Here is a 115,343-nt window from a genome sequence, read left to right as displayed (position 1 = left end):
GAGGTCGAGCAGCACATCATTCGTCTGGCTCAGAAGTCGCGTGCGGTCGGTATCCACTTGATTCTCGCCACGCAGAAGCCAACGGTCGACGTTATTACCGGTTTGATCAAGTCGAACTTGCCGGCACGTATCTCGTTCCAGGTAGCCAGCCGTACCGACAGCCGCGTGGTGCTCGATGAAATGGGTGCTGACAAGCTGCTGGGTAACGGTGACATGCTGTTTCTCTGGCCAGGCACCTCGACGCTGATGCGTGGTCAAGGTACGTACCTGTCTGACGAAGAAATCAACCGCGTCGTCGAGTTCGTCAGCACCGGCGAACAAGACTTCGTGAAGGAACTGGTACAGCTGAAGGTCGAAGACGGCGCGACCGCCGACCCAGCCAAGATGAAGAAGCGTGACGACTTGTACGAACAAGCCGTCGACGTGATCGTCGCTGAACAGCGTGGCAGTGTATCGCTGCTGCAGCGCGCACTAGGCGTGGGCTACGGACGTGGTGCCCGGTTGATCGACTTCATGGCCGAAGACGGTATCGTCGGTCCGTACAACGGTTCGCAGGCCCGCGAGGTGATCATCACGCCAGAAGAATGGGAGCTGATGAAATCAGGCCAGTCGACCGGTGGCGGTATCGCTGAAGAGATCAAAGAAGAAGCCCCTGCACCGAAGGCGAAACGCTCGAACAAGATCCGCCCTCACGTCATCGAAGATGAAGAGGAAGAGGAAGAAGTCGACGAAGAGGCCGAGTACGAAGAATACGAGGAAGGCGAAGAAGAAGCCGAATACGAAGAAGAGGAAGAAGCGGAGTACGAAGAGGAAGAGTACGAAGAAGAGGACGCCGAGTACGAGGAAGAAGAGGACGAAGAGGAGTACGAGGAAGAAGACGACGAAGAAGAAGGCAAGTACTACGAAGAGAGTGCCTAGTCGTCCCTCAAGAAATAGAAAAGGCTACCGAGGTTGTCCCTTCGGTAGCCTTTTTTTGTTTCGCCATTCTAACGCTTACTTGTCAGCTCGAAGTTTAGCTCGTTCTGCCCAGGCGTCACTTCCGCGACAAGCTCGGTCTTCGCGTTATAGCGAGTCGGGATTCGGGCTTTGGTTTCCGATCCGGAAGGAACATCGATCCGCACACGGTATTTGCCCAGTGAAGCACCTTCCTGATTGGCGGTGTACTGCAACTCGTAGTGTCCTTGGGCATTGGTATAACCGATTGCCGGTCGACCACTCTCAGGCTCGAATGTTACTTCCAGGCCTTCGGCTGGCTGGCCGTCAATGGTGACGTTTCCTTCGACGGTCGCGAAATTCGGATCGCTGCCGACGCAGCCAACAATGCCCAGCACAGCAACACAGGCCGTGAGTGTTATCCAACGAGAAATCATATGGCTTCCTGACTTAGGAGATTTTGAAAGGTTGATTAGGGAAGTTCGACCGGCTGACCGTCGTTCCGAACGCCCAGCAACTGGTAGACGCCTAGGTTGGTAACGTTGTAGTGGGTTGGATCGGGGTTGTCCCAGTAGAAGTCGCTCGTGCGGTACTCGATCGTTTCGGGAATGAAACGCCCAGAACCGTCGACCATTAGAAACTGCGAGCCGCCTGGGTGGAGGCTACCGAATCCTTTGCCGTTATGATCGGCACCGGAGACGGTCTCGCGGTTCATCGGCTGGGCGAAGCTGGCCAGCACGTCCATGACCCCCTTGGGCCACTTCCGCGAGGCATTCATCGTGCCGGCCCAGACACCGCCACGACGCGCGTTGCGGCCTGAGGTGGTGCCGTCAATGTCGGCCCCGTCACGTTCGCCGACGAAGATCGTGTTGCTGGTCCCGTCGGTCACATCACGCATCTTGATGCCACTGTTGCCGTGGAACATGCCGTGCGACTTCTGCGCCTGGCTGATGTGCACCATCCCTTCGCTACCGATGTAGTTCGACTCGGCGATCTTTTCGTTGTTGCTTCCGTAGGTTGCCCATGGGTTCAGGTTGGGGGCGGTGTCCGAAGGGCAGCGATAGCCGTCGATCGGGGTCTTTACCATTGTCAAGCAGTTCGCGTTGTTAATGCAGTCGGTCAACCGCTGCTTGGTGACGCCGATCTGATCGTGCATTGAACCTTGCTCGATGAACGGCAGAATCAACGCTCCCCACGACCATTGGACGTTGCTGGTCGAGTCATACATGAACCCGCTGGGAAACGTCTGGTAGGTGTCGTGGTAGTTGTGCAGAGCAAGACCAATCTGCTTCAGATTGTTTGAGCACTGCATCCGCCGAGCGGCTTCGCGGGCCTGTTGAACGGCGGGCAGCAGCAGGGCGATCAGCACACCGATGATCGCGATCACCACCAGTAGCTCGACCAGGGTGAAACCATCTCGGCGTGCACCGCGTGCGCAGAATGGGTTGGGGGAATGCATGTGGGAAACTCCTAGCGGGTAGGCCAAGGGGAGGTGTTATTCGGGTGGGGTAGGACCTAATGGTTAGCTTGCTACTTATAGTGAATTGCCCTTGAATCGTAAATGGCGGAGCGATGGGCATCGGGCGTCTGAGAGGCGAAAAGGGAGTCTGACGAGAAGAATGTAGAACGCCGTAAGTATTATTTGCAAAGTGACTTAGCGAAATGCATGTCAGGCGTAGCTATGATCTCCAAGTTGGCCACTAAGAATTGTCTTGGTGGGCGACACCCTGGCCCAAGGGAAAGATAGGAAAGAGGAAGCGAGCCTCGTCAGATCGTGGTGTGTCTGACGTAAAGTGGAAGAATTCAGTGACAGGGGGTGCCGAGCAGCCACAACTTGACAGTTCTTATTGCCACACCTAAACTTACGACTTCAATAGACTTAAAAATAGCCCTTCGGGGATAGCATGTTGCAGCCCGTTACTGACATTACCGTAGTAAGCACTATTAGCATTGTGGGAGACCCCACAATCTCGGCGTAGGGACTGCGAACACGAATGATTCAAAGGTAAGCCCTGACGCCATAAAGGTTTCAGGGCTTTTTTGTTGAACCGATCGTACTGGCCGAGCCGGTGCCTCGGTGCCACTTGAGCGGATCGCCCCATGAAAAAGATTGAGATTTACGACACGACCTTGCGTGACGGTGCCCAGGGAGAAGGCGTCAGCTTTTCTCTGCAGGATAAACTAGCCATTACCGAGCGTCTGGACGAAATTGGGGTCGATTTCATCGAGGGGGGCTATCCTCTTTCCAATGAGAAAGATGCCGAGTACTTCCGCCGCGTCCAAGAGATGGATCTGAAGCAGATCAAGGTCTGTGCGTTCGGTATGACGCGCCGCAAAGGGATGCTGGCCAAAGACGATCCCGGCATGCAGGCCCTGCTCGACTCTGGGGCCCCGGTGCTGACCATCGTCGGCAAGACGCACGATTTTCATGTGACCGACGTATTGCGCGTGACGCTGGAAGAAAACCTGGCTATGATCGCCGACTCAGTTGGCCTGATGGTCGAAGAAGGGCGCGAAGTGATCTACGACGCCGAGCACTTCTTCGATGGCTGGAAGGCGAATCCCGAGTACGCCGCTCAAACGATTCAATCGGCCGCTAAGGCCGGTGCTCGCATGGTCGTGCTGTGCGATACCAACGGCGGCAGCCTGCCGGAAGAGATCGCCGAGTTGACCAAGGCCGCTATCGACGCGCTGAAAGAGTTTGGCGTACCGGTTGGTATCCACACACACAACGATGGCGACCTGGCGGTGGCCAATGCTTTGGCGTCGGTTGATGCCGGGGCATTACAGATTCAAGGGACCATCAATGGTTTCGGCGAACGTTGTGGCAACGCCGACCTGATTTCGTGCGTGGCGAACCTCGCGCTGAAAAAGAAGGGTTACGAAGTCCTGGGTGGCGACGGGCTCGAGCATTTGACCGAGCTGTCGCGATTCGTTTACGACACGGCCAACGTCAACCGCCGCAACAACCAGGCCTTCGTCGGTCAGAGCGCCTTTGCCCACAAGGGTGGGATGCATGTGCACGCCGTTAATCGAGCTGCTTCCAGCTACGAGCATATCTCTCCAGAAAAGGTCGGTAACGAACGCCGGGTGCTGGTCAGCGAATTGTCGGGACGCTCGAACATCATGGCTCTGACGACCAAGATGAACATCGAGCAAGACCGCGAGGTCATGGACAAGATTCTGGCCAGTGTGGTCGAGTTGGAAAACCGCGGCTTTCAGTTTGAAGCGGCGGAAGCGTCGTTCGAGTTGTTGGTTCGCAAGACGCTGGGAACGTTCAATCCTCACTTCCGCACGCTGAAGTACCACGTCGAGGTTCAGGACGTCGTTCATCACCAGGACCTGGAACTGACCACCGAAGCGACCGTCAAGCTGGATGTAGCCGAGAAGGTGAAGCACGAGGTAGGTGAAGGGGACGGCCCGATCGATGCGCTGAGTGCCGCCCTGCGAAAGGCACTGCTGGAGACCTATCCGAACCTGAGCCAGATGAAGCTGGTCGATTACAAGGTTCGTGTCGTTAACAGCGAAGCCGGCACGGCAGCCCGCACGCGTGTGCAGATCGAGTGCAGCGACGAGCACGACGTTTGGGGAACCATTGGCGTCAGCGAAAACATCATCCAGGCCAGCTGGAATGCGTTGGTCGATGCGGTCGAATACAAGCTGCACAAGGACGAAGCGGCAAACGAAACGCCTGCGAATCCTCAAGTGGCAGCAACCAACTAGCCAGTTAAAGCAACAGGCGGAATTGGCAAGGAATTCCGCATTGGCGCTTCCTGTCCCCTATCCCTCGCAGAAGGGGCGAGGGGACAGGAAGCTTGAATCGAACATTTCACACTGAAAACTAAAACATAGCGAGTCATACTGGTGGCGTTCTCCGCTCAGGATATTCCCAATCGATTTGATTTTTCGATCTCGCCAAAAATCTACGAATACTGGGAATCAAAGGGATTCTTTCATAGCGAGCCCGACCCGACACGCGAGCCGTTCACGATTGTCATTCCGCCGCCGAACGTGACCGGTGCCTTGCATCTGGGGCACGCGTTAAATAACACGCTGCAAGACGTGTTGATTCGTTACAAGCGATTGAAGGGCTTCAACACGCTGTGGATGCCTGGTACCGACCATGCCGGTATCGCCACCCAGGCCGTGGTGGAACGCCGCATCTTCGAATCAGAAAAGAAGAGCCGGCACGATCTCGGACGTGACGAACTCGTCAAGCGCATCTGGGATTGGAAGGACCAGTACGAGAAACGCATTCTTGGCCAGCTCAAGCGGCTGGGCAGTAGCTGCGACTGGGAACGCACCCGGTTCACGCTCGACGATACTTGTGCCCGGGCGGTGCGTCGGACCTTCTACGATCTGTTCGCCAAGCAGTGGATCTACAAGGGAAAGCGACTGGTCAACTGGGATACGTTCCTGCAAACGGCGGTGAGCGATGACGAAGTGTTCCACGAAACGACCGACGGAAGTTTCTGGCACTTCAAGTATCCTGTGATCGACCCGCAGCCAGGCGAACCGAAGTTCGTGACGATCGCCACGACGCGACCAGAAACGATGCTCGGCGATACGGCTGTGGCCGTCCATCCCGATCCAGTCAAGGCGCTCGATACAATCGAGGCCGAGCTGAAAGTGAAGCTGAAGGAAGCCGCCGGTAAGGATAGGCCTGCCATCCAGGAGCAACTGGACCAAATTGCCGAGCGCCGCGAGACAATGCTGCCGCAGCTAATTAAACTACGTGATATGGCGCTCGATGGTCGCAAGTTGATGCTGCCGCTGGTCGATCGTGAAATTCCGCTGGTGGCCGACCAATGGGCCAAGCCGGAACTCGGTTCAGGCTGCGTGAAGATCACCCCGGCCCACGACCCCAACGACTATGAAGTGGGGCGTCGTCAAGAGTTGCCGATGATCAACATTCTGAATGCCGACGGCACGATGAATGAGACGACCGGTGAGTACATCGGACTGACCATTCCCAAGGCGCGGCAGGCTGTGATCGATGATCTCGACAAGTTGGGCCTCTTGGAAAAGATCGAAGACCGCAAGATCGAGTTAGCTTATTCCGATCGCAGCAAGACGCCAATCGAGCCTTACCTGGCCGACCAGTGGTTCATCAAGATGGATCAGCTGGCCCAAAGCGCGATGGACGCCGTGAAGGATGGCCGCGTGAAGATCTTCCCTTCTCGCTACGCCAACGGCTACCTCGACTGGTTGAGCGAAAAACGGGATTGGCCGGTGAGCCGTCAGTTGTGGTGGGGACACCAGATTCCGATCTGGTCGATCGAGTGTGCTTACAAGGAAGAGCACGACAAGTTGATCGCCCAGTTGGAATCCGATCCTGACATCAAGAGCGGCAAGGCCAACTTCCAGGTTGAACGAGACGAAGAATTGGAAGTTGCCGAAAAAACTGGCACCATCCAGGGGGCCGTCCGCGTGGCCATGCCGTACGCCCAGGTGCACGTGTGCATTGCCGATGAAGACGAATCGCTGGCCAAGAAGTACGAGGCCATGGGCTTCGTCCGCGAGCAGGACGTGCTCGATACCTGGTTCAGCTCGGCCTTGTGGCCACATTCGACCCTTGGCTGGCCCGAGCAAACCCCAGAGCTGGCCTACTACTACCCAACCAGCACGCTGATCACCAGCCGCGACATTATCACGCTGTGGGTGGCTCGCATGGTGCTGGCCGGTATCAACAACATGGGAGAAGTGCCGTTCCGCGAAGTGTTCATTCACCCGACTATCTTGGATGGCTTGGGCGAACGCATGAGCAAGTCGAAGGGGAACGGTGTCGACCCGTTGGACGTGATCGAGAAGTTCGGTGCCGACTCACTCCGTTTCGGTCTGGCCTACCTGACCACCGAAACGCAGGACGTGCGCATGCCGGTGCAGTTCGAGTGCCCGCACTGCGACTCGTTGATCGATCAGACGAAGAAGAACCGTCAGCTGCCACGCGTCGAGTGCAAGAAGTGCGGCAAGCCATTCAGCACCCAGTGGGCAGAAACGGCCGAAGACAAGGCCCTGCCTCGCGGACCGGTGGTGAGCGAACGCTTCGAGTTGGGACGTAATTTCTGCAACAAGCTGTGGAATGCGGCTCGCTTCACGATGATGAACCTGGAAGGGTACACGCCAGGCAGCGTGTTGCCGGAAGAGATGCAGCTGGAAGATCGCTGGATTCTTTCGCGGCTTTACACTGTCACCCAAGAGGTGACCAAGAGTTACGAAAGCTACGGCTACGCCGATGCGGCCCGAGCGACATACGACTTTGCCTGGGACGAGTTCTGCAGCTTCTACGTGGAAATCTTGAAAGAGCGTTTCCAGGATGAGAAGCAGCGGGTCGCCGCTCAGCGGGTTATCACGTACGTGCTCGATGCGATGCTACGTCTGCTGCACCCGGTCATTCCGTTTATCACCGAAGAGATCTGGCAGACGCTCGGCAAGATCGCTCCTGTGCGTGGAATCGAGTCGCCAACCGAGGCGACCGAAAGCATCATGCAATCGACCTGGCCCGAAATCGATCCGAAGTGGGAAGACCGCTCGATCGAACGCCAGTTCGCCGTGTTCCAGGAAACGCTTGGTAGCTTGCGAGAGATTCGCAGCCGTCAGAATATCGCTCCGAAGGACACAATCGAATTCGTCATTCGCTGCGACGAGCCAACCGCCAAGCTGCTGGAAACGATGTCCCCCTACTTCCTGTCGATGGCCAATGCCAAGAGCTGCGGTCAGGGGAAGGACGTGACCGTGCCGGAAACGAATGCCACGATGACCGTGGGCGACATGGAGATCTTCGTCGACCTGAAGGACTTCATCGACGTGGAAGCCGAGATCGAACGGAACGAAAAGCACGCTCAGAAGCTTCAGCAAATGGTAACCAGCAAGGAAAACAAGCTCGGCAACGAGAGCTTCGTGGCTCGTGCCCCGGCCGATATTGTGGCCCGCGAACGCGAGAGCCTGGAGCAAGCCAAGCAGGAACTCGAGCGAACTCAGGCCGTTTTGGCCAAGCTGCGAGAATCCGCCGTGAAGTAATCGAGCTTGTAAACTCTCGCAGGTCGGGTTACGACCCTGCCTGCGATGGTTTCAGAAGCTCGATCGCCTCGATGATAAACGACGCGTGTACCACAATCGCCAGACCAAACTGGTGGTGAGTCTTGACCGTGATGTAGTCTCCTTTCACGGTGTTATGCACGAAACGCTGCCCGTGGATGATTCCCATAATCATGGGGTCGTTGCCGCTAGCTTCACTGCGCGACGTGTAGACGGGGCCGCCACTGTCGCCGCTGAAGATGTTGGCGTTCACGTAAAAGGTCTTGGTCTTCTGGGTGGGCAGCAGCGGGAAGGTCGCGATTGGCCCACTTCGAAGGATGGGAAACCCGGCAGCACTGGCTTCTTCTCGGTGAGGGTAGCCCAGGAAGAACATCGTTTGACCGGGGTGAACCTGGTTCTCTTTTAGGGCGTCGTCAGTCGCCAGCAGGTCGGTCGAAAGCTTCGCCAGGTCGGCACCTTCAGGGGGCGTTACGGCAATCACAGCGACATCTTCGCTCGGATGTTTTACCCACAGAGGCTTCTCATCGTTACGGATGTTCAGCTTGACCGGCAGCTTTTTGTATTCTCCCTCAGCGATCTTTTGGCGGAAGATGATCGTTGTCTCGTTGCCTTTGGTGGTGTCGAGAACGTGGTTCGCCGTGACCAGCAGGAAGCTTTTGCCGTCGTTGGGCGTGAGGATGAAGCCGGTCCCGGTAGAATCTTCGTGACTGAGTTTCACTGTCGCGCGGAGCATCTGAGTGTTCAGGTCTTCGGCAACGGCCACTCGAGATGACGATCCGAATAGAAGAAGTGCCGTGCACGACAAAAGAGATAGGCGGGCTAACATGCGTAACATATCGGTAAATTCTTTAAGTTCTGGATGTGGCAGGCAAATGGGCCAAAGCAGGTCGCCGCTGAGAGAAGGTGTCTTTACCGCGGCGTTGTCAATTTTCTACTGTAATCGGATTGTATACTTTTGCGAATGGACCTGTTTTGGTTGCAACACCTTTTAGGCCGATAAGAACTTGCCATTTGCCGTAACGCACCAGTTTGGGGACTGTTCCCACGCGAATTTCCAGGGATATAATCGAGTGAACTGAACGAGAAGTCCCTGAGCAAGATCAGATCCCCTTATGCCCATTCAGATGGAACTCTCGCGGATCATCATCAGCGAGATTAACGACCAGCAGGTTATCTACTTGAAGGAAGTGGACGGAGAACGCCAGTTTCCGATCATGATTGGCATCTTCGAAGCGACCAGCATTCACCGCCGCGTGAAGGACTTCGTCCCGCCTCGCCCGCTAACGCACGACCTGATTGTCAGCATCGTCGAACGCCTGGGTGGTGAACTCGATAGCGTCATCATCAACGACCTGAAAGAAGGGACCTACTTCGCCAACCTCCGCGTGAAGGTCGACGGCGAACTGGTCTCGATCGATGCCCGGCCGTCGGATGCCATCGCCGTGGCTGTGACGAGCCAGCCTCACTTGCCGATCTACGTGGAAGAACACGTGCTGGAAGAATCGGAAGTCTAGGCGACGTTATGGGTTCACCTCAAACATAAAAAATGGCCACCGCTTCCGGTGGCCATTTTTGTTCTCGCTTGGTTGGCGAAAGCCATTATGATGCTGGCCGTTGCATTCACGTGTCCAGCAGGACGTCTTTGAACGCGGCTTGCAGGGCTTTCAGGCCTGGTTCTCCTTCGTCTTCGTCGACGATGACGTTCACGCGGACTTCCGACGTGCTGATCAGGTCGACGTTGATGCCGGCACTACTCAGGGCTTTGAACATGCGGACACCGACTCCGGTGTGGCTTCGCAGGCCAATACCGCTGACGGTCAGCTTGGCCGCCTCGCGGTTCCCTTCAACTTCCCCTTCACCCATCTCAGCCACGACTTCTTCCAGGGCCGCGTAGGCCTTTTCGTAGTCGGAAGCGGGGCAGGTGAAGCTGACGTTAGCACAATCATCGCGGCCAACATTCTGGATAATTACGTCGATGTTGATTCCCTTCGAGGCGACCGCATCGAAGACCTGGGCAGCGATGCCTGGTCGATCTGGGACGCGGCGAACCAACAGCAGTGCTTGGCTACGATCGAGTTCAATGTCGTCGATGGCCAAGTCTTCCATTTCGCGTAGACGCTGAACGACGATGGCCGGATCGGTTACGTCGCGAACGCGTACTGAGCTGACTTCGGTGGGCGAATCTTCGGGGGTGATGTCGAGCTCAAAGCCGTTGTGAACGGCCTGCAACGCCCGCTGGGCATCGGCCTGGCTGACCAGAACCGAGATCTTGATTTCCGAGGTCGAGATAGCCTGGATATTGATTCCTTCTTCGGAAAGGACGCGGAACATCTTGTTGGCGACGCCGGGCAGTGTGGCCATACCCAGACCAACGACCGAAACCTTCGAGACGTGATCGTCGTAGGTGATGTTCTCAGGCTGAAGCAGTTCCGAGGCTTGCTTCACAGCGTCGAGCGTCACCTTCAGTTCGTTCTGCGGAACGGTGAAACTGATGTTCGCTTTGCCATCCTTGCTGATGTTCTGGACGATCATATCGACCGAGATCGCTTTGGCGGCGATACGGCGAAACAGTTCCAGCGAGACGCCTGGTTCGTCTGGTATGCCTTCCAGGGTGATGCGAGCTTCCTTCTTGGTGATCGCTGCGCCGCTGACCGGGCGAGTTTTCGATTCCGGGTCGTGCACGATCAGCGTACCAGGGACATCGGTGAAACTGCTGCGGACGTGGATCGGCACGCCGAACTTCTTGGCGAACTCGATCGAGCGGCTGTGCATCACGCCGGCACCCAGGCTGGCCAGTTCGAGCATTTCGTCATAGGCAATCTGAGGGACGCGGCGAGCATCGGGCAGGACGCGCGGGTCGGTCGTGTAAACGCCATCGACATCGGTGTAGATTTCGCACGAGTCGGCATCGAGCACGGCGGCTAAGGCCACGGCCGTGGTATCGCTACCGCCGCGGCCAAGCGTGGTGATGTTGAGGTTTTCGTCGATTCCCTGGAAACCGGCGGCGATGACGATATTGCCTTCGTCGAGCAACTGCTTCACACGCGAAGTTTCGATTGAGCGGATACGGGCCTTGGTGTGGGTGCTGTCGGTGCGAATGCCGATCTGGGCACCGGTCAGGCTTACGGCCTTCGAGCCGAGCGCGTCGATGGCCATCGCCATCAGGGCAACGCTGACCTGCTCGCCGGTGGAAAGAAGCATGTCCATTTCGCGGGCAGGTGGGTTGTCGCTGACCTGTTGGGCCAGATCGACCAGGACGTCCGTGTTCTTGCCCATCGCGCTGACGACCATCACCACCTGGTGACCTTCTCGCTGAGCGCGGATCGCTTTTCTGGCTGCGGAAACGATCTTCTCGCAGTCGGCGACGCTGGTTCCTCCAAACTTCTGAACAATCAATGACATGGGATCGTGTCATCCGTAATAAAATTCGACTTGGCAAATTGACTAACCTAAGCGACTGCCTGGGACAGTGGTTTATACGCCGAGGAAGTATGGCATCATCTTCCAGCCTTCGTCGAAGCTTAGCGACGAGGCGTCGGCGTTGCGTTCGTTGTAAGCCTCGAACGCGTCGGCCTCGATGCCACTGCCACACATGGTCAGCGGGACAAAGCCGTGGCTATGAGTTTTCGTGCGGCAGAACGTCGGATGATCAGGTAGAACGATCATGCGATACTCGCCGTACTTCTTCAGCGCTTCATGCAGCGGGCCGACGATCTTTCCGTCAATCGCTTCCAGGGCTTTAATCTTTTCCTCGATGTCCCCTTCGTGCGAAGCTTCGTCGGTCGCTTCGACATGCACGCAGATCACGTCGGTGGAATCCAACGCGTTGATCGCGTATTGTCCCTTGGCGGCGTAATCGGTGTCGGTGTAGCCGGTCGCACCTGGGACTTCGATGCGGTCCCAGCCGATCAGCGCGGCAAGCCCGCGTAGCAGGTCGACTGCGGTGATCATCTTACCGGTCTTGCCGTACAGTTCGTGGAACGGCGTCAGGGCAGGGCGACGGCCCAGGCCCCACAGCCAGATGTTGGTTGCCGGCGGCTTGCCTTCGGCGATACGTTTCAGGTTGACCGGGTGATCGGCGAACAGCTCGACGCTGCGGCTCATCATGTCGGAAAGCCAGTCGCTGCCCAGACCGCGCGGATAGCTGTCTGCGACTGACTTGTCGCTGAGGTCGTGCGGCGGCGTGGTGCGGGTTTCCATAGTGAACGGAGCAGGACGGTCCGCGCCCCGGTAGATTAGCAGATTGCGGTAGCTGACGCCGGGATGAAACTCGACGCCAGGGCCGGCCAGCTTCTCTTGGGCCGTTTGCAGCAGGGCTTTGGCTTCTTCCGACGAGATCTGTCCGGCGGTGAAGCTCTTCATTATTTGGTCTTCGATGGTGACCAGGTTGCAGCGAACTGCCCAGTCATCGGCACCCAGCTGAATACCTTGGGCAGCGGCTTCCAGTGGGGCACGGCCTGTGAAGTATTCCAGCGGGTTGTAGCCGAGCAGGCTCAAGTTGGCCACGTCGCTACCGGCCGGCAGATGGGCCGGAACGTTATCGGCTCGACCGACGACGCCAGCTTTGGCCACGGCATCCATGTTCGGGACGTTGGCAGCTTCCAGGGGAGTCTTACCACCGAGCGAGTCTTGCGGTTCGTCGGCGCAGCCGTCGGGAATGACAATCGCGTATTTCATTTTTCCCGAATCTCCTTGTTGTGTTGGGCATGACCGAGGGTTTGAGTGCGACTGGAATCCTACCAGTGCGAACCTAGGTTGCATTTGTCAACTTGAATCCGCTTTCGGAGCACTGGCCAGAGGCCAGTGGCACACGGATATAGCGTCTAGTGTTTCATGGAAGCTAGTCTTGGACCAGCATCTTGCGGGCACCTGGTTTGACGGTAGGCATCTTGCTGATCACTTCCAGCGCGCGAGCCGCTTGTCCCTGAGTTGCCGTGTGGGTCATGATCACCAGTGGGGTGTAGCTCTTGGTGTCGCCGTCGAAGTTCTCGGGCTCATGCTGAATCACCGAGGCGATCGAAATGCCTTCTTCACCCAGCGCGCGAGCAATTTCAGCCAGCACACCAGGACGGTCTTCGACGCTGAAGCGGAAGTAGTGGCGACCTCGGATCTTATCGGGCGAGCACATCTGAACATCGCTGTGATTCTCGGTGAAGAGCTTCAGCGTGCGGAACGTCAAGGCAGTGCGACCGACCGCCATGTCGATCATATCAGCAACAACCGCGGAAGCGGTCGGCTTCTGGCCGGCACCTTGGCCGTAGTAGAACAGCGGACCAACCTGGTCCCCTTCGACGTTGATGGCGTTGAACGGACCGCGTACTTCGGCTAGCGGTTCGCCGGCTCGGATCAGCGATGGCGAGACATGTAATTCCAGGCCGTCGTCGCTCAGCTGAGCCGAAGCTAACAGCTTGATACGATAGCCGAGTTCTTTGGCGAAGCGGATGTCGACCGGCAACAGCTTATCGATCCCTTCGCGGGGGATCTTCTTCCAGTCGATTTTGATGCCGAAGGCGATGTGCGCGAGGATGGCCAGCTTCTGGGCGGCATCGGTCCCGTCGACATCCATCGTCGGATCGGCTTCGGCGTAGCCGAGACGCTGGGCTTCTTTGACGGCCCACTTGTAGCTGGCCTCTTGTTCTTCCATGGCTGAAGCAATGAAGTTCGAAGTGCCGTTCAAGATGCCGCTGAGCGAACTGACCTGATTGGCGGTCAGGCACTGGCTGAGATTCGTGATGATCGGAATCCCGCCAGCCACGGCGGCGTCGAAGGCAATGCTGCGGCCCAGCTCGCGTGCGCGGGCAAACAACTCGGCACCGTGTTCGGCAATCAGAGCTTTATTGGCGGTAACGATATCTTTACCGCTTTCCAGCAGCTGCAGCATGATGGTGCGGGCAGGTTCAATCCCCCCGATCAGCTGCGCGACGACCTTGATTTCGGGGTCGCCTGTGACTTCGCTCAAGTCGTCTGTCAGCACGCCGTCCGGTAGTTCGCAGTCTCGGGCACGGCTCAGATCGCGCACGACGGCTTTCTCTAACCATAAGGTAGTGCCCGCGTTACGAGCCGTGCGGTCGCCGTGATCGAGTAGGATTTTAGCGACGCCAGCTCCGACGGTTCCTAAGCCGACAATGGCGACCTTCGTTTTGTGCATAGGTATGGACAAACGGTATGAGGATGAACTTAATCGGTCGTGAAAGGGATCATCCTAGGTTGCCTTAGGGCGACTAGTCAACTGGGCTAAAGTTGTTGCCCGGCAATAGGTTGGGCCAAACTACGCGTCATTTTGCGCAGCTTGGGGGAATGTTTTCCCATAGGCAGCTGTGGGAACTTAGAGTCCCAGCTCTTGTTTCACAGCGGCGAACTGCTCGACGGCGAACTTCAGTTCTTCGATCGAATGTCCAGCGGAAACCTGGGTGCGGATGCGAGCTTTCCCTTGCGGAACGACCGGGTACGAGAATCCAATCACGTAAATTCCCCGCTTGAGGAGTCGTTCCGAGAACTCGGCCGCGACCTTGGCGTCGTAAAACATCACCGGCACGATCGGGTGCTCGCCTGGCAGGACATCGAGACCCAGCTTAGCGATCTCTTCGCGGAAGAACTTGGTGTTGGCTTCCAGTTTGTCGCGGAGTGCGGTCGAGCTTTGGATCAGCTCTAAGGCCTTCAGCGAGCCAGCCACGATCGGCGGGGCCAGCGTATTGGAGAACAGGTAAGGACGCGAGCGTTGACGCAGTAAGTCGACGATTTCCTTCCGACCGCTGGTGTAACCGCCTGAAGCACCACCGAGCGCTTTGCCAAGCGTGCCGGTGATGATGTCGATGCGGTCGATCACATCGTGATGCTCGTGCGTTCCTCTGCCGGTCTTGCCCATGAAGCCCACGGCATGCGAGTCGTCAACCATGACCATCGCGCCGTACTTATCGGCCAGGTCGCACAGGTCCGGCAAGTTGCAAATGTAGCCGTCCATGCTGAACACACCGTCGGTCGCGATCAGCTTGACGCGGGCACCGGCAGCTTCTTTCAGCTTGGCCTCGAGATCGGCCATGTCGTTATTCTTGTAACGGAACCGTTGCGCTTTGCAGAGGCGAACGCCGTCGATGATGCTGGCGTGATTCAACTCGTCGGAAAGGATGGCATCTTCCGGGCCAAGGATCGTTTCGAACAGTCCGCCGTTGGCATCGAAGCAGGACGAATAGAGGATCGTGTCTTCCATGCCCAGGAACTTGGTGATCTCGTCTTCCAGTTGCTCGTGCGACTGCTGCGTACCGCAGATGAAACGAACTGAGGAAAGCCCGTAACCCCAGCGATCGAGACCTTCCTTGGCGGCGGCGATGATCTCGGGATGATCGGACAGACCGAGATAGTTGTTCGCGCACATGTTCAGCACATGTTGCTGCTGTGGCAGGTCGATCTTCGACTTCTGCGGCGAAAGAATCGTGCGTTCGCTCTTGTAGAGACCTGCTTCACGGATTTCGTCGAGGATGCCCGAATAACGCGACTTTACTTCTTCATTCCACATCGCAATTTCTCAACAATTCTTGTCCCCTCTCACTCGAAGGGAGAGGGCTAGGGTGAGGGATTATTTTTCCGTCCAATCGAGCACAACCTTCCCCGATTGTCCGGAGAACATTGCCTCGAAGCCTTTTTCAAATTCGGTGTAGTGCAAACGGTGCGTGATGACCGGGTCGAGGTCGAGACCGCCTTGCAGCAGCACGGTCATCTGATACCAGGTTTCGTACATCTGGCGGCCATAGATGCCCTTGATGGTCAGCATGTTGAAGATGACATCGTTCCAGTCGATGGCGATGTCTTCAGGGGGAATGCCGAGCATCGCGATCTTGCCGCCATGGCACATGTTTTTGATCATATCGCGGAAGGCCACGTCATTGCCTGACATTTCCAGGCCGACGTCGAAGCCTTCGTGCATGCCCAGCTCTTTTTGCACGTCCGAGAGCTTCTCGTTGCGGACGTCGACAACGCGGGTCGCGCCCAGCTTCTTGGCCAGTTCCAGTCGCCATGGGTTCACGTCGGTCACCACGACGAAGCGTGCTCCGGCGTGCTTGCAAACGGCGGCGGCCATGCAGCCGATGGGACCGGCACCAGTAATCAGGACATCTTCGCCCAGCACGGGGAAGGTCAGGGCCGTGTGAACCGCGTTGCCGAAGGGATCGAAGATCGAAGCCACGTCTAGCGGAATGTCGTCGGCATGATGCCAGACGTTGGTCATGGGAATCGAGATGTATTCGGCAAATGCGCCGGGACGATTGACGCCGATTCCTTCGGTTTCCGAGCAAAGATGGCGACGTCCGGCCATGCAGTTACGGCACTGACCGCAGACGACGTGTCCTTCGCCACTGACAATCTGGCCAGGCTCGAAGATGCCGACGTTCGAGCCTACTTCGACGATCTCACCGACGAACTCGTGCCCGACGACCATCGGTACCGGAATGGTTTTCTTCGCCCAGGCATCCCATTTGTAGATGTGGAGATCCGTTCCACAGATACCAGTCTTGAGGACCTTGATCAGAACATCGTTGATGCCGATGGCTGGTTCCGGGACATCTTCCAGCCACAATCCCTTTTCCGCGTGACGCTTGACGAGCGCTTTCATGAAACGAACCTAAAGGAGCCTCTGCGCAAAGTTGAACATTGACCAATCCCTGATTGTAACGCCGACACGCCGCAAGCGAATGCCAAACAGGCCTTATCCGCCAACAAAGTTCGCGGATGTTTGCTGGAAATCGCTAACAGCTAAACAACCGTTTGGTGACAGTGGCAACTGTACCCATGGCGAGAGGGTATTTGGCTAGGTTATGTTAAAACGGAACAACAACAAGTCCCTCGCAAGAGCTTGCACCATGCCCCGCCCGATCCCCATTAAGAACTTGAATCACCTGGCCCTGGCCGTGCGCGATGCCCGCGTTGCTTGCGGTTTCTACCGCGACGTCCTCGGTTTTCGCGAAGTTGAACGCCCTCCGTTCAATTTCCCCGGAGCATGGCTGGTGGGATATGGCATTCAGATACATATCCTGGAAACGGATCACCTCGGAGAGTACGGCGACAACCCGAACTCCCGCGCGAATCACTACGCATTCGCCGTCGACGACAACAGCGACCTGGTCGATATCCTCAACGAGCACGGCATCGAGTTCATCCAGCGGGTTAATGCCGGCAACGTGCATCAGACGTTCTTTCAAGATCCTGACGGGCACACGATTGAAGTGGCCTTGTATCCGGCGGATCCACCGTTTGTTGATTAGGTCGGCCGATCGGTGATCCAAGAAATAAAAAAGCCCTGGGCTGTATGTCCAGGGCTTCGTTGTTTTACCAAGGCGACCTCTAGATCCGCCAACCTTCGCGGTACTTTCGCTCGATGAACTGGTTCGCCGAGTCGTTGTTGGTGACCTTCAGGGCCTTGGCGTCCCATTCGATTGGTCCACCGCTGCGGTAGGCGACGTTGCCTAGCAGAACCGTTTCGGTCAGTGGGCCGCTGTAGTCGAAACTACACGTTGTGGGTGTGCCTTCCTTGATGGCCTTGATCCATTCCTCGTAGTGACCAATGGAATTGGGTATGCTTTCTTCAGGGGCTTTCCAGTCCTGGAAGTCTTCCTGCGGCAGCAGTTTAAAGTCGCCGTAGGTGGCCAGCATCATCCCCTTGTCGCCATGGAGCATCACGCCGGAACCAGGGACCTTGTGTCCGTTGATTTCTTTCGGACAGTGATCGCCGTCGCGCCACTTCATGGTGACGGCCGGAGCGACATCGGTTTTGGGGAAATCGTAATTCACGGTCAAGCCGAGCGGTGCCGTATGGGCATCTGGCTCGGGGCCTTCGGCCGAGATCTTGGTGGGGTACTTCAGTTTGAGTGCCCAGAAGACCACGTCAATGTAATGGCAGCCCATGTCGCCGAGTGTACCACCACCGAAGTCCCACCAGCGTCGCCACTGGGCTGGCATGTAGACCGGCGAATAGGGACGCTCGGCTGCTGGGCCGAGCCACAGATCCCAGTGCACTCCCTTGGGAACCGGTGGCGTATCGGTAGGAACGGTACCTCCCCCCCAGCCTTTGCCAACCCAGACATCAACGTGCTGGATGTTGCCGATGGCACCTGATTGAATGGCTTCGACCACGCGGCGATAGTTGTTGCCTGCGTGAATCTGGGTACCGAGCTGCGTGGCCAGCTTGTTCTTGACCGCGAAGTTGGTCATCTCGCGGGCCTCGTGAACCGTGTGGGTCATCGGCTTTTCGCAGTAGACGTGCTTGCCTAGCTGCATCGCCCACATCGAAGCCGGGGCGTGCGTATGGTCCGGCGTGCTGACTACGACGGCATCGATGTTCTTCTCTTTGTCCAGCAGAACTCGGAAGTCGTTGTATTTCTTCGACTTGTGCTTGCTGTATTGATTCAATGCCTTGTTCAAGTAGCCGTCGTCGATATCGCACAGCGCGACCAGGTTCTGGCCGCTAACGCCACTGACATTGGCCGAGGCACGGTTCTGAACACCGATACACGCGATATCCAATAGCTCGTTCGCAGACTTCGACTCAGCGGCCGCGGCAAGCTGGTGGAAACCTGTTCCGGCAACCATGGCAGCTGCAGCAGATGTTTGGAGAAAGGAGCGGCGACTTAGAACTGGTTTTCTCATGCAGAAAATCCTTCAGGCAAGAAAGTCTAGTAGAGAGGTGGCCATGAACACGGCCGGCGGGACTCACATCAGTCTCACTGATGATTCTCCAGAATACAAAGTTTCATGTCACGATACATCATGTTTTTATCGACTTTAATCGCAGGAAAAGGGTTGAACCAGAGAGTTGGGGTGGGGTTTACGGCATTCAGGGGGGACTTTGAATTTCACTTAAGGGCCGGATGAGCCCCTTGTCAAAGGTGGTTAGGTGCGGCACAATGTGTGGTTTCCACCCGGTCTAAAGTATTGACCAGGGAACAAACGTGGATGTAGGAATCACGTTTTCGTCGCTTAACTGCGGTATGGTGATTCCTGGAAATCGAATTCTTAGGAGTGAACCGCACATGGGCCATTACACAGGTCCCAAGGCCAAAATCAACCGTCGTCTCGGTGCCATGATTTATGAAAGTCGCGGCGCTATGCGTGCTGCTGACCGCCGGCCTAATCCCCCAGGTATGCACAATCGTCCAAAGCGCCCGTCCAACTACGGTGCTGCTTTGATGGAAAAGCAAAAGATCAAGCATTATTACGGCATTGGTGAAAAGCAGCTCCGTCGCTATTTTGCCCACGCCAAGCACAGCAAGGGCAACACGGGTGAAAACTTGTTGTCGTTGTGCGAACGCCGCCTGGACAACATCGTCCGTCGTGCCGGTCTGGCACTGACTCGCTGCCAGGCTCGCCAGGGTATCGTGCACGGTCACTTCCTGGTCAACGGCCAGAAGGTTGACAAGCCATCGTACCAGATGCGTCCCGGCGACGTGGTTAGCGTCCGCAACCGTGAAAAGCTGCAGATTCTGTATCGCAGCATCCACGGCGATGCTTCCGGTGAACCAGCAGCGTTCCTGTCACCCGATCCGGAAACCCTGTCGGTGACCTACGACGCCGTTCCAGGTCCTGAAGATTTCAGCCTGCCGGTGGACGTGAACATGGTGGTCGAATTCATGTCGCGTTAATTTCCGAAATCACTTTTTCGGCAATTCGCAGATTTCAGAGGGATTCCGGCACGACAGCCCGTCGCGGAGTCCCTTTTTTTTTGGTTCAATGTGCCACTGTTACCTGTGGAACTTGAGAAGCATCTCCCCACTACCGCATCTCAGGTCAGTAACTCAATTTTGCCTTAGTAAATTTGCTAGAGAGACATCATGGCTCATACCCAATTGGCGGTCATCGGTGGTGGTCCTGGGGGCTACGCAGCAGCTTTTTTGGCTGCCGACGAAGGAATGGAAGTCACCCTCATCGAAAAAGAACCGCGTCTCGGGGGAACGTGTTTGCTGCGTGGATGTATCCCATCCAAGGCGCTTTTGCACGTAGCACGCGTGATTGACGAAGTTCACGAACTAAACAAGGACTGGGGTGTCACCTTCAGTGAACCACAGATCGAGCTCGACAAGCTGCGTGCTCGCAAAGAAGGGGTGATTAAGTCCCTTTCGACCGGCCTGGGGCAACTCGCCAAGAAGCGAAATGTGACCGTCATCAAGGCCAAAGCCAGCTTCATCGATTCGAGCACGCTCGAACTGGAAGGGGACGATCCTTCCATTCCTGAAGGGGGTAAGCTGACGTTTGATCACGCGATTGTCGCCACGGGTTCGGTGGCTGCCATGCCGCCCGCTTTTCAGATCGACTCGCCACGGGTGATGGACTCGACCGGCGCTCTGGAGCTGCAAGACATTCCCGAAACCATGCTGGTGATCGGTGGTGGCTATATCGGCCTGGAAATGGGCACTGTGTACGCCCACCTGGGTACCAAGGTCAGTGTCGTCGAGTTGACCGATGGACTTCTACCGGGTGCCGACCGTAACCTGGTCAAACCGCTGGCCAAGAAGCTGGAAGAATTGTTCGAGGGTCGTATCTTCACCAACACCAAGGTCGGTTCGCTGGGCGATCGCGACGGCAAGGTCGAAGTTGCCTTCGAAGGTCCAAACAAGTTCGGCACATTCAAGTATGACCGCGTCCTGGTTTCGATCGGTCGCTGGCCGAACACCAAGGGAATTGGCCTGGAAAACACGCAGTGCGTTGTCGACAAGCGAGGTTTCATTGGGGTCGATAAGCAGCTTCGCACGGCTGATCCGAAGATCTCGGCCATTGGCGACGTGACCGGCAACCCAATGCTCGCTCACAAAGCAACGCACGAAGGTCGTGCCGCCGTCGAGGCCATTCTGGGCCACCCGGTTTCCTTCGAGCCTGCTGCGATTCCGGCCGTGATCTTCACTGATCCAGAAATTGCCTGGGCTGGTCTGATGGAAGAAGAAGCCAAAGCCATGGGTAAGAAGGTCGAAGTGGCCATGTATCCATGGGCTGCCAGCGGACGTGCCCAAGCATTGGGGCGTACCGATGGGTTGACCAAGTGGATCATCGATCCTGAGACCCAACGCGTTTTGGGCTGCGGTATTGTCGGACCTGGGGCCGGTGAGATGATTTCCGAAGCCGTTTTGGCACTGGAAATGCGAGCCGAAGTCTTTGATCTGACCTCGACAATTCACCCGCATCCGACCCTAAGCGAGACGGTTATGAACGCTGGTGAGGTATTTTTCGGAACCGCTACCGAAATTTACAAGCCAAAGAAGAAGTCGTAACGTCTTGTCCTTAAACAACTTGTAGTTTTAATTGGGCTTATGCCGATTCTGCTGACTGCAGAAGACGGAGAGGGTTCGCCTACCACTCGCTGACAAATACGGTCAGCGCGGTAGAATTCAGACTCGAAGCCCGCCTCGGGCCTAAACCGAGATTGATCTTTGAGATAAGTTAATCGAGGGTTGCTTCGCCAGAAGAGCGTCGCGCAATGAAGTCGCGACGAACGAGATTTTTCCCTGGCGCAAAGCAACGGACTGAAAAAAGGGAAGTTGCATGGCGAACGCCAAAATGATGCCTGCCGAAGAGAACTTGATGCGGAACAACCCGTCGACCTTTTCCCAAGACGTGGACCCGGCGGAAACGCAAGAGTGGCTCGACTCGCTCGACTACGTTCTGGAAGGAAAAGGGGATGATCGGGTTCGCTTTCTTCTCTCGGCTTTAGAGAATCGAGCTCACGCACGCGGCGTGGATGTGCCGTTTGCTGCCAACACGCCGTACATCAATACGATTCATTCCTCCGATCAGCCGGCGTACCCGGGTAACCGAGAATTTGAACGCCGCATCAAGAGCATCATCCGCTGGAACGCGATGGCGATGGTGACGCGGGCCAACAAGAACTTTGAGGGCCTGGGTGGTCACATCAGTACGTTCGCTTCAAGTGCTACGCTGGTGGAAGTCGCTTTCAATCACTTCCTGCGTGGTCGTGGAAGCGGCTACGAAGGGGACCAGGTTTATTTCCAGGGGCACGCTTCCCCGGGTATTTACTCGCGGGCGTTCGTCGAAGGACGCTTGACCGAAAAGAACCTCGAGAACTTCCGCCGTGAATTGCAGCCGGAAATGGGGCTTTCGTCCTATCCGCACCCATGGCTGATGGAAGATTTCTGGGAATTTCCAACCGTTTCGATGGGCTTGGGACCGATCTGCTCGATCTATCAGGCTCGCTTCAATCGCTACATGCATGACCGGGGTTTGAAAGACACCAGCAAGACACGCGTCTGGGCGTTCCTCGGTGACGGCGAATGCGATGAACCGGAAACCTTGGGTGCGATCAGCCTCGCTTCGCGCGAACAACTCGACAACCTGACGTGGGTCATCAACTGCAACCTGCAGCGTCTCGACGGTCCAGTTCGTGGTAACGGCAAGATCATCCAGGAACTGGAAGCGGTCTTCCGTGGTGCCGGCTGGAACGTCATCAAGGTGGTTTGGGGAAGCGACTGGGATCCGCTGCTGGAAGCCGACAAGACGGGCCTTCTGGTCAAGCGAATGGAAGAAGTCGTCGACGGTCAGTACCAGAAGTACGTTGTCGAATCGGGCGAATACATTCGCAAGCACTTCTTCGGCAAGTATCCCGAGTTGCTGGAACTGGTGAAGAACTACTCCGACGAAAAGCTGCAGAAGCTGACTCGTGGTGGTCACGATCCTGAAAAGGTTTACGCAGCCTACAAAGCGGCGACCGAATGCAAAGGGAAGCCGACCGTCGTCATCGCCAAGACGATCAAGGGTTATGGTCTGGGCGAAGCTGGCGAAGGCCGCAACGTCACCCACAACCAGAAGAAGCTCAACGAAGAAGAACTGCGAGAGTTCCGCACACGCTTCAGCATTCCGATCTCGGATGAAGAAGTCGTGAAAGCTCCGTTCTACCGTCCGCCGGAAGATAGCGCTGAAATGCGTTACCTGAAGAAGCGACGTCAAGAACTGGGGGGCCCGGTTCCTTCGCGTCCGACCACTCATCCCACGTCGACCATCCCAACCATGGAGGAATACAAAGAATTCCTCGGTGGCAGCAAGGGGAAAGAAATGTCGACCACGATGGGTTTTGTCCGCCTGCTTTCCAAGCTGTGCAAGGACCAGAACATCGGTCAGAACATCGTGCCGATCGTCCCTGACGAATCGCGTACTTTCGGTATGGAAGGGATGTTCCGCCAAGTCGGTATTTATGCCCACTCGGGGCAGTTGTACGAGCCGGTCGACTCCGATCAGCTGATGTATTACAAGGAAGCCAAAGACGGTCAGATCCTGGAAGAAGGGATCACCGAAGCGGGGTCGATGTCGTCGTTTATTTCGGCGGGCAATGCGTACTCGCAACACGGCATCAACATGATTCCGTTCTTCATTTACTACAGCATGTTCGGCTTCCAGCGGATCGGTGACCTGGTCTGGTGTGCAGCTGATACCCGTGCCAAAGGTTTCATGATCGGCGGTACCGCAGGTCGTACGACCCTCAACGGCGAAGGTTTGCAGCACCAGGATGGCCACAGCCATCTGAACGCGATCGCCTTCCCAACGGTTCGTTCCTACGACGTCTGTTATGCCTATGAAACGGCTGTCATCACCCTCGACGGGATGAAAAAGCTGTACGAACAGGGCGAAACGGCCATCTACTACATCACCGTAGGCAACGAAAACTACGTGATGCCCGAGATGCCTGCAGGTGCTGAAGAGGGAATCATTCGCGGTATTTACAAGCTGAAAACGCAAGAGGCCGACAAGCCGCGTGCGAAGGTTCAGCTGATGGGTAGCGGAACGATCACTCGCTGCGTGCTCGATGCTGCTCAGATTCTGGCTGAGAAGTACAACATCGCCAGCGATGTCTGGGGCGTTACCAGCTACACCGAGTTGCGTCGCGATGCCCAGTCGTGCGAACGTTGGAACATGTTCCATCCCACCGAAGAGCCGAAGAAGTCGTACATCGAAACCGTCATGGACGGCGTCGAAGGTCCGTTTATCTCGGCTTCCGACAATGTCCGGGCATGGGGCGAACAGATCCGTCCTTACCTGCCTGGCAACATGGTTGCTCTGGGAACCGACGGTATGGGACGCAGCGAAACTCGCGAAGCGCTGCGTCGTCACTTCGAGGTCGATGCCGAATCGGTGGTCATTGCCACGCTTTACGAGTTGGCTCGCACCGGCAAGATCGAGCGTACCGAAGTGGCTCAGGCGATCAAAGATTTGAACTTCGACGCGGAAAAGCCAAACCCATATTTTGCCTAACGGCATATTGGCAGCATCGTCGGTCGGACAGACCCCTGGCCGACGACCGCTTTTCCATGCGACTTGAAATACGCATTCCAAGCAAGGTTATTCACCATGGCAATAGACGTACAACTGCCTGATCTGGGCGATGGAATTGAATCGGGAGACGTGCTGGCCGTGCATGTTTCGGTGGGCGATACGGTCGAAAAGGGACAAACCCTGATCGAAATCGAAACCGATAAGGCCACGGTCGATGTTCCCAGCACCGAAGGGGGCAAGATTGCAAAGGTCCACGTCAAGACGGGCGATACCGTAGCTGTTCACGCGCCGATCGTGACCCTGGAAGCCGCCGGCTCCGCTGGTTCTTCGGCACCTCCTGTCGCTGCACCACCTCAGGAAGAAAAGGCCCCTGAACCAGAAGCCCCTCCGGCTCCGGTTAAGGCCGTCGAGCCAGCTCCGGTTCGCGAAGAACCTAAAGCGGCTCCTCAGCCTACTAAGCCAGTGGCACCACCCAAGCCAGTTACCCCGGCACCAGCCCCAGTTGCCGAAGCACCTAGCGCCGACGACAGCGTGCCAGCCGGGCCGGCCGTGCGTCGCTTTGCCCGCGAAGTAGGTGTCGATCTGCGCAACGTTACCGGTTCGGGTCCCAATGGTCGCATCGAACGTGATGACGTTCTGCGTACCGTTCGAGATTTGAACCAAGGAGGATCGGCCGCCAAGTCGGGTGCGGCTTCCGCGGCCCCTGCGACGGGCGCTTTGCCATCGCTCACCGGCGAAGCCAACCAGGACAAGTACGGTCCGGTTCGCATCGAGAAGATGAAGAAGATCCGCAAGGTCACCGCTGCTCAGATGAGCAAGAGCTGGACGACTGCTCCGCGGGTTACCAACTTCGACGACGCCGACATCACGGCCCTCGAAGAACTGCGTCAGCAAAGCAAAGACGACTACGCCGAGGCTGGTGTCAAGCTGACCACTATGCCGTTTTTGATCAAGGCCGTTGCCGTTGCTTTGCGTGAGCATCCGGAACTGAACGCCTCGATCGACATGGAACAGGAACAGGTCATCTACAAAGATTACGTGAACGTCGGTATTGCCGTCGATTCCGATCGTGGTCTGCTCGTGCCGAATATGAAGAACACCGATCGCATGTCGATTCCCGACATCGCTCGTAGCCTTCAGCAAACGGCTTCCGACATTCGTGGCAACACGTTTGAAATGTCGGCCATCCAAGGTGGGACCTTCACGATCAGCAACCTGGGAGCTATCGGCGGTACTTACAGCACGCCAATCATCAATGTCCCGGAAGTTGCCATCCTGTTGGTTGGCCGCTCGCGAAAGATGCCGGTCGTTGTGAAAGACCAAATCGTTGCTCGCCTGATGATGCCGCTGAGCCTGTCGTACGATCACCGCCTGGTCGATGGTGCCACGGCCCAGCGATTCCTGAACGACGTCAAGAGCCTGCTGGAGAACCCCAGCAAGCTGTTGATGGCTCCTTAGTCATCCGAGCCACTCTCGAAATGTATAAAAGCCCCCTCGCGATACCAGATTGCGAGGGGGCTTTCTTTTTCGTCGTTGGGAATTGGGGTAACCTTCTATGGGGCACTCAAAAGGATGGAGTGGAGCAGGCCAATTCTGGTGGCTATAATCCAGGTCGATTGAATCTCGATCTTGCGAATGGGTGATCATGGCCAAGCTTCATATTGTCTGTCCGAATTGCAGTACCAAGTATCCCGTTGCCGACGACAAACTTGCCGGGCGGCGAGTCACGTGTAAGAAGTGCTCGCAGAAGTTCGTTGCAGAGATTCAGGGGGCCACTCCACCTCCGGAGGATGACCTGTCTCTGATACCCAGCAGCGCGGCAGATGATCCGTTTGGAGGAGATTCTTTCGGTGGGGGTGATCTGTTTGGCGACTTTCCGAGTTCGGAATCAGCCACGTCAGCGCCTTCGCTAGGAGCATTGCCTGCCAAGCAAAAGAGCAACTCGCCTGGGGGCTTCGACCTTATACCTATTCTGCTTGGATCGGCGCGAGTGGTCGGCGTTTCGGTTGTGGTCATCATTGCGTTCTCGACAGTTTTTGCCTCGCCCGGCTCAGGCCAGGGGTCGTCCCCCGGCAACAATGTAGCGGGCGGTCCGCGTGGCCCAGGGGCACCTTGGAACGATCGAGGATTTGGGCCACCGCAAAACCAAGGCGGGGCAAGAAGCGAGGGGGCGTTCGCGCCGCCGCGTAGTCAAGGCGGGGCGAACGATGAAGGGATTTATGTGCCACCGGCTGATGGTCCGAACCCAAGCCCGCCATTCGGTGGATCGACCCCGAATCAACGCAATGAGCCCTCCTTGGGGCGGACGAATCCACCGCCACCAGGCATGATGCCTAATTGGGGACCCAGTCGTAGACCATCCGGTGAGGATTTTAGAAAGCAGTTAGAGAAGGATTATGGGGATAAGCTCGTACGCTTAGAGCACAAGAAGATCAGTGTCGATCAGACCAAAGAGATTGGGAAAGTTTTGGGCCCTCTTATGATCAACATGTCTTATTCCAGCTTCTTCGATCCCAATGTTGATAGCTATGTCTTCTTGTTTCCATACGACGGCGATCTGAACGAACTGGCTTCGAAGATCACCTTTGGCGAGGTGGACAAAGTACTCGTAGGTGAGCGGCGAATCCGTATGAAGACGATCACGATTCCCTGACGGTTCCGATAGCAAAGCGGGTAGGGCCAGCCTATGAATGCTAGTCAGCTCGTTCAGAGTGTGATCGAAGCCCCGCAATTTCTCAGTCAGCAAGTCCTGCTGATTGAGAAGCTCGCGATTCAAGATGCGACCGCGTTGGTGTCGCATCTGGTTCAGGCATTCCACGCTTATCAGTTGTGGCCCCAGGACGCGGCCTGCCTCATCGCTGCTTGCCGTCCGACCGACGAGCAGTTGCTGCAACTCTTGAAGGATGAGCGTGAACGTTGCCAAAAACTTGGCCTACACATCCTGGCTCAGTTGATTGACGCGTATCACTTCCAGCAGCAGGCACACACGGACTTGGCGATTGTCGTTCTTTCGCTACTACGGACGGAAGTATTTTGGCCGAGGCGAAAGTACATGCGCTCGCTGGAGGCTTGGGCGAAATCTCATTCCTTCCCGGGCGACGCCCCGCCAGCATAGCGTTGATAGTAAGGCCTGGTCGCAACAGGAAGAGAACCGCCACATCCGCATGCAGTGGAGATATGAAGAGAAGCGATCGACTCGATGGGTGGATTTTCATGGTACTCGCCGGTGTGAAAGCCTTGCAGAAGTATGGTGTCAAGTTAAACCTGATTCGCGATCAGTTGCCGGACGGCGTTGTGGAAATGTAGTGGCCGACTGTTAGATATTTAGAAGGGAAAGAGGGCTTCGATGATAATGTTTCTACGCGTGGTGATTGGTGTTATCGCAGGCCTGGCACTTGCGTTTGTCTTGGTCATTGGTGTCGAGCTATTCAGCGCAGTAGTGCATCCGTTTCCCGAAGGTTTTGAGGGGACGGAAGAGGAAATCTGCGCGCACGTCGAAAAGTACCCTGGCTGGGTACTGGCTGTGGTTGTGCCGATGTGGGCGCTGATTTTATTTAGCAGTACATGGGTCTCGCGAAAGATCGGCGGCCTGGTGGCGTCGCTACTAGTCGGATCGCTACTTTTGATCGCAGTAGGATTTAACCAATGGATGCTGCCGTATCCGATATGGTTTGAAGTAGCGAACTTCGTGGCGTTGCCATTGGCCATGCTGGGCGCGATTCAGATTAATCGCACCAAGGTAGAAACATTACTGAACGAGAGTGGGGACGCGGAGAATCTCTCACGGTAACCCTCTCCCTGCGTGGGAGAGGGGATTAGAGATCTTGTCAGAGGACGCTTCGTCTAGGTCAGCGTCCAGCCATCGGGTAGGCAGGCACCTTTTTCGATGCAAGGAATGCCGTCGACGATGGTGACCCCTTCCGGGTATTCCTTGTCTTCCAGGTTGTCGGTTTTCACCACGCGGACGTTATTGCCGATGTGGCAATTCTTGTCGACGATGGCTCCCTTGATGACACTGCCGGAACCGATCTTCATGCGAGGTCGGCCGCACGATTCATCGGCTTCGGTTTCCATGCGAGTCGCGTAGTAGTCGCAGCCCATCAGCACCGAGTCTTCGATGGTGACGTTTTCTTCGATCACGCTACGCAGGCCAATCACGCTGTTCTTGATCGTGCAGCCTTTGCCGATCTGGCAGCCGTCAGCGATCATGCTATTGGTGATCATGCTTTCCATGACCATCGTTGGTGGCAGGAAGCGAGCACGGGTGAAGATCGGCGCGTCTTCTTCGACAAACTCGAACGGAGGCGTCGGGGCCAGCGTGGCGAGGTTCGATTCGTAGAACGCTTTGATCGTACCGATGTCTTCCCAGTAGCTGTCGAACATGTGCATCTGCACTTTTTTCGCACGAATCGCTGCCGGGAAGATCTCTTTACCGAAGTCCTGGTAGTCGGTCTTTTCCAACAGTTCAACCAGTGTGTCGCGGTTGAACAGGTAGTTACCCATGCTCGCCAGGCAGTCACGACCGTTGGACTGAATGCCACGGGCATCGATCCAGGCTGGATCGGTTCGCACGTGGGCCAGTTCTTCGGGGGTCTTGGGCTTTTCGACGAAGCCGTTCACACGACCGGTCTCGTCGATCTTCATGATGCCCAAACCGCTGGCGTCCTTCGAGTGAACCGGCAAACCGGCGATCGAGACGTCGGCACCTGATTCGATGTGCGAGTCGAGCATCTCGCGATAGTCCATGCGGTACAACTGATCGCCTGAGAGAATCAGGACATAATCGATGCCGTGCTGCTGGATGTATCGCAGATTCTTGCGAACCGCGTCGGCGGTGCCTTGGTACCAGTCTGAACCTTCGCTGGCAGTCTGCTGAGCGGCCAACAGTTCGACAAAACCACCATTGAAGTGGTCGAAGCGGTAGGTTTGGCGGATGTGGCGGTGCAAACTGACCGACATGAACTGCGTCAGCACATAGATGCGGTTCATCTGGCTGTTCAAGCAGTTGGAGAGGGGGATATCGATCAAGCGGTACTTGCCCGCCAGCGGCACGGCTGGTTTCGAGCGGTATTTGGTCAACGGGTACAGCCGCGTTCCACGGCCTCCGCCCAGCACCAGGCAGATGACATTACGCATAGGTCACCTTCTCTCCATGGAAGAAAAGCATTGGGGATGTTTTAGTCGGTGGCGTTCGAACGATAACGGTTTACGTCGCGAGTACGCAAGCCAATGCGTATCCGCCCCACCCAATATTCGCGCAACTTTATGCAATTATTGCGCCGCAAAGGATACGACGCTTACTTTCGATAAAATCCGCGGCGACGCTGTTCGCTATAGCGTTCCAGGGCTTCGTTGATGATCGGCAGAGCCAATTCCGATGGCAGGATCTCGTCGACCTCAACCGATTTCCCTTCCAACATCTTGTAGTCTTGGAAGAAGCGCCGCAACATGTTTCGGCGATGAATAGGCAGATCAATCGCTTCATTGTAGGAAGAATATTCCGGATCGGTCACAGCGACGGCGATAATCTTATGATCGAGTTTGCCGCTATCGACCATCGTCATCAGGCCCACAGCCCGGGCGGTGATCAGCGTCAAAGGGGCAACCGGTTCCTGGCACAAAACCAGCACATCGAGCGGGTCGTCGTCTTCGGCCAGTGTTTGCGGCACAAATCCGTAGTTGGCCGGATAGTGAACGGCCGAATACAGCATACGGTCCATTCGCAAAAGGCCCGTGTCTTTGTCCAACTCGTACTTGATGCTGGACCCTGTCGGGATCTCAATGACCGCACAGAATTCCCTTGGGATGTCTTCACCGGGGGTCACGTCGTGCCAAGCGTGCGTCATAGATGCGAATCTTCCTCAAGAATCAGAATTTTTCTGATTCCAATAGGTTTACCAAATTGCCATATTCGGTCCGGCTTCTCTGTTAGGCATAGTCTAACGGAAGCAAATCATTGCTTGTAAGCATCCGTCGTAAGTTGCTTCGCGTCAACCGCAGTGAACGATGCTAAGTTCATTTCACGACGAAATTTACAAGACGACCCGGAACGACGATCGTTTTCACGATTTGTTTTCCCTCGAGAAGTTCCAGAACGCGAGCGTCGGCCTTTGCAAGAGCTTCAAGATCATCCTTCTTAATGTCGGCTGGAACCGTGATACGGCCGCGAACTTTACCCATAATCTGTACGGGGACTTCGACCTCGTTGTCCTTGGTATACGACTCGACGAACTGTGGCCATGGCTCATAAGCCAATGTGTTACCGTGGCCAAGTAATTGCCAGAATTCTTCTGCTAAGTGAGGTGCCAACGGCGAAAGCATGAGGGCGAACCACTCCATCGCTTTCTTGGGCCGCGTCGACTCCTTGGTGAAGAAGTTGGTGAACTCCATCAAGCGGGCAATGGCCGTGTTGAAGCTGATGTTGTTGAGGTCATGCGTGACGCTTTTGAGCGTACGATGGAGTATCTTGTTCTGCTCTTCGGTCGGCTCGACGTCTTGAATGGCCGCGTTGAGGACCACCTCTTCGGCGTTGTGATCGATGAGCATACGCCACGCTCGATCGAGGAACCCACGAACCCCCTTCACACCATCCATTGCCCATGGCTTGGTCGCTTCAAGCGGGCCCATGAACATTTCGTAAAGGCGAAGACTATCGGCACCAAAATCACGCACGACGTCATCCGGGTTCACGACATTGCCGCGGCTCTTCGACATTTTGTGGGCACGCGAGTCGATACGGATGTCGTTGTTAGCGGCTAGGACAAAGCCGTCCCCCTTCTTAAAGACATCCCCCTCGGCAAGTGCAACCGACTTGACCGCGTTCCCCTTGTCATCGACGAGCGAACCGTCTTCCTGCTTCTTCACGAGGTTACTAGCGATCCACGAACCATCCTCCGTTTGGAAGCCCATGTATTCGATCTCGCCCAAGATCATCCCTTGGTTGACGAGTTTCTGGAAGGGTTCCGGTGTCGAAACGTAACCGCGGTCGTAAAGCACCTTGTGCCAGAAGCGAGAATACAAAAGGTGAAGCACGGCGTGTTCGGCACCACCGATGTACAAATCGATCGGCATCCAGGCCTTTTCTTTCTCTGGATCGACGAAGACCTGGTCGTTCTTCGGATCGATGAAGCGAAGGTAGTACCAGCACGAGCCAGCCCACTGCGGCATGGTGTTCGTTTCACGCTTGTACTTCACGCCGTCGATGACCGGGTAAAGCCACGACTCGTCCGCTTTTTCAAGCGGCGGTTCCGGACGCCCGATTGGCTTGTAATCTTCGATCTGCGGCAAGTCGACCGGAAGCTGATCGACCGGTACGGCGCGGATCTTGCCGGTAGGTTCGCCGTTGGCATCCAGCTCTTTGAGGATCGGGAAAGGCTCGCCCCAGAAACGCTGGCGACTGAAGAGCCAGTCGCGAAGCTTGAAGTTGGTCGCTTCGCGGCCGAGGCCGTTCTGTTCGAGGTCGAGAGCGATCTGCGCCTTCACCTCGGCGGTCTTCATGCCGTTGTATTTGCCGGAATTGATCGCTACACCATCGAAGGTCGCACAGGCCTTGCCGGCAAGGACCGCGTCGCGGTCGATGTCGGACTTGTCGCCTGGGTCGACAACGGCAATCACCGGGATGTTGAACTTCTGAGCGAACTCGAAGTCGCGATCATCATGCGCCGGCACGGCCATGATGGCCCCGGTGCCGTAGCTGGCTAGGACGTAGTCGGCGATCCAGATCGGCACGGGCTGACCGGTAACCGGATTGATGGCATACGATCCAGAGAAGACGCCGGTCTTGTCTTTGGCAAGCTCGGTGCGTTCCAAGTCGGACTTGAACGCGGCTGCCTGGCAGTACTTCTTCACGGCGTCGGACTGCTCAGCGGTGGTCAGTTGATCGACAAGCGGATGTTCCGGGGCGATGACCATGTAGGTGGCCCCGAAAAGCGTATCGGGACGCGTCGTGTAAACGCGAAGCACGTCGGTGCCTGGTTTGCGAGGGTAGCCGAGCTTCTTACGCTCGATCTCCCACGGAGTGTACTGCTGGGCAGTGCCGAGGAAGAAGTCGACTTCCGCACCAGCGCTACGGCCAATCCAATTTCGCTGAAGCTGCTTGATGCTTTCTGACCAGTCGAGTGATTCGAGATCGCTTTCCAATCGCTGAGCGTAGGCCGTAATGCGAAGCATCCACTGGCGGAGGGGCAGCCGCTGCACGGGATGGCCGCCGCGTTCGCTCTTGCCGTCGATCACTTCTTCGTTGGCAAGCACGGTGCCAAGCTCGGGGCACCAGTTGACTGGGGCCTCGCTAACGTAAGCCAGACGATGTTCGTCCTGGTAATCGCGGACGGCTTCGTCCCCTTCGGCTTTCACGTCGTCGGGGATCGGAAGCTCGGCAATTGGGCGGCCTTTGCCGGCGTCGTGGTCGTACCACGTGTCGAAGAGAACGAGGAAAATCCACTGCGTCCAAAGGAAATAGTCGACGTCGGTCGTGGCGATCTGACGCTGCCAGTCATAGCTGAAGCCAAGCATCTTCAACTGGCGGATGAATTCGCCGATATTCTTTTCGGTCGTTTCGCGAGGATGGACGTTATGCTTGATCGCGTATTCTTCCGCCGGAAGCCCGAACGAGTCGAAGCCCATCGGGTGCAAGACGCTTTTTCCGTTCATGCGAGCAAAGCGGCAGACGATATCGGTTGCCGTGTAACCTTCGGGATGCCCTACATGGAGGCCGGCACCACTTGGATAGGGAAACATATCCAAGACGTAAAGCTTCTCGCCGCTGGGGAGATCAGGCGTGCGGAAAGTTTGATTCTCGTCCCAGTACTTTTGCCATTTGGGTTCGATCTGGGCCGGATTGTAGCGAGGCATGGGTGATATCCAGTTGTCTAATTTGCGGTGATCCCGCAGCTTGGTCTGCTCGAAATTTGGGTCGATTGGGGTGGGATCGCCGCAAAATGTTGTTACATAGGGCTTTCCCACAGTCTCGCGAAGGTAACGATTCTAATGGTCCACACGAAAACTGACAATTCAAGGACCCCATTGGTTCTCCGGAACGTTCGCGCAATAGCGACCTCGTAGATAAAATCTGTGCCAGGATTTCGCGAGAATTGCATGTTGCCAAGACGATTACCCTGGTAGACTGCTGGTTTCCCAAAATTACGACCCCCCAACACGAACCCCTGAATCCTTATGCTTCACGGACGACGTCATCTTCAGCTGGTTGATTCCGAACGCGACGCGATGCGAGTTGCCTGTCAGTTCAACGCGCAACTGATGGACTTCGTGCGCCCTCATGTCAAAGCTGGCATCACGACCGAGGCCATTGATCGAATGGTGCACGAGTACACACTCGATCATGGACACACGCCGGCCTGTTTGAATTACCAAGGCTTCCCGAAAAGCTGCTGTACTAGCATCAATGAAGTCATTTGCCATGGGATTCCAGACAAGTACGAGCTGAAAGAAGGGGATATCGTTAACGTCGACCTGACGTCGATCGTCGACGGATGGCACGGCGATCAATCGGAAACCTTCTTGATTGGTGAAGTGACCCCAGAAGCCAAGCAGGTTACCCAGTGTGCGTTTGACTGCTTGTACCTGGCCATTGATGCGATCTACCCCGAGTGCCGCGTTTCGGAAATTGGCCGGGTGATTGTCGAAGAGGCTAAGAAATACAACTTTGGCGTGGTCGAGGAGTTTGTCGGGCACGGCTTAGGTCGACGATTCCATCAAGATCCTTCGATTCCTCATGTGCCGACACGTGCTGCCCACTCGGTTCGCCTGCTGCCAGGTGTCTGCTTCACGATTGAACCGATGATCAACATCGGAGGTGCCGCAACCCAACTCGATCCGACCGATGGTTGGACGGTCCGCACGCGCGATCGCAGCTTGAGTGCCCAGTTCGAGCACACGATTCTTATGACCGAGAACGGCCCCGAGATCCTTTCGATGACGAAAGATGGTCCTCAGAAGGGACATAAGTTCTAAACCCGGTCGCGATAGCACTGAAATCAATCTTGCCGGCAACCGCGTTTTTTTGGTATTTCCTCGGGTAATGACTCAAGTTCTTGCCTGAGGGACCCGGCTATGTTCTGTTTTCGACCACTTTGCTTGCTGATGCTTGCTGGCATTTTGCCGTGCGCTGCGACCGCATTGGCAAGTGAACCTTACAAGGGACGTATCACTACCGCCCAGGTCTTCACCCGTAGCGGCCCGGGGCAGAACTACTATCCCACTGCCTACCTGGAAAAGAACACGGTCGTGGATGTCTACCGTGAAGATGTCGGAGGTTGGCTGGCCATTCGCCCGACCGAAAATGAATTCAGCCTGGTGCGGGCCGAAGATCTTTCGTATGGCGATGACCGCCGGATTGCCCATGTTCGCACGGCGGAAGCACCTGCTTTCGTCGGTAGCCAAATCAGCGACCAACACCACATCACGCACGTCAAGCTTGACCAGGACGAACCGCTGGAAGTGCTGGGGATCGTGGAGCTTCGCGACCCCCAGACCGGCAAGAAGGAAGCATTCTATCGTATCGCGCCCCCGGCCGGCGAATTCCGCTGGATCAACAAGCATTTTGTTGAAGCGATCGGTATTCAGCCGCGTCCTCAGGGACCGACCGTTGACTCGGCTGCCATGGCTCAGACGTTGCAGGATGACAAGTTCTGGACAGCGAACGAGGAGAAGCTGAGCGCAGTTCGACCTGTTTCCTTCGATGAAGAGGCCGATCGGCCGGGTGCGAACATCACTGGTGAACTACAACCACTCGACGAAATTGGGCCCGGCACTAGTTTGAACCTGATCGAGCTCGAACTGCACGTTAGCCGCGAGTGCATCAAGCCGGTCGACGAGTGGAATTTCAAGCCACTTAAGGATCAAGCCAAGCGGCTAATCGTGGAAGGGGAAACGCCACTAGAGCGGGGTAAGGCCCGGTTGCTACTGGAGAAAATCGAGCAGTTCAACGAGCTCTACGAGCGTAAGCTGGCGACCAAGGAAGCGATTTCGGCGGCATCCATTCCGCTAAAAACACCGCTGGTCAGCGACGAAAAGCTCGGAGAAGTCGAGCCCTCCAGCGACCCAGCTGCTTCGTTTAAAGAAGACGGTTTTGACCCGCGATACGATGGTAAAGGGTGGTTGATGCCAGTCATCACGCGGGCCTCGTCGACCCGGAATCCCAATCAATACACGCCGCCGTTCGCCTTGACCGATGCTCAGGGGAATGTGCTTCAGTTCGTCAGTCCTTCGCCAGGGCTGAACTTGCGGCGATATGCCCGGATGCAGGTAGGTATTTACGGGCAGATCTCTCCGCTAGACCAATACACGAAGCAGCACCTTACAGCGCACCGGATTGTGGTGCTATCGCGGCACGAAAAGAAATAGCTTTGCGGTGAGTGTCATGGCCCAAATGGGCGAATCATGGTCAAATAGTGGGAATTGACAGGCGATTTGGTTTGAGCCTGTCTGTCGGATGAATTCTCACTGAAAGCCAGTATGAGCGAAGACGGTTCCCCCAGCGCCACTCTTGAAGATGCCCTGCAAAAGTATGGGGCTCCTCTGCCTGCGGAAATCCGCGATCAACTTCAGCGGTATATCGACGCGCTGTGGGAGATCAACAAATCGCTGAACCTCACGCGGCACACCGACTACGATAAGTTCGTCTCTCGCGATTTGATCGACAGTCTGGCACTGGCTGGTCAGCTGAAGCCCAACGAAGAAATTCTCGACATGGGAAGTGGCGGGGGCGTTCCCGGGATTGTGATTGCGATCCTGCGGCCCGATATACGTGTCACCTTATGTGATTCGGTCGGCAAAAAGGCCCACGCGATGCAGGCCATCGTCGAGCAGCTCGAGCTGGAGGTTCCCGTTTACCACAATCGGGCGGAAGAGATTCTGGAAGACTTCAGCTTCGATGCCGTTGTTTGCCGTGCGGTTGCGCCGATGAAGAAGCTGCTAACGTGGTTAGATGGACATTGGCCAGCTGCCGGCCGTTTGCTGACCATCAAAGGTGGGCGCTGGCTCGAAGAAGTCAAAGAAGCCCGTCATCATGGCGTGACTAAGGGGGTCGAGATTCGCAATGCCCACGAATACGAGACCCCCGGTAACGATCATCCTAGCGTGATCGTAAAAGTTTGGCCGAAAGGTCGCAAAGAGCCCTAAATACCGGTTGGTTGAGAGCTTGCGCTGGTCAACGTCGCAATGGCCGGATATCGCCACAGAAAATCAAAAGAGTGTTAAGCCAGTTCAACTTACGGTCGATTAGTGTCGTTGTTGATATTAGTTACGACCCGTATAATCAGACGATTCTCTCCTGGCTTTCCCAGGCAATAAAGAGAGCGACCGACCCCAGCGGCAGTTGGCCTGATGCAACTTGAGCAAGCTGCCTAACTTCAACCTACAGCGATTGATTGATGTCCGGTTATCAGATTACGCATCTCAAACAGTTGGAAGCAGAGAGCATCCACATCATCCGCGAAGTCGCGGCCGAGTTTGAGAACCCGGTGATGTTGTACTCCGTTGGAAAAGATTCTTCCGTCATGGTTCAATTGGCCTTGAAGGCCTTCTATCCGGCCAAGCCGCCGTTTCCTTTGATGCATGTCGACACGACATGGAAGTTCAAGGAAATGATTCAGTTCCGCGAGGACTACGCTCGCAAGGAACTGGGGCTCGATCTGATCGTGCACATCAACGAAGAAGGTCAGAAGATCGGCATCGATCCGTTCGAGGATAGTGTCCGCCACACGGACTTGATGAAGACAGTCTCGCTGAAGCAGGCACTCGACAAGTACAAATTCGACGCGGCATTCGGTGGTGCCCGCCGCGATGAAGAGAAGTCACGAGCCAAGGAACGCGTCTTTTCGTTCCGCGACAGAAACCACCGCTGGGACCCAAAGAATCAGCGTCCCGAGTTGTGGAGTCTCTACAACACCAAGGTGAATAAAGGGGAAAGCATTCGCGTGTTCCCTCTTTCCAACTGGACGGAGCTCGACGTCTGGCAATACATCCACCTGGAAAAGATTCCGATTGTGCCGCTGTACTACTCGGCCAAGCGTCCGGTCGTCTGGCGAAATGATATGTGGATCATGGTCGACGACGACCGCTTTCAGCTTCAGCCAGGTGAGAAGGTGGAAGAGAAGATGGTTCGCTTCCGTACGCTCGGCTGCTATCCGCTGACCGGTGCCGTCGAATCGGAAGCCGACAACCTGCCTGAAATCATTCAGGAAATGCTTCTGACGACCACCTCCGAACGCCAAGGCCGCGCGATCGACAAAGATCAGGGTGCCTCGATGCAGAAAAAGAAGGAAGAGGGCTACTTCTAAGGAAGTGGTGCCCGCAGACGGGCAAGTGTTCAGTGTTCAGTTTTCAGTAACGGAAAGTACTGAAAGCTTGGAATAGCTGGACCTTGAATCCTACTGAAATCTGAACACTGAAAATTGAAAACTGACGCATGTCCCATAAATCTGACCTGATCGCGACTGACATTCATGCTTATCTCGCCCAGCACGAGAAGAAGGAACTGCTGCGGTTTTTGACGTGCGGCAGTGTCGACGACGGTAAGAGCACGCTGCTAGGTAAGCTGCTGATCGAATCGAAGGCCGCCTACGAAGATCAGTTGGCAGCAATCGAAAGAGAGTCGGCCACGCACGGCACGGTTGCCGGCGAGATTGATCCGGCCCTGTTGACCGACGGATTGAAGGAAGAACGTGAGCAGGGCATTACGATCGACGTGGCCTATCGCTACTTCTCGACGGCCAAGCGAAAGTTCATCGTCGCCGATACCCCAGGGCACGAACAATACACCCGCAACATGGCCACTGGTGCCTCAACCGCTGACTTGGCCATCATTCTGATCGATGCTCGCCAAGGCGTGCTAACCCAAACCAAGCGGCACAGCTTCATCACATCGCTGCTGGGCATCCGCCATATTGTCGTCGCCATCAATAAGATGGACTTGGTTGATTACAGCCAAGAAGTATTTGAGAAGATCAAGCAAGATTACATCGACTTCGCCGCGAAGATGTCGGCCGACGATGTGCACTTTATTCCGCTCTCGGCCCTCAAGGGGGACAACCTGGTCGAGAAGAGCGAGAAGATGCCGTGGTACGAAGGTGCCACGCTGATGCACATGCTCGAGAACCTGTACATCGGTTCCGACCGCAATCTACAAGACTTCCGTTTCCCAGTGCAATTGGTGAACCGGCCCGACTTGAACTTCCGTGGTTTCTGCGGCACGGTCGCTTCCGGCACGATTCGCCCCGGTGAAGAAGTCATGGTGTTGCCGTCCAAGAAGACGAGCAAGGTCAAGCGTATCGTCACGATGGATGGCGATGTCGAAGAAGCGTACCCGCCGATGTCGGTCACGCTGACTTTTGAGGACGAAATCGACTGCAGCCGCGGCGACGTCATTGTACGTCCCGGGAACCGTCCGAAAGTCGATAGCAAGTTCGACGCGATGGTCGTGTGGATGTCGGAAGAACCGCTGGTGCCAGGTAAGCAGTACTTCGTGAAACACACCACGAAGATGATGACCGGAACCGTTTCACGAGTTCGCTACAACGTTGACGTGAATACGCTACACCGCGAGGATACGCCGGCCCTGAAGCTCAATGAAATCGGCCGTTGCAGCATCAAGCTGAATCAACCGATCTGCTTCGATCCGTACGCGAAGAACAAGACGACTGGGGCATTCATCCTGATCGACTACATGTCCAACCGCACCGTGGGTGCCGGTATGATCATCGATCGCGATTCAAGCGATACGGATGAACTGTGGGACGTCGAAGGGGACGAGACCCTGCAGAGCACCAAGGGGAACGTCTCGGCCGAGGAACGTGCCGCTCGCTTTGGTCAAACGCCCGCGACGGTGCTGCTGACCGGTTTGACCGGTGCCGGCAAGACGACAATCGCCTACGCTCTAGAACGTCGCCTGTTCGACGAAGGGAAGACAAGCGTGGTGCTCGATGGCCAAAACCTTCGTCGCGGCATCAGCAAAGATCTGGGCTATACCGCCGAACAGCGTAGCGAGAATCTGCGTCGTGGTAGCGAGATTGCCCGGATGCTGAATGATTCCGGTATGCTCTGCATCGCGGCGTTCCTGGCCCCGAGTGCCGAAGTTCGGCAGCGGGCCAGCGAAGTGGTGGGTACCGATCGCTTCCTAACGGTCTACCTGTCGGCTCCGGTCGAAGTGTGCCGCCAGCGAGAAGATTCCGGCATGTACGCCAAGGCCGACAGTGGCGAGATCGCCAACTTCCCAGGCGTCAGCTACGACTACGAAGCTCCGGAGAATTCCGACCTGATTCTTCCTACGCACGAGCTGAGCGTGGACGAATGCGTCGACAAGATCTACGAACTGCTGCAATCGCGTGGGATGATCGACTAACGCTTCCGCTCGGTGTGCCTCAGATTGTCGCCTCGCGGTGAACCGTCTAAAATTCCGGTGCCTTGAAACCACCGGAGCCGACCCCCATGCCCAGTTTAACGATTGAAAACTACGTGAAAGCGATCTATCAGATCGCGCTTCAGGCACCGGAAAAAGCGGCCTCGACCGGTGAAATCGCGACGGCATTGGAAGTCTCGCCGGGGACGGTCACCAGCATGCTGAAGACCCTGAGTGAGACCGGCTTGGCTTCGTATACCAAATACGAAGGGGTTCGCCTGACCGAAAGCGGCCACAAGCTGGCCCTGCGTGTTTTGCGGCGGCACCGATTGATCGAACTGTTTCTGGTACATACGCTCGACCTGGCTTGGGACGAAGTCCACGAAGAAGCCGAGAACATGGAGCACGCCGTCAGTGATTTTCTGGTCGATCGAATCGATCAATTTCTTGGTTATCCCTCGTCCGATCCGCACGGTGATCCGATACCGACGGCCGATGGCAAGATTCGTACGGAGCAGGGGGTCAAGCTCACCCAATGGGAGCCCGGCAAGGCGTTCCGCTTGGTGCGGGTGATGGAGCAAAGCCCAGAGTTCTTGCGTTACCTGAGCGAAGAATCGCTGCAGCCTGGCTGCGAAGCGAAGTTGATAACCTGCCGCGCCGAAGCCGGTATCGTCACCATCGAAATCGAAGGCCGCGTCACGGCATTGGGGTTAGAAGCCGCTGAAAAGTTGATGGTGACGGCAGTAGGTTAGACGCCTGGCGTGCTCGGGGGTGGAGTCATCGTCGGTTGATGGCCGAGTGACCGGCGAACCATTGTTAGCTGCCCGCTGTGCAGGCCTTCGTGCCAGATCGCCGTCTCGAATACTTGGCCATAGTCGGCCAGGAAGTCGGGCGTGCCGTCAGGCGTCTTCGTAGCGAGGTCTTCGTCACTCAGCGATGCCAGGATCGCGAGCAGTACCTGGCGGCGGTCGTCCATGTAGCCACGTACTTCTTCAATCGGCGGGTAGTCTTCCAGCTTAGGGGACGGAGTCGAACCAAGGCCGAACAGTTCTTGGTAGTGCTCTTTGGACGCGCTTTTCTCGGGGGCCAAGAGCGAGATGAAGAAGTTGTCGGTCGTGGCCATATGACCAATAAACCAGAGTGCATGGTTGCTTTGATTGCAGACCTGTGCCACCCAGTCCTCAGGGTTTTGAAAGTCGGCCAGGATGCGCGTCGTGAAGCCACGGGCAGAATCGAGTTGGTGTTGCAGACGCTCGATCATGGACATGGTGTATCTCCTGAGATGGAACTAGCTGGAGCGATCTGGGGAAGAGCCAGCACTGCGAAGTATTTCTAAGAAACACGCAATTTGCTCTTCGCTACAACCGGCAAAGAAGTCCTCGTGAACTTTTTCCTGCAGTTGCTCAATGACTGGCTTCAGGCGTTCGACGGTCTCTTTGCCTTGCGGGGTCAAGTAAATCCGCAACGCGCGGCGATCGGCTGGGTCACGCATGCGGCGGATCAGCTTTGCCTTTTCGGTGCGATCTAGCAGACCGGTCATGCTGCTGGCATCCAGATGGACCTCTTCGGCCAATTCGCTAGGTTTCTGGCCGTTCTGGCAATCCAGACAAGAAAGCATAAACAACTGAGCTGGGGTGACTTCGTATGCCGCTAAACCTTCGGCGTAAATTCGCGAGATCTTTCGCATTGCAACGCCCAGGTGAAAGCAGAGTAGATCGTCTTTTTTCCAATTCATTCCGGAGGGTGTTCAAAAGAGGATGCCGCGCAGAATCATTCTAGCGACGGACGAATACAGGGCAAAAGTAATTCTCAGCGGGAGGCTTCCTAAGGTTTAAAATCAGGCGGGACGAACGGTAACCACAACCCCCTTGAACGCAGGCGTTTTGGATTTGGGATCGGCCGTTCGGGAAACGAGGGTGTTGGCCTCAGGGTAATACATCAACGCATTCCCAGGTTTGATGTCTTCAAACTCGTGGACAACGAAACCATCGATCTGGCCAATGTTCGACTGGATAGTCACTTTCTGCCCGCCGGAGACCCCCAGACGCTTGCAGTCGTTTGGGTGAAGCACGATGACATCTCGGCGATCGATGCCGCGATAGATATCGTACTCTTCGTAAACCACCGTGTTGAACTGTCCCTCACTACGTACGGTCATCAGCCGCAGTTCGTTTTCTCCGGTCCCCTTGAGTGCGGGGATCTCGTGATGATGCAGAATTAGCCGACCACTGGGCGTGGGAAACTTGGGCGTATGAAAAGTTCGCCCATCGATTTGGAATTCTTGCTTGGTCTTGTCGATGTCGGCAATCTTCTCGAAGCCGGGCACGACCTTCGCCAGGGCAGCACGAATCTTGTTGGTGTCTTGCATCGACTTCCAATCGATCGGAGTGCGATTCTCGAGAACTCCTTCGCCAATCGACGCGATCACATCGACCTCGCCGCGCGGGCCGTCCAGGCGCCGCGGTCCTCCTTCGGACATGCGGACATAGTTGAACATCGATTCCTGCGTCGACTTATAGGGCTCTTCATCACGGGCCAGCACCGGCAAGATAATCGTCTCTTTGGCCAGGCCGTGCGCATGGCCGGTATTCAACGTGGTGCTCAAGTAGACCATCGTATCGAGGTTTTGGATCGACTCCGCCGCGAAGGCCAGATCGGGGTTACTACCGTACAGATTGCCACCCAGGCAGAAACCCATTTTCAATTTGCCAGAGTGGGCGTCTTCCATGCAGCCAAGCGTATCGAGTCCTGGCGTCGTGGGTAGCTGAACGCCGTACTCTTTTTCGAGCCCATCGAAGATGGCCTGCTTGAGTGTAGGGGTAACGCCGACCGAACCAATCCCTTGCACGTTGGAATGCCCGCGGATGGGCATCAAGCCGCAGCCCGGCTTGCCGACCATCCCGCGCACCGCTGCCAGGCCGGCGATCGCTTGAACATTGTCCACGCCGTGGGCGTGATGCGTGATACCCATTGTCCAACTGAAGATGACACGTTTGGCTTTGATGTAACGCTGAGCAATGTCCGCGATCTGTAGGCTGCCGACGCCTGATTTGGTTTCGATCTCTTCCCAGGAAAGATTCTTTAGAAACTCAAGCCACTCCGTCGTATTCTCGCAGTGATTGTCAAGAAACTCCTGGTCGTGTCCCCCAAGTTCCACTACCCGTTTGGCGATCCCGTAAAGCAGTGCCAGGTCTCCGCCAATATCTGGTTGAACGTAGAGTGTCGCGATCTTGGTGCCAAATAAGAGGCTGATCGGGTCACTAGGTACGCGGAAGTTGACCAGGCCCGTTTCGATAACGGGGTTGATAACGATCACCTCGCCGCCGCGTCGACGAACCTGCTTGAGAGTCGACATCAGTCGCGGGTGATTGCTGGCCGGGTTGCCGCCAATCAGGAAGACCAGGTCGGCATGCTCGACATCTTCCAGGACGATCGTCGCTGTGCCGCTGCCAATGGTGCTTGCCAAGCCAACGCCGCTGGCCTGGTGGCAGTAATAACTGCAGTTGTTGACGTTGTTGGTACCGTACAAACGAGCGAACAATTGCAGCAGGAAGCCTGCTTCCATACTGCTACGGCCACTGAAGTACCAGAAGGTCTCGTCGGCAGTGAGCGCCTTCAGCTTGTTGATGATGCGCCCCAGGGCATCGTCCCACGTGATAGGCCGATAGTTCTGCTGGTCGGCCTCCCACAGCATGGGCTGTGTTAGACGTCCAGCATGTTCCATCTGGTACGGTGTGAACTTCTGCAACTGGGCGATGCTATAGGTATTCCAGAAGTCTTGGGGAATGGCACCTTGCATGTCGGCGGCCATGGCCTGCATCGATTTCTTGCAGACTTCGGGGAACGAGCCTTGCTCGTTGACCATGCCTCCCTTTTGGCCTCCCATGCCCAGAGCACATGTCTTGCAGGCATTCTTGCTTCGCATGGCCTTCCAGAACTTCCAGTACCCGCCCGACTCGCGAGCTTTCTGAAAGGTGTACCGGATCGCTTGCCAGCCGCCGCCACTGGTTGGCTTTTTCATATCGGGTTGTCCTGGATAAGTAAGAAGGGCAGGGGAGGGATTATTGGGGATTCCTTTCCGGAACCATCATTCTAGCAGATCGGGCAGCTTGCGAAATGCAGATGCGCAAACGTAAGGCCCGCTTGAATGTCCGAAAGTGATTGCGGGCGTGTCCAAGGCATCGCCCGCTGGCCTTCCGGACCCCATCGCGGGCCCATTATCAATTATTAGATCGATGGTTACTCGGAAGCGACGTTCACAAATACCTTCAGCGCCGAATTGTCTTCGACCAGTAGTCGCATCATTTCGGCATAGTTGTCCAAACCGTCGATTGGGTTGGTCAGGATCTTTTCCAAAACGCCTGGGTACATCATTTCGCCCAGGGCCAGATCTTTGATGCCCATCTCGAAGTGATCGCGGTTGGCGTTCACGCTACCCAAGAGCAGCTTGTTACCCAAAACCCATTCCAGGTTGATCTTCGAGGTCGGCAGTTCGTGCTTATCGCTGTCTCCGGTGACGCTGGTGAAGACCAACACACCGTTCAGCCCCAGGTACTTCATGCTCTCGAAAGCGATCACGCTGCTACCGGTGGCGTCGACGATGATGTCAGGCCGGCCGGTCTGCTTGACCAGTTCGTCCAAGTCGATGTTCTTGGTGCTCACGTAACTGGCTTCCATTCCCTCGGTGATCTCTTGCTTGAGATGCGGGCCAGGGGAACGCGCGATCGTGCTGACCTGCAGACCACGCAGACGCAGGCAAAGGGTCGTGAGCAAGCCGATCTGGCCGGCACCCATCACCCAGGCGACCTTAGGGCTCCAGACCTTCATGCGACGCTGCACTTCGTAGGCCTGATGCACGGCCTTGGCGGCACAACTCATGGGCTCCATCAGGACGTGCAGGTGAGTCAGGCCTTGCGGGACGCGAATGATGTAGTCTTCTTCGTCGACAAACTTCTCGGTGAGGTAACCGTGCAGCAGGTTGATGCCGCGTTCGTAGTAGGTTTCCTCGCTGGTCATGTCGTAGGTGCCGATCTTGTCGTAGATCGAACCACCCGGACGACGAACCGTGGCGGTGACGTAGTCGCCTGGCTTGAAGCGTGTGACGTTCTCGCCGACCGCTTCGACGATGCCGAACGACTCGTGGCCGATGACCATGAAGTCGTCCCCTGGAGGGGCGTTGCCGTACAGGGCTTCGTTGATTTCCTTGTCGGTCGCATCGACCCCAACTTTGAGCACCTTCACCAGTACGCCCTTGCCGTTGGGAAACTGAGCGAGGGAAGGTTCAGGGATATCACGAAGATGAACGCTGTTCGGGGTCCCGGGTTTAACCGCAATCGCCTTCATAAGGAGCCGACTCTTCAGGATAGTAGGGTTAGTGTTTGGACGCGTTTATGCGTTAAAGCAGGGTAATTTACCATAATGGCCCCCTTAGAGGAATCGGGGCGAAAGCATGAAGTTCAATTCCGTTAATGAACTTTGTACGCTGAAAAATTGTCCTGGTTAGGGCGGCTTGGAATTAAAGTAACTTCTACTTCTCAGAGTAATTATGACTGATCCTGCACCCTTTCAGCGTTACCTGGATTTGGCTTCTGAGGAGGACTGTGCAACAGCACTTCAGATTCAGCTGGAGCAGGAACTCCCCAAATTTCAGCTGGTGTCAGAAGACCAGTCAGTGATCGTGCATCCCCCTTATCAGTGGACCATCAAAGAAGTCGTCGGGCATATGAGCGACACTGAACGCGTGTTCGCGTATCGAGCCCTGCGATTCGCGCGGGGAGACACCACGCCGCTGCCAGGGTTTGATCAAGATGCCTACATGCTGACGGCGAACTTTAAGGATCGGACCTACGAAGATCTGCTGCGCGAGCTGACGCTGGTGCGGCAAGCGACCATCGAACTATTTCGCACGCTCCCAGCCGAGGCGTTCGACCGCGAAGGGACGGCCAGTGGCTACCAGTGGAGCGTACGAAATCTAGGCCGCTGCTGCGTCGGGCACGTGCGGCATCATTTGGAGATCCTGCAGCGACGTCTCGGCAGTTCAGGGATGGTTTAAAGAGAATAACTGAGATCGTAAACAACAAAGTAGAGCAAGCAGATAATCCCGCTAGTCAAGAAACTTGCAAGGATCATACATACGTTGTGGACTTTTTCGTGTAGAGCACGAATCAGAAGGGAAACAGTCAGTCCACCCAACATTCCACAGACGATTGCTAAATCATAGTCGAGGAAAGCGGCTGCATCATAGTCTCTGAAATACAACGGAGGACTAACCGTGATGGAGGGAGCCATAACGTACGCGCCTGCGAACGCCGACAAACCATGCAAGGCCGTATCAAGTTTGCGGGATGAAAATAGACTCGCGATCAGGGTAACGGAAATCGCACAGACGATTGTTACTGGTGTAATCACGAAATGTCTACTGCCGCTGTTGTGCCTGGCGCGGTGAATAGCGAGCATTGATTTGCTCTTTCAGGCCGCGGAAATCAGGGTTGTTCGGGTCGATCTCCAACAGGTCGGCGATTGCCTGATCGGCTTCCTCCCAACGCTCGAGGTACTGGGCAATCAGAGCGTACATGTAAGCATACTGCACGCTGTTAGGCTCTAGTTCTTTGGCCCGCTTGTAGGCAGCGAACGCTTCGTCGTAGAACGGACCAGCACTGTCTGGTGTCGTATTTCGCGCGGCTAAGTAAAGGGCCGAACCGAATTGATATTGCAGCGGGGCGAAGTTCGGTTGCTGGCTGACGTCGCGCTTCAAGTTGTCGAGTTCTTCCAGTCGGAAACGGGCGATCTCGACCGCTCGCTCTGCCAGCCCTGTTGTCATTTGTTCCGCTGCCGGTCGATTCCCTTGAACAACAAGTTGACGCATTTGCTGCTCTTCCCTGTCTTGTCGATCTTGCAGCAAACTAATCAGATTAGATCGTGGCCCGGTGAAGTTGGGTCCGATCCGGATGGCGGTGCGGTATGCCTTCTCGGCCTTGGCAACATCCCCCATGCGTTCGTACAGAACACCCATGGAAAGATGCGCCGATGGCTGATCGCTATCGCGCTCGAGCTGGACGATCGCTTCGTTCAACGCCTTTTGGAAGGCTTCGCTCTTGCCTCGCAGGCGAAGGGCTTCGCCATCCTGGTTGGCCAGCGACCAGGCCGCTTCGGTTCGCACGGCACGATCTTCGTCGGTTAGACGCGTCAGCAATGCATCGAGCACCTGGCCTTGAACATCAGGCGTAACGGGGGGGAGATCGCGTAGGGTTTCGATCGCGGCGATACGCACTTGGGGATCGCTGTCGGATAGGTACCGCAGCGCGGTGCGGACGCCGTCCTCGTTCAAGTAATTGGCCAGATACATCATGCCGCTGGCCCGGACGATGCCTGGCTGCTGCGTATCGCGAACCAATTCGATGAGGTCTTTGCCGGCATTGGGATTATTGTCCCAAGCCTTTTTGAGCGTGTACGCGAAGTGCTCTCCCTTGGGAATCTTCGACGTTGGACCGTACCATTGGTCGACTGCATCGAGTGCCCACTTATCGACCTTGGCTAAGGCCTCGCGAACCTTTTCATCGCCACCGCGGGCCAGGGCCATCCATTGATCGTAACGTTTGGCCTCGGGATGTTCTTCCGTGGGAAGTTCGGCCTTATCGAGATGGCACTTGGTGCAGGCGTTGGGAGTCCCTAGGTTGACCGAAAGGTCGGGACGGGGAATGCGGATGCTATGGTCGCGCCGTGGATCGACTTCCATGTAGGTTGTTTCCGGCATATGGCACTCGACACAGGAAGCCCCCGTCGAGCCCGTCTTGTGGAAGTGGTGGGCAGGCGTGTCGTACTTGCCGGCGGGATGCTGATGGCATGATGTGCACAGCAAATTCCCTTCAAATTTGATTTTGGTCGAGTGCGGGTCGTGGCAGTCGGTGCAGCGGATCCCTTTGTGGAACATCTTGCTCTGCAGGAACGAGCCATAGACGTAGTCTTCGTCCATGATCTGGCCGTCGCAGTAGTAGGTATGTTCCGAAATCAGTTCGTTGCTGAACTGGTCGTAGTAGTTGTTCCCCATCTGGTAATCAGGGCAGATCACTTGGCGGCGCGAGTGGCACGTTCCGCAGGTTTCGACCTGGTTGAGCTGAGCCTCGGTCGAATCCCCCTTCAGCATCTTGAGCCCATACCCTAAGTTGCGATCCCAGAACAAGCTGGTGGCCTTGGCCAATTTTACGTGCGCGCTGCCTGGCCCGTGGCACGTTTCACAACTGACGTCAATCTCGGAGAACGTAGTGTGGAATGTGTCGGTTGCCAGGTCGTGATTCTTCTGCAGATTGGTTGAATGGCAGTCGGCACAGTAGTGATTCCAGTTCTGCGTGCGTCCGGTCCAATGCAGCGGATCGTCGACTTCTAGTTTCTCGTGCACGTCCGGCGGTGAAAGGTAGAACCACTTTTTCTTTTCGGTATCCCATGAGACACGTAGAACCTGCACGCGCCCGATGGAGCCCTCGGCCGAGCCAGGCGTCGGGGGATCGATCTCGACCATGTACTGTTGTAGAGGACTCACGCCGAAGACGTACTTGATCTCGAAATCTTGCATCTGGCCGTCAGGGCCTTCGGTATTAATCATGTACTTGCCATCGCGTCGGAACATCTTCGACGTGATACCGTAGTGTTCGATTTCTTGCCCTTCGAAATCGCCCAGCACGGTTTCTTCGGTGGCCAGGTCCATCGCCAGGTCGTGGTACGAGCCTTCCCATTTGGCGTGCTCGGACTGATGACATTCAATACACGAGTTACGGCCCACGTAGGTCAGCTTCGTGTCCGACGGCATCGCATAATACCAGTCGGCCGTAACCAGCGAGACAGCCAAGAGAATGAAGATCAAACTTCCACCGGCCAGCAGGACCCAACGAGGGATGGTCTGGGACTTAGCGGACGATTGCTTGCGTTTTTGCTTGCGTGATGCCATGGATAATGGGGGAAGAGATTGGATTTCAGGATAAGTGTGGCAGGAAACATACCATTATTACGAGTGTGTCCCCGAGAAGGGAACACGCCGAGTCACTTACGAAAACAATTCCCCCAAATCGACGGCCCGGCTGGGCCAAAAGGTCGATCTTTTCCATCTATACCAATGATCCGCCTTTTCCGCACGAAGTTTACCGAAGAGGGGAGGCTTCCCCCGTTGACGAACCTTACGGGAGATCTTAATGTCTAGAGTCTCAATGGCGGCATAGCTCAGTTGGTTAGAGCAGCGGAATCATAATCCGCGTGTCGGGGGTTCGAGTCCCTCTGCCGCTACTTCTAAGCTGTTTGATAGCATGGTCTTACATTAAATCCGGTCTGGTGATTGCCAGGGCGGATTTTTGTTGCGCGGTACCTAATGTGTGCCATAGTTGGTTCCCGTATCTACAGGAATGGCAGTTTCTTGGAGTGTGGTGATCGTGCTTTCAGCGTGATGATTATTTCGGCGGTGGCTGCCAACCGATGAGGATATCGAACCACTGACCGTAGTGTTTTCCGTCGAGTTCGATATCCAAGGGGATGATGGAAAGGGTTTCGGATTTGGCTTCATCCAGGTTGGTGGAAAGCAGCACATCGTATGATTGCCGGCTGTTTGCCGCGACAGTTCCTGTTAACGTGGTTGGATCAGCGGTGACGCCCTCGGGTAGAACGAGTTTCACGTGGTGTTTCTGCGGGTGATCGCGGAAGTTACGCACCGTGATCCTGACCTTTTGCGGGCTGCCATCATTCAGGTTTACACGGTAGGGGTAGGCCGAAACCCAGTAAGGATCGAAGAGATACTCGTAATTTCTTTCCGGCAGCATCTCCTGGTAGAGCGAGGCCATCTCCTTCGACCAGTTGTGATACCGCTGGAGAATCCCCTTCGGTTGGGGCAAGACGTAGGAATGGGCAGCCATGACGAAATCGGGATTCAAATCGAGCAGGTACTTGCTACCAAGGATATGCCCCTCTTCGAGAATCGCGCTGTTGCGCGCAACGACACAGTCGTGAGCGGTTTGGCTTTCGTCACGTGGGTCGCCAAATAGATTGTCACCGGTAAACGCGATTCGTTTGCCGTCGATGTCCAGCCATAGGCAGCAGCCAAACTCAGTTTGCCCCGGCAACCAGTCGACTTGTATCTTGTAGCCTTCCCAATCGATGACTTCACCGTCGGCAAAGCCTTTGTCGATAGGCATTCCGTCGAAACCATCACCGTAGGCAGATACCAAGGCCGCGTAGTCGTACTTTCGCGGGTTCTCGCAGCGGTCGACGATCTTGTCGAGCGTCCAGGATTTGGCCCCGTATTTTTCCCGCAGCAGTGGTCCGTGCAGGAAGTGATCGCCATGCATATGGGATATCCAAAATGCGTCGATTTGCTTCAGCCCCTTATGTTGGCGAAGCCCGAGGATGATCTCTTCAAGGATTTTCGCGGGGAAAAGTCCGCAGTCGAGGATCAGCCCGTGGCCGTTATCGGAAACAATAATGTAGAAGTTTCGCCCCTGGAACTCATTGCTCAATTTGTAGAGATGCGGCGTGACTTGCCTTAGATGAGGGATTTCTGTTTCCGTGGAAATACGATCGCGTTTGTCTGGATCTTTGTCGAAGACAGGATAGCCGCGGATATAGGCTGCCCGAAACTTGTCGAGTCGCTCTCGATAGGTCTTCAGCTGAGATCTGGCGTCTTGAATGACAGGCCCCTGGACGGGAAGCATGACGTCGATCTCTTCGGCAACAAGTCGATCGACGGATGTCGCGAGAGCGTCAATTCCTTTCGCGAAACCGTAATCCCACTCTGAGTCGAACCAGTTGGTAAAACGCGATCCGTCATGCATGAGGCCGCCGGTGAAAGCGACCTCCTTGCCATCCTTCGAGACCAGATAGGTCATTTCGCCGGGAGAGTGCCCAGGCGTTTGAAGGCACCGAATACGATAACCGTTCCAGGTGAACTCCGCATTGTCTTCCAGTGGGTGGTCAACAGGTATCGGCTTTTGTGGCGGGCGAGCATAGCTGGCCCCGTAGACGGAATACTGGTCACCCAGATTCGGATACCATTTACGATAGCTGGTGGGGGCCGCCAGTATTTCAGCTTCAGTCTTGGACGCGGCAACCTTTGGTATGTTTGGCAGAACGTGGGCTAAGCCTTGTAGGTTCTCTCGGTGATGGTTGTTGAGAAGTACCTTGTCGATACGCTCGATGCCGATCTTGGGCAACACCTCGAACACCTGGCCGTCGCCTACGTTAAACAGCAAGGCGTCGGTCTCGTGCTTCAGAACATAGACGTTGCAGGTGTCTGTGAACTGATACAACTGGGGAAAAGATTCAGACTGTGGTTGCGTCAAGCCCTGTGGCAATGGATTGGACAGGCACGTCGAGGTTAGCCATAACGAGAAAAGAAAGCCCAGAATCTTCTTCATAATGCGACTCAGATTCAAGTTGTCGACGAAAAAACCAGTTCTGCTCGAACATTGTTTTAGCAGAACTGGTTTATGGCTGTCCAAGATTGTCTGAGAGCTTTTGCCTCGCAGTTGGGGCTCAGGTTTGCTTGCTTAGTTTTTTCGGCTGGCTTGCCGCGGCAGCTTGTTTTTCGTTTCGCCTTGCAGCGAGCGTGCCGAGGATTGGCGAGATCAGGGCAGTCCAGCCTGTCTGATGGCTCGCACCGAGGCCCTTGCCTGTTTCGGCGTCGAAGTACTCGTAGAAGAGCACCAGGTCACGCCAGTTCGGATCGTTCAGCAGTACTTCGGTGCGAGCATAGCTGGGACGATCCCCTTCGGAGTCGGCCAGGAACAATTTCGAGAGCCGTTTACGGATCTCGTCGGCAACTTGCTGCAAGTCCATGTATTTGCCGCTACGGGCCGGACATTCTACACGCAGTGACTTGCCGTAGAACTGGTGATAACGCTCGAGTGCTTCGATGATCAAGTAATTGAGAGGGAACCAGATCGGTCCGCGCCAATTCGAGTTTCCCCCGAACAGCCCGCTGTCTGATTCGGCCGGCAGGTACTTCACGCACAGACGTTCGCCGTGCAGTTCGTACTCGAAGGGATGTTCCTCGTGGTACTTCGATAGCGAGCGAATACCGTATGGCGAAAGGAACTCGTCTTCATCCAGCAAGTAACGCAGCATTCGCATCAGGCGATCCTTCGTCGGAATCGCCAGCAACCGATGCCCGTCGTGTTCCCCTTCCGGCTCACACTCCATGTAGGTCATGAACTTGGTCAGTTCCGGGCGGAAATTGAGGAACCAATCCATGCGTTTACGAAACGCGGGAAGTTTGGCGATCGTTTTCTCGAACAACACGTCGACGGTTAGCAAGGGGATCAGCCCAACGATCGAGCGAATCTTTAAGGGGATGCTTTTGCCATCGAGATGCAAGTGGTCGTAGTAGAAGCCATCTTCTTCGTCCCACAAACCTGTGCCATCCAAGCTATTCATGGCTTCGGCAATGGAAACGTAATGTTCGAAGAACTTCGAGGCCATATCTTCGTAAGCCGGATTGCCGTCAGCCAGCTCAAATGCAATCGAAAGCATGCTCGAACTGTAGAACGCCATCCAGGCTGTTCCATCCGCTTGTTCGAGGTGACCGCCGGTAGGCAACGGCTTCGAACGGTCGAAGATCCCGATGTTATCAAGCCCTAGAAAACCGCCGCTGAAGACGTGTTTGCCACGAATATCTTTGCGATTCACCCACCAGGTGAAGTTCAGCAGCAGCTTTTGGAAAACGCGTTCGAGAAAGACACGATCGCGGTCGCCGTTAGACGCCGTCATCTGGTAGACCCGCCAGCATGCCCAGGCATGAACGGGAGGGTTCACGTCGCTGAAATTCCACTCGTAGGCCGGTAACTGACCATTAGGGTGCATGTACCATTCGCGGAGGAACAAGATCGCCTGGTCCTTGGCGAAGAACGGATCGATCTTGGCGAACGGTATCAGGTGGAACGCGGAGTCCCAGGCCGCGTACCAAGGGTATTCCCACTTGTCTGGCATCGAGATGATGTTTTTGTTGTACAAGTGGCCCCAGTCGGCGTTGCGAGGACTGGGCTCCCCAGGCATGGGCTTCTCGTCCTTTTTCTTGGGATTGCCGTTGTTCTCGAGCCAGCGCGGGATGACGTAGTGATAGAATTGCTTCGTCCACAACAACCCGGCGTCTGCCTGGCGAAGGATTGTTTGTTCGTCTTCGGTCAAGCCAGGAGAAACCCGGGACTTGGCATAACGATCGGCTTCTTTGATGCGCTGGGTAAAGATGTCCTCGAACTCGGCTCCGAAGGGAGTCACAGGAAGATCACTGGCTGGCGCAATTCTCAATCGAAACTGCACCGATTCTCCAGCGGGGACGATGCACTGGAAGTGCGCCGCGGCCTTCGTGCCCTTCGGCTTGGGATTAACCACTCCTTCCATACCATCGACAACCGCCAGGTGAAACGCGTCTTTGCAGGAAGGACGTCGGCTTTCGCCATCTTCGAAACGCCAGGTGTTTGTTTCGTTTTCGGTGAACAGCCACGGGGGCGTCTCGCCGTCGGGGCCTTCGTCGACAAAGATGTGATGCTCACCCAATGTTTCGTGACGTACTTTTAATTGATCCGGGCTGATTTCCGAGAGGGACGGCTTGGCCTCTGGCTTCTCGAGCGTTGGGCCCCAGGCCCATGTATTGCGGAACCACCACGTAGGCAGCAGGTGAATGGGGGCATCTTCGGGCCCTCGATTAAAAACGGTGATCCGGATGAGGATGTCGTCGGGGGATGCCTTGGCGTATTCGGCTTGAACGTCGAAGTAGCGGCTTTCGTCGAAGATGCAGGTATCGGTGAGTTCAAATTCCGGTTCTTGACGATTTCGCCGCGCGTTTTCTTCTCGTAGTCGTTGGTAAGGGAATTCGGCTTGAGGGTACTTGTAGAGGGCCTTCATGTAGGAGTGGGTAGGGGTCGAATCGAGGTAATAGTACGCCTCTTTGACATCTTCGCCGTGATTTCCCTCAGGGCCGGTTAATCCGAACAGCCGCTCCTTGAGAATGGGATCTTTTTCGTTCCACAGGGCCAAAGCAAAGCAAAGCCGACATTGACGATCGGAAATGCCCAGAAGGCCGTCTTCACCCCACCGATAGGCTCGCCACCGCGCCTCTTCGTGGGTAAAGTTGAGCCACGGTTCGGCTTCAACGGTACTTTCTCGGACGGTTCCCCATTGCCGTTCTGCCAGATAGGGGCCCCAGCGACGCCAATTTGCTCCCTTTTCTCGACGAGCCTCCGCAGTAAGCCGCTCCCATTCCGCTTCAGGCATAAATCTCCCATCAAGTAGGCACCAAAGTGCCTACAAAAGTTGCTTAACGTGCGCACAAATAAAGCTCCACGCCGTCATCGTGACGACCGTCGACCGTATCTTACCTATGTCGAAAATTCTTATGCGAATCCTATTCCCAATTTAAGGAAAGATCGACGATTTTCTTGGTGACACATTAGATTGCGGGCATCAACAGCATACCGCTAGGGTAACGTCTGTCGCCCTTCGACGATTTGAGCTGCTTCCGCAAAGAGCGAATCGATGCAACTGCGCAACTTCTGAGAGAGATCTTTAGCATGTTCAATCGTGTCTTGGTGGGCGGCTTTCTCGATCTGCAGGGCAACCTCACCAGCCTCGGTAGGGCCGATAATGCGCAGTGAACCTACCACCGTATGCGCGGAGCGATGAATCGCTTCGGTATCCCGTTCTTCGATCGCCTTGTCGAGCGCATTCAAGAGTTCTGGTGTCTCTTCCAGGAAGAGATGCAGCAGGTCAAAGAACAATTCCTTGTCCCCATCGCATGCCCGCAGCGCGTGCGACCAGTCAACTAGCGGTTCCGCCACCGACGTACTTGGTTTCTCATCGGTAGCGGTTGGAGTTTCCGCTTCGAAGAACTCGGCAATCGCCTGGTGCAGTTCTTGGATCCGAAGCGGTTTGGAAGTGTAGCCGTCCATTCCGGCTTCGAGGCATTTCTCGCGATCACCTGCCAGCGCGTGCGCGGTCATGGCGATAATTGGTACGTGTCCACCGCGTTCCTTTTCACGTTCTCGAATGGCCTGAGTTGCCTGGAGCCCGTCCATCTCCGGCATTTGCACATCCATCACAATCAAATCGAACTGGCCGCGTTCCCATTGGTCGACCGCCTGCTTGCCCGATTCGGCAAGCGTGACGTCGTGTCCCCATTTTTGAAGCAGTGCAATTGCCAGGCGTTGATTGGCCCGATTGTCTTCGGCCAAAAGAACCTTCAGTGGACGAATCTTCGGCAAGCCTCCTATCGATTTGACTTCGTTTTCATCCTCAGGCGAGGCTACGCCGAGGGCCACGATGATGGCATCGAAAAGCTCGGACTGTTTCACCGGCTTCATCAGAAACGAACTGATCCGCAGGTCATCGCAACGCTTACGTGTTGTCGGGCGCTCGGAAGAGCTTAAAACAATGACCAGCGTATCCTTCAGGTTCGGAATATCGCGGGTTGCGGCGATCAGGTCGATTCCGTCCTTACCGGGCATTTCCACATCGGTTAGCAGCAGTGAGTGAGGGTCGCCAACCGCATACGCTTCCTTGAGAAGGATCAAACCCTCTTCGGCGTCGGCGGCAAGCTGGGTGCGCATTCCCCAACTGCGTGCGATCTCATCCAAAATGGTACGGTTGGTCGCATTGTCATCGACAATCAGGACACGCGTACCTTGAATACGGGCCGCCGCTCGGGGATGCGGGATCCGATCGGCGCGAGTCACGGGGAAGGGGGCGGTGAAATGGAACGTGCTACCCGTACCAATCTGGCTTTCAACCCAGATCTTGCCCCCCATTAACTCGACTAGTCTGGCACAAATGGCCAGGCCAAGGCCGGTGCCGCCGTATTGCCGTGTCGAGCCGGTGTCGGCCTGTTCGAAGGCTTCGAAGATCGTGCCTAGCTTATGGTCTGGGATGCCGATTCCGGTGTCACGGATCTGAAAATGAAGATCGACGTTGCCGTTGTTTCTCGACTCGACCGAGACATCGAAGTCGATTTCACCCTGCTCGGTGAACTTAATCGCATTGCCAACCAGGTTCACGATAATCTGGCGAAGCCGATGCGGGTCTCCTTCGATGACCGCGGGTACATCGGAATCAAAGTGGCAGGTCAACTCTAACCCGTTACCACCGGCCCGTACGCCCAGTGGCTTCATCATGTCACCCACCGTTTCGCGCAGATCAAACGGTTTGCTGACCAGATCGAGTTTACCTGCTTCGATCTTCGAGAAATCGAGAATGTCGTTGATGACCGATAGAAGCGACTCTCCTGATTCGTGCACCATTTTTAGGTAGTCTCGCTGCGTCTGGGTGAGCGACGTATCCAGCAGCAGTTCAGCCATGCCAATGACGGCATTGAGAGGCGTGCGAATCTCGTGGCTCATGTTCGCCAGGAACTCGCTCTTAGCGCGGTTAGCCTCTTCGGCGGCTTCTTTTGCCTTCAGCAGGGCATCGACGGCCATTTGGCGTTCGGTAACGTCCCAGAAGATGGCCTGGGTGCCTACAATGTTTCCGTGGGCATCCCGAATGGGGGACTTGATGACTTCGACCCACGAGGTGTGGCCGTCGGTCGTGTTGACTTCGATATCGCGGAACTGCTTTCCCGATTCGGAAACCTTGCGGTCATCCTCGCGGAACTTTTCGGCCACCTCTACCGGCGAGAGGTCGAAGTCGGTTTTGCCCAGAATATCTTCGATGACGTGTCCTGTGAATTCACTGTAGGCTTGATTGGCAAAAATGAATCGCCCGTCGAGATCTTTCTGCAAGACACATACAGGGAGCGAATTGACCAGGCCTCGGTATCGAGCTTCCGAGTTTTCAAGTGTGGATTCGACCAACTGGCGATGCGTGCGTTCGATCGCATAGCGAACGCAGCGCGTGAGGGAATCAGGGTCGATATTCGATTTCGGAAGGCAATCTTGCGCACCATCCTGAATGGCCCTGGCGGCCAGGTCACGGTCGACTCGATCCGAGAGGACTACAACCGGCAGGTGAGGCGACTTGGCATGCAGCGATCGAATCGTTTCTAAACCATGGCTGTCGGGCAAATCGAGGTCGAGCAATATGACATCGATCTTTCCATCGGCTAACTTGGCGAGACCCGTGTCGAGACGATCGACGTGGACGACCGAGAAGTTCTCTGCCGCTTCGAGAAGATAGCGTTCGACGAGCCCAGCCTCTTTGGGCGAGTCTTCGATCAGGAGAATGCGGATATTTTCAGGCATCGCGCAGCGCATCCTTCCCCAAGGGGTGCCGACCATCCTGGTGGCATACGACTGATGTGGTGATGGTGTGACAAGGCAAGCAAAAACAGTGGTTAGGGCAGTTTTAGCCTACTATCTATTCTAAGAGAGCGAAATCTTGCGAAAAGACTTTTGTTCTAATCTTTTAGGGACAAACCAATGGCTGTCTGGTTGTGAAGTGGGCACCGTGAAGGATTATGTTGCCAGGCCAATCCTGGTAGGTTTTGCCGGATAAGGGGCTACTTGTCGGTTGCGGTCTCAGCGAATTTCTTCAGGTCGTTGCCGCGTAAAACAGCCTCAAGCATGTCTGGCAGGCGGTTGGGTGTACAGGCAAAGCAGGGCATACCTAGCTTCGCCAGCTTGTTGGCCAGATTCTCGTTGAACGAAGGCTTTCCCTGGTCGGAAATGGCCAGCAGACCAATCGCTTTGAGGCCTCCTTCCAACAGGGCTTCCATCTTGCGAACGAATCGGTTCTCGTTGGGGCTTGTGTCGTAGAGGTCCCCTAAAACGATGTACAGCGTCTTGTCAGGCGTATGCATGAAACGCTCGCAGTAGCTCGTTGCCATCCAGTAGTCTTCGGCTCCACTGAGCTGCACCCCGAACAGCAGGTCGACCGGGTCGTGGCAATGCTCGGTCAGGTCAACCACCTCTTCGTGGTTGAACGCAACGACATGCGTTTCCACAGCAGGCATACTAGCCAGAATGGCCCCCATAATTCCACCGAATATTAGCGAAGAGTGCATCGATCCTGATTGGTCCATGGCAATGATAATGTTCCAATCGTTCTGCCGCTGCTGTCGGCTGAAGAAGGAGATTTGCTCAGGAATGATCGTCTTGAGAGTCGGATTGTAGTTTTTGATGTTTTGCCGAATGGTCCGCGTCCAATCGAGATTTGGCAAACTGCGAAACGGCGAATGCCGATTGCGGTTGAGTGCTCCGCGAACGGCTTGCACGAAACGTTGTTCCAGACGCCGGCGAATGTCTTCGACAACGGTCCGTACCAAATCTCGGGCGGCATCTTTTGCCTTCTCTGGAACGAGGTTCTTCAGCTCAAGCACGGTACTGGCCAGGTCCAGTGATGGTTCGACCTTCGAGAGAATCTCGGGCTCGAACAGCAGTTCCTTCATGCCCCTGCGCTCGATCGCATCGTGCTGTATCAACGTCACGACATCCGTGGGGAAGAAGGTCCGTATCTGATCGAGCCATTTGGCAACCTTAGGCGTGACGCGCCCCTTGGAAGGGCCATGTCCGACTCGCTTCTCCCCAGAAGCCCAATCTTCTTGGGAAAGCTCTTCATCACCGCCGCCACCGTAGATCTCGGCCAATGCCGCGTCCATTTCCATCTGCTCGGCCGACAAGCTGCAGCCAGGCCCCATGCTGCCAAGCGATTCTTGCGAAGCGGCCCCCAGGATCAGACGCCAGCGAGCGAGTTGTTCTGCATCCATGTTTGGCAGCCTCCTAAAAGTCGTCGAAATCGAATTCGTTCAGGTCCGATAGCTTTTCTTCTTCCTCTTCGCTCAGCGGAGCTTCGAGCAGTTCAGCGGTCTCGTCCTGATTAAGCCCCCAATGTTCTGCCAGGTTTTCGCAGATTTGGCGTCGTTCGCGGGGAACGAACTGCGTAAACGCACGTCGCAAGAAGACGAGTGCTCGTTTGAATTGGTCGTCTTCCAGGGATGCCACATATTCAGCCAACTGTTCCCATAACGTCTGCCTAGCCAGTAAGGCGTAGCGATTCCGCTGGGCAAGTCCCTCAAACCAGCCGGCTCCAAGATCGGCCGGAACGCCTGGGGATAACCGCCGTGAGACTTCACGCGACAGAGCTTCGTTGGGAATCAGGCCGCGTTCCAAGAGCAATGCACATGCATAGCCTGACAATAGCGGATTGCGATCGTCGGAGTCCGCGAGCTGTTGCAAACGGTCCGTCCAAAGATTCTCCTCGACCCGCTCGGCGAATTCCAAGCCAACACGGTTTACCTGGTCGATTGCCTCTAGCAAAGTCGATGCCGCACTATCGTCGCAGTTTGCGGCTGAATAAAGTGCCAACGACGCTTCGACGAACAGTTCTTCGATCAAGGGAATGAGCGGCTCTGGATCAAAGCGGCGGACGCTGCCATAGCGTACTACCTGAGCCAATTCAAAGGCCGCTTGCGCGATGGCGACAAAGTCGGAAGTCCCGGATGAAAGTTCCTGCAGCCGCTGACGAGCCTGATCCATGGCTTCCATCATGCCGCACTGGCAAGCATCGTTCACCAGCTTCGCCGCGTCAGCGATGGTGCGGCTTTTCTCCAGCAGCGTGTTGAACCGGAAGGCGGTTGCCAGGAGGATGGTTTCTCCTTCCAGTACAGCTTCAACTAGGGCGATCTCGCTCTCAGGCGACCACTGGATGACCCAGCGTTCGGCCCATGTTGTTGACTCTTGTCGGGTATGCGTCCAAGCAGCGAAAGGAACGCCAAGCATCCGCAGGCGATGAAACAGGGACGAGCGGTTGAGATCAAGGAAAGCTGCTTCCTCGCTGGAGACTTGCCGGTTCTCACGAAGATCGAGATCTAAGGTTTGCTCGACCGCCGTCTTGTATTTGGCAAGCTTGAGCCGCTTCAGTTCTCGCTCGAAATCGGCCTGGATCGATGTCTGACTGACCCCCTCCGGAAGTTCGCCTATCTCGGTTCCAACATCGACCCGGACCAATGCTTCTTTCACGGTCGTCAATTCGCCGTGGCCTAGCAGAGTAATCGCTGCGTCACGCAAATCGGCAAGGGTAGGGGCTTGGCCTCCGTTGAGTGCCGAGAGAGTCTCGGCCAGGCGAACCCCTTCAATCACCTCGGCCGTCGAGCGATGTGTGCCCGCTTTTCGCAAGTTGATCGCAACCTGGGAAAGATAACGATGGGAAAGACTTCGGACGTTTCCTTCGTTGAGCGACCGCCAGAGCAACTCGAAATAGGCCGGAGCCCGATTGCCAGCACCGTAGCCTGACTGCGAGGAGAGCTTGAAATACGAGTAGGGCATCAATGTCAGTTTGCTCGACCGTCGACGCAACGAAGCCAGTTCTTCGTCGGTCATCGCGGGAAGATCGCCACGCAGTACGGGGGCATGGAACGCACCGACAACGGCGACGATCTTTTCCGGAGGTGTGCCTGCATCAATGGTCTGCTGGATGCGCCGCCGCATGTAGGCTTCGCGTACGAGGTTCTCTGCCCGCCAATGGGGACGGTCTTCCTCCAGGTCGCGCACGGCAGCGCCAAACTCGTATGACGAACCACGGTAGCTTCCCCGAGCCAAGTTATGTTCGAAATGGCGTTCCCAGTAAGTCTCGAAATCGGTTTCACCAGCTTGGTTGGCTACTTGCTGGTAAAGGGACAGTTTGGGCTGCTCTATCGGGGCGGCAACTTCGTCGGGGGCAGAAGACTCGGCCTCACCTGTTTCGCTCTCGGTTGCTTCCAATGCTTCCCGACGCTGCTTCTCGCGACGTTCGTATTCAGCATCGATCAAGCCGAGGAAACACTCCGAAGGAAGATCGAAGAACTGGGCATCGACCTTGTTCTCGGCTGCCCAGAGGATGGCCTGGTACTCGGGGCTATAGCGGGCAAAGGGAGTAACGATCGTACGAACGGGTAGCGTGTCAGTGTAGGCCAGAATCGCGATCGGGGGACGCGTCGTCTTGCGGGTCATATCCCCGACCAGCGGCGTGGCGTCGTCGATCCCTTCGACAAGAATCACCTCGGGGCGTATCTCGTCGAGGTAGGCGCGCAGTTGCCATGCTCCCATCGGTGAAAGGTGACGCACGCCAAAAACGGGGATCTGCCAGCTCACGTGTTATGCTCCGAGCAGGCGGTGTAAAGTGGTCGCCATTGGGTGCCCCGCTTCTTTAGCACGTTCGATAGGTACTCTTGCCAGGCGATGCGATCCTTTTCTTCGTCTTTCACCACGGCACCTTGCAGGCCCGCGGCGATATCATCCGCGGAAACGCTACCATTACCAAAGCTGGCCGAAAGGGCCATGCTATTAGCGAGCACCGAAATCGCTTCTGCCGTGGAAAGAACGCCGGACGGGGATTTCAGCTTGTTTTTGCCATCAAGGGTTTGTCCGCTGCGCAGTTCGCGGAAGATCGTAACGACTTGCTCAATGGCATCGGCTGCCGGTAGCTCGGACTTGAGGGCCAGGTTCGTTGCCAATTCCTGCACACGTTTGCCCACGATCTCAATCTCGGTTTCGATCGAACTTGGTGTGGGTAGGACGATGATGTTGAACCGCCGCTTGAGAGCAGCCGACATGTCGTTTACGCCGCGATCACGCGTGTTGGCCGTGGCAATGACGGAGAATCCCTTTTGAGCTGGGACTTCGACTGCCAGTTCCGGGACGGAAAGCCGCTTTTCGGATAGCAGCGAAATCATTGCATCTTGCACTTCGGAGGCACACCGCGTGATCTCTTCGAACCGGGCCAGGCTGCCACTTTCCATCGCGCGAAAGATGGGGCTTTTGATCAATGCTTCCTTGCTGGGGCCATGGGCGATGAGCATCGCGTAATTCCAGGTGTAGCGAACCTGTTCTTCCGTCGTGCCGGCGGTCCCTTGGACAACTTTCGTTGAATCACCGTTAATCGCCGCGGCCAAGTGCTCTGAGAGCCAGCTCTTGGCTGTACCTGGCTCGCCAATCAACAGCAGAGCTCGGTCGGTTACGAGCGTGGCGATGGCGATCTCGACCAGGCGGTTATGCCCGATGTACTTGGGGGTGATGTCGAGTTTGCCTGCCTTGCCGCCGCAAATATAGGTATGCACGGCCCTGGCCGACATCTTCCAGCCGGGCGGTTTGTCGTGCTTGTCTTCCTTGATCAGGGCCTCGATCTCTTCGGCGAACATTTGTTCGGCTGGGGCACGCAGATCGCCAGCGCCTTCTGAACTATTCGCGGCGGAGGAAGTCGACTTCTTCGCCATGGGAGGATCCTTGCTTAGATGTTAGTTGATATCGATAGGTTGGTATCAGCGTCGGTTTTTCAATTCGGCCACCGCCTCGACGTAGTGATCCGCTTCGTTCTCGGGAAGTTCACCGAGCAGAGCTTCGAGCTTAGGCAAAGCACTTTTGTCGAGGGCAGGAATGAACCGCGCCAAGGCATATCCAAAATATGCCGTGCCACGCTTGCTTGTGTCGCGGATCGTTTCAATGATCAGGTCCGCTGAATCGGGATGCTCCGAGCGGACGATGGCCAGCATGACGTCCATCAGATGGTAAGCGACCGTTTTCTTTTTCAGTCTGCTTTTCAGTTCAGACTCAAGTGCCTTGTGGCATTCCTTGTGCCCCGGTCGCGCCAGCACGTAGACGATCTCCATGTATCCGTGCTTTGTGGCCAGGTCGAGCCAACGCGGGTCCATTTTTTCGCGATTGCGAATAGCTTCTTGTTCTCGTTCACTGTTATTGAGGTTGTACCAGTAGTGGTAGATGGACTGAACCTGATTACAAATGACCTGACTGATGGCTTCGGCCTTGGACTGGGCTTCCCGCTTCTTTGATTTCGCCGTCTTGGCGTTCACAAGGTAGATGTGGAAGACTTCGTAGAACTGAGCCGGAGTCCCTTGCTTTAATGTTGCTTCGGCAGCAATGGCTAGTTCATAATCCTCGTAGGTTGCGTGTTCGGCGATGAGCAACTCGCGCGTCTTGTTACTGCATTCGGACATGCGGGCCAGGACGTGGTCGGAGCAGGTTTTGGTGCCGTTTTTACCCTCGGCCTTGGTTATGGCCGCACGCTGAGGGAACAGTTCCAGAAGAAGCTTTTCGGTTTCTTTGTCGGTACGTTTCTCTAAAGCTTCCAAGAGTGTAACAAGGCGCGTGTGAGCGGCCTCGTGTGCCTTCTTGTCAGCCTCTTTGGTATCGAGCAGTGTTTGCCACGCTTTACGTGTTTCGTCCAACAGTACCGTCACGGCGTCCGGGTGTCGGCTTTTAAGCCCCTCGCGAACTGCCCGCAAGTGTCCTTTCTCTCGTATTCGCTCGATGAGGTATTTCGCCGCGTCGCTGCTTTCAATTCCGGCAAGTGCCGAGAACGCCGCGTCGCGTACCTTGGCGGCCTTGGCCTTCGACTGTTCGATCAGAAAGGGGACGTTCTTGGGATCTCGTAGCTTCGAGATCGCCACGATCTTTACTTCGCTCGATCCATCTTCAAGCACTTCATGGATGATCGATTCGGTGCCATCGGGATCGACCTGATGCAGGAGCGAAAGTCGACGGGCATCGCCTGCACCCCCTTTGCGGTCGAACTTCTCGAGTACGATGGGAACAATCGCCTTGCCATACTGCGGCAGGATGGTCCGCTCGACCAAATCGCCTACTTCATGGTACGAACCATCGAGTGCATCGATAGCTGGCCCAAGGAGCCGCGGATCGGGGAATGGATCTTGGGAAAGCGATTCTTGCAACAGTTCCAGACGCCCCGAGCCGGAGGTGGTCAATGCCGTGGCAACGGATTTCATCAGACTGGCCGGAGTCCGTTTGGGTAGCAGGCCTGCGCCGATTTGCTCGACGGGTTCCAGTTCCCCCTCGGTTCCGACTTCGCCTTGCGTATATAGAATCGCATTGACGAGCGTGCTTAAATCGAGCAAAGCTTCAGCGGAAGTGGCTTCGTTGCTCTCGACGACCTTGCTGACCGATTCAGCAACCTTCTTGAAGACCGGTGCTTTTTCCCCGGACTTTTCCAGCGGAGTAATCAGTTTCTTCAGGCGAAAGTCGCCTGGGGCGACGCTGCTGCCGGCAATCGAAAGACGACGCACTTCGTCGTAAACCTGGGCGAGAACCGCGATACTCATCGGAAGACTCCTCCAACCAATTTGGGTATGCGACGTTAATACGTAAGGCGGTCGATCGAAGTAGAAGTGACGATCGACAACGGCTTGACCTGCAGCTTACGCGTGTCGAGGTCATGACGAAATCGTGCTATCAGCGTTTGTTTGGCCAGGTGCGACGACGGCAACAGTGGCAGAAGATTACAGGTACTCGGCTCTTCGGCGAGACCCTTTTCGGTCAGAACCAGACGCTGACCCTGGGTATCTTGCACGACCAAATCGTTCCCTACTCGGCCAATGCGATCAAAATTCAACGCATACACAGGCAGCTTATCGGCCAGCGGTGCCTTGAGCTGATTCTTTACCTGTTTGATGACGTCGGCAAAGCTGTCATGGGCGAAGCTGCAGATTTTCTGGAAGTCCTTTTCTTCCAGCGCACGCATGATCATCCCTTCCCAGCGAATGCGTGGATTCACGTCTCCAGGGTAGACGCACAGTTCGCTTACCTGGACGATTTTGAAGCAACTATCCTCCGCTTTGATATGCTTCGCCGCAGAGTAAGGGCGGTAGTTCTGGGTAAGCTGAATGGCCCCAGTGCTCAGATTCATCCAGGTTCCGGTATCGACCCATTCACGGCGAGCCACGTCGTCGTAGCTGTTGAATGCCAGCTGAACGAGTTCCACTTTGGTTTGCACCAGGCCTGCGTCTTTCAGTTCGCGAAGCTGCCAGGCGTGACCGAGCCAGGCCGCAATCGAACTTTCTGTTTCCGGAGCCAGTTCGGGATCGTCCAGGCGGGTGTGAAGATACGAGCGACCTTGTTTGACCAGCGAATGTAGCCGGCCTAACTGGTCGAGCGCTTCGCTATAGGCGGCTTCCTGGCTTGCAGTGGTTTTGACTTCATCCTCATCGAAGAAGAGTTTCGTGTAATCGTGCAGTGCCGACTGGGCACCAGGCAGGTAGGCGTTGCCTAATTGCTTGGCCTGCTTCTCGATTTCCCTGGCAGACTTGGCGTTCATGTTGCCGATACCTAGTCGTACCAGGTCGAAAGTCAGCTTTTCCAAAAGATCGAGCCCATCGAGCTGGGCTTTGATCTTCTTGGCCAAGGCCGACTTGTTCACCTTCCGTGGCTTAGTGGCATCTTCCTTTTTCTTCTCGGCCCTCGCCGCGGCTTTTTCTCGTTTCTCTTGTAACGCCTCAGGGACTTCGCCAGGCGTAAACGATTTGCCTTCAACGTAGGCGTACAGGAGTCCCAGTGAATGCTTGCAGGGAAACTGCCGACTGGGGCAACTGCAGCGATAGGTGACCGACTCGGGATTGGTAAAGTCGGCTGAGCAAAGATAGGGCGTCTTGCCGCTTCCCTGACACTCGCCGAACAACAGCGAGTTGTCGTCGGAGTGGTGCAGGGCAATAAACTTGTTTTTCAGTACGAGTCCGCGTCCATTCTTGGCTGCTGCTGCATTGGGAGCTGCTGCCGCGATGAAATCCTCATCGATCGATATCATGACATCCATCTCACGCCATGTTGCAGAAAAGATCGTCCATCCAAGACGTCCGCATTTTGGCCGGGTGGTGAGCCATAATCAAGTTAGGGGGCAGCGGATTGCGGAAAATTCCTGAATCCTTAGTCATCAGCCAGCGGCAACGAAACTGCCGCTGACGTAATTTCGCAGTGAAGGGCAACTACTCGTAGGTGAGCTGCCCGGTGACGGTCGCGTCCTTGGCTGATACCAGGCGGATCCAGTAGGCCTGAAACTCGTCAGGGAACGCCAGCGTCTTGCTTTCACCTTTCCCAAGACTCAGCGTCTTGTAGGTGCGCCAGGTGCCGGTTCCATCGATGTCAACTTCCACGTGGATGTCGGTGGGCACGTCGCTCCAAACGGTGAGTGACATCTTATCGTAACCGGTCATCAGGTAGGGATCCGAAGGGGTGCCGGCGGTGACCTGGCTATTCTTCCATGGTCCTCCCACCCCAACAGGCTTGCCGAGCTTCCATAGATCGTCGATCACACCTGCCCAGACGGCCACGCGACCATCATCCGAGCGAATGATGTGTTCGCCTTGGGCATCGCTATCGACGCCGGTTAAAATCATCATGCCGCGGTAGCTGCAGTAATCGTTAATAGAGAACGGATGACTGCATACCGGGCGAATCTTGGCGATCCCGTTCGCGTTGCGGGCAGGCAGTTCATAGAATGTGCCACCACAGTTGAAGAGGTCGCGTTCGGTGGCGACTTCTCGCGAGATACGCATTGGGCTGAAACCGGTATCTTCGGTCTTGCTGCTGCGTGGCAGACGCCAGCGATTCCCTTCATCATCGACGTACAGAATCGAAGCTGCGTCAAACTCAAGCACACCTTCGGGGATCGGGGCGTTGTCATGCGTCCAGTCAAAAGCGGTTTGATCGTTAATATCGACCAGACTCAAATTGGCATCCATTTCATACAGCCCTTCATGGACGGGCTTGCCATCAACTACCTCGGTGGCTGCGAACGACATCGTTTGCAGGCGATTACCGCGAACACGAACGATCCCTTCCGAGTAGCTGCTTGAACCTGGCTTGCGTAGCCCCTGGAAGATTGCCGCGGCTTCCGAGTCACGCTTGTCTTCGTTCGCGTAATGGAACTGAGCGGTTGCCTGGGCGCAGTCTTGATCGGCAGAGATACGCAGCCAGACGCCAGCTTCATCTTGGGGGAAAGCATGCCAGACGGTTTTGCCGGCAGGTACCGTTATGGTTGTCAGCTCGGTCCACTTGTCGTTGCCGTCTCGGTCGACTTCCAAGGTGAACGTTACCGGTACCTTCGAGTCGTGAAACAAGCAAAGTGATCGACGCTGGAAGCCAGAGAACAGGTATGGATCGGACGACGTGCCTGCTTTGACCTCGTCTTTGAGCCAGACACTGCCGCGACCGATGGGGGCCCCCAACTTGTCCAGGATGTCGGTCGAGGTGAACCACAGGTTCGAGTGTGATTGCCCAGGCCCGGCGACCTTGCCTTTGGCCCTGCGGGTATTCAGGAACTCGCTTTGAGCCGCGTCGTCGCAGCCGAACACAAGCTGATCGTTCCAGCGGCAATAGTCGCCAATCACCTTCAGGTAAGTCGATCGCGGGGAGATGCCAGAGGAGTTGGCATGGGTAAACGTTTTGGGGAAATGCCAGAACATGCCGTGCATGTTCATCACGAAATCGGTTTCGCCAATGTCATGGATACGAGGCCATTCTGTATTCCAGCCATGGGCACCGTCGTAGCAGTGCGAGGCCTTCGGAAGACGGTATGTGTACCACTTGCCACCATCCAAGAGCATCAGCAGCAGCGAGCGATGATCCCACCCGATGGCCCAGACCGGGTCGGTCTCGGGATTGGGGTTCCCCTGCAGGTCGCCAGGACCTCGGACGTCGGTAAACTGATTGCGGCGAACTACCTGCCACGTTTTGCTTTTGCCATCCCACTCGGCCAGACAGCCGGAAGGGATATCGGGGCGCGATCGAGCGAGCCCGGAGGCTTCGCCGTTGTTGGCATAGATGAGACGATTTTGTCCCGAGTATAGCCCTTTGCCGTGATAACCTGGCAGAGCGGCGAAGGGGACATCATGGGCGGTCGGATCGGGGCCCACGTTCTTGCCGTGCGACTGGTCGTCTTGGAAGAGTTCCGTCACGTCCAGCGTCTTCATGTCGACTTCGTAGAAGCCTTCTTCCATCGTCGCGTAATAGACTTTGCCGGCCGGGTCGAACAAGTGCCGAGCATTGCCCGTCAGCCGACCTGGCATGGCCTCGGGGGTAATGACTCGAATGTTTGCTTTCTCGTCGATCACATACGGGCCGATCAGCAGTTGATTCGTTTCCTTGTGAATCATGCGATTGGCTGGCGTCCCACCCACGCTGCCTTCGAAGGTCTCGATCTGCATGTCGGGGCTGATCGTGTAGAGCTTGTCGGTCGATCCCTTGGGGAAGTGCGGGCCGTAGGTGATCACCCACAGTTTGCCTGCCCACGGCACTACTGCGCCGGTTCCGCACTCACCGTGATCATTCCAATACGCGAGGTGAGGAAAAATCCCGCTGATGCTGCGCGGCTTGGTCTCGGCCGTCTTCTCGTCTGCCATCAGAATGCTAGAGAGAGTAACCGCTAGGATTAACGTGACACAGGTAAGTCGCATGTCAGCCATGGCGTTGATGATGTTGGGGGGAAAGTTGGAAAGGGACAAAACTATTTCTCCATGATGAGCCGAAGGGTAGGTGGGGGCAAGGTTAAGTGGTTGCCGGCGGCGAAGCCATGCACCATTGCACCGCTGATCGTTTCCCGTGTTTTAGGGACGATAATCAGGGTTACGAGGCGGTTTGCGTCTGTCTTGATCACGTCCAGCAAGGGAGCACCGGAAAGGGAGAACGCGCCTTGTGTTTGTCCTCGGGGAATTGTGAACGTGCCGAGCGACCTGGTTTTACTTTCATCCAGTTGATCCCCTTCGGAGACATTTGCCGGGGCGTTTTCCCAGGTTAAGTCATCCATTGCCCAGGCATCGAGTTGGTCGTCTGTCAGAGCATAGACCTCGAAGGTGGCGTTGGGCATCCGCGATGCATAGCCGATGCCGGTTGGCGAAGCGGTCATCGTCAACGAGGCCTCTTCTATCCGGGGAAAGTCAATCTTGGAAAGGTCGAACTGTAGGTAGATCTTGCGATCGAATCCTTTGAATTCCCGTTTGGCGAGCTTGGTCATCAGCAAGTCATCAGGGCCGTAGCGTTCGCTGGGATCGCGTATGATCCATTGGTCTTGCCCGGCACCGGTGGCAGTTGTGAGCTGAATCTGGCGTCGCTCCTCTTCGGTGTCCGGCCTACTGAATCCACTGCGGAATGCTTCGGTGAAATTGGAATACTTGGAGACTCCTTGTTCCGAAATCTCAGCCGCTTCTTGCTCACGAATCGAAAGCTTGGTGCCGCTGTTGTGGTGCTCGATATCGACCAGGCCATCGAATACCTGCAGGCTCGCTGTGCCTTGTTCGGTCACGTTCACACCGAAGCTGGTCCCTTGGTCGATGAGCAACGCATCAGGCGTTTCAATCGAAAACCCTGTCGAGGTCGCGCTCATCGTGGCGACTAGCTTGCCGATATATAGCTCGCATTTCATATCACTAAAGATCTCGAAATCAGCAGGGCCTTCGATCTCGACCTTGGCTCCATTATCGAAGACGAACTTCGCGATCCCATCGGCAAGGTGAACGCGGCCAGCACCAACGCGGGTATCGTTGGCCGTAGGGATAGAAGCGGAGATCCAGCGGCTGCCATCGGTGGTCGAGATGGTGGCGAACGTAAGGTCTTCGGTGGCTGGTGGCGCAGGGCGGAGGATCATCACCAGCGAAAGGGCCAAGGCCAGGGTCGCGGCGACTGCCGTCCAAATGCGAGTCTTGCCGCCTGTTGCGGTCTGCTTCGCAGAAATTTCGGACGTGCTGGGCATGGGGGCCTCGCCGTCAAGAATCGCCTGCCAGCCAGCTTTACGTGCCATGGATGACAACGAGGCATGCAGATGCGAAAGCTCGATAAACTCGCGCCGCAGGGGTTGCGACGACAGGAACAGCATTTCGAGCCGCGTCATCTCATCAGCGGTGATGCGATCTTCGAGAAGCTTATCGCAAAGTACGCGGAATTCTTCGAGATGTTCAGGGGCGTTCATCACGCGTCCTCGATGACGAGTTGGTCGGTCACACAGTCTTGCAGAGTTCGCCGAATACGACTGAGCAAACGATAAACGGCGTCGATACTACGTTGGGTCTGTTCTGCGATTTCGTTAATCGCATGCCCTGACGAATAGCGGTAGGCGATTAGCTGACGATGATGCTGTGGAAGCTTGGCGATACAATTTCGCAGCATTTCGTAGCGGCGCTGCAGGTAGTCGGTGCTGGAATCGAGTTCCTGGCTCAATGCTTCGAGAAACTCGTCGGAGAACTGAAGTCGGTCACGCTGTTGTTTCTTGCGCCATGCGCGGACCTGGTTCAGGGCTACCGTGCACGACCAGGCCATAAAGTTAGTCCCTGGCTCAAACCGCTCGAACTCGCGCCACAGTACTAGCATTGTCTCTTGGAAGATGTCGTCTGCCGCGTTCTGATCGTGGACCAGGCTGACCAGGTAGATGTAGATCCGGTGCTGATTCAGCGTGAATAGCTGCACGAACTCTTCGTCCCGCCCGGAAGGACTGGGGGGTGCGCAATCAGTTTTTTCGTCAAAATCAGCCATGAACTAGGTCTCCTGGTAGTTAGAGCCTAACACGCTGAATTTGGACAGAAAACTTTGGAAAGATTTATTCGGGCAGCAAATGCCCGTTGCACGTGTACGTACTTCCCGCTCCACACTGGGCTGACGAGACCTTTTCGGCCATACATACCCAGAACGTTTTTAATTGCTTGGTCACTGCGATCCGCAAGCCCAGTGGATCCGCAAGCCCAGTGCCGGCGGATCGCGCGGAAAGGTGTGAGCGGCAGGCGACTACTTGCCCTTGTTGTAGCGTTTGTCCTTCGGATTGCCCGATGCCATCAGGTAGTTCACCAGATCGCGAACTTCTTCCGGGCTGAGTGGGTTGAGCAAGTCCTTGGGCATTTGCGATACCGGCGAAGGTTGAACTTCTTCGATCTCGTCTCGCGAGACCTTCACCGGTTCGGCATTGGGCTCATTCGGGTAGATCGTCACTTCGTCGTCGTTTTCGACCAGCAGGCCTGTCACCACGCGCCCACTGTCCAACTGCACGATCGACGATCCGTACTGATCGGAGATGTGCTTGCTTGGTTCAACGATTGCTTCGACGACGTATCGCTCATCAAACTTATGCGGAATGCTGGTCAGGTCGGGGCCGATGCTACCACCGAGCGTTCCCAGGCGATGGCACTTTCCGCACGTGGCACTGAAGAAGAGGGAACGGCCACGTTCGAAGTTCGGCTTGCCACGAACGGCAGCCATGGCCGAATCGAGCGTGTACACTTTGCCGGGGCCTTCGATCTTGGCGATCGCGAAGTCTGGCACTGGGTTGAAGTCTTCGCCAGTGATCGATTCCAACGCTTTGCGTTCGGAGTCGGTGCAGTTGCCGAGTGCTTCGTCACGAATGCGAGTGAGGTAGCCTGGGAAGCTGGCACCCCCCGAGGCCTTGGCGGCTTCGTTCAGGAAGGTGAAGTAAGCTTTACGCTGATCGAGCGTCCAACCGTTGCGCATGTTTCGCAGGATGAATGCATAACCAAGTTCGCGAGTTGGCGGATGGTTGCTGAGCAGTGCGTTCACCGTTCCACCGTACCGGGCATTGCGAGTAGCCAGAGTCGACCAGTTCGGAATCTCCGGAGTCGAACGCTGCTCGATCAACGCCATGGTCTTGGCAACGACACTGTCGGCACGCAGATAGGTGAGCACGCGAATCAGCTCGGTGTTGATGTCAGCATCTTTACTGGGAAGCAGAGGATCGATCTGGGCAATTACCTGTTTTCGCTCTGCTTCGGTCGGAGCTCCCAATCGAATGAAGGTCAGTGCATAGGCACGCAGCAGACCAAGCAGCTGACCCTTGTCGAGCGACTTGGCATCCATTTTCACGAGACTTGCGATTTGAGGTGCACGATGCGACTGGTCACCCGTGCGTGCCAATGCAACAGCGGCAGTAATGTGAGCCTGCGGATCTTGTTCGGCAAACACTGAAGCGGCCCACGTGTCGACAGGTTGGCTTTCGATCGCGGCGCGTGCTGCGTTTCGCAGGAAACGATCTTCGCTGGCGAGAAGCGGCCAGGCAAACTCGACCGCTGCAGGAGCTTTCGTGCCGTGGAATGCTTCCAGGTGTCGTCGCTTCATGCGAGCTTCGGCGGCGACCGGATCGACTTCGCTCGGAGCATCGAGCGACTCGTTGCCGATATAGCGAACACGGAACATGGCCGACTGAGTACCGCGACCACCGATGGTGAAGTACAACGCACCATCTTTGCCCACAATTGCGTCAGTCACTGGCAATGGTGAGCCAAAAGTGAATGGCTCGGCCTCGCCTTGATAGCCGGCACCGTGCGGTTTCATGTGAATCGCATAAATCGTGCCGAAGGTCCAGTCGAGTGCGAACAAGGCATCCTGGTAGCGAGTCGGGAAGACGGTTCCCGTACCGGAAACAACGCCGGTCGGCGAGCCAGGACCGATATCCACTACTGGCGGAACGCTATCTTCGTAGTAGGCAGGCCACTTGCCGGAACCGCTTCGCCACCCGTAGTCGGCACCACTGGCCACATGGCAGATTCGGGTCGGACGATACCATGGCAGGCCCAAGTCCCATTCCATGTCGGCATCGTAGGTGAAGACATCGCCGAAGCGATTCTTATCGATGTCGTACTGATTGCGGAAGCCGATCGTGTAGACCGTCTGTTCTTTGGTTTCAGGATTCAGGCGTGTCACCCATCCGCCAGGGGCGAGTCGGCCGCGAGCATGCCCGTTGGCATCCCACATCCGTGGCAGCAGCAGGTCTTCATTCCAGCTTGCCACGTGCGTATTCTTGAATTCGCCGAGCGGGGCATGGTTGCCGCCATCGAGATAAAGTTCACGTTCATCCTCGGTCACGATCACCGCATGGTTGCCGTGTTCGCCACCGCCGGTTCCGCCAGGGATTTCTTCTGCCGTGTCGAGCTTGTCGTCGCCGTTGGTGTCGGTCAAACGATACAGGTGACCACCGTTACGATGGACCCACAGGCTATCGAACGCCCAGATCATTCCTTGAATGCCCGAAATCGACTTGAGGGCGTCGACCGAGACAGGCTCGATCAGTGGCTGCTCGTTCTCTTGAACAGTGATTCGGAAGAGGCCTGCTCCACCTTGGTCGCATGCGTAGAAACGGCCTTTCGGGTCAATGGTCAGTGAAACCCAGCTACCTTGTTCTTTAGGAACGGTGTAGATGTGATCAACCACGAAGCCTGGGGCGGTCAGAATGTTCTTCGGATTGAGCGGATCCTTGGCTTCCCCTTGGGGTGCCTGGGAAGTGTAGTTCGGGATACCCCATGGGCCATCCCCCAGAGTTCCTTTGATGGTGGGCTTGGTCCAGCTGGCATCGTCGAATGCGACCTGTTCCCAACCGTTGGTCTTTGCGTCGCTGATCTTCCAACTTTCGTCGGTAACAATGGTTTGCTTGGTGCCATCGGCAAGCTCGACGACGAGCTTCAGAACGAGTGCGGCGACGCCCCCTTCGTTCTCTCCGGCGACTGCCAGAACGTTCTTGCCGGGCTTAAGTGATTTCGTAATGTTCAGTTCGATGGGTGTTTGCCAGTTGTCGCTGCTTTTTACAGGCTTGCCATTGAGGATCAGCTTCATGCTGTTATCACAGGTGGCATACAGTCGTGCCGATTTGACGTCGCCTGCCACTTCAAACGATTTGCGCAGGTTGAGCTTGTGTCCGTCTGGGGAGTTCTTCGCCCAAATCCACCTGGCGATCGGCTCACTGGTGAGCCAAGCTTCGTTCGTCTGAGGAGCCACATCGGTGGGTGCGGTGGAAGCGGTCTTCTCGGTCGGTGTGCCTGACGCGAGCGCTTCTGTAAGAACGGCCTGAGCCTGGTCTCCCTTTAGCTCGCGAAGAAGCAGATTTCGGAATTCGACCTTCATCGGAGCGCCCTGGTGAAGCTGCAGCCCGAGAGCACCCTTGAGCATGACTTGCTTGCTGTTGTCGGTCACGTCAACGGTCGTGACGCCGTTGACCTGATGGATGAGACGATTGCCAACAACAACGATGCGTAAGTCGTTCCATTCGTCGTCGGTTAGTTGTGCACCGTCACCGACCTTACCGGTGATTTCCTTTTTACCATCGGCATCGATCACCACTTGCTCTCCGCGGGTCGCGATAATCCCCCGGCCAGTCTTTTCGCCGTAGAGCATGCCGAAGTATTCAGGCTTGGGATGGAGGTCGGCCTGATAGCCTTTGAGGACATAGTTTTCGGCGTCGACGATTTCGCTGCGATACTGCACACCGGAGTTGTTCCCCTGGAACTTCACTTTGCAGCGAAACTCGAAGTCGCCAAGGTCAGGGCCTTGCCACACGAGAAACGTATTCCCCTTGGTGGGATTTTCCGAGGTCGTTTCCCCGACGATGGTTCCATCTTGGACCGACCAGAATTTGTCGTGTCCCTTCCAACCGGCAAGGTCTTTGCCGTTGAACAAAACCTGGAACTGCTCGTCTGCGGCAAACAGGGAACTGCCCAGGCCAAAGACGATGATCAATGAAAGCAAAACGCGGGAGTACAGTGTCGTCATGAGTTGTGTTTTCTGGGAGGAGAGCGAAAGGAAGGAAGGTCGTGCAGGCAAGTCTGAGAAACGCATAGCGTATGCTCTATCCTACCTCGCTGACAAGTTGAAGGTGAGTCAGCGAGGTAGTTTTTCGAAGGAGAGACGCTCCGAACGCGTTTTAGGGAAGAATTTCCAACTTCAAATTGCGGAATCGGACCTCGGTTGGCCCGCCTGAGTGAAGTTGCAAGGCAAACACGCCACGCTGAGCTCCCTGGTCGTCGTGAAGCTGGACGCACGGCTGGCCGTTGAGGAGCGTCTTGATGTCGTGGCCGTTGGCAACGATTTCGTAGGTGTTCCACTGATCTGGCTTCAGATGTGCCTCGCCGGACTTGTCCCAGAGTAATCCGCGGCCGTGCTCTTCGTACAGCTTGCCCCACCATCCGGCACCGACATCAGCCTGATACCCTTTGACGGAACCACCGGCCTGAGGCTGGCTGCGGAACTGTATGCCGCTGTTCCCTTCGTTCTTGACCAGTCGAATTTCCATGGTCAGGCGAAAGTTCTCGGCGGTAAGGTCACTGATGAGAAAACTGTTGTGCGGAATACCTTTGTCGGTCTTGCCGACGATCTCTCCATTTTCAACCGACCAAAGTTCGGCGTCGCCAGTCCACCCCTTCAAGTCGGTGCCGTTGAATAGTTCGACGGCATTCTCGGGCGTTGCCAGCAGTGCCGTTTGCCCTTTCCCTTGCAGGTAAGCGACGAGCGAACGCACGTCGTGATCCGAGAATGGGCGTAGCTGATCGTCTGGCATCATCGACTTATCGCTAAGGCGACGTTCTTCGATTTCTTCCTTGGGAAGCGTCAGCAAGTCTTCGGCCGTTTCTAGGACGATCGTCTTGTCGTCTTCCTTACGAACGATGCCAGTGAGCACGCGTCCCGAATCCAACAAGATGATCGACGGCTGATACTCCTTCGCCATCACGGCGCTGGGATCGACGATGTTGCTCAACAGGTAATCGAGGTTCGCCCGGTTCGAGCCGGTCAGATCAGGACCAACTTTTCCACCGACGCCGTACAACGTGTGGCAGCGCTGGCAAGTCTTGGCGAAGATAGCTCGACCGAGTTCCAGGTCGGCCTTCGGAAGGCTCTTCTGACCGACCAGCTTCTTGTACTGCTCGATCAGCTTTGCCTTCTCTTCAGGGGTATCACGGATAGAACCCCAGACGGTACCGAGTTGCGTGTCGATTTCCTTGTCCTGTAGGTTCGATAGTTGGCGAACCAGGTCGGCCGACAGATCACTAGCCGGAATGTCTCCCTTGGCAATCGTCGCGAGGAGTGTTTTGCCGTAGGCAGGACGCGAGCACAATGTTGCCAGCGCCAGTCGCTTGGCCGTGGGCGACATCTGCCCGTACAGGGCAAGCACCTTGCCATCCGTGGCCGGATCGTCGTATTGGGCCAATCCTTTTAGCGCGATCTCGCGGTAGGTTGGATTGCTGAGCAGTGCCTGAAGCGTGCGCGGCAAGTTAGGATCAGCAGCGGCAAGCAAAGCCTCGATCGCGGCGTTTCGCGAGTTTGGATTGGCGCTATCATCCTGAGCGAGCTTACGCATTCGCGAAAGAGCGTTGGCATCACCGAAGGTTACACCCAGGGCCGTCGCCTCGACAGCGACCTCACTGTTATTACTCGACATAAGCTTGCCGCCAACACTTTCCCACCCTGGCGGCGTGGCAACTTGCCGCTGGCCGGCCAAGGCCGCACGCATGGCTTTCAGGAATGTGAGTTGAGTAGCAGGGTTATCAACGGTCGAAAGCCCCTTGACCAGCGTGGCCAGCGAGCTCTTCGAGTCGCCGCTACCGATGCGGCGTAGCATGAACTGACCCAGTTGAGGTATCGACTCGCTCGCGGCGAGGCCCAACGCCAAGGCTCGCTCCGGGGCGGCATCCGCAAGTGGTTCAGCGGCGTACCAGTACATTAGCGGAAGGTTGTGATCCTGGGCATCCTCGGGATGCGAGGTCAACGCCGAAAGCAGGTCCCACCGTGAATCGAGCGACATCCGCTGCGCAGCCGATGCCAGGTAGAGCCGAACCACTGGGGAAGGGTCTTCTTTCGCCAGGCGAACCATTGTTTGCTCCAATGACTTCGATGGCTGAGGATTCGTTTCCAGGGCCAACTGAAACGCCCAGGCTCGAACATAGGCGTCCGCGTCCCTGGTCATCTGCTCGATCTTCTGGGCATCGAGTTGACCAATCGTATGCAATGCCCAATAGGCTCGCAGGCGACGCGTGGCGTCGGCATGCGTGCCGGCGATCTCTTGCAGTCGGTTGATCGCCTCTGGGGCAATCGCGCGGCTGGTTGTTCGATACTGCAAGACTTTTCGTGCGTGGCGAACGTACCAGTCATTGGGGTTCAGGGTCATCTCGGCAAGTTCGAGGTCGCTCTTCCCAGGCAGGTCGACTTTAACGGACTGGCTGTCACCGTAGCAGATCTTGTAAACACGGCCGTTGCTACGGTCGTGCACCTCGGGATTACCACTGTGACAGGCCTGCATGTCGTACCAGTCGATCATGTAAGCATTCCCATCCGGCAGGTATCGGATGTTTAGAATCTGGGAAGCACGATCGCGGGTAAGCAGGAAGTCGGGGCCGTGGCTACCGACATAGCCGGAACCTTCGGGCTTGAGAATATCGACATTCAAACGTTGACCGTGAATGTTGTTCATTAAAATCTGGCCCCGATACTGCTTGGGCCAGCGGTCACCCAGATAGATCATCGCGCCGGCGTGGGCATGCCCGCCGCCTGCTTCGTCCGACTTGTTGTTGCCGCTGTGCGGCGTGGCCCCCAGGTAATGGAGATGGTCGGCAATCGTCTTGATGTCATTGTAGGTGTGCGGGTTGAAATGCGATCCGGCCTGACGCTGGTAACGTGCCCCTTGAATCATGTGGTACAGATGCGGGATCACACAGGCGGTGACAAAAGCTTGACCGTAGTCGTTGAAGTCGACCCCCCACGGATTGCTTGTGCCGTGGCAGAAGACATCGAACTCGTGACGAATTGGATGATAACGCCAGATACCGGCGTTGATCCGTTGTCGCTCTGAATCGGGGGCACCTGGCTTGCCGACGTTGGAATGGGTGAACACGCCATGACATCCATAAAGCCAACCATCAGGTCCCCAGATAAACGCGTTGAGCGTTTCGTGTGTGTCTTGATAACCCCAACCGTCGAGTAGCACCTTCGGTTCGCCATCCGGGACGTCGTCGCCGTTGGCATCGGGAATGAAAAGCAGGTACGGAGCCGCGCCGACCCACACACCACCAAAGCCAACTTCCAGTCCGCTGACGAGATTCAAACCTTCGTAGAAGACCTTCCGGCTATCGAACTTGCCGTCGCCGTCGTTGTCTTCAAAAATCAGGATGCGATCGCGTCCACTATCTCCTTTGGCGCGGCGTGGGTATTCGAATGCTTCCGCAACCCAAAGTCGGCCGCGATCATCCAGTGCCATGGCGATCGGCTGCGTGACGTCCGGTTCGGCGGCACTCACGATGGCCGAGAATCCTTCCGGCAACTGCATCGCCGCGGCGGCTTCTTCGGCGGAAAGCCCTGCGTGCGGGTAGTCATCGGCAACCAGCGGCTTCTGTGGTGGTTTCGGCTTGGCTGGAGCTTCGTCGTAAAAACGAAAATTGTCAAAGTTCAGATGACCCCACCCGCCACGATGCTCGTCGACCAGGCGAACATAAATCTTCTTACCAGCGACCCCCTTCAAGTCGACCACGACCAGTCGCATGTTTTCGCGTTCTTCGCCGACGGTGGAATAGAAGATCTTATCGTTCGCCGCATCGACGAGCTCGACACGCGTCTTGCCGTCGGAGCCACCGTTGTGCAGGAAAGCTGCCCATGGATGCGTGACTTGAAATGGGACCGAAGTGAGCTTGCCAATCGGCTGGTCTTGCAGGCGTTCGTACCCGCCGATCCAGAACTTGCCTTGGTGCTGGCTCTTCATATCGCCGCGGCGACGATTGACCGTGTCCCCTTCGATTGGCTGCTGCTGGAAGGCTTCTCCCTCGGCCGACCAGTCTTTCAGGGTGCCAGTTTCGAAGTCGAGATTCAGCAGCTGACCATCACTTCCCTTGGGAAGGTAACCTTCTGGATTGGCACCTGGTAAATCCGATACCAGGCATATCAATAGGCAGGCAGCGCAGGCGGAGATCACGATCGTTCGCATGGTCGGGATCCTTTGTCGGGCAAAAGGCAAGATGGGAAGAGGAATTCAGGAGGGGTTCAATAGGGCGTCGTGCCCCAAAGGTGAACCGAAGCAGCCGCGACCGGCCACCAAGGGACTCTTAGTCTACCACCCATTCCAGGGCAGTTTCCTTGTAGATAATGTCCAATGATTTGAGGTATTTGCCACGGCCCCCTACGCCAGGATCGGTCGAATTAACTCACCGTGGACATCGGTCAGACGGAATTCTCGGCCTTGGTAGCGGTACGTGAGCCGCTCGTGATCGATACCCAAGAGGTGCAAAATGGTTGCATTGAGGTCGTGCACGTGGACGCCATTCTCGATGATATCCATGCCGAAGTCATCGGTTCGCCCGTGACTGACGCCACCTTTCACGCCGCCACCAGCCAGCCACATGGTGAACGCGTCTTTGTGGTGATCTCGGCCAGCGACCGAATTCCCCTTGGCGTCTCCCCCTTGGCGAAGAGGCGTCCGGCCGAACTCCGAGCCCCATACGATCAGCGTATCGTCCAGCAGGCCGCGGCGTTTCAGGTCGGATATCAACGCGGCTATCGGCCGGTCGGTTTGTTTGCATTTCTCAGGCAGGCGTTTATCGAGACCGCTATGGTGGTCCCAGTCGGCATCGTAAAGCTCGATCAGACGCACGCCTCGTTCAACCAAACGACGCGCGAGTAAACAGTTATTCGCAAACGAGGCTTTACCTGGTTGGGCCCCATACAACGCGAGCGTCTCTTTCGTTTCCCCTTCCAGGTTCATCAGATCAGGTACCGAGGCCTGCATGCGGAAGGCCATCTCGTACTGTTCGATCCGCGTTTCAATCTCAGGATCGCTGGTTGCCGCTAACTGCTGTCGGTTGAGATCGGATACCGCGTCGAGAACACGGCGACGATCCTGCGTGGTGTGATCCTTCGGGCTGGAAAGAAATAGCACGGGATCACCTTCCGAGCGGAACTGGATCCCTTGGTGGATACTCGGCAGGAAGCCACTCGACCATAAACTCGTGCCGGCACCACCTTTGGGGCCGCTTAATAGGACGATATAGCCGGGTAGATTTTCGTTCTCCGAACCGAGGCCATACGAAACCCAAGAACCAAAACTGGGACGACCACCCCGACCGAACCCTGAATGCAAAAACATCTGTGCCGGGGCATGGTTGATCTCTTCGGTATGAATCGAATGGATCATTGCAATCTCATCGGAAACCCCGGCCAGGTGTGGCAGCAGTTCCGAAAAGTTGTGACCGCAAGATCCGTGCTTGGAATACTTGAACGGCGAGCCAGCGAGGGTAGACGTCTTGCCGATAAAAGCAAAGTCGCGATCTTTGGTTACTTCCGCCGGACAAGGTTGATTATGACGTTTGACCAGCTCCGGTTTCGGTTCAAACAGGTCTAACTGCGACGGTGCGCCGATCATGTGCAGGTAAATCACATGCTTGGCCCGCGGCATGATATGCGGGGCCAACACTCCGGCCTTGGAATCTTGCTGAAGAAGGGACGCCAGCGCGATACCGCCAAAGCCGATGCCGCTGTTCTGCAGAAAGCCGCGGCGCGTCATGGCGGTTGATTGGTTGCGGGTATTCATCGCGTCGTGCTAGTCCTTCGTGATGGTTTCGTGCAGGTTCAACAAGGCAGTCGCGATGTTAGACCACGCTTTATCGGTATCGCCAGACGATTCGAACAGGTTATGCAGGGTAGCAAGTTCCGATTCACTCGGCTTACGAGCCGTACACAACTGAAACGCATACCGTAGCTGTTGATCAAGCGGCTGATCCGCGGTCTCGTTCTGAATACGCTTGGCCAATGCCTGGGCTGCTTCGACATAGACCGGATCGTTCAGCAGGGTGAGGGCCTGCAGCGGCGTGTTCGTTCGAGACCGCTGCACGGTGCATGCCAGCCGGGAAGTCGCATCGAAATTCATGAAACTCGGATAGGGAGATCCACGTTTTAGGACAACGTAAATCCCACGCCGATGCTGTTCGCTACCTGGGCTGACTTGGTAGTTGTACTTCTGTCCGCCCACCTTGGTCCAAATGCCATCAGGTTGATAAGGACGAATCGGAGGCCCGAACTGCTTGAGGCTTAGCAGGCCCGAAACAGCCAGTGCGTTGTCCCGAATCATTTCAGCATCCATCCGCAAACGTGGTCCGCGGGCAAGCAGCTTGTTCTGATCGTCCTGCTCGAGCAACTGCTTGGTCAGATGGGACGACTGCTGATAGGTGGCGGAAAGGACAATCTCGCGCAGAAGCTTCTTGCGCGACCAACCGTTCTCCATGAACTCGACCGCCAGCCAATCCAACAACTGGGGATGGGTTGGTGACTCTCCTTTGATGCCGAAGTCTTCTTCCGTGGCAACGATCCCTTGGCCGAACAGTTCTGCCCACCATCGATTGACCACCACCCGGGCAACCAGTGGGTTCTCTTGGGATGCCAACCAATGGGCCAGCGTCAGCCGATTAGCAGGACCTTCCGGCATCGCATGTAGCGTCTCCGGCGTGCCAGGCTCGACGAGCTCACCTGGCGTTTGATAGTTGCCACGCTCGAAGATGTGCGTGGGACGCATTTCTTCCAGTTCGATCATTACCAGCGTGGTATCAGGCTGGGCTGCTTTCAGGTCGCGTTCGATCTTGTTGAGCTGCTTGCCTAGTTTCTGGCTCGAACCGTCTTGCTCAACACAGAAGTCGAGCAGTGTCTTTTCTTCTTTGTCCGACCACTTCTCAGGCCCCTTGGCGATGGCCTTCTTCACCGGATCGGGGACTGCCTTCATCGCTTCGACGTCGATACTGGTGACCCATGTCTTTAAGTCTGCTTCAAGTTCTCCGCGTCGTTGCGTTTGCTGCTCTTTGACTTTGGACTGCTGCGATTGAAGCTGTTTGCGCCGCTCTTCCTTCTGCGGATCGGCCAGGTTCATGGATGGCCCCTGAAATGCGATTGAGCTCGGCTGCTTGGGATTGGTGCGGTCGGCTTCGCGCTTGGTGCTATTGAAGAACGCCAGCATCCGGTAATAATCCTTCATCGGAAAAGGATCGTACTTGTGGTCGTGGCACTGGCAGCATTCCAGGGTCGTTCCGAGCCAGACGGCCCCGGTGGTGTTAACGCGATCAATGATTTGCTCGATGCGCGTTTCTTCCGGCAGCGAGCCTGCTTCTACGTTGGTGGGGGCACAGCGATGAAAGCCGGTGGCGATTCGTGTCGATTCGGTTGCATCAGGCAGAAGATCGCCGGCAATTTGCTCGACGGTGAAGCGATCGAACGGCATGTCATCGTTCATCGCTTGAATGACCCAATCGCGATACGCCCAGATCTCGCGGAGGTCGTCGCGCTGAAAACCATGCGAGTCGGCATAGCGTGCCAGGTCAAGCCACGGCCTGGCCCAGCGTTCACCGAACTGAGGTCGTGCCAATAGCTCGTCGACGATTTGCCGGTAGTTATCCTCCGATGGATCCGCAAGGAAGGCTTCCACTTCCTTGGGCGTCGGTGGCAAGCCGGTCAAATCGAAGTGTACCCGGCGAATCAACTTCTCTGGTGTGGCTGCCGGGGATGGCTCGAATCCCACCTCTTCCAGCTTGGCGAGAACAAAGTGATCGATCGGCGACTTCACCCATTGTTTGCCATTTACCTGCGGCAGGGCAGGGCGTTCGGGCTTGACGTACGACCAGTGCTTGGGCGGAGTAAAATCTTCCGGCCAGGTGGCACCGCTGGCAATCCACTGTCGTAGCGAGCGAATCTCGCTGGCGGAGAGGGGATCACCTACCGCCGGCATGATCTCGTCGTGACCTTTGGGCAAGGTCACGCGGCGCAAAAGTTCACTCTCTTCCGGTTTGCCCGGCACGACGCTACCGGATTCGAGTAACGCACTGCGCTCGTCAACACGCAGATCGGCTTCCTGCGATTCTGCCCCGTGGCATTCAAAACAAGCTTTATGAAGCAGCGGGTAGATATCTTTTTCAAAGCGAACCTTCGCTGTCTTGGAGTCATCCTCTGCAGTCGTATAACCGCTCAGCAGACAAACAACGACCAGCGCAAAAGAGAACGTCCTAAGTCGAATAAAGGAGACGTGGTGAGCCATCTGAGACATGTGATAGCCACGATTGAAAAGGGTAGGAAGGAAACCGGAGGAGGGGTCCGCAATGATTTGCCAATGCCCGAATTGCCATTTTAGTAGATCGCCTGAAAAAACACTAGACTTTTCTGATCGAAAATCACTGGCTTGCCAGGAGGGTGGCAGTCGCGAGTCGTTCGTTGCAGAATAGCGGCAGTTTGGTAACCCGCCACAGGCCCGTGTTCAGGACGAAGCATGTCGAGCTACACGATTCGATCGATGACAATCGAAGATCAGGATGAGGTCACTTCGCTGATTTACCATTCGACCAACGCCTGGTACCAATCGCATGCCCGGCCACCGATCTTCACGGGCGATGTTTCGGTTGCCAGCGTATTCTGCGACGTGTACGAAGCCCTCGATCCAGGCTGCTGCGTCGTGGCCCAGTGCGACGATACCGGCACGTTGGCTGGCTCGTGCTTCTATCATCCTCGCCCCACGCACGTGTCTTTGGGCATCATGAACGTCCATCCCGATCACTTCGGTGGAGGCATCGCACGCAAGCTGTTGGACTTCGTGATAGCGGTCGCTGATAAAGAAGACAAGCCAGTGCGTCTGGTATCGAGCGCAATGAATCTTGATTCCTTCTCGCTCTATAACCGAGCCGGCTTCGTCCCTCGGAAGACCTTTCAGGACATGTACCTGGAAGTGCCTGCAGAGGGAATCCAGCGTGGTACGCCGCCTGAGAAGATGAACCATGTTCGCCAGGCATCCGTGGATGATCTTGATGCGATTGTAACGCTGGAAGAAGAGCTCCATCACATCCGACGGCCGGACGACTACCGTCATTTTCTAGAAAACGAATCCGGGCTATGGCACGTATCGGTCAGCGAGAACTCCTCCGGCGGTATCGATGGTTTCCTGGCATCCGTGTTTCACCCCGGCTCGAACATGCTCGGGCCGGGCGTAATGCGCACGGAAGAGGATGCCGCGGCGCTGATCTATTACGAGCTTCAGCATCACGCAGGCCGGGCGCCTGTCTGGCTGGTGCCGGTGGAAGCGAGCCAGCTGGTACAGGAACTGTATAGCTGGGGAGCACGAAACTGCGAACTGCACTTCTCACAGGTTCGCGGCCAGTGGAAGCGGCCTGAGGGAATCATCATGCCGACGTTCATGCCTGAGACCAGTTAGGGAGTTATTTCAGTCCCAGCTCTTTTTCCCACCACTCAAGATAAACTTCCGGATCGACATCCCGTGTGAACCCGCGCTGCTGGTAAGCTTTGCTCGACCACTTCTGACTGGCCTTCAGCGTTTCCTCGAGCTTCGGTTCAGGCTTGTACCCTTGATCATTCGTATCGGCGATCCATTGATCGAGATTACTTCGCAGGTCCGTCAGTACCTTTTCGTACTTGGGATCTCCAGCCACATTGTGGGTTTCGTCGGGGTCGGCATTCAAGTCATAAAGCTCTTCCGACGGACGTGACTCTTCCCAGAATGCCTCTGCTGGGCCATTCAATTTCCCCTGCTGCTTCAACGCGCGAGCGACAGTCATGCCCGGGTATTGCAGATCTTTGTAGCTGCTGGTCTGGGAATATGGGAGCTCGGGGAAGTCATTGCGTATGTACTTGAAAGAATCGGTCCGCACGCAGCGAATACGATCGACCGCGTCGCCGCAACGATCGCGTGCCGCGAAGATCATATCTCTTCCCTTGTAGCCGGCAGAAAGAAAGTTCCGACCATTCATCCACGCCGGTATTTCAATGCCCGCAGCCGCGATGGTGGCGGCGCTGACATCGATAAGGCTGACCATATCTGGCTTAACGATGCCTGGCCGAGTGTGTCCCGGCCAGCGCACCAGTAGCGGAACGCGAATGCCCCCGTCGTACAGCCACTGCTTGCCACGGTAGTGGGGCCGGCCGTGATCGCCGAAGAAGAAGATAACTGTGTTGTCGAGTTCCCTTTCTTCTTCAAGCCGCTTGAGCACGGCACCCACATGCCCGTCAAGCACTTCGATACTGGCGAGGTAATTCGCCCAATCCGCACGGATAACTGGGTGTTCGGGGTAATAGGTAGGAATCGAGACGTGGTCGGCCCGGGTAATGTCTTTGGCCTGCACGAAAGGTCGATGTGGTTCGTGGATTTGAATCTGGGCGAAGAAAGGTTGCCCCTTCTCTCGTTGCGACCAATCGACCCCATCGAACAACTTATCCTCGGCGGTGAAGTTATAGTCGGTCTTGCCGGGACGCGTCAGCTTGTTGTTGCTGTTACTGAGGTAGTAACCGGCATCTCGCAGTAGCGTGAGAATGGGAACGACCGGACTGGGGAGCGGCTTCTTGACCTCCGTGCGATGATGATGCGTTCCGGTCGCCGTTTGATAGACGCCGGTAATAAACGCCGATCGCGACGACGAGCAGACCGGCGCTGTGGAAAACGCCGCCGTATAGCGATACCCTTCATTCGCCAGCCGGTCGATGTTGGGGGTCGCTACCCCTTCGTAGCCGTAACACCCCAGCTCGGGACTAAGGTCATCGGCAATGATCCAAACAATGTTAGGGCGTTCTGCAGCACTAGCGACCGTGGCAAGCGAGCAGAGAGCAATCAGCACGAGAATCCGCAGGGGTAACATAAGAACGCGATTCGATGGGGGATGGCAGAGGGAATTTCCAGAGCTGCCATCATACCATCGATTCGGTACGCGTTCTATCAATCCACCTTATCGCGGTTGCGGCTGCCGCGACGTCGTGTTGCCGTGTCGGTGAACGATTTCGGTCACCGATTGTTCGCGCAGATAACCCAGCCATTCGAGCCGCCCGTTCGTAAAGCAATTGGAATCGAGCACCCGACAGCCGTGCTGCTTCAGTGGTTCGGCCCAGCGAGGATCGAACGTGCCGACCATTCGCAGGCTTCCTGGCTTAGCTGCACGGTTTCTGTTTACGAATTCCCGTTGCGATTCGATATGTCCGTGCTGCATCATCACCGAAGGCAGCGAGTGGAACCAATCGTTTTCGCCATCGGTGCTCAACTCCCACGCGATTCCAGCAATGTGACAGAGGAGAAAACTCTTGGCCAAGTCGACGATCTTTACGTTCTCTCCCAAGGCGCGAATGACATACGCCGGCAATGGACGATAGCGGAAATGATTCGTCTCGCCATGCAAAGCCGACGGATCGTGCTCAAGCGAAAAGTAGTTTTGCCACCAGTGGGCATAGCTGGCCGCCGCGGCTTGTAGCTCAAGTCGCTCTTCTTCCGACTTGAGCCCATTCTCAAGCTTGGCTACCAGTTCCTTCAGTTCTGGCGAAAGCGGCTGCGTCGCTTGGGGCAGGGCGGTCTCGGTCCAATCGCGGAACGCGGCCACGTAGTTCGGACCGCCAGCTTTCGCACCGGGGCCGACGGCCGAGTGCTTCCAGCCACCAAAGGGTTGCCGCTGGACGATCGCTCCAGTCGTCGTGCGGTTGATGTACGCGTTGCCGACCTCGACCCTCTCGCGCCATGCGTCGATTTCGTCGACATCCAGCGAATAGAGACCACCGGTCAGGCCGAACTCGTTGTCGTTTTGAATACGAATCGCTTCTTCAAACGAATCGACGCAGATGATCCCCAGCACCGGGCCGAAACACTCGGTACGGTGATACCAACTACCAGGCTTCACCCCCAGTCGAATGCCTGGGCTCCATAGACATGGATTGTCATCCATCATCTTGGGCTCCAGCAGCCAGGACTCACCGGCGTCTAGCTGCGTCAGTCCGCGTTTCAGTTCGGCATGCGGAGGTCGGATGATGGGCGTGACATCCGCCGACAGGTCCCACGCCGGTGCGACGTGCAAGCTGGCAGCCGCATCACGAAGCTGATTGCGGAACTGATCGCTTTCGTAAACATCTCGCAGCACAATCGCCAGGCTCGCCGCCGAACACTTCTGCCCCGCATGGCCGAAGGAACTTCGTACCAGGTCTTTGATTGCCAGATCGAGATCGGCCGCCGACGAGATGATCATGCTGTTCTTGCCGCTCGTCTCGGCATACAGCCGCAGGTCCGGTCGCCACGACTGGAACAACTGAGCGGTCGAGTAGGCACCAGTCAAGACGACTATCGATGTGCGAGGATCGCTCAGCAGGGCCTTGCCGTCGTCGCCGTCGACCAGTGGCAGGAACTGAAGGACTTCACGAGGGACGCCTGCTTCCCACAACTGACAAGCCAGGTGCCACGCCGTCAGGACGGTCTCAGGGGCCGGCTTCAAAATAACGCTATTGCCTGCCATCAAAGCCGCCAGGCAACCGCCAGCGGGAATCGCATAGGGGAAATTCCACGGAGGCGTGACAACCACCACGCCAGCTGGCGACGAGGTTGTCCCGTCGTTCCAGCCATCTGTGTTCAGTGAGCGACTATAGTAGTCGGCAAAGTCGATCGCTTCGCTGATCTCAGCATCGCTTTCCAGAACGGCCTTGCCAGCGTCACCCATCATCACGCCAATCGTTTCACCACGCTGCTGCGCGGCAACGGTGGCGAATTGGCGTAGGATCTGAGCACGCTTCTCGATACCTAGTTCCTCCCACGCCGATTGAGACTGGCTGGCCGTTTGTAGTGCCAGTTCCACGTGCGTAGCATTCCCATTCGCGTAGCGATAAAGTACCTTGCCTGGCCGGGAAGGATCGAGGCCATCGGTGAGGTTCTCGGTCGTTTCTTCGACCCCTCCTACTTGAACGGGGATGGTGCCGAACGTTTTGTCTTTCCATACGTCGACCAACTCTTCGATCCACTGGCGATTGGCGGGAATCGCAAAGTCCGTGTTCGCAGCGTTCGCGAATGGCTGCTCGACAGTGGTGGGGATGAAGTGCTCGGTCCCTCGGTCTTGTCGGCGATTGGGAGTAGTGGCCAGCTGATCGGACTGGGCCAGTTGGCACGCATCGAGGAAACGCTGGCTTTGCTCGTGCCAGGCAGGCGAGTCGACTTCCATGGCAAATAGCGAACCAAGGAAGCTGCCTGGCTGGGTATTCTCGTCGAAGCGACGAACCAGGTAGGCGACCGCCGAGTCGAAATCGGCGTCGTAGCAAATCGGTGCATAAACGAGCAGGTCGCCGGTACGATCACGCATCTCGCGAGCCTGGGCATTGGCCATACCTTCCAGCATCTCGAAGTCGACGCGATGGGTCACTTCGCGATGTTGTGCCAGACGCAGTGCGAATGCGATATCGAACAAGTTGTGACTGGCCAGGCCAATGCGTACGGCCTCGGCGTTTTCAGGTCGAAATGCATACTCGACCATCCGCTTGTAGTTCGCATCGGTTTCGTTTTTGGTATGGTAAGGAGCTTGCGGCCAACCATTGAGCGAGGCTTCGACCTGTTCCATGGCCAGGTTGGCTCCCTTCACCAGGCGAATCTTGATATCGGCTCCGCCTCGAGCAACACGCTGCCTGGCCCACTGCGTAAGGGACTGCTGAGCGACGTGCGAATCAGGCAGGTAGGCTTGCAATACGATCCCTGCAGAAAGGTCGCAAAACTCGGGCTCGTCCAATACCGAGCGGAAGACATCGACCGTCAAGTAAAGGTCGCGATATTCTTCCATGTCGAGATTGACGAACTTGTGCTTTCCCTCTCCCGCGGACATCGCCGAGCGATAAAGAATACGCAGCCGTTCCTTCAGTTCTGCCAGCGTCTCTTTGTAGCCGGTCAAGCTAATATGGGCCGCAACCGACGACAGTTTCACGGAGACATATTTGATGGCGGGGTCTTCAATGCGCTCGATGTACGTTTGAAGTCGACGTTCGGCTTCCTGCTGGCCGAGGACCGCTTCCCCCAGTTGGTTCAGGTTGATGCGAATCCCGTCACGCTTCCGCTGCTCGAGGTAGCGTGCGAAAGGCTGTGGTTCGGCCGAGATGATTACGTGGGACGAGTCGGTTTGAATTCGCTTGCGAATCAGTGGCATCACCAGACTCGGTGCCACTTGTGCCGCCCAGACGCCGATTTGCAATAAACAGCGATCGAGGGGACTGAAGTATTTTGGCAGCCCATACTGCTGCACGAGTGATTGCAAGTGATATGCCGAGCGACGCGGGTTCTTAATCCGCAGTACCTGGTCGGCCATCGCCACCGTAAGCTCTTTACCGTCATGATCGCTGATCAGCCCGGCAACCTTGGCCAGGTTGGCTCGGTCTTCTGTCGTTTCACGCGATTTCGATGCACGAAGGATATCCGCCGCGAGTGGAATCGCTTCGCGGGCGATAACATCGATGATCGAAATATCCATTTTTCGTTGCGACTGCGTGACGATAGACACGGTGATACCTTCAGGAGTAAGCCTAGAAATTCATTTGTTTGAATTCTAGGAATGACCACCCCTTCAGGTATTGAGCATTTCCAGCGCCGCGCACGGTAGTTTACGCCAAAATATGGTGGTAAAAAAAGCGGATTTTCCTAACCCAGCTTCTGGTGCGACTTTCGGTACGCGAGCGGGGTTTGGTTGGCTGCGGCACCAAAGTGCCGGGTGAAGGCGCTTTGGTCGCTAAAACCGCACTCCAAAGCAATCTCGGACAAGGACTTTTCGCTGGATAACAACAGTTGCTGGGCCAAGTCCAGTCGGTACTTCATCACGAACTTTTTGGTCGAAAGACGGAACACGCGCCGCATTCGCCGATCGAGCTGGGTTACCGATAGATGAACCACTTCGGCCAGCTCTTCCGTCTTCAGTGGCTGGGCGATGTGCTGTCGGATGTAGTCGACAACGACATTCAAATCTGCCAGTTCCAGATCGCTGTCGCTGGGCTGATTCAGGTCTTGCGAAACACCCACCAGGCCGATCGTTTCCCCCGTTTTGTTAAGCAGGGGGAACTTGTTCGATAAATACCAGCCTCGCGAGCCATCGGCTTGAGAGATTAGTTCCAATTGATCTTTCAATGGCTGCCCGGTGCGGATCACTTCCCGGTCCTGGTCGTCGTAAACTTTAGCAAGTTCCGCTGGGAAATACTGAGAAGCCTGCTTGCCGATCAACTCGGCCGGGTCGGCCACCCCTATCCGTTCGGCGAACGCATGGTTCACGAACGTGTAGCGTCCTTGCAGATCTTTCACGCAATAAACCACGTCCCCCAGGCAGTCGAAAATCTGCTCGAGTAGTCCCTCTTGAAACTCGTATTTCATCCAAAGTCCTTCGTTATACGCTCAATCGTCTCAACCAGAGGAACCCATTGCTGCTCTTTTATTCATATCGCCGGCGAGAAATCTTCGCTACCCATGCGACATGTAATTGACCGTTGAGGTAAACCTGGTCGGAGGCCATGTCAGGAAAGTTTAAGTTCTGATGTTTTGCAAATAATTTAGGCGAAGTAGATCAGGGAATTAGGTAACTTGAAGGGAATGACACTTCTCTTATCTCGACCCTCGGGGGTGGTTTTCCCATGAATAACCGTCAGGCTTTCTCGCGATGGTTCTTGATTTCAATTTTGGTTCTCTGCCCAGTTCTGTTGGGTTGTTGGGAGTCGGAGTCGCGGTGGGACGCGGCCCAGCAGGCCACTCAGGAAGGAGCTACTGCCGTCTCGGAAGCGGCCTTGGATGGAGCCGTTTTCAACAAGTTTTTTCCGGCCCAGACAGACGGAGTTGACATCGTCTATAAGCAAGAGAAAGACGGCTTCTCGCAGGCCTCGCTCAATCGCGATGGCAAGCTGATCGCCATGCTTTCCATTTCCGATACCCGCAACAATCCGACGGCACGCGAAAAGTACCAGGGATCCACGGTCCGTATTCAAGGTTACCCGGTCGTCCATCGCGACAAGACCACTTCGATGCTAGTGGCGGATCGCTTTCAGGTTCAAGTGCAATCGGAAGGAGACGCTTTAACCGAAGAGGATCGGATGAAGTGGCTCGAAAAGTTTGATCTGGGTGGATTAGCCAACGCGTTCTAACGACTGACAAATGCTTCTCTAGCGGTTCTTGTGGTAAGGAAAACGAATCATGGCACGACCTTTCTTCAAAGTCGTTGACGATTTGCCGAGCATGGGCCTGACGGCTAGTCTTCTCGGGGCGCTCGACTGGGTAACGCCGGGCGAATACACCAACATCACCAGTTTTGAAGGGATGGTGAAAGACGTCACCAAGTCGACCGATGAAAAGTTCATTCAGCAGGTCGGCGAAAGAGCCATCTACTTGTTCAACGACTCGTCGCAAGGATACCAGCGTACTTTGTGGCTTTACCAGACGATCGATTCCACGCAAGGAGTTGCCGGCTTCGCGTCGTTCCTTTCCAAGATGGCAGAAAACTTCAGCTTTCTCAGCTTCTTGAATAACGTCACTCCTAAGGCCGATACTACGCAGGCGGTTGATCTTGGGTTGAAGCTGGTTGCCGAGATCGTGGCGTTTTGTTCGCTCAATGGCCTTCCGGGGGACAGCATCGGCGACTTTGTCGAGTCGTTGGCCGACTATCGGCACGAAGCACTCATGCGGATGACGGCATTGGTGTGTGTCGATGGGGTCTTGCCGCTAGGACCAGACTTTGTCTCGAAGGCGATGGGAATGCTCGATTCGTCTGGCGTTTCAGAACTCGCCGGTAACGAACGCTTTCAACGCGTTGCCGGCATGATTCCCGGTGACTCGACCAAAGAGCAACTCGGGTTCATGCAAGAGGGGTTGGGTTCAATCAAAGACTGGGCAGGGGATTTCGTCGCGAAGCACAGCATCACGGTCGAAAAGGTCGCTGGTAGCTTAAAAGGGGTTTCCGATCGCTGGGAAGGAAGCATGGATTGGATGGCCTCGGTAATCGACATGACAACCGACTACTACGAGCACACCGGCGTTCAGACCGTCGCCAGGCAGTTGATCAGCCGGGCAGCCGCTGAAGTTTAGTTGGTCTGGCTAGTGGTTGTCGGCATCGCCCGTTCGTCATCGCTGGAAGGAGCATCGTAAATCGTCAGCCCCGCCAGATTCGGCGGGGCACCACCCGTGAAAAGGCTCGCCACGTACCCGACTACAAAGCAAACCGTTAATCCCGCCGCCGGATAAACGAAGCTGTTGACCCTGGTGAATTTCCACAAGGCCAACATAGCCGCGGCTCCGAACAACGCGCCGCACAGCGCGCCCAGTTGATTCGTTCGCCGGGTAAATGCTCCCAACAGAAACAGTCCGCCCAAGATGCCCATGAAGATCCCCAGGATCATAATGAACGCATCGAACAGCGAACGAATATCCGGATTGACAAATAGCAACGCCAGAAGCGTTCCGATCGTCCCCACCAGAAACGTACAGGTCCTGGCGGCGTACAAGTATCCACGTTCGGTCGTGCAGAAGCGAAGTGGCCGCAGAAAGTCAACGATGATTGTCGTCGCCGACGAGTTCATGCTGGTCGAAACAGTCGACTGGGCAGCCGCGAAGACGCCAGCCACGATCAAACCTGCCAGACCGACAGGTATTTCGCGCGCGATAAACAGGGGAAAGATCTGATCGGTTGTAATCAGCGGATCAAGCTTTCCTGGCTGGCTTTGGTAAAAGGCGAATAGCGCCGTACCGATCCCAAAGAATAAAATCGTGGCCGGGATAGTGAGTATCGCACTCATCCAAATCGAACGAGCCGCTAGTTGCTCGGTCGATGTTGTGACGTATCGCTGCACGACGGCCTGATCTGCGGTGTAAGAAGAAATGTTCTGCGCGACGGCTCCGGCCAGGATCACCCACAACGCAACCTGGGCGTTGGTGACGTCCCAATTGGAGTTCACCATATTGAACTTGTCGGCCGATTGGGCAATATCCCAAAAACCAGCGAAACCACCATCGACCCCACCTATCAATAAGACCAGCGCCAAGATAGCACCGCCCAGCAAGACAAACGTTTGGATCGTATCGGTCCAGATTACCGCCTCGATCCCACCCATCGTGCAGTAGACGATGCTCAGCACGCCCATCAGCAGAACCGATTGCACCGGCGTCAGAGGCGTGGCCACCGCCAAAGCCAACGCGGTGAGAGACATCACGATTGCCATCCGAAAAAGATGGAAGAAGACGAAGCTCATACTGGCAAACATCCGCGTCAAACGACCAAAACGCATTTCCAGGTACTCGTAGGCACTGGTTGCGTCGATGCGACGATAGAAGGGTAACGCGACGTAAACCGCCAGAATCGCAACCACGGGAATCGTGAAATTCGAGACGGCATACACCCAATCTTGTGCGAATGCTTTCGAAGGGAGCCCGGTGAACGTCAACGAGCTGAGCATAGTCGCAAAGATGCTACAGCCAGCGGCCCACCAGGGGATCTGCTTGCCGCCGCGAAAGTAGTCGTCGGTGTTCTTATTCTTCTGGGTGAAGTAAACCCCAATGCCCACCATGGCCAGCAGGTAGCCAAACAGCACCAGGTAATTCAAAACCCCAAAGCTCTTGGCTGGTGTGCTGGCGGTGATCTTCCAGATGTGGGGCGAACGAACACGAGGACGTACCTCTCCGCTGGGCAGGATAACGGAATCTCCCCACCGCACGGCGGTCGTCGTTACGGGACAGGCAGGTGTTTCGCCAATGCGGGCCCACGAGTCGGTGATGGTGTGGTAAGCGAATGCTTCTTGGGGAAAGCCTGGGTGGTTGTCCCTAAGCTGGTCTTCTTTGCCCCAATTGCTTTCGTCGGCACTGGCAAGCACGAAGATATGACTCTGTCCCACACCGATCGCTTCGCCGGCCATCATGGCCCTGGGAGCATCTTTGCGCTGGTGCCAGGTATTGGTCTTAGGAACGAACTGCCAAACGTCGGTGAGGAATTCCGTTTGCCCATTGGCGTCACGGCGTCCTCCCATTACGTAGATCGCATCGTGGAAGCCATCGTGCTGAGCAGCAACCATCGCGAATGCCCGCGTCGGCCCTGGCAGCGGGGGCAGCTCTTTCCACTGGAAGTCCTGCGGGCTGCCCGGCTGCGAAAGGTCCAGGCTCCACAACGAACTGGTCGCACTGGTAAGCTCTGGCTTACTCTGTCCGCAGGCAACATAGACCGTATCGCCGATCATAGCGGCCTGGGCATAGACGGTGGGTTGGGGCAGGGGAGCACACGCGATCGTCTCGATCTTTTGACCATTCCATTTCAAAAAGTACGCTTCGGCGAAAACGTCTTCTGTGTCATTGCCACCCAAGCACAGTACACCCAGCTTCGTGCTGACGCTTGCTCCGTACGCGGTAGGGCGAGGGAGCGTGCCTCCTTCTTTCCAGCTGTAACCATCACTCGTGCGAACCAATACGTGGATGGCATCGACCCACTGTTTGTTCGACTCCCAGACGGGGCGCGGAAAGTTTGCCCCACCGGCGACAATCAACGCGTCGTTGCTGATGCCGGCAAAGGGGCCGGCAACGCCCAGTTCGCTGGGCAGGTCTGGTAGCTGCGTCCAATCGAGTTGCGTTTCTGCCTGGCTCTCGCCAGTAGAGGTCGCAAAGAGAAGCGTTGCCGCAACGAGAAGGAGAGCTTGCCGGCAAAGAATCCGTCGAAGGAGCATCAGAGGCCTTTTGATTGATTTGCAGATGAAGTGGATCCACCGCGGTGGGGACGCGGGCGGGGGATCATGTTGCCAAAGATCGCCTGAAAACTCAATCAGTAGAAATATTTCTCGCGTTTATTTCTTCAAATCGCACCATTTCGACACGAATTCGCGCATGAAAAAGGCCCTTCAAGTAAGGATTGAAGGGCCTTCGCGAGTTCAACTCAATCGAAGCGAGCCATCGTTATTGGTAGCTCCACTTCATGATCCAAGGATCGTCGAGTTCTTTTTGCTTGGCTTTGAGCTTGGCCTTGTACTCTTCCAGTTTCTCGGCGTAGGCCGGATCGTTGGCCAGGTTCAGCGTTTCTTCGGGATCGGTCTCGATGTTGAAAAACTCGAACTCGGGACGATGAATGTACTCGCCTACGGTCTTGTTACCGTAAGGAGCATCTTCCCCCTTCTGATACTGTGCCTGCCAGCTTGAAGCGGCCCACAGGTCCGACGCGAAAGGGTAGTCCAGCTTATGAGCGATGTTCCAGATCAACTTGAAGTGCTTGTCGCGATAGACTCGCATGGGGTAGTACATCTGGATCTCGTGGAACGTGTGCGACGCGAAGATCGAATCGTGCGTTGTCGCTTCTGGGTCGCCTAAGAGCGGAATCCACGACTTGCCGTGATATTGATCGAACTTGTTGCCGCCGTTGCGATTCTCTTGCAGGGCCTCGCCACGTTCCTTCCAGAACGCATTGGCATTAATCGGGTGCTTCGGACGCTGTGCTTCGCGATCCAATCCGCCTGCGAAGTCCAGGATCGAAGGGGTGATGTCGACGTGGCTGATCATCGCATCCGTTTCAACGCCACGCTTCTTCTCGTATGGATTACGCACGACGAAAGGAACACGCAGGCCACCTTCGTAAACCGTGGTTTTACCGCCTGAGAACGCCATGCCGTGGTCGGCCGTAAAGATGATCATCGTCTTGTCGTACAGGCCGTTCTCTTTCAGGATATCGACCAGTCGCTTTAAACCCTGATCGATACGCGAAACGGCCTGGTAGTACTGCGACAGTTCTGCGCGAGTATCAGGCGTGTCGGAAAGGAACTCGGGAATGGGGACCTCGGCGGGATCGTAGAAGACTTCTTCGATGCCTGGGTAAGCCTTCTTGTTGGGCTTGTTGCCAAAGAGGTCTGGCTTCAGTTCCAAGGGTGAAGTCTTATCCACTCCACCGCCGCGGTGCGGATCGCTGGTGGCAAAGTACAGGAAGAACGGCTTGTCGCTGTCGGCCGTGATGAAGTCCTTGCAGTTGTTGGCCATCTCGACTGGTGAACGCGTGTTGCCGGGGATCGTCTTCTCGAAGTGGAAGACCGCTTCCGGTGCCACGTGATACTTGCCGCACAGACCGGTGCGATAGCCGGCCTGAGCCATCAAGCGTGGCAGAGCCAGGCTGACCACATCGTGGTACGAAGAAAACTTGTGGAAGTGGTGCGTATGACCGTACTGGCCATTCATATGATTGTGCAGGCCGGTCAACACCACCGAGCGACTGGCACTGCAACTGGCCGTAGTTGCAAACGCGTTGCGAAACAGCGTTCCGTCCTTGGCCAATGCGTCGATGGTTGGCGTCACGGCAACTTTGTCGCCATAGCAACCCAGCGTGGGGCTTTCGTCATCGGTGATGAAGAAGATGACGTTACGATCAGGACGCTTGGCGTCATCGGCTGCCTGGCTGATCGTGGCGATCGTAGAGAACAGAATCAGCGACAAAACAAACGCAGTAGTAAACCGCGCGAACGACAGGACTGTTTGTATCAAGGGGCACCTCAAACAGTGGAGCTTTTCAAGGAAGGTAAGAAGATAGGGGGATTCCCTCCCCATTCTAATCAAAAACAAGCCGTCGAGGGGGAACTTCTCAAAAATGTACTTGGTGGAGGCTCCGCGCTAGGCAAATCGAAGGGGGGAGTACGGTTCGGGATCGATGTGCGGTGTCAATTGTGTCATCATTTCGCTCACCAGACGCCCGGTCGCCGTGGCCATGCTCAGTCCTAACATGTTGTGCCCGGTCGCCAGGTAGGCGTTCTTCAGACGTGGAACTTGCCCGATGATGGGCAGGCTATCCCAGGTCATGGGCCGCCAGCCGTACCAGGTCGAATGTGTTTCCGGGGTATCCGGCGTCCGTAGGTAGGGTCTGGCCGACTGGCGAAGCTGCTCAATCCGTTTCTCTGGAATCGATTCGTCGTATCCGCAGAACTCCATCATCGATCCCAAGCGGTAACCCCCTTCAAAGGGCGAAACGCCCACTTTGTGTTCCGGCAGAAGCATCGGGTACTGGGGGCACTTCGATGGTCTCGACATCGTCACCGAATATCCCTTGCCAGGTTCGATCGGAATACGGCACTCCAGCGACTTGCCCAGTCGCGTGCTCCAGGCACCGGTCGCAATCACAAACTGATCGGCATCCAGCGCGCCGTGCGAGGTATGCAGGCAAACGATGCGGCCGTTCTCTTTCTCGATGTGTTGTAATTCGCAGTTTTCCAGAAACGTCACCCCGCGCTGCTTGAGCTTGCCCGTCCAGTCGGCATTTAGTCGATCTGGCCGTACCGAAGCATCGCCGGAGTAATGGAACGCGCCGGCCAGGTTGTCGTTCAACGCTGGCTCGAAACGGGAAAGCTCGCTGCCGTCGAGACGCTGGGCGGAAACACCAAAGTGATCGGTCAGGAAGCGATCGGTCTCGGCGAACGATCGCATGCCCTTCTCGGTTTGCAGGACATACAGTAGGCCAGTCTCTTTCCACTCGCAGTCGAGCGACTCTTCCTGAACCAGGCGTCGATACTCGCTCATCGAAGCATCGAGGATCGACTTGAGCGCGGCCCCAGCCGAAAGCATCTGCTTATGGTTACAGCGCCGCGCGAACTGCCACATCCAGTTCCACATCGCCGGACTGAAGCGTGGTTTCACGCGGAACGGAGCATTCGGCTGCAGCAAGGATTTCGCAGCGGTACGCACGGCCTCCGGCTCGGTCAGGGGCAAGACGTGGCTGGGGCAAATGTAGCCGCAGTTGCCATGCGAACACGCACCGGCGATCGTCCCGCGGTCGATCACGGTGACCTTCAATCCCTGTTTCGAGAGATAGTGGGCACAGGCAATTCCGACAATCCCAGAACCGACAATCAGCACGCGTTCAGGATGCGAGGGGGTAATCATTCAGCACTGTCCAGCGAAGCAGAAAGAAGAAGGGGGAAACTAACCTTGCGAGCCAGGCCACGAATCCCACCATTTGCGGAACAGTTCCCACTGTGCTTTCAAGTAGTCTCGCTGACTGGGGCTCAGCTTGTCGGTTTCGTTGAAGTGATGCTCGTACTCGGGATTTCCTTCCAGGACCATCAGGTACTTGTAATACAGCACCAGGTCCGGCCCTTCGTCGAAGGTCGACAGAACGGTCAATGCTTCGTTCAATTCCCACGCGAGTTTACGTGACTGGGCACACCCCGCGGCTCCTTTCTCGCACAATTCGACCAATCGCAGCACCTCTTTCGGCAAGGCATTGCCCACACCGGTGATCGCCCCCTTGGCATTGCAGCGAATAAAGCCGTGGTAGACCTGCGTGTCGACACCCACCATCAACACCAGGTCTGGGTTGGTACCAGTGATGTGTTCGGCAGCGTAGGTCAGCGAGTTCGCTCCGCCGAATTCCTTGAAACCGACCAGGTTGGAAAATTCGCGTCGCAGGTCGAAGAACAAGTCGGCTTTGGTTTCAAAACCGTAGTAGGGGCTGTTGTAAATCACCGCCGGCAAGTCGCCTGCCGCGGTGAGGATGGCCGAGAAGTGATCGCGCTGAGCAGTCTTGGAAGTCCCGCGTGAAAGAACCCGCGGAATGACCATCAACCCGGCAGCGCCCACTTCTTTCGCATGAGCCGCATGCGCCGCGGCGAGCTTCGGATTCTGGGCTCCAGTGCCAACGACCACGGGCACGCCAGCCGCCGTGAGTTGCCGAACCCCTTCCTGACGCTGGGCATCGGTCAGCAGCGGCCAGTCTCCCATCGACCCGCAATAGACGACCGCCGACATGCCGACGTCGATCAGCTCTTTGCCTTTGGCGACCAGTGCCTCGAAGTTGGGCGTACCATCTTTCTGGCACGGGGTCATGAGTGCTGGAATACAGCCGCGGAATACTTGCGATTTATCGTTCACTCGCGCTACTCGGTAAAAGGAAGGGCTGGAGTAAGATTCGATGTTTCCCTGATATTACCCTGTCCGGTGCCGTTTTGTCTTGACAAACGACCCAATTGCGACTTGAATTTGCGCATACATATAGAAGGGGCCTATGATCACGGAAATACAGGAAATTCTCGGTCAGTTGGACAAGCCGTTCACCGGCGAAGAGCTGTTCGACCACCTGCCTGACATTGTGTTTTTTATCAAAAACACGAAAGGCCAGTACCTGGTCGTCAACAACACGCTCGTCCAACGCTGCGGCGCTCATAGCAAGAGCGATCTGCTGGGACGCCTGCCTGGCGAGGTGTTGCGACCACCACTTGCGCAAAGCTTCGAGGACCAGGACCGCAAAGTGCTGGAAACGGGGCAACCGTTGGTCGGTCAGTTGGAACTTCATTTCTATGCGACCCGTGACGTGGGGTGGTGCTTGACCAGCAAGTTGCCGCTGCGCAGTCGCACTGGGGAAGTGGTCGGCCTGGTGGGTGTTTCGCAAGACCTGCGACTTCCGGATCTTTCGACCGATGAATATCAGCACGTGATTGCCGCCATCAATTTTGCGGAAGCCAACCTGCATGATCCCCCCAGCGTTGCCGACCTGGCCGATATTGCGGAGATGTCCCCTTACCAGCTCGACCGCCGCATGCGACGCGTGTTCGGTTTAACGACCGGGCAGTGGCTGTTGAAACTGCGGATCGACCTGGCTCAGCGCCGCCTGAGGACCTCGGACGAGTCGATCTCGAGCATCGCCATGCAGGCCGGTTATTCCGACCAAAGCGCCTTCACGCGGCAGTTTCGTCGTGCGACCGGTATGTCTCCGCGCGACTACCGCAATGCGCGGCGCGGTTAGCCTGGTTTCAGTTCAAGCCTGAAGCGGTCAGATTCGATTCGCCCAGGCCCTCGCGGATGGTCGACTTCAAAATATAAGAGGGGACCTTGATGCGGCCAAACCACTTCGGGTCTGGGTGGATGAGTTTCAGCACGGCGGCTTGAATCTCTTCCCCTTCTTCGGTTTGAAAGCTGCTTGGTGCCCCGCGGGTGTACTCGCCTTTGAATAAAACATCGTTGCCATTCTTGAGCACGAAGCTATGCACCCAGGGACGGAACTTGACCTTTTCGCTGGGGCCATTGGGGCGAACGCCGAAGGGACGCGGAGGAAGGACAATGCCGCCGAGTGTGCGAGCCTTCTCGGTGTAGTAATCTTCTTCCTTCTCGTCCCCCTCGTGCACCGAGACCTCCAGTATGACGCTGGCGTTGTTGTTGTTCACCCAGCTACTTTCTTTCAGCTTAGCACTGACTGCGTCTTCGATCTGTCGTTGATAGTCGTCCGGTACGTTGACAAACTGGTAGTTCACCCGAACCGCACTTCCCGGCGACATCACGTACAGCGTCTTCGGATCGACCGTTTCCGCCGTGCGAATGGCTGCTTCATGCGGCAAGGTGGTGATGGTCAACTGGCTCGACTGCTTGTCGCCGAAGCAGGCAAACATCCGATCGCCATAAACCTGCTTGGCCGAGGAACGTGTTTTGTACGTCCACAGGGGCAACGTTCGCTCGACGTCGTAGACGGTTTCATTGAGCTTGACGTACTCACCCACCCAAGTCAGATCGTCGTCCCCCGTATCGGCCACAGGGATTGTCTTGATGTGCGTGCCGTCCTCCATGCTGTAAATGACCAGCTTGTCCCACAACTTTATGGCCACTCGTTTGCCATCGGCGGATATCGCGGCCCGCTCGACGTCCGACTCTGGCTCGATGCTGCCGACGATGTTTCCATTGGACGTATCCAAAAAGCCAACGTACTTCTTCGCCGGAAAGGCCATCAGTTCGCCAGCCGGCGAAAAGCTGACATGCACGGAGTCGGCCAGTTCTCCCTGCTGCACGGCTCGCGGGACGGTGCCGCTCAAGTCCCAGAACGTCAGCTTCTTATCCTTGGTGACAACAGCCAGGCGGTTGTTAGGGAGAAACTTTGCCGACACGAACTCTTTCCAACTGCCGCCACCGACGGTGAACTCATACAGCGGGGTGATCGTCTGTCCGTTGATGGAAAAGAGTGCGAGATCGTTGCCTGTGTCCCATCCTTCGACGCGAATTGCCGCGAACATTGCCGCGTTGGGGGCAACGGCGACAACCCGATACGGCTGTTCAAACTCGGTCACGGCTGAGCTCTTTTGCGTGGTCGGATCGACGAGCATAAAACGCCCGTAGTTGTCGGCCGCCTTGCGACCTTCCTGGTAGACGTTGACGATCACCGTCGGCGCGCGACCAGCAATCCCCAGGGCCATCTTGCCAAAGAAGGGCTTTTCCAAAGGAACCGTGATAATCGAATCTTGCAGCGTCACTTCCGGTAAAGCGGCTGGTGGTTTAACCGACCAAAACTCGCGACCAGGGGCCAGGCTCAATGGACGAGCACCGCCGGTGGTGACGTTTACCTTGTTCAGTCGGCCAGGGCTTGCCGGGACAAGGGGCACGTTCGCCGCCGTCGCAGGCATCGCCGCTGTTGAACCTCCGGCGAATGGGTTCTCTGGCTCGCCACCAGCAAACGGATTATTCGGATCGTTCTGGGCTGCTTCCGCTTTCAGGAACTCGTCGACGAACTGGCGATCCTTCTCGCTCAACTTGTCCAGCGGAACGGTGACCACTCTGCCGTCCGATTTGAGGATCTGGACCTGCTTCTCGTCGGCGGACTTGAGTGTCCCACCGATCTGAAACTTGCCGGTACCGTCGACCCACGTTCGGTTTTCGGCATACTTGGCCAACGCACCCGTAGGCTCGCCAGCTAATGCCATCGTTGGAAACAGTGCGCCGCAGATGACGATAACGGATAAATAGCGATAGGAAATGAATCTGGCCGGGTTCATTTCAGGCATCCCTCATGAAGAAGAGAGGAACAAACACGAGAGTAAATTGAAAAGTGGTGAAAACATTGTAACAGGGGGACAGGTTGGCTCCAGTCTCTTGCACGCTGATTATCAAGACACAAACTGGCTATTATGGGGGATTTGCCTGGGGTGGGCGAGTCGCCGTTTACGGCGTACTATTTCGTAGTAGAGACGTCAGAGGTCCCGGTTTTGTGAAGTCTGCCGAAAGATTTATGCAGGAACCGGTCGATTTCTTCGCTATCGAAGTAATCTCCCTTGCCATAAATGGACGAAGTGTCCAAAATGATCGCAGATGCCAACACTCACCCGTAAACAGCGAGAAATTCAGGAACGTGAAGCTCAGATTCTATCCGTAGCACGCGAAATGCTGCTTAAGGATGGTTACCTGGGTCTGAGTATGGATCGTATCGCCGAAGCGGTGGAGTATGGAAAAGGGACGGTTTACCGCCATTTTCCAAACAAAGAAGACATTATCCTGGCATTGGCCGTCGAGACCCAAAAGAAGCGGACCTCCCTTTTCCAAAGGGCATCGCTGTTTCGTGGGGCCTCGCGCGAGCGGCTTACCGCCGTGGCGGTCGCTTGCGAGTTGTTTGTGCGGCTTTATCCGAGCCATTTCAATGTCGAGCAAGTCGTTCGCTTGTCTTCGATTTGGGAGAAAACCTCGGAAAAGCGGCAGAATATTATGCGTACCTGCGAACAGGCATGTACGGGGATCGTGGCCGGTATTGTTCGCGATGCCATCAGCCAGGGAGATTTGACGCTGACCGGCGACATGACTCCTGAAGGGATGGTGTTCGGCATGTGGGCGATCAACTTCGGGTCGTTCTCGATCATGTCGACCAGCGGCGCGCTGGACGAAATTGGGATCGAAGACCCAACCCTGGCCATTCGCGGTTGCATCAATCACATGTTAGACGGTTTTGGTTGGAAAGCGTTATCGACCCAGCACGACTACGAGGCCGTTTTCCAGAAGGCCCTGACGGAGACCTTTGCCGATGAATATCAGCAACTACTCACCCAGTCGTGAGTCTTTTTTTGAACAAAAGTGGACGAAGCGTCAACTTTGGACGATTCGTGTCGGCATGGGGGCGACCGTAGGCTTTCTGGTCGCGGGGATCTTCTTTTGGAACTACCCCTTCGCCAGCGCCGAGACACTGCCCACGCCCAAGGCCCAGCCGCTGCCGGTGGAAGTTGTCTCCGTCGAGTCGCAAGGAAGCTACGCCGCTCAGCGTACCTACACCGGTGTGCTGGTCGCGGCCAAGACCAGCGAACTGAGTTTCGAGCTGCCTGGCAAGATCATCCAGCTTTCGGTCGATGAAGGGGATCACGTCCAGGCCGGTCAGGCACTCGCCGTGCTCGACGATCGTCACCTCTCGGCGCGCATCGCTCAGACGAAAGCCGAGCACGATCAACAGCTGGCCATTCTCGAAGAACTGAAAGCCGGCCCACGCTCCGAAGTCATCGCCGCCGCCGAGGCCGAAGTCCGTCAACTCGATGCCGAACTGCAACTGCAGCAGGCCAACAAGAAGCGTCGCGAGCAACTCATCCAGCGCAGCGCCATTTCGCGTGAAACATTGGAAGACGCCGTCTTCGGTGCCGAAGCTGCCCAGGGGCGTCTCGATGCCGCGAAGAGCCGCTTAGAGGAACTCTGCCGCGGGACACGCATCGAACAGATCGATGCCCAGAAAGCACGCGTTGCCGGCCTCGAAGCTCAATTGGTCGACCTGCAGCACGAACAAGAAGATACGCGGCTCGTAGCTCCCTTCTCAGGCACCATCGCCCGGCGTAACTTCGACGAAGGAGCCGTCATCAGTGCCGGCCAGTCGGTGTACCGAATCGTCCAGCACGAGCCCCTCGAAGTATGGCTGGGCTTGCCCCCGGAAGCGGCCACCACGTTGTCCCTAGGTGACGTCTTACCGGTCACCGTCAACGATCAAACGCGTCAGGGCAAAGTCACCGGCATTGTGCCGGAACTCGATGCCACCACTCGCACACAAACCGTCGTACTGCGACTGGACGAGGAAGCATCGCGTGGCTGGGTACCGGCCCAGGTCGCTCGCGTCTCGTTGGCCAGCGAGCGTAACGACAACGGCTTCTGGCTGCCCAATTCCGCGCTCCTGCAAGGATCGCGTGGCCTCTGGTCGGTGTACGTCGTAAACGAAGAGCACCGGGTCTCCCGCCGCGAGATCGAAGTCATCTATAGCGAAAGCGAACGTTCTTTCGTCAGGGGGACGTTAACCTCCGGCGAACGCGTGGTGGCCAGCGGCGTGAATCGATTGGTGCCAGAAATGCAAGTCAGTATTCAAACCGCAAACGAGCCCCTGAATTGAGCCAGTCCATGTTCAACGCATTTTATCGCGACCAGCGGATGCTCGTCCTGGCCATTGCGGTCATCATCGTGGCCGGGCTTTCTTCGTACTTCGTCCTTCCACGCCTGGAAGACCCCACGCTGACGCCCCGGTTTGCTATCGTCACCACGCTATTCCCCGGGGCGCGCGGCGACCGTGTCGAGGTTTTGGTCAGCGATCGCCTGGAAGAAGAACTGCAAGAGGTCGAAGAGATCAAAGAGATCCGCTCGACCAGCCGTGCCGGGGCTTCGTCGATGGTGATCGAACTGCGCGACGACGTGTACGAAGTCGGCGAAGTCTGGTCGCGCATTCGCGATAAGATCGACGACGCCAAGGTAAGTTTCCCCGAAGGGGCCAGCGAGCCCGATATCGAGATGATCACTACCAAGGCCTACGCCTCGATCGTGGCGCTGAAGTGGACCCAAGATAGCGACCCCAGCTACGCCATTTTGCTGCGACTGGCCGAGCAACTGGAAGATCACCTCCGCAGTGTACCTGGCACCGAAGACGTCGAACTGTTCGGCGAACCGGAAGAAGAGATCTCGGTAGAAGTCGACCCCGCTCAGCTGGCCAGCATCGGTCTTACCGCGGCCGATGTCGCCCAGCAGCTTGCTGCCAGCGACGCGAAGCTTTCCGCTGGCCAGGTCCGCTCGACGCAATCGAACTTTCTGATGGAAGTCGACAGCGAGTTGGACTCGATCAACCGCATCGCCGAAACTCCGGTGCAGTATGGCCAAGACGGCAAGTTTGTCCGCCTGGGAGATATCGCCCGCGTCAACAAGGGGATCGCCACGCCCCCACGGCAAATGGCCATCATCGACGATCGGCCGGCCGTCACGCTCGGGACACTCGTGCGTAGCGATTATCGCCTCGACGTCTGGAACACCGACGCGCAGAAGGTCATATCCCAGTTCGAGGCTGACTTGCCCAAGGGGGTCGAGCTGGCCCGCATGTTCGAGCAAAGCCCCTACGTGGAAGGCCGCCTGACCAACTTGCTGTGGAACCTCGCCATCGGTGGCGCGGCGGTGGTGGGGGTGATCCTTATGCTGATGGGATGGCGAAGTGCGATCGTGGTGGGCACTGCCTTGCCGCTTTCCGCCTTCATGGTGCTGGCCGGCATGCGGTTCATGGAGATTCCCATGCACCAGATGTCGATCACCGGGCTCATCATCGCGCTGGGGCTGTTGATCGACAACGCGATTGTGATGGTCGATGAAGTCAAAACACGCATGGAAGAAGGGGACGACGCAGCCCATGCCGTGGCCAGCAGTGGCCGCCACCTGGCGATTCCGCTATTGGGAAGCACGCTGACCACGGGCCTGGCCTTCGCCCCCATCGCCTTGATGCCTGGTCCGGCGGGCGAATTTGTCGGCACGATCGCCATCAGCGTGATGCTCGCGATCGGAAGTTCGTTCCTGTTGGCCATGACCGTCACGCCAGCCCTGGCGGCGCTGTTTGTCAGTTCTAAAGACGACCACGACCGTCACTGGTGGACTATCGGCCTGGAAAGCCCACGGCTGGCCGCCGTGTGGCGCAACACGCTCGACTTCCTGCTGGCCCGCCCGGTGCTCAGCATCGGGCTGTCGGTCGTGCTGCCGATCTTGGGCTTCGTACAAGCCCGGCACCTGCCTGAGCAGTTCTTCCCGCCGGCCGATCGCAATCAGTTTCAGATCGAACTGGAACTGCCGCCGCAAGCGGCGATCGAACACACGGCCAGCACCGCCCGAAAGATCAGCCAGATTGCCAAGTCGCATCCGGAAGTGACTGACATCGACTGGATCCTTGGCGAGAGCGCCCCGTCGTTCTACTACAACATCGTCCGTCGCCGCGAGAACAACGCACCCTACGGCCAGGCGATCGTGCAACTGAAGTCGGCCGAAGGGGCCGCCCAGATCATCAACACGTTGCAGCAAGAGTTCAACGAACATGTGCCAGAGGCCCGCGTGCTCGCGCGGCAATTGGAACAAGGCCCGCCGTTCGATGCACCGGTCGAACTTCAACTGTTCGGTCCCGATCTTCAAGTCCTGCGAGCACTCGGCGAACGCGTTCGTGCTGAACTGGCCCAGATTCCCGAGGTCACGCTCACGCGCAGCGACCTGGGAGACGACCTCCCCAAGTTCGCGCTTGTATTGGACGAAGAGAAAACACGCCTGGCAGGTCTCAGCCATACGCAGGTCGCCCAGCAATTGGCGGCTTCCACGGAAGGGGCCCTGGGGGGAACGGTTCTCGAAGAAACAGAAGAATTGCCGGTACGCGTGCGGGTTCCAGTGTCTTACCGAGCAAGCCTGGCCGACATCGCCTCGCTTGATCTGGTGATTCCCGGCACGAGCGGCGAAGGGAAGCTGAATACCGTCCCGTTCTCGGCGGTGGGTGCCTTGGAGCTGAAGCCAGAGATCTCGGCCGTCACGCGCCTCAATAACTTGCGAATGAACGAGGTCAAAGCGTACGTCCAAGCGGGCGTGCTACCATCAGTGGTGCTGGCGAAACTGGAAGACCGTCTCGCCGCGTCCGGCTTTGAATTCCCAACCGGCTACCGCATGGGACTCGGTGGCGAAGCGAACGGACGCGATCAGGCCGTGGGCAACTTGATGTCCAGCGTCGGCGTGCTCATGGTCTTGATGGTCGCCACGCTGGTGCTGTCGTTCAGCTCGTTCCGGGCTGCTTCGCTTATTGGGGGCGTGGGGTTGTTCTCGGTGGGGCTGGGCCTGGCGGCGCTATGGATCTTTGGCTATCCGTTCGGGTTCATGGCCATCGTCGGCACGATGGGGCTGGTGGGAATCGCGATCAACGACTCGATCGTCGTGCTGGCCGCGCTCCGCGAAAACGACGAAGCCAAAGCAGGCGACCCAGTGGCCATTCGCGAGGTCGTTATGCGGGCGACACGGCATGTCGTGGCGACCACCGCTACGACAGTCGTGGGTTTTTTGCCGCTGGTGATGTCAGGCGGCGGGTTCTGGCCACCGTTGGCCGTGTCGATCGCCGGTGGTGTCGTCGGTGCGACCTTGCTGGCGTTGACATTCGTGCCCACCGTACACATGGTGATGGCCAACCCAGCAGTACTCAAGCTGCCGTGCTTGCGGCTGCGGCGAAAAGAAACGAGCACCGCGATACAGCACGATAGTGCCCCCGTATATTCCTGAACGCCGTCCTAGCTGCTGCCGAACGCGTCCCACTGTGGCGCGTTTTGCCAGCTCTGGATGACCGATTCGGACAAGGCCAGCGACAGGGTCATTCCGTTGCCGCCGAAGCCGTTAACCACGAGGACTTCCGGGCGAACCTCACGTACGAAGCACATCTGCCGCGGATGCTTGGCGTACAAGCCGTGCCAGCGGCGAACGATGTTCCAGGTTGGAATGTTCATGATCTTCTGAAGTTCCCGCAGCATCAGCGCGTCGATTTCTGCCTTGTCGACCGGCTCGACGTCGTCATCGTATTCGTGCGAATCCCCCAGGATCAAACCCCCGTTGTCGGCCTGCGAGGCCATCACGTGGATGCCATAGCGATCGAGCTCGGGCGAGTCTTTCGCAAAACGCTCTTTCACCGCGGCCAGGGAAGGGCAGTCAGCGAAAGAAGTATAGTGGCGCAGCGTCAGTCCGCTGGCGATGTGCGGCCCCAGCTTCCACTCGGCAGGCTGCGCTTCGGTGAGCATCATCTGCAGCTTGCATAGTCGCAGCTTCTCGGCCGTGTGGGCTTCAGGAAACAGATGCCGAAAATAGGCCCCGGTGGCAATCACGATCCGCTCGGCCGTCCAGGTCTGGCCGTTGGAAGCGGTGACCTGCCCGGTGTCGACCTGGGTGATGGGTGTGTCAAAGTGGAATGGAATGTTGAGCGTTTCGGCCAAGTAGGCCGTCGCCAGGCGAATGGCCGTCGGAGGTGTCACCCGCAATTCGGTGTGCGAATAGAGACCGCCCTTCAGGCCGTTTGAATTGGCGGCTGGGGTCAGGGCCGCGATGCGTTCTGGCGTTACCAGTTCCAGTTCGAGCCCTGCGGCAGCAGATGAACCGGCAAACTCGTTGAGCACGGCCCACTCGTCGTCGTGATGGGCCAGGTGCAGCGAGCCACACGGGTCGACCGCGAAGCCAGCCGCCGCGCCCAGTTCCAGCCACAGCTTACGGCTGCGCACGGCGAGTGCCCGCTGTGCTCCCTGGGGCTGACCGATCGGCCAGACCATCCCGAAGTTGCGGATACTGGCTCCTTCGGCGCGAGGGCTGTTATCGAACACCGCCACGGTCTGTCCCAGTTTCGCGGCCGCCCAGGCATGCCCCAGGCCGACAATCCCACCCCCAACGACAATCAGGTCGTAATGCATCGCGATAGTCCCTATTACAGTGCCGCTTCGATCAGTTCGCAAATTTGCTCGACATTCAGGCCGTCGCACTCGATGGTGATCTCGGCGTACTTTTCGTACAACGTGTTGCGTTCATGCAGCAGTTGTTCCAGGCTCTGACCGGGTTTCAGGGCGATTCCGCGGGTAGCCATGTTCGACAGACGCTGCTCAAGCGTCTTCAGGCTGGTCTTCAGAAAGACGATCTTGCCTAGCTTTTGAAGGTGAGCCATCCCCTCGGCCCCGTAGCAAACACTACCGCCGGTCGCGATCACGTGATGGTCGACACTCAGGCTCAGCACCGCGTCTTCCTCGATCTGGCAGAAGCGGTCGAAGCCGTCCGTATCCATGATCTGCTGCAGCGTCCGCTGTTGGCTGGTCTGGATAATCAGGTCGGTGTCGACGAACTGCAGGTTGATCCGCTTGGCCAGAACGACCCCAATTGTGCTTTTGCCTGACCCAGGCATCCCAATCAGCGTGACGTTGGTTCCAGCTTCAACTGCCATAATGACCCTACATGGGGGAAACGTTTGCGTAAAATCGTTCCTTTTATCTCACGGCATAACGGGCATTTTGCCAAGGCTTGAAGCCCGAAAATAGGACCGAAACGGCAGAGAATTTACGGACTTCCTGAATTTCGTTACTGACATTCAAAGAGGGATAGGAGCTATGCCACCGGCGAGGGTAGAATTAGCCGGTTCGGATTCGCGTGAATCCATAAATCTATGTCCCTGAGGCATTGTTCTATATGACCAAAAAGACCGAGATCGAAAACAAAGTTGCGATCAAACTGGCTCTCGCCGCGAAGTACCGCCGCCTGGCAACGCTGACCCATAGCGACCCGGCTAAGGCCAAGTTTCTCCGCCGCAGCGAATGTTACCAGCGTCAAGCTGGCGTGATCGGCAAAGGCCTGGCTGTCTAAGCCTGGGCCGAGCAAAGCGATCGAGACAGGCTCGATCGCTTGACTGAACCTGGAACGCTTTGCACAACCCCATCGGTCTTCAAAGCGTTCCTCTCTTTCTCGCTTCGAACGAAAAAAGCGGACAGCAAAAGCCCGGGGCAGGCTTCGACGGTCCGCTTCATGGTTCTAGCGACCAGGCCGCGTCTTAAGAAGCGGTCACCGCTTTCTGGGCCTTTGGCTTCTGTAGCGTGAATTCTGGCAGGCGAACGATCTCGCCCCCCTTCATGGTCGACTCGTGGGCACAAATACCAACGCAGGTCCAGTTGGCCGAGGTCACCGCGTTGGGTAGTGGGTCGCGGTCTTCCAGCAGCGAGCTAATCATCTCATTGACCAGGTGTGGGTGCGAACCACCATGGCCGCCACCTTGGATGAACGACAGGTGAGCCGCGTCTTCGATCGACTGCGTAAACTTCTGGATCGGTTCCGGCAGCAAGTGCGCGAAGTCGGGGATCTCGACGTGGGAAGCGATTTCATGCTCTGGCAGCTTGGCCGTATGCAGCACGTGTGGCTCTCCTTCGACCAGCGACCACTCGAAGCTCTTCTTGGTACCGTAGACGTCGAAGCTTTCACGATACTGACGAGCCGTATCAAACAGGAATCGCCAGATGTGCGCCGAGATGTCGGTGTCTTTGATCTTGATATGGCACGATTCGACGGCGTAGGGGTTGCCAGACTTCTTGGCCAGTTCGTTGTTGATACTCCCCGAGCCAAAGCAACTAACGTATTCCGCCAGGCCATCCACCAGGCCCAGTACCGGGCTGACCACGTGCGTGGCGTAGTGCATGGGGATCATGCGTTCCCAGTATTCAGGCCACCCTTGCATGTCTTGCGGGTGCGAGGCCTGCATGTACTGAATCTTGCCTAACTCGCCCGTTTCGTAAAGCTGCTTGATGTACAGGTACTCGCGGCTGTAAACAACCGTTTCGGCCATCATGTACTTCAAACCGGTCTCGGCAACCTTCTCGACAATCTGACGGCATTCGTCGATGGTGGTGGCCATGGGCACGGTGCACATGACGTGCTTGCCGGCATCCAGGGCCTTCAGCGACATCCAGGCATGGTCTGGAATGGGCGAGTTGATATGAACGAAGTCAACGTTTGGATCTGCCAGCACATCGTCGTATTCGGTGTATAGCTTTTCGATGCCGAACATCTCGCCCGACTTTTGCAGCGCTGCTTCGTCGCGGCGGCACAGGGCGTAAACGTTTGCGTTGGGATGAGCCTGGTAAATGGGAATGAACTCGGATCCAAAACCCAATCCGATCATTGCTACGTTAAATGTCTTTTCGCTCATTGGAATTACCTGGAGGGGATTTGACGAGGTGAATGGCAGTACCTTAGCCCCTACTAACAGAGCAGAAATCCAACCTGATTGCTATGAGAAAACTTGCACCAGACATTAGCTATTTCACAAAGCAGGAGGATTCTCTGCCATAAATAGGCTATCATAATGATCCTCCGTTCCCTTTTCAAAAATCACTCCTGCTGCTTATCAACTCAGAGGACGACCATGATTCAACCTCGCAAGGAGGTCGCTCTATTGATCGAGACCTCCAACGAGTATGCCCGAGGTCTCTTGGATGGCGTGGTGCGATACATGGAAGAGTACCAGCGCTGGTCGATCTTTCTGCCTGAGCAAGGTCGTGGTGCGAAGCCACCGAAGTGGCTTAAGCAGTGGAACGGAGACGGCATCATCGCGCGGGTCGAAACGCCTGAGATCGCGGCCGCACTCAAACAGTTGAACATCCCCATTGTCGACGTCAGCGCCGCGCGCTTGATACCCGAACTTCCCTGGGTCGAGACCGACGATCGGGCCATCTCGCAAGTGGCGGTCGAGCATCTTTTGCAGCGCGGGTTTTCCAACTTCGCGTTTTGCGGCGATAGCACCTTCGCGTGGAGCAAGCTCCGTGAAAAGTATTTCGTCGAAGCGCTGGCCGAGCACGGCCACGGTTGCCATGTGCTCGATCTGCCCACTGGCGAAGACGGTAAGAACTCGACCCCTAAAAACGTGCAGAAGCTCGACCGCTGGATCGAACGCCTGCCACAGCCAATCGGCATCATGGCCTGCTTCGATATCCGCGGCCAGCTATTGTTGGAAGCGTGCCGCGAATTGGAGATCGACGTGCCGCGCCAGGTTGCGGTGATTGGGGTCGATAACGATCGTCTGCTGTGCGATCTCTGCTCGCCGCCGATGTCGAGCGTCATCCCCGACAGCCGCCGCACTGGCTTCGAAGCGGCCAAGCTGTTGGATCAAATGATGAAAGGGCAAACGCCGCACGAGATGAAGAAGCTGATCCCACCGTTGGGCATCGCCACCCGCCGCTCGACCGACGTGCTGGCCACCGAAGACCCGCTGGTTGGCATGGCGATGCAGTTCATTCGCGAACATGCGTGCGACGGCATCAACGTGGGGGACGTACTAAAAGCGGTCGATAGCACCCGCCGCATTCTCGAGTACCGCTTCAAACAAATCACCGGACAAACGCCGCACGAAGCAATCGTCCACCAACGCCTCGATAAAGTCCGTCAATTGCTGCACGACACCGACCTCAGCATCGGCGACATCGCCGACCGCGCCGGCTTCGAACACGTCGAATACATGAGCGCCACCTTCCGCAAAAAAACCGGCCTCTCGCCAACGGCGTACCGCCGTAAGGTGCAACCGAATTAGTGCCGGTAGAATTTGGTTTCAGGTTTTGGTTGCTTTCGGCTTGGGGATCTCAAATAATCAACGCTCAGAACACCAACCCCATGTGCTTCGAGTCCCTGAATGAGATTCCCCCTCTTCGCGCTGCTGATGGCCGCTGTACTGCTCGGTTGTCAGGATGCGACTTCTCAACCCCCGCCTGAGTTCTCCTCGCAAAACACCGGTCAGGCCCTGATCGATGCCAGGGCGATCATCGCCAGACTGAAAACGCTGCCGGTATCCCAGCCCTCGACGGCTGAGGAGGTGGAGGCAATTCAGCAAATCGCCGTAACCATTCGTGAATTCGACGACTACGACTCACTCTCGCACGCGCTGCTGCGCGACGAAGCTATTCCGCTACTGCTTCCTCACTTCGATCAGATGTTACCCCAAGCGGAAGACTTCGAAACGAAGCTTGCGATTGAAGAGCTGTTGCATGTCTTCTGTCTGTTTCAAACCGATGAGACACTTCGGCGCGTCGTTCAGATGACAAAGCAAGATCTTCCACTCCGGTCGGAGTTGTGGGACGAATACATCTGGCGGTTTCATCCCGGCACCGCCAACTACGAAGCGTTCTGGACAACCATGCTCGGCGACTGGCCAGAGAACGAAGTCGTTGCCATCGCGCTTCTTTCCCAGTCCAACATCCACGCGCTCGATCAGGAGATGCCCAGCCATCGTCACCCCTTCGATTCGCCTGAGGGGTTACAACACCTGCGTGCGTGCCTGCAAACCTCCCAGCAAATTCCCGCCGGCTACATCCAGAACAGTTGGGAAGTCGACGGCGATAATCCCTCCGCCGAAGCGGCCAAGTACGCGGCCGAAAGCCTCGCCTTTATAACGTCGCCAGACCGCGATGAACTCATGCAACTCGCCCAGCAGCATCCCGCGGCGGCCGTCCAACTGGAAGCTGCCTGGGCCGGGGCGAAGTTGGGCCGGCAATCTGGCCTGGATGAGCTCGTCCGCCGAACGCACGAGCTTCCCCTGTCTCTCACTGCTCAGAATTACCTGGAAGATGTCGGCCGAGCCGATCTGATCCCCAAAACGTGCTTCGACGAAGAATTCCAGATCCAAGCCTTTTGTGCTCAGGAACTTGCATCCACTTTTTTTAAGCCAGGCAAGATCGAGTCGATTGAAATACTCGCACGGCAAAGTTTGCTTTGGCCCCTCGAACGCATGCAAGTGATCTTGGTCTCGTATCGAATCCAGTTCCAAGATGGGGACAATTCCTGGGTGGTTGAAGATGTCGGACACCTGTGCAACTCCCGATTTCAGGCCAGTTCGCAGGCCATTCCCATTTTCAACAAGAAGTCGCCGGGCGATCACCTGGCCGGGTTCTCTGTAAACGATATCTATGGCTACAAGGTGACATGCCAACTCGACCACACATACGTAGTCAGCGACAAAGCCTTTACCGAAGCTTATGCCGAAGGGGACAAAGCACTTTCCGGTGACGAAAGCCTGCCCGATGGCAGTGGTAAACTGGTTGGCAGAGCAGCGATTGATCTACGATCGGACAATTACCCCAAGGCCGCCGCAGCCATCTTCGAGACCAACAACGACGACCGCGATGGTTGGACCGTCCTCGATAAAAACGGTACGACCTTCTACGCGAAAGAAGAGCTTCCCGCAGCAGCCACGGCGAAACATGTCTTACGGATGCACATCGGCCGAAGCTACCTCTCCCTCCCCAGACGCGACTAACGCAAATCTCCTGTCCCCTCGCCCCCACGGGAAGAGGGCCAGGGTGAGGTGGCGAATCAGGTACCTGCCATCCACTGCTTGTACCCACCACGGTTGCCACCCTGAATGAACACCTCTACACTAAACGTTCCTCGCTGATGGCGATGCGAAGGACGGATCGCGCGGGGCAGTTCTCGGTTCTCGCGCTCTAGGCTCAAATCATGGATTCATCGTCGCCAGCCACTGCCGAAGATTTGCTGGCGACCATGCACAAGTACTGGGGGTACGAACAGTTTCGTCCCTTGCAGCGCGAGGCAATGGAGTCGGTTCTCGAAGATCGCGACTCGGTCGTCGTCATGCCCACCGGTGGTGGTAAGTCCCTCTGCTACCAGGTGCCCGCCCTCTGCAAACCGGGCGTCGCGGTGGTGGCTTCCCCGCTTATCTCCTTGATGAAAGACCAGGTCGATGCCCTCACCGCGTGCGGCATTCGCGCGGCCTGCATTAACAGCACCGTCACCCCAGCCGAGCGCCGCAGCATCGCGGCCGACATTCGCAGCGGCGACACGAAGCTGGTGTACCTCGCCCCGGAACGCTTGCTCTCGGAGCGTACGCTCGACTTTTTAAGCAGCGTCGATGTCTCATTCTTTGCCATCGACGAATCGCACTGTATCAGCGAATGGGGGCACGACTTCCGCCCCGAATACCGCATGATGCGAATGCTCAAAGATCGCTTCCCTGGCGTTGGCGTTCACGCCTATACCGCCACCGCCACCGAGCGCGTCCGCAGCGACATTGCCCAGCAGTTGGGTCTGGTCGATCCCGAACTCCTGGTCGGTTCGTTCGATCGGCCGAACCTCAACTATCGCATCGAGCGCCGCAAAGATCGCTTCGCCCAGATTCGCGAAGTTGTCTCGCGGCACGCCAACGAGTCAGGCATTGTCTATTGCATTCGCAGAACCGACGTCGAAACGATCGCCGAGCAGCTGAACGACATCGGCATCAAGGCCCACCCTTACCACGCTGGCCTCAGTGACGAGCAGCGTCAGCAGCATCAGGAAGACTTCATCCAGGAACGCGTCGACGTGGTGGTCGCGACCGTTGCGTTCGGCATGGGCATCGACAAGTCGAACGTCCGTTACGTGGTGCATGCCGGCATGCCCAAATCACTGGAAAGCTACCAGCAGGAAAGTGGCCGCGCCGGACGCGATGGCCTCGAAGCTGAATGCGTGCTTCTTTATTCCAGCGGCGACCTGGTCACCTGGAAACGCATGCTGGGGGACCTGCCTGATTCCGCCCAACAGGCCGCGTTCCATTCGCTCGAAGCGCTCGATCACTTCTGCATCGGTACCGAGTGTCGCCACCGGATGCTGGTCAGCTACTTCGGCCAGGATCTGGCAGACGCCGAATGCGAAGCATGCGATGTCTGCCTGGGCACCGTCGACCTGGTGGAAGATGGGCTCATCCTGGGGCAAAAGATCCTCTCGTGCATCGTCCGCACCGGCGAACGCTTCGGAGCCGATCACAACGCCAAGGTGCTGTGCGGTTCGCGCGACAAACGCGTGCTGGAACTGGGGCACGACGAGCTAAGCACCTACGGTCTGCTGCAAGATCAAAGCATCCGGGCGGTGCGTACCTGGATCGAACAACTCGCCGGCCAGCGTTTCCTGGTCAAGTCAGGCGAATTCAACGTATTGAAACTGACCGAAAGTGGGCGCGAACTGCTGCGTGGCGAGGTCACCCCAAAGCTCACCCGCCCCGATGCCGACGCCGACGACAAGCCTACCCGCCGCAAGCGGAAAGGGGACGACTGGGAAGGAGTCGATCGCGGCTTGTTCGAGTCGCTCCGTACGCTGCGACGTGACAAGGCCGAAGAGGCTGGCATCCCGGCGTATATCGTCTTCGGTGATAGTTCGCTGCGCGACATGGCCCGGCAACGTCCCTCGACGATCGAAAGCTTTCGCCTGATCAAAGGAGTCGGCGACAAGAAGTGCCAGGACTACGGCGAGGCCTTCACGCAGCACATTGCCCAGTACTGCCAGGCCGAAGGGGTGGAAGTCGACGCGATGGAGACCGAGGTGATCGCCGCCCCCCGCCGCGAGGCACCCAAGAACCAATCCCCAAAACTGAAAGACGCATTCACGCTGTTCGCCAAAGGGAAAACGGTGGACGAAGTCGCCGCGATCATCGAGCGAGCTAACTCCACCGTGCAGGGCTACCTCCAGCAGTTCATCAAAGAACAAAAGGTCGAAGATCCCACGGCCTGGGTAACCGGCGAAACGGCCCGCCGCATCGAAGACGCTTACCAGGAATGCGGCCAAGGAGCACTCCGCCCCATCTACGAACACCTGGGCGAAGAAGTCTCCTACGAAGAAATCCGCCTGGTAATCGCCTGCCTCCAAAACCGCGACAACCCTTAACACCTACGGTCCTCTCGTCACGTACCAGGTACCAACTCACCAACAACCCCAATCATCCGGGTGCCACGCCCAAGTCCGCTTGGGCGTGCGAACCAGGTACCCGCTCTCTCACATTCCAAGAGAAAGACCATCCGCGTAATCTGCGGTAAATTCCTTCCTCATCGCGCGTCCTCTTTTCTAGTTACAAACCGACTTTCTCGCCCGTTTTCCCCCAAATAAAAACTTCCCAAAATCACGCCAACAAGCCTGTACATGAGTACACACAGGCAGGTATCTTATATCTCACAAGCGGCAAAGACCTCCGCAAACAAGATCTCTCACGGCCGACCAGCGAGACGAATTTCTCCCGTCGCTTGAGTCAGGC

Annotated in this window: 74 protein-coding genes and 1 tRNA gene (1 of these 75 running past the window's edge); 32 read left to right on the top strand and 43 right to left on the bottom strand. The window is 56.4% G+C overall.

The window, feature by feature from the left end; all coding sequences use genetic code 11:
* Positions 1-918, top strand: partial view of a DNA translocase FtsK gene (locus C5Y96_RS26390; RefSeq protein WP_105359623.1) — the 3' end only. 1,929 nt of this gene lie to the left of the window's left edge; only the last 918 of its 2,847 coding nucleotides appear in the window; its start codon lies off the left edge, out of view; the stop codon is at positions 916-918.
* A 68-nt stretch (positions 919-986) separates the two neighbouring features.
* Here the strand turns inward: C5Y96_RS26390 and C5Y96_RS26385 are convergent, their stop codons facing one another.
* Positions 987-1,370: a carboxypeptidase regulatory-like domain-containing protein gene (locus C5Y96_RS26385; RefSeq protein WP_105359620.1), complete on the bottom strand. Its 384-nt coding sequence runs from the start codon at positions 1,368-1,370 to the stop codon at positions 987-989.
* A 35-nt stretch (positions 1,371-1,405) separates the two neighbouring features.
* Positions 1,406-2,392 (bottom strand): DUF1559 domain-containing protein, encoded by a 987-nt coding sequence (locus C5Y96_RS26380; protein WP_105359865.1) that lies wholly within the window; start codon positions 2,390-2,392, stop codon positions 1,406-1,408.
* A 641-nt stretch (positions 2,393-3,033) separates the two neighbouring features.
* Here C5Y96_RS26380 and cimA point away from each other — a divergent pair.
* Together cimA and C5Y96_RS26370 are read left to right on the top strand one after the other, a co-directional pair.
* The gene (gene cimA / locus C5Y96_RS26375) at positions 3,034-4,656 is read left to right on the top strand and encodes a citramalate synthase (protein WP_105359618.1); all 1,623 of its coding nucleotides are present in this window, start codon (positions 3,034-3,036) and stop codon (positions 4,654-4,656) included.
* A 138-nt stretch (positions 4,657-4,794) separates the two neighbouring features.
* Positions 4,795-7,953 (top strand): valine--tRNA ligase, encoded by a 3,159-nt coding sequence (locus C5Y96_RS26370; RefSeq protein ID WP_105359616.1) that lies wholly within the window; start codon positions 4,795-4,797, stop codon positions 7,951-7,953.
* A gap of 28 nt (positions 7,954-7,981) precedes the next feature.
* On the opposite strand, the gene C5Y96_RS26365 is transcribed toward C5Y96_RS26370, so the two are convergent.
* Entirely contained in the window at positions 7,982-8,806 is an 825-nt protein-coding gene (locus C5Y96_RS26365; RefSeq protein WP_105359613.1) for a trypsin-like serine peptidase, read from the bottom strand.
* Between the two features lie 277 nt (positions 8,807-9,083).
* Between C5Y96_RS26365 and C5Y96_RS26360 the strand changes: the two genes are divergently transcribed.
* Entirely contained in the window at positions 9,084-9,485 is a 402-nt protein-coding gene (locus C5Y96_RS26360) for a bifunctional nuclease family protein (RefSeq protein WP_105359611.1), read from the top strand.
* 106 nt (positions 9,486-9,591) lie between these two features.
* Here the strand turns inward: C5Y96_RS26360 and C5Y96_RS26355 are convergent, their stop codons facing one another.
* The 5 genes from C5Y96_RS26355 to tdh form a co-directional block, all read right to left on the bottom strand.
* Positions 9,592-11,373: an aspartate kinase gene (locus C5Y96_RS26355; RefSeq protein ID WP_105359609.1), complete on the bottom strand. Its 1,782-nt coding sequence runs from the start codon at positions 11,371-11,373 to the stop codon at positions 9,592-9,594.
* A 72-nt stretch (positions 11,374-11,445) separates the two neighbouring features.
* A complete protein-coding gene (locus C5Y96_RS26350; RefSeq protein ID WP_105359607.1) occupies positions 11,446-12,648 on the bottom strand; it encodes a cofactor-independent phosphoglycerate mutase in 1,203 nt (400 codons plus the stop codon).
* A gap of 163 nt (positions 12,649-12,811) precedes the next feature.
* Positions 12,812-14,119 carry a homoserine dehydrogenase gene (locus C5Y96_RS26345; RefSeq protein WP_105359605.1) on the bottom strand — a complete coding sequence of 436 codons (1,308 nt, stop codon included), beginning with the start codon at positions 14,117-14,119 and terminating at the stop codon, positions 12,812-12,814.
* Positions 14,120-14,296: 177 nt separating this feature from the next.
* Entirely contained in the window at positions 14,297-15,484 is a 1,188-nt protein-coding gene (locus tag C5Y96_RS26340) for a glycine C-acetyltransferase (protein WP_105359602.1), read from the bottom strand.
* Between the two features lie 60 nt (positions 15,485-15,544).
* On the bottom strand, positions 15,545-16,576 hold the full coding sequence (gene tdh, locus C5Y96_RS26335) for an L-threonine 3-dehydrogenase (RefSeq protein ID WP_105359599.1): 1,032 nt from the start codon (positions 16,574-16,576) through the stop codon (positions 15,545-15,547).
* A gap of 247 nt (positions 16,577-16,823) precedes the next feature.
* Here tdh and C5Y96_RS26330 point away from each other — a divergent pair, with 247 nt between their 5' ends.
* On the top strand, positions 16,824-17,225 hold the full coding sequence (locus tag C5Y96_RS26330) for a VOC family protein (protein WP_158261439.1): 402 nt from the start codon (positions 16,824-16,826) through the stop codon (positions 17,223-17,225).
* 79 nt (positions 17,226-17,304) lie between these two features.
* On the opposite strand, the gene C5Y96_RS26325 is transcribed toward C5Y96_RS26330, so the two are convergent.
* On the bottom strand, positions 17,305-18,606 hold the full coding sequence (locus C5Y96_RS26325) for a Gfo/Idh/MocA family oxidoreductase (protein WP_105359595.1): 1,302 nt from the start codon (positions 18,604-18,606) through the stop codon (positions 17,305-17,307).
* 383 nt (positions 18,607-18,989) lie between these two features.
* Here C5Y96_RS26325 and rpsD point away from each other — a divergent pair, with 383 nt between their 5' ends.
* The 8 genes from rpsD (at position 18,990) to C5Y96_RS26290 (ending at position 28,018) form a co-directional block, all read left to right on the top strand.
* On the top strand, positions 18,990-19,598 hold the full coding sequence (gene rpsD, locus C5Y96_RS26320; RefSeq protein WP_105359593.1) for a 30S ribosomal protein S4: 609 nt from the start codon (positions 18,990-18,992) through the stop codon (positions 19,596-19,598).
* A gap of 189 nt (positions 19,599-19,787) precedes the next feature.
* Positions 19,788-21,218, top strand: coding sequence for a dihydrolipoyl dehydrogenase (gene lpdA / locus C5Y96_RS26315; RefSeq protein WP_105359590.1), 1,431 nt, complete (start codon positions 19,788-19,790; stop codon positions 21,216-21,218).
* 286 nt (positions 21,219-21,504) lie between these two features.
* A complete protein-coding gene (aceE, locus tag C5Y96_RS26310; protein WP_409994439.1) occupies positions 21,505-24,207 on the top strand; it encodes a pyruvate dehydrogenase (acetyl-transferring), homodimeric type in 2,703 nt (900 codons plus the stop codon).
* Between the two features lie 96 nt (positions 24,208-24,303).
* A complete protein-coding gene (locus C5Y96_RS26305) occupies positions 24,304-25,686 on the top strand; it encodes a 2-oxo acid dehydrogenase subunit E2 (RefSeq protein ID WP_105359586.1) in 1,383 nt (460 codons plus the stop codon).
* A 187-nt stretch (positions 25,687-25,873) separates the two neighbouring features.
* A complete protein-coding gene (locus C5Y96_RS26300) occupies positions 25,874-26,881 on the top strand; it encodes a zinc-ribbon domain-containing protein (protein ID WP_105359583.1) in 1,008 nt (335 codons plus the stop codon).
* A 33-nt stretch (positions 26,882-26,914) separates the two neighbouring features.
* Entirely contained in the window at positions 26,915-27,343 is a 429-nt protein-coding gene (locus C5Y96_RS26295) for a hypothetical protein (RefSeq protein ID WP_105359581.1), read from the top strand.
* A gap of 62 nt (positions 27,344-27,405) precedes the next feature.
* The gene (locus tag C5Y96_RS28025) at positions 27,406-27,534 is read left to right on the top strand and encodes a hypothetical protein (RefSeq protein ID WP_261341409.1); all 129 of its coding nucleotides are present in this window, start codon (positions 27,406-27,408) and stop codon (positions 27,532-27,534) included.
* A gap of 40 nt (positions 27,535-27,574) precedes the next feature.
* Positions 27,575-28,018, top strand: a complete 444-nt coding sequence (locus tag C5Y96_RS26290; RefSeq protein ID WP_105359578.1) for a hypothetical protein — start codon at positions 27,575-27,577, stop codon at positions 28,016-28,018.
* Between the two features lie 53 nt (positions 28,019-28,071).
* Here C5Y96_RS26290 and C5Y96_RS26285 read toward each other — a convergent pair whose 3' ends face one another.
* The 3 genes from C5Y96_RS26285 to leuS form a co-directional block, all read right to left on the bottom strand.
* Positions 28,072-29,364 carry a glucose-1-phosphate adenylyltransferase gene (locus C5Y96_RS26285; protein WP_105359576.1) on the bottom strand — a complete coding sequence of 431 codons (1,293 nt, stop codon included), beginning with the start codon at positions 29,362-29,364 and terminating at the stop codon, positions 28,072-28,074.
* Between the two features lie 161 nt (positions 29,365-29,525).
* Positions 29,526-30,074, bottom strand: a complete 549-nt coding sequence (locus C5Y96_RS26280) for an inorganic diphosphatase (protein ID WP_105359574.1) — start codon at positions 30,072-30,074, stop codon at positions 29,526-29,528.
* A gap of 169 nt (positions 30,075-30,243) precedes the next feature.
* The gene (leuS, locus tag C5Y96_RS26275) at positions 30,244-33,078 is read right to left on the bottom strand and encodes a leucine--tRNA ligase (protein WP_105359572.1); all 2,835 of its coding nucleotides are present in this window, start codon (positions 33,076-33,078) and stop codon (positions 30,244-30,246) included.
* A gap of 321 nt (positions 33,079-33,399) precedes the next feature.
* Here leuS and map point away from each other — a divergent pair, with 321 nt between their 5' ends.
* The 6 genes from map (at position 33,400) to C5Y96_RS26245 (ending at position 40,335) form a co-directional block, all read left to right on the top strand.
* Entirely contained in the window at positions 33,400-34,197 is a 798-nt protein-coding gene (map, locus tag C5Y96_RS26270) for a type I methionyl aminopeptidase (RefSeq protein ID WP_105359571.1), read from the top strand.
* Positions 34,198-34,296: 99 nt separating this feature from the next.
* Complete coding sequence (locus tag C5Y96_RS26265) at positions 34,297-35,589, top strand: hypothetical protein (RefSeq protein WP_105359570.1); 1,293 nt, start codon at positions 34,297-34,299, stop codon at positions 35,587-35,589.
* A gap of 111 nt (positions 35,590-35,700) precedes the next feature.
* The gene (rsmG, locus tag C5Y96_RS26260) at positions 35,701-36,366 is read left to right on the top strand and encodes a 16S rRNA (guanine(527)-N(7))-methyltransferase RsmG (RefSeq protein WP_105359569.1); all 666 of its coding nucleotides are present in this window, start codon (positions 35,701-35,703) and stop codon (positions 36,364-36,366) included.
* A 251-nt stretch (positions 36,367-36,617) separates the two neighbouring features.
* Entirely contained in the window at positions 36,618-37,526 is a 909-nt protein-coding gene (cysD, locus tag C5Y96_RS26255; RefSeq protein ID WP_105359568.1) for a sulfate adenylyltransferase subunit CysD, read from the top strand.
* Between the two features lie 128 nt (positions 37,527-37,654).
* Positions 37,655-39,586 carry a sulfate adenylyltransferase subunit CysN gene (gene cysN, locus C5Y96_RS26250; protein ID WP_105359566.1) on the top strand — a complete coding sequence of 644 codons (1,932 nt, stop codon included), beginning with the start codon at positions 37,655-37,657 and terminating at the stop codon, positions 39,584-39,586.
* Positions 39,587-39,672: 86 nt separating this feature from the next.
* Complete coding sequence (locus C5Y96_RS26245) at positions 39,673-40,335, top strand: metal-dependent transcriptional regulator (protein WP_105359563.1); 663 nt, start codon at positions 39,673-39,675, stop codon at positions 40,333-40,335.
* On the opposite strand, the gene C5Y96_RS26240 is transcribed toward C5Y96_RS26245, so the two are convergent.
* The 4 genes from C5Y96_RS26240 to C5Y96_RS26225 form a co-directional block, all read right to left on the bottom strand.
* Complete coding sequence (locus tag C5Y96_RS26240; RefSeq protein WP_105359562.1) at positions 40,332-40,850, bottom strand: DinB family protein; 519 nt, start codon at positions 40,848-40,850, stop codon at positions 40,332-40,334. The two genes, C5Y96_RS26245 and C5Y96_RS26240, sit on opposite strands and share 4 nt — an antisense overlap.
* 21 nt (positions 40,851-40,871) lie before the next feature.
* Positions 40,872-41,318: a MarR family winged helix-turn-helix transcriptional regulator gene (locus C5Y96_RS26235; RefSeq protein WP_105359561.1), complete on the bottom strand. Its 447-nt coding sequence runs from the start codon at positions 41,316-41,318 to the stop codon at positions 40,872-40,874.
* A gap of 102 nt (positions 41,319-41,420) precedes the next feature.
* Positions 41,421-43,604, bottom strand: a complete 2,184-nt coding sequence (locus C5Y96_RS26230; RefSeq protein ID WP_105359560.1) for an FdhF/YdeP family oxidoreductase — start codon at positions 43,602-43,604, stop codon at positions 41,421-41,423.
* Positions 43,605-43,822: 218 nt separating this feature from the next.
* Complete coding sequence (locus C5Y96_RS26225) at positions 43,823-44,926, bottom strand: glucose 1-dehydrogenase (protein ID WP_105359559.1); 1,104 nt, start codon at positions 44,924-44,926, stop codon at positions 43,823-43,825.
* Positions 44,927-45,128: 202 nt separating this feature from the next.
* Between C5Y96_RS26225 and C5Y96_RS26220 the strand changes: the two genes are divergently transcribed.
* Positions 45,129-45,635 carry a DinB family protein gene (locus C5Y96_RS26220; RefSeq protein WP_105359558.1) on the top strand — a complete coding sequence of 169 codons (507 nt, stop codon included), beginning with the start codon at positions 45,129-45,131 and terminating at the stop codon, positions 45,633-45,635.
* Positions 45,636-45,998: 363 nt separating this feature from the next.
* On the opposite strand, the gene C5Y96_RS26210 is transcribed toward C5Y96_RS26220, so the two are convergent.
* Positions 45,999-48,524 (bottom strand): HEAT repeat domain-containing protein, encoded by a 2,526-nt coding sequence (locus C5Y96_RS26210; RefSeq protein ID WP_105359554.1) that lies wholly within the window; start codon positions 48,522-48,524, stop codon positions 45,999-46,001.
* Between the two features lie 258 nt (positions 48,525-48,782).
* Here C5Y96_RS26210 and C5Y96_RS26205 point away from each other — a divergent pair.
* Positions 48,783-48,856, top strand: a tRNA-Met gene (locus C5Y96_RS26205).
* Positions 48,857-49,017: 161 nt separating this feature from the next.
* Here the strand turns inward: C5Y96_RS26205 and C5Y96_RS26200 are convergent.
* The 15 genes from C5Y96_RS26200 to C5Y96_RS26130 form a co-directional block, all read right to left on the bottom strand.
* Positions 49,018-50,973, bottom strand: coding sequence for an MBL fold metallo-hydrolase (locus C5Y96_RS26200; RefSeq protein ID WP_105359552.1), 1,956 nt, complete (start codon positions 50,971-50,973; stop codon positions 49,018-49,020).
* A 118-nt stretch (positions 50,974-51,091) separates the two neighbouring features.
* Positions 51,092-53,827 (bottom strand): MGH1-like glycoside hydrolase domain-containing protein, encoded by a 2,736-nt coding sequence (locus C5Y96_RS26195; RefSeq protein WP_105359550.1) that lies wholly within the window; start codon positions 53,825-53,827, stop codon positions 51,092-51,094.
* Positions 53,828-54,030: 203 nt separating this feature from the next.
* Positions 54,031-56,784, bottom strand: coding sequence for a response regulator (locus C5Y96_RS26190; RefSeq protein ID WP_158261438.1), 2,754 nt, complete (start codon positions 56,782-56,784; stop codon positions 54,031-54,033).
* 257 nt (positions 56,785-57,041) lie between these two features.
* Positions 57,042-58,247: a VWA domain-containing protein gene (locus C5Y96_RS26185; protein WP_105359546.1), complete on the bottom strand. Its 1,206-nt coding sequence runs from the start codon at positions 58,245-58,247 to the stop codon at positions 57,042-57,044.
* A gap of 13 nt (positions 58,248-58,260) precedes the next feature.
* Positions 58,261-60,609, bottom strand: coding sequence for a DUF5682 family protein (locus C5Y96_RS26180; RefSeq protein WP_105359544.1), 2,349 nt, complete (start codon positions 60,607-60,609; stop codon positions 58,261-58,263).
* Positions 60,606-61,730: an ATP-binding protein gene (locus C5Y96_RS26175; protein ID WP_105359543.1), complete on the bottom strand. Its 1,125-nt coding sequence runs from the start codon at positions 61,728-61,730 to the stop codon at positions 60,606-60,608. Before C5Y96_RS26175 ends, C5Y96_RS26180 begins: the two co-directional genes overlap by 4 nt.
* A 45-nt stretch (positions 61,731-61,775) precedes the next feature.
* Positions 61,776-63,590: a HEAT repeat domain-containing protein gene (locus C5Y96_RS26170; protein WP_105359541.1), complete on the bottom strand. Its 1,815-nt coding sequence runs from the start codon at positions 63,588-63,590 to the stop codon at positions 61,776-61,778.
* 35 nt (positions 63,591-63,625) lie between these two features.
* Positions 63,626-65,068 carry an SWIM zinc finger family protein gene (locus C5Y96_RS26165; RefSeq protein WP_105359862.1) on the bottom strand — a complete coding sequence of 481 codons (1,443 nt, stop codon included), beginning with the start codon at positions 65,066-65,068 and terminating at the stop codon, positions 63,626-63,628.
* 178 nt (positions 65,069-65,246) lie between these two features.
* On the bottom strand, positions 65,247-67,763 hold the full coding sequence (locus C5Y96_RS26160) for a hypothetical protein (RefSeq protein WP_199188807.1): 2,517 nt from the start codon (positions 67,761-67,763) through the stop codon (positions 65,247-65,249).
* Between the two features lie 2 nt (positions 67,764-67,765).
* Positions 67,766-69,223 carry a hypothetical protein gene (locus C5Y96_RS26155; protein ID WP_105359539.1) on the bottom strand — a complete coding sequence of 486 codons (1,458 nt, stop codon included), beginning with the start codon at positions 69,221-69,223 and terminating at the stop codon, positions 67,766-67,768.
* A complete protein-coding gene (locus tag C5Y96_RS26150; protein WP_105359537.1) occupies positions 69,223-69,783 on the bottom strand; it encodes a sigma-70 family RNA polymerase sigma factor in 561 nt (186 codons plus the stop codon). The genes C5Y96_RS26155 and C5Y96_RS26150 overlap by 1 nt, the downstream gene beginning before the upstream one ends.
* Before the next feature lie 249 nt (positions 69,784-70,032).
* Positions 70,033-73,794 carry a family 16 glycoside hydrolase gene (locus C5Y96_RS26145; protein WP_105359535.1) on the bottom strand — a complete coding sequence of 1,254 codons (3,762 nt, stop codon included), beginning with the start codon at positions 73,792-73,794 and terminating at the stop codon, positions 70,033-70,035.
* A gap of 151 nt (positions 73,795-73,945) precedes the next feature.
* Positions 73,946-77,989 (bottom strand): PVC-type heme-binding CxxCH protein, encoded by a 4,044-nt coding sequence (locus C5Y96_RS26140; RefSeq protein ID WP_105359533.1) that lies wholly within the window; start codon positions 77,987-77,989, stop codon positions 73,946-73,948.
* Positions 77,990-78,181: 192 nt separating this feature from the next.
* Positions 78,182-79,588, bottom strand: coding sequence for a DUF1501 domain-containing protein (locus C5Y96_RS26135; protein ID WP_105359532.1), 1,407 nt, complete (start codon positions 79,586-79,588; stop codon positions 78,182-78,184).
* Between the two features lie 9 nt (positions 79,589-79,597).
* Positions 79,598-82,081: a PSD1 and planctomycete cytochrome C domain-containing protein gene (locus tag C5Y96_RS26130; protein ID WP_105359531.1), complete on the bottom strand. Its 2,484-nt coding sequence runs from the start codon at positions 82,079-82,081 to the stop codon at positions 79,598-79,600.
* 219 nt (positions 82,082-82,300) lie between these two features.
* Here C5Y96_RS26130 and C5Y96_RS26125 point away from each other — a divergent pair, with 219 nt between their 5' ends.
* Positions 82,301-83,236 carry a GNAT family N-acetyltransferase gene (locus C5Y96_RS26125; protein ID WP_199188806.1) on the top strand — a complete coding sequence of 312 codons (936 nt, stop codon included), beginning with the start codon at positions 82,301-82,303 and terminating at the stop codon, positions 83,234-83,236.
* 4 nt (positions 83,237-83,240) lie between these two features.
* On the opposite strand, the gene C5Y96_RS26120 is transcribed toward C5Y96_RS26125, so the two are convergent.
* The 3 genes from C5Y96_RS26120 to C5Y96_RS26110 form a co-directional block, all read right to left on the bottom strand.
* The gene (locus C5Y96_RS26120; RefSeq protein WP_105359530.1) at positions 83,241-84,671 is read right to left on the bottom strand and encodes a sulfatase; all 1,431 of its coding nucleotides are present in this window, start codon (positions 84,669-84,671) and stop codon (positions 83,241-83,243) included.
* An 87-nt stretch (positions 84,672-84,758) separates the two neighbouring features.
* On the bottom strand, positions 84,759-88,316 hold the full coding sequence (locus tag C5Y96_RS26115) for a proline dehydrogenase family protein (RefSeq protein WP_146115819.1): 3,558 nt from the start codon (positions 88,314-88,316) through the stop codon (positions 84,759-84,761).
* A 137-nt stretch (positions 88,317-88,453) separates the two neighbouring features.
* Entirely contained in the window at positions 88,454-89,173 is a 720-nt protein-coding gene (locus C5Y96_RS26110) for an AraC family transcriptional regulator (protein WP_105359528.1), read from the bottom strand.
* A gap of 257 nt (positions 89,174-89,430) precedes the next feature.
* On the opposite strand from C5Y96_RS26110, the gene C5Y96_RS26105 reads away from it, so the two are divergent.
* Positions 89,431-89,934, top strand: coding sequence for a hypothetical protein (locus C5Y96_RS26105; RefSeq protein ID WP_105359527.1), 504 nt, complete (start codon positions 89,431-89,433; stop codon positions 89,932-89,934).
* Positions 89,935-89,983: 49 nt separating this feature from the next.
* Positions 89,984-90,871 carry a hypothetical protein gene (locus C5Y96_RS26100; RefSeq protein WP_105359526.1) on the top strand — a complete coding sequence of 296 codons (888 nt, stop codon included), beginning with the start codon at positions 89,984-89,986 and terminating at the stop codon, positions 90,869-90,871.
* On the opposite strand, the gene C5Y96_RS26095 is transcribed toward C5Y96_RS26100, so the two are convergent.
* The 4 genes from C5Y96_RS26095 to C5Y96_RS26080 form a co-directional block, all read right to left on the bottom strand.
* On the bottom strand, positions 90,868-93,489 hold the full coding sequence (locus C5Y96_RS26095; protein WP_105359524.1) for a sodium:solute symporter family transporter: 2,622 nt from the start codon (positions 93,487-93,489) through the stop codon (positions 90,868-90,870). The two genes, C5Y96_RS26100 and C5Y96_RS26095, sit on opposite strands and share 4 nt — an antisense overlap.
* Before the next feature lie 226 nt (positions 93,490-93,715).
* On the bottom strand, positions 93,716-95,227 hold the full coding sequence (locus C5Y96_RS26090) for a sulfatase (protein WP_233199179.1): 1,512 nt from the start codon (positions 95,225-95,227) through the stop codon (positions 93,716-93,718).
* A gap of 180 nt (positions 95,228-95,407) precedes the next feature.
* A complete protein-coding gene (locus tag C5Y96_RS26085; RefSeq protein ID WP_105359520.1) occupies positions 95,408-96,670 on the bottom strand; it encodes an NAD(P)/FAD-dependent oxidoreductase in 1,263 nt (420 codons plus the stop codon).
* A 39-nt stretch (positions 96,671-96,709) separates the two neighbouring features.
* Positions 96,710-97,657, bottom strand: a complete 948-nt coding sequence (locus C5Y96_RS26080; protein WP_233199165.1) for a dihydrodipicolinate synthase family protein — start codon at positions 97,655-97,657, stop codon at positions 96,710-96,712.
* Positions 97,658-97,790: 133 nt separating this feature from the next.
* Here C5Y96_RS26080 and C5Y96_RS26075 point away from each other — a divergent pair, with 133 nt between their 5' ends.
* Positions 97,791-98,528 carry an AraC family transcriptional regulator gene (locus C5Y96_RS26075; RefSeq protein WP_105359518.1) on the top strand — a complete coding sequence of 246 codons (738 nt, stop codon included), beginning with the start codon at positions 97,791-97,793 and terminating at the stop codon, positions 98,526-98,528.
* Between the two features lie 7 nt (positions 98,529-98,535).
* Here C5Y96_RS26075 and C5Y96_RS26070 read toward each other — a convergent pair whose 3' ends face one another.
* The gene (locus C5Y96_RS26070) at positions 98,536-100,539 is read right to left on the bottom strand and encodes an SHD1 domain-containing protein (protein ID WP_158261437.1); all 2,004 of its coding nucleotides are present in this window, start codon (positions 100,537-100,539) and stop codon (positions 98,536-98,538) included.
* 313 nt (positions 100,540-100,852) lie between these two features.
* Between C5Y96_RS26070 and C5Y96_RS26065 the strand changes: the two genes are divergently transcribed.
* From C5Y96_RS26065 to C5Y96_RS26055, 3 genes are read left to right on the top strand one after another with little or no spacing between them, the layout of a single operon-like run.
* Positions 100,853-101,587, top strand: coding sequence for a TetR/AcrR family transcriptional regulator (locus C5Y96_RS26065; RefSeq protein ID WP_105359514.1), 735 nt, complete (start codon positions 100,853-100,855; stop codon positions 101,585-101,587).
* A complete protein-coding gene (locus tag C5Y96_RS26060) occupies positions 101,556-102,890 on the top strand; it encodes an efflux RND transporter periplasmic adaptor subunit (RefSeq protein ID WP_105359512.1) in 1,335 nt (444 codons plus the stop codon). The genes C5Y96_RS26065 and C5Y96_RS26060 overlap by 32 nt, the downstream gene beginning before the upstream one ends.
* Before the next feature lie 8 nt (positions 102,891-102,898).
* Positions 102,899-106,048, top strand: coding sequence for an efflux RND transporter permease subunit (locus tag C5Y96_RS26055; protein ID WP_105359511.1), 3,150 nt, complete (start codon positions 102,899-102,901; stop codon positions 106,046-106,048).
* Positions 106,049-106,056: 8 nt separating this feature from the next.
* On the opposite strand, the gene C5Y96_RS26050 is transcribed toward C5Y96_RS26055, so the two are convergent.
* The gene (locus tag C5Y96_RS26050) at positions 106,057-107,217 is read right to left on the bottom strand and encodes a TIGR03364 family FAD-dependent oxidoreductase (RefSeq protein WP_105359509.1); all 1,161 of its coding nucleotides are present in this window, start codon (positions 107,215-107,217) and stop codon (positions 106,057-106,059) included.
* Positions 107,218-107,231: 14 nt separating this feature from the next.
* Positions 107,232-107,738 (bottom strand): shikimate kinase, encoded by a 507-nt coding sequence (locus C5Y96_RS26045; protein ID WP_105359507.1) that lies wholly within the window; start codon positions 107,736-107,738, stop codon positions 107,232-107,234.
* Between the two features lie 242 nt (positions 107,739-107,980).
* On the opposite strand from C5Y96_RS26045, the gene C5Y96_RS27545 reads away from it, so the two are divergent.
* On the top strand, positions 107,981-108,154 hold the full coding sequence (locus C5Y96_RS27545) for a hypothetical protein (protein WP_158261436.1): 174 nt from the start codon (positions 107,981-107,983) through the stop codon (positions 108,152-108,154).
* A 184-nt stretch (positions 108,155-108,338) separates the two neighbouring features.
* Here the strand turns inward: C5Y96_RS27545 and C5Y96_RS26040 are convergent, their stop codons facing one another.
* Positions 108,339-109,487 carry a Gfo/Idh/MocA family protein gene (locus C5Y96_RS26040; RefSeq protein ID WP_105359506.1) on the bottom strand — a complete coding sequence of 383 codons (1,149 nt, stop codon included), beginning with the start codon at positions 109,485-109,487 and terminating at the stop codon, positions 108,339-108,341.
* A gap of 216 nt (positions 109,488-109,703) precedes the next feature.
* Here C5Y96_RS26040 and C5Y96_RS26035 point away from each other — a divergent pair, with 216 nt between their 5' ends.
* The 3 genes from C5Y96_RS26035 to recQ all read left to right on the top strand — a co-directional run bounded on the left by C5Y96_RS26035 (position 109,704) and on the right by recQ (position 114,979).
* Positions 109,704-110,864 carry a xylose operon transcription regulator XylR gene (locus C5Y96_RS26035; protein ID WP_105359504.1) on the top strand — a complete coding sequence of 387 codons (1,161 nt, stop codon included), beginning with the start codon at positions 109,704-109,706 and terminating at the stop codon, positions 110,862-110,864.
* 99 nt (positions 110,865-110,963) lie between these two features.
* On the top strand, positions 110,964-112,583 hold the full coding sequence (locus tag C5Y96_RS26030) for a hypothetical protein (protein WP_105359502.1): 1,620 nt from the start codon (positions 110,964-110,966) through the stop codon (positions 112,581-112,583).
* A gap of 200 nt (positions 112,584-112,783) precedes the next feature.
* Positions 112,784-114,979 (top strand): DNA helicase RecQ, encoded by a 2,196-nt coding sequence (gene recQ / locus C5Y96_RS26025; protein WP_105359500.1) that lies wholly within the window; start codon positions 112,784-112,786, stop codon positions 114,977-114,979.
* Positions 114,980-115,343: the final 364 nt, after the last annotated feature.

Origin of the sequence: Blastopirellula marina, from assembly GCF_002967715.1 — a bacterium.
GTDB lineage: Bacteria > Planctomycetota > Planctomycetia > Pirellulales > Pirellulaceae > Bremerella > Bremerella marina_B.
This window is presented reverse-complemented; position numbering and strand designations above follow the sequence as displayed.

Coding starts and splice junctions, on each gene's coding strand:
- C5Y96_RS26125 (WP_199188806.1), top strand. CDS start 82,301: ATGTCGAGCTACACGATTCGATCGATGACAATCGAAGATCAGGATGAG.
- C5Y96_RS26210 (WP_105359554.1), bottom strand. CDS start 48,524: ATGGCATCACGCAAGCAAAAACGCAAGCAATCGTCCGCTAAGTCCCAG.
- aceE (WP_409994439.1), top strand. CDS start 21,505: ATGATGCCTGCCGAAGAGAACTTGATGCGGAACAACCCGTCGACCTTT.
- C5Y96_RS26130 (WP_105359531.1), bottom strand. CDS start 82,081: ATGTCTCAGATGGCTCACCACGTCTCCTTTATTCGACTTAGGACGTTC.
- C5Y96_RS26285 (WP_105359576.1), bottom strand. CDS start 29,364: ATGCGTAATGTCATCTGCCTGGTGCTGGGCGGAGGCCGTGGAACGCGG.
- C5Y96_RS26300 (WP_105359583.1), top strand. CDS start 25,874: ATGGCCAAGCTTCATATTGTCTGTCCGAATTGCAGTACCAAGTATCCC.
- tdh (WP_105359599.1), bottom strand. CDS start 16,576: ATGAAAGCGCTCGTCAAGCGTCACGCGGAAAAGGGATTGTGGCTGGAA.
- C5Y96_RS26075 (WP_105359518.1), top strand. CDS start 97,791: ATGATCACGGAAATACAGGAAATTCTCGGTCAGTTGGACAAGCCGTTC.
- C5Y96_RS26095 (WP_105359524.1), bottom strand. CDS start 93,489: ATGCTCCTTCGACGGATTCTTTGCCGGCAAGCTCTCCTTCTCGTTGCG.
- C5Y96_RS26170 (WP_105359541.1), bottom strand. CDS start 63,590: ATGAGTATCGCGGTTCTCGCCCAGGTTTACGACGAAGTGCGTCGTCTT.
- rpsD (WP_105359593.1), top strand. CDS start 18,990: ATGGGCCATTACACAGGTCCCAAGGCCAAAATCAACCGTCGTCTCGGT.
- C5Y96_RS26140 (WP_105359533.1), bottom strand. CDS start 77,989: ATGCGAACGATCGTGATCTCCGCCTGCGCTGCCTGCCTATTGATATGC.
- leuS (WP_105359572.1), bottom strand. CDS start 33,078: ATGCCTCGCTACAATCCGGCCCAGATCGAACCCAAATGGCAAAAGTAC.
- cysD (WP_105359568.1), top strand. CDS start 36,618: ATGTCCGGTTATCAGATTACGCATCTCAAACAGTTGGAAGCAGAGAGC.
- C5Y96_RS26240 (WP_105359562.1), bottom strand. CDS start 40,850: ATGTCCATGATCGAGCGTCTGCAACACCAACTCGATTCTGCCCGTGGC.
- C5Y96_RS26265 (WP_105359570.1), top strand. CDS start 34,297: ATGTTCTGTTTTCGACCACTTTGCTTGCTGATGCTTGCTGGCATTTTG.
- recQ (WP_105359500.1), top strand. CDS start 112,784: ATGGATTCATCGTCGCCAGCCACTGCCGAAGATTTGCTGGCGACCATG.
- C5Y96_RS26230 (WP_105359560.1), bottom strand. CDS start 43,604: ATGAAAAAGCCAACCAGTGGCGGCGGCTGGCAAGCGATCCGGTACACC.
- C5Y96_RS27545 (WP_158261436.1), top strand. CDS start 107,981: ATGACCAAAAAGACCGAGATCGAAAACAAAGTTGCGATCAAACTGGCT.
- C5Y96_RS26135 (WP_105359532.1), bottom strand. CDS start 79,588: ATGAATACCCGCAACCAATCAACCGCCATGACGCGCCGCGGCTTTCTG.
- map (WP_105359571.1), top strand. CDS start 33,400: ATGCTTCACGGACGACGTCATCTTCAGCTGGTTGATTCCGAACGCGAC.
- C5Y96_RS26175 (WP_105359543.1), bottom strand. CDS start 61,730: ATGGCGAAGAAGTCGACTTCCTCCGCCGCGAATAGTTCAGAAGGCGCT.
- C5Y96_RS26295 (WP_105359581.1), top strand. CDS start 26,915: ATGAATGCTAGTCAGCTCGTTCAGAGTGTGATCGAAGCCCCGCAATTT.
- C5Y96_RS26150 (WP_105359537.1), bottom strand. CDS start 69,783: ATGGCTGATTTTGACGAAAAAACTGATTGCGCACCCCCCAGTCCTTCC.
- cimA (WP_105359618.1), top strand. CDS start 3,034: ATGAAAAAGATTGAGATTTACGACACGACCTTGCGTGACGGTGCCCAG.
- C5Y96_RS26055 (WP_105359511.1), top strand. CDS start 102,899: ATGTTCAACGCATTTTATCGCGACCAGCGGATGCTCGTCCTGGCCATT.
- C5Y96_RS26070 (WP_158261437.1), bottom strand. CDS start 100,539: ATGAACCCGGCCAGATTCATTTCCTATCGCTATTTATCCGTTATCGTC.
- C5Y96_RS26225 (WP_105359559.1), bottom strand. CDS start 44,926: ATGAAGGCGATTGCGGTTAAACCCGGGACCCCGAACAGCGTTCATCTT.
- C5Y96_RS26280 (WP_105359574.1), bottom strand. CDS start 30,074: ATGACGCACGCTTGGCACGACGTGACCCCCGGTGAAGACATCCCAAGG.
- cysN (WP_105359566.1), top strand. CDS start 37,655: ATGTCCCATAAATCTGACCTGATCGCGACTGACATTCATGCTTATCTC.
- C5Y96_RS26235 (WP_105359561.1), bottom strand. CDS start 41,318: ATGAATTGGAAAAAAGACGATCTACTCTGCTTTCACCTGGGCGTTGCA.
- C5Y96_RS26345 (WP_105359605.1), bottom strand. CDS start 14,119: ATGCACAAAACGAAGGTCGCCATTGTCGGCTTAGGAACCGTCGGAGCT.
- C5Y96_RS26145 (WP_105359535.1), bottom strand. CDS start 73,794: ATGACGACACTGTACTCCCGCGTTTTGCTTTCATTGATCATCGTCTTT.
- C5Y96_RS26190 (WP_158261438.1), bottom strand. CDS start 56,784: ATGCCTGAAAATATCCGCATTCTCCTGATCGAAGACTCGCCCAAAGAG.
- C5Y96_RS26355 (WP_105359609.1), bottom strand. CDS start 11,373: ATGTCATTGATTGTTCAGAAGTTTGGAGGAACCAGCGTCGCCGACTGC.
- C5Y96_RS26290 (WP_105359578.1), top strand. CDS start 27,575: ATGATAATGTTTCTACGCGTGGTGATTGGTGTTATCGCAGGCCTGGCA.
- C5Y96_RS26365 (WP_105359613.1), bottom strand. CDS start 8,806: ATGTTACGCATGTTAGCCCGCCTATCTCTTTTGTCGTGCACGGCACTT.
- C5Y96_RS26305 (WP_105359586.1), top strand. CDS start 24,304: ATGGCAATAGACGTACAACTGCCTGATCTGGGCGATGGAATTGAATCG.
- rsmG (WP_105359569.1), top strand. CDS start 35,701: ATGAGCGAAGACGGTTCCCCCAGCGCCACTCTTGAAGATGCCCTGCAA.
- C5Y96_RS26030 (WP_105359502.1), top strand. CDS start 110,964: ATGAGATTCCCCCTCTTCGCGCTGCTGATGGCCGCTGTACTGCTCGGT.
- C5Y96_RS26045 (WP_105359507.1), bottom strand. CDS start 107,738: ATGGCAGTTGAAGCTGGAACCAACGTCACGCTGATTGGGATGCCTGGG.
- C5Y96_RS26350 (WP_105359607.1), bottom strand. CDS start 12,648: ATGAAATACGCGATTGTCATTCCCGACGGCTGCGCCGACGAACCGCAA.
- C5Y96_RS26105 (WP_105359527.1), top strand. CDS start 89,431: ATGAATAACCGTCAGGCTTTCTCGCGATGGTTCTTGATTTCAATTTTG.
- C5Y96_RS26040 (WP_105359506.1), bottom strand. CDS start 109,487: ATGAGCGAAAAGACATTTAACGTAGCAATGATCGGATTGGGTTTTGGA.
- C5Y96_RS26120 (WP_105359530.1), bottom strand. CDS start 84,671: ATGTTACCCCTGCGGATTCTCGTGCTGATTGCTCTCTGCTCGCTTGCC.
- C5Y96_RS26385 (WP_105359620.1), bottom strand. CDS start 1,370: ATGATTTCTCGTTGGATAACACTCACGGCCTGTGTTGCTGTGCTGGGC.
- C5Y96_RS26340 (WP_105359602.1), bottom strand. CDS start 15,484: ATGTGGAATGAAGAAGTAAAGTCGCGTTATTCGGGCATCCTCGACGAA.
- C5Y96_RS26325 (WP_105359595.1), bottom strand. CDS start 18,606: ATGAGAAAACCAGTTCTAAGTCGCCGCTCCTTTCTCCAAACATCTGCT.
- C5Y96_RS26085 (WP_105359520.1), bottom strand. CDS start 96,670: ATGATTACCCCCTCGCATCCTGAACGCGTGCTGATTGTCGGTTCTGGG.
- C5Y96_RS26195 (WP_105359550.1), bottom strand. CDS start 53,827: ATGCCTGAAGCGGAATGGGAGCGGCTTACTGCGGAGGCTCGTCGAGAA.
- C5Y96_RS26065 (WP_105359514.1), top strand. CDS start 100,853: ATGCCAACACTCACCCGTAAACAGCGAGAAATTCAGGAACGTGAAGCT.
- C5Y96_RS26100 (WP_105359526.1), top strand. CDS start 89,984: ATGGCACGACCTTTCTTCAAAGTCGTTGACGATTTGCCGAGCATGGGC.
- C5Y96_RS26220 (WP_105359558.1), top strand. CDS start 45,129: ATGACTGATCCTGCACCCTTTCAGCGTTACCTGGATTTGGCTTCTGAG.
- C5Y96_RS26330 (WP_158261439.1), top strand. CDS start 16,824: ATGCCCCGCCCGATCCCCATTAAGAACTTGAATCACCTGGCCCTGGCC.
- C5Y96_RS26200 (WP_105359552.1), bottom strand. CDS start 50,973: ATGAAGAAGATTCTGGGCTTTCTTTTCTCGTTATGGCTAACCTCGACG.
- C5Y96_RS26245 (WP_105359563.1), top strand. CDS start 39,673: ATGCCCAGTTTAACGATTGAAAACTACGTGAAAGCGATCTATCAGATC.
- C5Y96_RS26050 (WP_105359509.1), bottom strand. CDS start 107,217: ATGCATTACGACCTGATTGTCGTTGGGGGTGGGATTGTCGGCCTGGGG.
- C5Y96_RS26155 (WP_105359539.1), bottom strand. CDS start 69,223: ATGAACGCCCCTGAACATCTCGAAGAATTCCGCGTACTTTGCGATAAG.
- C5Y96_RS26360 (WP_105359611.1), top strand. CDS start 9,084: ATGCCCATTCAGATGGAACTCTCGCGGATCATCATCAGCGAGATTAAC.
- C5Y96_RS26110 (WP_105359528.1), bottom strand. CDS start 89,173: ATGAAATACGAGTTTCAAGAGGGACTACTCGAGCAGATTTTCGACTGC.
- C5Y96_RS26060 (WP_105359512.1), top strand. CDS start 101,556: ATGAATATCAGCAACTACTCACCCAGTCGTGAGTCTTTTTTTGAACAA.
- C5Y96_RS26380 (WP_105359865.1), bottom strand. CDS start 2,392: ATGCATTCCCCCAACCCATTCTGCGCACGCGGTGCACGCCGAGATGGT.
- C5Y96_RS26035 (WP_105359504.1), top strand. CDS start 109,704: ATGATTCAACCTCGCAAGGAGGTCGCTCTATTGATCGAGACCTCCAAC.
- C5Y96_RS28025 (WP_261341409.1), top strand. CDS start 27,406: ATGAAGAGAAGCGATCGACTCGATGGGTGGATTTTCATGGTACTCGCC.
- lpdA (WP_105359590.1), top strand. CDS start 19,788: ATGGCTCATACCCAATTGGCGGTCATCGGTGGTGGTCCTGGGGGCTAC.
- C5Y96_RS26185 (WP_105359546.1), bottom strand. CDS start 58,247: ATGGATGCAGAACAACTCGCTCGCTGGCGTCTGATCCTGGGGGCCGCT.
- C5Y96_RS26165 (WP_105359862.1), bottom strand. CDS start 65,068: ATGATATCGATCGATGAGGATTTCATCGCGGCAGCAGCTCCCAATGCA.